66 protein-coding genes, 1 tRNA gene and 1 pseudogene are annotated in these 91,670 nt (G+C 60.0%); 36 read left to right on the top strand and 32 right to left on the bottom strand.

Going from position 1 to position 91,670, the window contains the following annotated elements; translation table 11 throughout:
- Positions 1-216: 216 nt before the first annotated feature.
- On the bottom strand, positions 217-1,482 hold the full coding sequence (locus BGE01nite_RS17425; RefSeq protein WP_146851972.1) for a CehA/McbA family metallohydrolase domain-containing protein: 1,266 nt from the start codon (positions 1,480-1,482) through the stop codon (positions 217-219).
- Positions 1,483-1,730: 248 nt separating this feature from the next.
- On the opposite strand from BGE01nite_RS17425, the gene BGE01nite_RS17430 reads away from it, so the two are divergent.
- Positions 1,731-2,828: an aldose epimerase family protein gene (locus tag BGE01nite_RS17430; protein ID WP_146851974.1), complete on the top strand. Its 1,098-nt coding sequence runs from the start codon at positions 1,731-1,733 to the stop codon at positions 2,826-2,828.
- A 23-nt stretch (positions 2,829-2,851) separates the two neighbouring features.
- Positions 2,852-3,649: a PP2C family protein-serine/threonine phosphatase gene (locus tag BGE01nite_RS17435; protein WP_146851976.1), complete on the top strand. Its 798-nt coding sequence runs from the start codon at positions 2,852-2,854 to the stop codon at positions 3,647-3,649.
- A 166-nt stretch (positions 3,650-3,815) separates the two neighbouring features.
- Here the strand turns inward: BGE01nite_RS17435 and BGE01nite_RS17440 are convergent, their stop codons facing one another.
- The 3 genes from BGE01nite_RS17440 to BGE01nite_RS17450 all read right to left on the bottom strand — a co-directional run bounded on the left by BGE01nite_RS17440 (position 3,816) and on the right by BGE01nite_RS17450 (position 6,892).
- The gene (locus tag BGE01nite_RS17440; RefSeq protein ID WP_146851978.1) at positions 3,816-4,970 is read right to left on the bottom strand and encodes a cysteine desulfurase family protein; all 1,155 of its coding nucleotides are present in this window, start codon (positions 4,968-4,970) and stop codon (positions 3,816-3,818) included.
- A 39-nt stretch (positions 4,971-5,009) separates the two neighbouring features.
- Positions 5,010-5,696 carry a peptidylprolyl isomerase gene (locus tag BGE01nite_RS17445; protein WP_170266860.1) on the bottom strand — a complete coding sequence of 229 codons (687 nt, stop codon included), beginning with the start codon at positions 5,694-5,696 and terminating at the stop codon, positions 5,010-5,012.
- Positions 5,697-5,833: 137 nt separating this feature from the next.
- Positions 5,834-6,892, bottom strand: coding sequence for an aminopeptidase (locus BGE01nite_RS17450; protein WP_146851982.1), 1,059 nt, complete (start codon positions 6,890-6,892; stop codon positions 5,834-5,836).
- 76 nt (positions 6,893-6,968) lie between these two features.
- Between BGE01nite_RS17450 and uxaC the strand changes: the two genes are divergently transcribed.
- Positions 6,969-8,381, top strand: coding sequence for a glucuronate isomerase (gene uxaC / locus BGE01nite_RS17455; RefSeq protein WP_146851984.1), 1,413 nt, complete (start codon positions 6,969-6,971; stop codon positions 8,379-8,381).
- A 107-nt stretch (positions 8,382-8,488) separates the two neighbouring features.
- On the opposite strand, the gene BGE01nite_RS17460 is transcribed toward uxaC, so the two are convergent.
- Both BGE01nite_RS17460 and BGE01nite_RS17465 read right to left on the bottom strand, forming a co-directional pair.
- Positions 8,489-9,205: an RNA polymerase sigma factor gene (locus tag BGE01nite_RS17460; RefSeq protein WP_146851986.1), complete on the bottom strand. Its 717-nt coding sequence runs from the start codon at positions 9,203-9,205 to the stop codon at positions 8,489-8,491.
- On the bottom strand, positions 9,202-12,681 hold the full coding sequence (locus tag BGE01nite_RS17465) for a serine/threonine-protein kinase (protein WP_146851988.1): 3,480 nt from the start codon (positions 12,679-12,681) through the stop codon (positions 9,202-9,204). Before BGE01nite_RS17465 ends, BGE01nite_RS17460 begins: the two co-directional genes overlap by 4 nt.
- 130 nt (positions 12,682-12,811) lie before the next feature.
- Here BGE01nite_RS17465 and BGE01nite_RS17470 point away from each other — a divergent pair, with 130 nt between their 5' ends.
- Positions 12,812-15,400 (top strand): hypothetical protein, encoded by a 2,589-nt coding sequence (locus BGE01nite_RS17470; protein ID WP_146851990.1) that lies wholly within the window; start codon positions 12,812-12,814, stop codon positions 15,398-15,400.
- Positions 15,401-15,459: 59 nt separating this feature from the next.
- On the opposite strand, the gene BGE01nite_RS17475 is transcribed toward BGE01nite_RS17470, so the two are convergent.
- The 5 genes from BGE01nite_RS17475 to BGE01nite_RS17495 all read right to left on the bottom strand — a co-directional run bounded on the left by BGE01nite_RS17475 (position 15,460) and on the right by BGE01nite_RS17495 (position 23,279).
- On the bottom strand, positions 15,460-16,986 hold the full coding sequence (locus BGE01nite_RS17475) for a response regulator (protein ID WP_146851991.1): 1,527 nt from the start codon (positions 16,984-16,986) through the stop codon (positions 15,460-15,462).
- Positions 16,983-17,567 (bottom strand): chemotaxis protein CheB, encoded by a 585-nt coding sequence (locus BGE01nite_RS17480; RefSeq protein WP_146851993.1) that lies wholly within the window; start codon positions 17,565-17,567, stop codon positions 16,983-16,985. Before BGE01nite_RS17480 ends, BGE01nite_RS17475 begins: the two co-directional genes overlap by 4 nt.
- Positions 17,564-18,391 carry a CheR family methyltransferase gene (locus BGE01nite_RS17485; protein ID WP_146851995.1) on the bottom strand — a complete coding sequence of 276 codons (828 nt, stop codon included), beginning with the start codon at positions 18,389-18,391 and terminating at the stop codon, positions 17,564-17,566. Before BGE01nite_RS17485 ends, BGE01nite_RS17480 begins: the two co-directional genes overlap by 4 nt.
- Positions 18,388-21,810: a response regulator gene (locus BGE01nite_RS17490; RefSeq protein ID WP_146851998.1), complete on the bottom strand. Its 3,423-nt coding sequence runs from the start codon at positions 21,808-21,810 to the stop codon at positions 18,388-18,390. Before BGE01nite_RS17490 ends, BGE01nite_RS17485 begins: the two co-directional genes overlap by 4 nt.
- Positions 21,811-21,977: 167 nt before the next feature.
- The gene (locus tag BGE01nite_RS17495; protein WP_146852000.1) at positions 21,978-23,279 is read right to left on the bottom strand and encodes a glycosyltransferase family 4 protein; all 1,302 of its coding nucleotides are present in this window, start codon (positions 23,277-23,279) and stop codon (positions 21,978-21,980) included.
- A 147-nt stretch (positions 23,280-23,426) separates the two neighbouring features.
- Here BGE01nite_RS17495 and BGE01nite_RS17500 point away from each other — a divergent pair, with 147 nt between their 5' ends.
- The 3 genes from BGE01nite_RS17500 (at position 23,427) to BGE01nite_RS17510 (ending at position 27,120) form a co-directional block, all read left to right on the top strand.
- Positions 23,427-25,727: an exo-beta-N-acetylmuramidase NamZ domain-containing protein gene (locus BGE01nite_RS17500; protein WP_170266861.1), complete on the top strand. Its 2,301-nt coding sequence runs from the start codon at positions 23,427-23,429 to the stop codon at positions 25,725-25,727.
- A 226-nt stretch (positions 25,728-25,953) separates the two neighbouring features.
- Positions 25,954-26,469, top strand: a complete 516-nt coding sequence (locus BGE01nite_RS17505; RefSeq protein WP_146852004.1) for an HD domain-containing protein — start codon at positions 25,954-25,956, stop codon at positions 26,467-26,469.
- Positions 26,470-26,580: 111 nt separating this feature from the next.
- A complete protein-coding gene (locus BGE01nite_RS17510) occupies positions 26,581-27,120 on the top strand; it encodes an HAD family hydrolase (protein WP_218033021.1) in 540 nt (179 codons plus the stop codon).
- Positions 27,121-27,376: 256 nt separating this feature from the next.
- Here the strand turns inward: BGE01nite_RS17510 and BGE01nite_RS17515 are convergent, their stop codons facing one another.
- Entirely contained in the window at positions 27,377-28,699 is a 1,323-nt protein-coding gene (locus tag BGE01nite_RS17515) for a neutral/alkaline non-lysosomal ceramidase N-terminal domain-containing protein (protein WP_170266862.1), read from the bottom strand.
- 243 nt (positions 28,700-28,942) lie between these two features.
- Here BGE01nite_RS17515 and BGE01nite_RS17520 point away from each other — a divergent pair, with 243 nt between their 5' ends.
- Together BGE01nite_RS17520 and BGE01nite_RS17525 are read left to right on the top strand one after the other, a co-directional pair.
- On the top strand, positions 28,943-31,126 hold the full coding sequence (locus BGE01nite_RS17520; RefSeq protein WP_146852008.1) for a transglycosylase domain-containing protein: 2,184 nt from the start codon (positions 28,943-28,945) through the stop codon (positions 31,124-31,126).
- Between the two features lie 62 nt (positions 31,127-31,188).
- Positions 31,189-32,034, top strand: a complete 846-nt coding sequence (locus BGE01nite_RS17525) for an MBL fold metallo-hydrolase (protein ID WP_146852010.1) — start codon at positions 31,189-31,191, stop codon at positions 32,032-32,034.
- 195 nt (positions 32,035-32,229) lie between these two features.
- Here BGE01nite_RS17525 and BGE01nite_RS17530 read toward each other — a convergent pair whose 3' ends face one another.
- Positions 32,230-33,117, bottom strand: coding sequence for a sigma-70 family RNA polymerase sigma factor (locus BGE01nite_RS17530; protein ID WP_146852012.1), 888 nt, complete (start codon positions 33,115-33,117; stop codon positions 32,230-32,232).
- A gap of 541 nt (positions 33,118-33,658) precedes the next feature.
- On the opposite strand from BGE01nite_RS17530, the gene BGE01nite_RS17535 reads away from it, so the two are divergent.
- The 7 genes from BGE01nite_RS17535 to BGE01nite_RS17565 all read left to right on the top strand — a co-directional run bounded on the left by BGE01nite_RS17535 (position 33,659) and on the right by BGE01nite_RS17565 (position 42,634).
- Positions 33,659-33,732, top strand: a tRNA-Gly gene (locus tag BGE01nite_RS17535).
- Between the two features lie 43 nt (positions 33,733-33,775).
- Complete coding sequence (locus BGE01nite_RS17540) at positions 33,776-34,330, top strand: hypothetical protein (protein WP_146852014.1); 555 nt, start codon at positions 33,776-33,778, stop codon at positions 34,328-34,330.
- A gap of 53 nt (positions 34,331-34,383) precedes the next feature.
- Positions 34,384-35,577, top strand: a complete 1,194-nt coding sequence (locus BGE01nite_RS17545; RefSeq protein ID WP_146852016.1) for an outer membrane beta-barrel protein — start codon at positions 34,384-34,386, stop codon at positions 35,575-35,577.
- Positions 35,578-35,686: 109 nt separating this feature from the next.
- The gene (locus BGE01nite_RS17550) at positions 35,687-37,882 is read left to right on the top strand and encodes a polysaccharide biosynthesis tyrosine autokinase (RefSeq protein ID WP_146852018.1); all 2,196 of its coding nucleotides are present in this window, start codon (positions 35,687-35,689) and stop codon (positions 37,880-37,882) included.
- Between the two features lie 27 nt (positions 37,883-37,909).
- Positions 37,910-38,476 carry a polysaccharide biosynthesis/export family protein gene (locus BGE01nite_RS17555; protein WP_146852020.1) on the top strand — a complete coding sequence of 189 codons (567 nt, stop codon included), beginning with the start codon at positions 37,910-37,912 and terminating at the stop codon, positions 38,474-38,476.
- Positions 38,477-38,507: 31 nt separating this feature from the next.
- Positions 38,508-38,966, top strand: coding sequence for a YkgJ family cysteine cluster protein (locus tag BGE01nite_RS17560; RefSeq protein ID WP_146852022.1), 459 nt, complete (start codon positions 38,508-38,510; stop codon positions 38,964-38,966).
- A 131-nt stretch (positions 38,967-39,097) separates the two neighbouring features.
- Complete coding sequence (locus BGE01nite_RS17565; RefSeq protein ID WP_146852024.1) at positions 39,098-42,634, top strand: immunoglobulin domain-containing protein; 3,537 nt, start codon at positions 39,098-39,100, stop codon at positions 42,632-42,634.
- Positions 42,635-42,741: 107 nt separating this feature from the next.
- Here BGE01nite_RS17565 and BGE01nite_RS17570 read toward each other — a convergent pair whose 3' ends face one another.
- Entirely contained in the window at positions 42,742-43,914 is a 1,173-nt protein-coding gene (locus tag BGE01nite_RS17570) for a serine hydrolase domain-containing protein (protein ID WP_146852026.1), read from the bottom strand.
- 59 nt (positions 43,915-43,973) lie between these two features.
- The gene (locus tag BGE01nite_RS17575) at positions 43,974-44,453 is read right to left on the bottom strand and encodes a TPR end-of-group domain-containing protein (RefSeq protein ID WP_146852027.1); all 480 of its coding nucleotides are present in this window, start codon (positions 44,451-44,453) and stop codon (positions 43,974-43,976) included.
- Positions 44,454-44,593: 140 nt separating this feature from the next.
- On the opposite strand from BGE01nite_RS17575, the gene rph reads away from it, so the two are divergent.
- The 5 genes from rph (at position 44,594) to BGE01nite_RS17600 (ending at position 51,043) form a co-directional block, all read left to right on the top strand.
- A complete protein-coding gene (rph, locus tag BGE01nite_RS17580) occupies positions 44,594-45,379 on the top strand; it encodes a ribonuclease PH (RefSeq protein ID WP_146852029.1) in 786 nt (261 codons plus the stop codon).
- 438 nt (positions 45,380-45,817) lie between these two features.
- Positions 45,818-46,201 carry a BlaI/MecI/CopY family transcriptional regulator gene (locus BGE01nite_RS17585; protein ID WP_146852031.1) on the top strand — a complete coding sequence of 128 codons (384 nt, stop codon included), beginning with the start codon at positions 45,818-45,820 and terminating at the stop codon, positions 46,199-46,201.
- Between the two features lie 13 nt (positions 46,202-46,214).
- Complete coding sequence (locus tag BGE01nite_RS17590; protein ID WP_146852033.1) at positions 46,215-48,221, top strand: M56 family metallopeptidase; 2,007 nt, start codon at positions 46,215-46,217, stop codon at positions 48,219-48,221.
- 65 nt (positions 48,222-48,286) lie between these two features.
- Positions 48,287-49,405, top strand: a complete 1,119-nt coding sequence (locus tag BGE01nite_RS17595) for an aminotransferase class V-fold PLP-dependent enzyme (RefSeq protein WP_146852035.1) — start codon at positions 48,287-48,289, stop codon at positions 49,403-49,405.
- A gap of 96 nt (positions 49,406-49,501) precedes the next feature.
- A complete protein-coding gene (locus BGE01nite_RS17600; protein ID WP_146852037.1) occupies positions 49,502-51,043 on the top strand; it encodes a sulfatase family protein in 1,542 nt (513 codons plus the stop codon).
- Positions 51,044-51,066: 23 nt separating this feature from the next.
- Here the strand turns inward: BGE01nite_RS17600 and BGE01nite_RS17605 are convergent, their stop codons facing one another.
- The gene (locus BGE01nite_RS17605) at positions 51,067-52,485 is read right to left on the bottom strand and encodes a sulfatase-like hydrolase/transferase (protein WP_146852039.1); all 1,419 of its coding nucleotides are present in this window, start codon (positions 52,483-52,485) and stop codon (positions 51,067-51,069) included.
- Positions 52,486-52,582: 97 nt separating this feature from the next.
- Here BGE01nite_RS17605 and BGE01nite_RS17610 point away from each other — a divergent pair, with 97 nt between their 5' ends.
- Entirely contained in the window at positions 52,583-54,292 is a 1,710-nt protein-coding gene (locus tag BGE01nite_RS17610; RefSeq protein WP_146852041.1) for a beta strand repeat-containing protein, read from the top strand.
- Between the two features lie 124 nt (positions 54,293-54,416).
- Here the strand turns inward: BGE01nite_RS17610 and BGE01nite_RS17615 are convergent, their stop codons facing one another.
- From BGE01nite_RS17615 to BGE01nite_RS29425, 5 genes are all read right to left on the bottom strand, one after another.
- Positions 54,417-54,830 (bottom strand): SMI1/KNR4 family protein, encoded by a 414-nt coding sequence (locus BGE01nite_RS17615; protein WP_308741218.1) that lies wholly within the window; start codon positions 54,828-54,830, stop codon positions 54,417-54,419.
- Between the two features lie 30 nt (positions 54,831-54,860).
- The gene (gene folE2 / locus BGE01nite_RS17620) at positions 54,861-55,673 is read right to left on the bottom strand and encodes a GTP cyclohydrolase FolE2 (protein ID WP_146852045.1); all 813 of its coding nucleotides are present in this window, start codon (positions 55,671-55,673) and stop codon (positions 54,861-54,863) included.
- Between the two features lie 102 nt (positions 55,674-55,775).
- Positions 55,776-56,015 (bottom strand): 30S ribosomal protein S18, encoded by a 240-nt coding sequence (gene rpsR / locus BGE01nite_RS17625; protein ID WP_146852047.1) that lies wholly within the window; start codon positions 56,013-56,015, stop codon positions 55,776-55,778.
- Positions 56,016-56,033: 18 nt separating this feature from the next.
- Positions 56,034-56,207 (bottom strand): 50S ribosomal protein L33, encoded by a 174-nt coding sequence (rpmG, locus tag BGE01nite_RS17630; RefSeq protein ID WP_146852049.1) that lies wholly within the window; start codon positions 56,205-56,207, stop codon positions 56,034-56,036.
- Positions 56,208-56,236: 29 nt separating this feature from the next.
- Positions 56,237-57,283, bottom strand: a complete 1,047-nt coding sequence (locus BGE01nite_RS29425) for a TraR/DksA family transcriptional regulator (protein ID WP_218033022.1) — start codon at positions 57,281-57,283, stop codon at positions 56,237-56,239.
- Positions 57,284-57,449: 166 nt separating this feature from the next.
- Between BGE01nite_RS29425 and BGE01nite_RS17645 the strand changes: the two genes are divergently transcribed.
- From BGE01nite_RS17645 to BGE01nite_RS17665, 5 genes are all read left to right on the top strand, one after another.
- The gene (locus tag BGE01nite_RS17645; protein WP_146852051.1) at positions 57,450-59,240 is read left to right on the top strand and encodes a hypothetical protein; all 1,791 of its coding nucleotides are present in this window, start codon (positions 57,450-57,452) and stop codon (positions 59,238-59,240) included.
- Positions 59,241-59,450: 210 nt separating this feature from the next.
- Positions 59,451-60,335 (top strand): ATP phosphoribosyltransferase, encoded by an 885-nt coding sequence (hisG, locus tag BGE01nite_RS17650; RefSeq protein WP_146852052.1) that lies wholly within the window; start codon positions 59,451-59,453, stop codon positions 60,333-60,335.
- Between the two features lie 31 nt (positions 60,336-60,366).
- Positions 60,367-60,471 carry an AURKAIP1/COX24 domain-containing protein gene (locus BGE01nite_RS17655; protein ID WP_133796641.1) on the top strand — a complete coding sequence of 35 codons (105 nt, stop codon included), beginning with the start codon at positions 60,367-60,369 and terminating at the stop codon, positions 60,469-60,471.
- 17 nt (positions 60,472-60,488) lie between these two features.
- Positions 60,489-62,297: a tetratricopeptide repeat protein gene (locus BGE01nite_RS29715; protein WP_146852054.1), complete on the top strand. Its 1,809-nt coding sequence runs from the start codon at positions 60,489-60,491 to the stop codon at positions 62,295-62,297.
- 188 nt (positions 62,298-62,485) lie between these two features.
- Entirely contained in the window at positions 62,486-62,962 is a 477-nt protein-coding gene (locus BGE01nite_RS17665; protein ID WP_146852056.1) for a fasciclin domain-containing protein, read from the top strand.
- A 263-nt stretch (positions 62,963-63,225) separates the two neighbouring features.
- On the opposite strand, the gene BGE01nite_RS17670 is transcribed toward BGE01nite_RS17665, so the two are convergent.
- Positions 63,226-63,405: a hypothetical protein gene (locus BGE01nite_RS17670; RefSeq protein WP_146852058.1), complete on the bottom strand. Its 180-nt coding sequence runs from the start codon at positions 63,403-63,405 to the stop codon at positions 63,226-63,228.
- A gap of 327 nt (positions 63,406-63,732) precedes the next feature.
- On the opposite strand from BGE01nite_RS17670, the gene BGE01nite_RS17675 reads away from it, so the two are divergent.
- On the top strand, positions 63,733-66,183 hold the full coding sequence (locus BGE01nite_RS17675; protein WP_170266863.1) for a PQQ-dependent sugar dehydrogenase: 2,451 nt from the start codon (positions 63,733-63,735) through the stop codon (positions 66,181-66,183).
- Between the two features lie 327 nt (positions 66,184-66,510).
- Here the strand turns inward: BGE01nite_RS17675 and BGE01nite_RS17680 are convergent, their stop codons facing one another.
- Complete coding sequence (locus BGE01nite_RS17680; RefSeq protein WP_146852062.1) at positions 66,511-67,335, bottom strand: Rieske 2Fe-2S domain-containing protein; 825 nt, start codon at positions 67,333-67,335, stop codon at positions 66,511-66,513.
- A gap of 129 nt (positions 67,336-67,464) precedes the next feature.
- Between BGE01nite_RS17680 and BGE01nite_RS17685 the strand changes: the two genes are divergently transcribed.
- Positions 67,465-68,037 (top strand): DUF4112 domain-containing protein, encoded by a 573-nt coding sequence (locus BGE01nite_RS17685; protein ID WP_146852064.1) that lies wholly within the window; start codon positions 67,465-67,467, stop codon positions 68,035-68,037.
- Positions 68,038-68,053: 16 nt separating this feature from the next.
- On the opposite strand, the gene BGE01nite_RS17690 is transcribed toward BGE01nite_RS17685, so the two are convergent.
- Complete coding sequence (locus BGE01nite_RS17690; protein ID WP_146852066.1) at positions 68,054-68,575, bottom strand: hypothetical protein; 522 nt, start codon at positions 68,573-68,575, stop codon at positions 68,054-68,056.
- A gap of 4 nt (positions 68,576-68,579) precedes the next feature.
- Positions 68,580-68,942: a hypothetical protein gene (locus tag BGE01nite_RS17695; protein WP_146852068.1), complete on the bottom strand. Its 363-nt coding sequence runs from the start codon at positions 68,940-68,942 to the stop codon at positions 68,580-68,582.
- 197 nt (positions 68,943-69,139) lie between these two features.
- On the opposite strand from BGE01nite_RS17695, the gene BGE01nite_RS17700 reads away from it, so the two are divergent.
- The 3 genes from BGE01nite_RS17700 (at position 69,140) to BGE01nite_RS17710 (ending at position 72,725) form a co-directional block, all read left to right on the top strand.
- Positions 69,140-70,321, top strand: coding sequence for a PQQ-dependent sugar dehydrogenase (locus tag BGE01nite_RS17700; RefSeq protein ID WP_146852070.1), 1,182 nt, complete (start codon positions 69,140-69,142; stop codon positions 70,319-70,321).
- A gap of 158 nt (positions 70,322-70,479) precedes the next feature.
- Entirely contained in the window at positions 70,480-70,872 is a 393-nt protein-coding gene (locus BGE01nite_RS17705; RefSeq protein WP_218033023.1) for a VOC family protein, read from the top strand.
- Between the two features lie 308 nt (positions 70,873-71,180).
- Positions 71,181-72,725, top strand: a complete 1,545-nt coding sequence (locus BGE01nite_RS17710; protein ID WP_146852074.1) for a Gfo/Idh/MocA family protein — start codon at positions 71,181-71,183, stop codon at positions 72,723-72,725.
- A 278-nt stretch (positions 72,726-73,003) separates the two neighbouring features.
- Here the strand turns inward: BGE01nite_RS17710 and bcp are convergent, their stop codons facing one another.
- From bcp to BGE01nite_RS17740, 6 genes are all read right to left on the bottom strand, one after another.
- The gene (gene bcp, locus BGE01nite_RS17715; protein ID WP_146852076.1) at positions 73,004-73,480 is read right to left on the bottom strand and encodes a thioredoxin-dependent thiol peroxidase; all 477 of its coding nucleotides are present in this window, start codon (positions 73,478-73,480) and stop codon (positions 73,004-73,006) included.
- A 71-nt stretch (positions 73,481-73,551) separates the two neighbouring features.
- Positions 73,552-73,944, bottom strand: coding sequence for a hypothetical protein (locus tag BGE01nite_RS17720; protein ID WP_146852078.1), 393 nt, complete (start codon positions 73,942-73,944; stop codon positions 73,552-73,554).
- A 312-nt stretch (positions 73,945-74,256) separates the two neighbouring features.
- Complete coding sequence (locus BGE01nite_RS17725; RefSeq protein WP_146852080.1) at positions 74,257-75,678, bottom strand: hypothetical protein; 1,422 nt, start codon at positions 75,676-75,678, stop codon at positions 74,257-74,259.
- A 39-nt stretch (positions 75,679-75,717) separates the two neighbouring features.
- Complete coding sequence (locus BGE01nite_RS17730; RefSeq protein ID WP_146852082.1) at positions 75,718-78,222, bottom strand: hypothetical protein; 2,505 nt, start codon at positions 78,220-78,222, stop codon at positions 75,718-75,720.
- A gap of 1,282 nt (positions 78,223-79,504) precedes the next feature.
- The gene (locus BGE01nite_RS17735) at positions 79,505-79,780 is read right to left on the bottom strand and encodes a hypothetical protein (protein ID WP_146852084.1); all 276 of its coding nucleotides are present in this window, start codon (positions 79,778-79,780) and stop codon (positions 79,505-79,507) included.
- Between the two features lie 119 nt (positions 79,781-79,899).
- Complete coding sequence (locus tag BGE01nite_RS17740) at positions 79,900-82,899, bottom strand: Calx-beta domain-containing protein (RefSeq protein WP_146852086.1); 3,000 nt, start codon at positions 82,897-82,899, stop codon at positions 79,900-79,902.
- Positions 82,900-83,055: 156 nt separating this feature from the next.
- On the opposite strand from BGE01nite_RS17740, the gene BGE01nite_RS29430 reads away from it, so the two are divergent.
- From BGE01nite_RS29430 to BGE01nite_RS17755, 4 genes and pseudogenes are all read left to right on the top strand, one after another.
- On the top strand, positions 83,056-83,298 hold the full coding sequence (locus tag BGE01nite_RS29430; protein ID WP_218033024.1) for a hypothetical protein: 243 nt from the start codon (positions 83,056-83,058) through the stop codon (positions 83,296-83,298).
- Positions 83,234-83,431 (top strand): annotated as a pseudogene (locus BGE01nite_RS29910) (IS1 family transposase); the annotation flags it as partial. The gene BGE01nite_RS29430 and the pseudogene BGE01nite_RS29910, both read left to right, overlap by 65 nt.
- Before the next feature lie 457 nt (positions 83,432-83,888).
- Complete coding sequence (locus BGE01nite_RS17750; protein ID WP_146852088.1) at positions 83,889-84,365, top strand: hypothetical protein; 477 nt, start codon at positions 83,889-83,891, stop codon at positions 84,363-84,365.
- 23 nt (positions 84,366-84,388) lie between these two features.
- Entirely contained in the window at positions 84,389-85,135 is a 747-nt protein-coding gene (locus BGE01nite_RS17755; protein ID WP_146852090.1) for a hypothetical protein, read from the top strand.
- 10 nt (positions 85,136-85,145) lie between these two features.
- Here BGE01nite_RS17755 and BGE01nite_RS17760 read toward each other — a convergent pair whose 3' ends face one another.
- Complete coding sequence (locus BGE01nite_RS17760) at positions 85,146-91,418, bottom strand: Calx-beta domain-containing protein (protein WP_146852091.1); 6,273 nt, start codon at positions 91,416-91,418, stop codon at positions 85,146-85,148.
- Between the last annotated feature and the right edge of the window lie 252 nt (positions 91,419-91,670).

The raw sequence follows: 91,670 nt of genomic DNA on the forward strand, positions 1-91,670 counted from the left end.
CCGCGCGAAGGTGCAGCAGCGATCCATCAGTGACCACGGAACTGAACTCGACCTCACGGAACAGAACCAGGGAAGTGGTCGTCAGGCGCGAGACCCCTAAAAAGGTCCGCGCCTCTTTTATTTGCGCCACTCAGATGGAGCCGCACGGTCATGAAAAGCGGCAGACCCATGTCTGCCGCCAAGATGCTCTCCGAGTGCCGGGGAAACCTCGATGCGTTACCATCCCACCGGCTGTGTCCAGGCGCGCTGCACGTGGTCGGGCTGCGGTGGATTGGCCATCGGCTGGTCGGAGATGATGACCGCGCGGACGTAGAGCTCTTCACCGGTCAGCGTGTAGCTGGCTTCCAGGCCTTCGCTGGTGGCGAGCACCTTGCCGATGTCAGCACCGTGCTGCAGGCGCTTGGGCTGGGGGTCCTTTTCAGGGGAATCGACCTCGGTCACGGCGCGGTCGTAGTTCTTCAGTGTGCCGCGGAACTCGGTACGGAATTTGGCCCCGGGCTGATCTTTGATCTTCAGGCTCAGCTTGCGGGTGCCTTTGTCGAATTTCACATCCTCCAGCGTGACACCCGTAGAGGCGTAGAAGTCGCCGCGCTGCATGGCTTCGATGAGGGCATTCGCCTCCAGTTTGTCCGCACGCACCATGACCCAGCCTCGTCCAGGGGTGGTGGCGCCGCCGTGGTAGTTGTGGCTGTCATCGGTGCCCACGCCGAAGAGCGGCGTCGCCTTCAGTTCGGCGATGCGGATGGTGTTGGCGATGTCCCAGATGCGCTCGCAGGAAGAGTCCACGCGGGTGGGTTCGCCATCGTAAAAGGTGCTCGGGTGACCGTTGTAGACCTCGAAGAATTTGTCCTCGATCACGTGCGCCAGATCATCTGCTGTCATGGCCCAGCGGAAGTTTGGGTGGTTCACATGCGCGATGATCGGGCGGCCGGTTTTCACCGCCTGTTCGGCGATCAGTTGCAGATTCTGGCGCATGGTCTCGCGGATGGTCTCCACGTCCTTCTTCGGCTCGATCTGCTCGACCAGGTTCACCGCATTGATGTGGATGGGGGCCTTGTTGAAGCTGGCGGTGACTTCCTCAGCCTGGACGAGCAGGAACTTGCCGGGCTCCTCCAGCTTCACGCGATACTCCTCCAGGGTCTTCAGGCGTACCTCGACCTTGTCCTTGTCATTCTTGCGGGTCACCACCCAGTCATCGCCATAGCGCCTGCGGTACTTGTCCAGCACCTTGGGCCCGAGTGCGATCTTCTTTTTCTCGATGGTCTCCTCCGCCACCCACTTTTCGCCGGCGTTGAGGGTGTTGTGGTCGGACATGCCCAGGAAGTCGTAGCCCTGGTCCTTGTACCACGCGGAGATCATGTCCGGGAAGTCATTGCCATCACTCCAGAGTGAATGGGTGTGCGTGTTGCCCTTGTACCAGCGGTCTTCAGCGGAAAGCAAGGCAGGGACGAGGAGAGTGGCGAGAATGGCAGGCTTCGTCATGATAAATGGAGTCTCTCACAAACGCGCCCTCGGAGGCAAGCTGGCAGGATTTCGCACTTTTAGGACTCACGGCCTCAACTTTGACGGTGGGAGCTCGCGGCGTCCCCGCCCGGCTGGTGGAGGCCTCCTTACCTGCTTTTTTCGTTCTTTCCCTTTCCGTCTGGAGGGATGTGGGTAGTCATGTTTTTCCTTGTCGTTTCCGGTGGCTTCTGAGAACAAGCTTCCGGGTCAACCCAACTCACCCCGCCATGAAATCCCGCGTTCTCGCCCTGCTGCTCATCGCCATGTCCGCTGCCGCTCATGCCTCCGTGTCTTCTGAAGTCTGGGGAAAGACCGCGTCTGGTGAGGAAGTGAAGCTTTACACCCTGAAGAATGCGAAGGGTGTGGAGGCCCGCATCACGGACTGGGGTGGCATCATCGTCTCGCTGAAGGTGCCGGACAAAGCAGGTGTGTTTGCGGACGTGGTGCTCGGGTTTGACACGCTGGAGCCCTACCTGGGCAAGCACCCGCACTTTGGCTGCATCACGGGCCGGTATGCGAACCGCATCGGCGGAGCCGCCTTCACGCTGGACGGCGTGCGGTATGAAGTGACCGCAAACTCCGGCAAGAACCACATCCACGGTGGCAAGGAGGCCTTTGACAAGAAGCTCTGGAAGTCCGCCGCGCTGGCTGACAAGAACGCCGTGGAGATGCGCTACACCAGCGCGGATGGTGAAGAAGGTTTCCCCGGCAAGCTTGAATCCATCGTGACCTACACGCTCACGGACGCGGGCGAGCTGCGCATCGACTACCGCGCCACCACGGACAAGCCCACCGTGCTGAATCTGACGAACCACAGCTACTTCAATCTGGCCGGTGAAGGCAGCGGCGACATCCTGGGTCATGAGATGATGATCCCGAGCGAGCAGTTCACCGCCACGGATGACGACCTGATCACCACGGGTGAGCTGGAGAGCGTGATCGGCACACCGCTGGACTTCACGAAGCCGGCCGTCATCGGCGAGCGCATCAACACGAACTACAAGCCCATTGTCCAGGGCATCGGCTACGATCACAATTATGTCCTCAAAGGCAGTGGTATGAAGCTGGCCGCACGTGTGAAGGATCCGAAAAGCGGCCGCGTGATGACCGTGAGCACCACGGACCCAGGTGTGCAGCTTTACTCCGGCAATCATCTCAAGGGCACGGTGGGCAAGAGCGGCCACGTGTATGAGAAGCGCCACGGCCTCTGCCTCGAGACCCAGAAATTTCCGGACAGTCCGAACAAGCCTCAGTTTCCTTCGGCGGCCCTGCGCCCCGGGGAGACGTATGAGCATACCACCGTCTTCCAGTTTTCCGCCGAGTGACCGCCCGCTTTTCGATCCCCATCATGCCTGACCTTGCTCCATCTGCACCCTTCGTGCAGGAGCAGGACTTCTCCGCGCGCCAGTATCGTGGCAAGCGTGAGAACCAGGAGGACTACTATGCCTTTGCCGATGCGGCAGAGCCCGGTGAAACCTCTCTCCAAAGACTCCTGCTTGTGGTGGGCGACGGCCTCGGTGCACATGCCGGCGGCAGCGTGGCCAGTTATGTGGGGGTGAACGCGTTTGTGCGCGCTTTCCATGAGCATCCGGGCAGCCAGAGCTTCCGTCTGCGCACGGCGCTTGATACCTCGAACGAGACCATCGGCATGATCACGGCGCGCATGCCCTCTGTGGCACCGCCCATGGGCACGACCCTGCTCTCCGTGCTGGTTTCCCGCACCCAGATGGAATGGATCAGCGTGGGAGATTCCCCGCTCTTCCTGTATCGTCGCGGCCAGCTCATGCGCATCAATGCGGACCACTCGCTCACACCCATCTTGGAGGAGCGCGTGAGGCAGGGCCTTCTGACTGCTGAAGAGATGGCGAACCATCCCGAGCGTCACACACTGCAGAGCGCCGTGCTCGGCTATCCCCTGGCCTTGATCGACTTCCCCACAGAGCCCATGGCGCTGCAGCCAGGAGACATCGTCATCGCCGCCAGTGATGGCATCTTCACCCTGGAACACAAGGCTCTCGAAGAGCTGCTGAGCTTCGGCAAGCACACCACGGCAGACAAGATCGCTGACGCCATCCTCTTTGCCATCCGCCGCATCAATTTCGACCGCCAGGACAACGCGACCGTCGGCGTGGTGAAGATTAATTAGTTAGGTCTTGGCAGGCGCCGTCTTGCGAGCCGGAGGCTCGACGGTCTATAGCCGGTGGTGAAGGTCGCGCAGCGACCGAGAACCACCGGTCAAAACGCAAGGACCCCACCTTCAAGCACGCATCCCGGAGGGATGCCGGAAGCTGGCGAGAACACCACAAGCCTGTTCAATCCAGAAATCCTTTTTGTTCGGCCAAATGCTTCGCCGTCCGCAAAATCTCCACGGCCGCCGAAAGCGCCTCATCACGCGTGTTCATCCGTGACATCGAAAAACGCAACGTGCTGCCCGCATGAGCCGCCTCAAACCCCATCGCCTCCAGAACATGTGAGGGATGCAACGAAGCCGTGTGACAGGCGGAACCCCCGGAGCAGGCGATGCCGCGCTGATCCAGCACGATGAGCATTCCCGCCGCATCAGCACCCGGCAGACAGATGCTGGTCGTGTTCGGCAGACGTGGCGCATTCGCTCCATGCACCCTCGCTCCCGGCCAGCCATCAATGAGCAACTGCTCAAACTCATCACGCAGACTTGTCATCTCCGCAGCTTGGCCGCCCGCGAGCCAGGAAACCGCGAGCTCGGCCGCCTTGCCCATCGCCACGATGCCCGGCACATTCTCCGTGCCGCTGCGTCTCCCAGACTCCTGGCCTCCGCCGATGAGCAGCGGCCGGAAAGGTGCGTGGCGGCTAACGAAAAGTGCGCCAACGCCCTTCGGCGCATGCATTTTGTGCCCGCTGAGGCTCAGGTAGTCCACGGGCACTGTTTTGACATCGATCCCCACTTTGCCAGCCATCTGCACAGCATCGGCATGCACGAGCGCACCAGCCTCATGAGCCATCGCCAGCATCTCCGCCATGGGCGATATCACACCGGTTTCGTTGTTCGCCCAGATCACAGACACCAGTGCGGTGAGTCCAGGTTCGAGGGCCTCGCGAAGTGCTTGCGGACGAGGAATGCCGCTTTCATCCACCGGCACGCGTTTCACACGGCCTCCGCGCTGCTCCCAGCGCTCCGCGCCCTCGACCACGGCGGCATGCTCCACCGCGCTCGTGATGAGCAGCGGCCTCTGCGGCCATTCCTGCTGCGCAAAAGCCAGCACGCTGTTGATGCTCTCCGTGGCCCCGCTGGTGAAGATGATCTCCTCCGCCTCCGCGCTGATCAGCTTTGCCACCTGTCCGCGCGCCTTTTCAATCGCACGTCGCGCGCGGCGGCCGGCCGCGTGACTGGCAGAGGCATTGCCATAGTGCTGCGTCAGGAACGGCAGCATCTCCTCCACCACCAGCGGGTCTGGCGGCGTGGTGGCATTGGCATCGAGATACAGCATGACCCTCACCTTTGCCTGCGAATGTCAGGAAGCACAAGTTCAGGGCTTGAAGCGCGTGCGCTGCTCAAAGTCGAGCAGCGCCGTGATCTCCTCGCTCACCTCGTCAAAAGATGGCAGGCGCGAGGCTCGACGTTCCGTGACCAGCAGCAGATGCCAGCCGAGCTTCGTTTCCACGGGGGCACCAGCCTTGCCGACGGGCAGCTTTTCCACCTGCGTCATGAAATCTTCCGGCATGCGGCCCGCGCTGATCCAGCCGAGATCACCCCCGAGCACCTTGCTGCGCGCATCTTCAGAGCGCTTCGCGGCCAGGGCTCCAAAGGCCGTGCCTCGTTGAAGCTCGGCATGAATGCTTCGTATCTCAGCGCTGCGGTCTGGCTTGTTAGGCACATGACGTGAAAGGAAGATGTGATGCACACGATGCCGCGCCGGAATGCGCAGCTCTTCCTTGTGCCTTTCATACCACCCGCGCGCGGCCTCCTGGGTGATGGGTGGAAGGCGCGATTCCAGGAACGCACCATCCTGCAAGTCTTTCACGATGCTCTGCCGCATGTCTGACTTCGTCAGCCTTTGCAAGGCCAGCCGTTCGGCACGGTCCGCATCACCGAGATGAAACTGCTCCTCCCAAAAATTCAGCTCATCACGAACCTCTTCAGAGATGTCAGATGAAGAGCCCGCCGTGAGACGCTGCATCCGGAGACGCGCATCTTCCTCGAGACGTGTCTTCACCTCGTCCTTGTTGATCCCAGGTATCCGAAAACGCCATGCCTGCCAGGCTGCGGGAAGCGGATCGCGCGAGGCAAGCACGAGCCACACAACAGCAGCGGTCGCGATGAGTAGAAGAAGAAAGAATGCGGCGCGCTTCATCATCGGCTCGGGATGGCCTGCATGACCTGCTTGCGACGTGCCTCGGGCTTCAGGCCATGCATCGCGTCCACATCATCGAAGAAGGTTTCGAGGTCCCCGTTCCGCCGAACCAACATCGCTTCAAAGCCGGGCAGCATTTCATAATAGGAGGAGAGCGTGCCGAGACGGGCGTTGTTCACCGGCTTCTTGAACCAGCGCTCGATCTTCATGGCCCCACCATTCCGGCGGTCGAGAGCGAGGGCACGCTGTTGGAAGCGCTCCAAGGTGGTCTTCTTCTGCAGAAGCTCCGTCTCATGGCTCCGGTAGGTCTGCGCATAGACCACCTTCAGTTCCTTCCGCGTCTCCAGCGCCAGCTTCACGAACTCACGCTCCACCTTCTGCTCCTTCTCATATTGAGCCAGGTCCTTCAGCCGGCCGCGGGCGCGCAGCCAGCGCCGCGCTCCCTCCTGGCCCACCGCCGTGGCAAAGGCCTCGTTAAAGTTCGTGTCACCCCGGAAATATAGGCGCTGGTGGGTCAGCTCATGGAAGATGAGCTCGGCCAGGTCCGCATCCGCCCGACCCAGGAACGTATTGAGCAGCGGATCCCGGAAAAAGCCGAGGGTGGAGTAGGCCTCCACACCGCTCACGTAGACATCGTAGCCTTCGGCGCGGAGCCTGTCCCCCTCCTCAATGGCCAGCTTCTCCTCAAAAAAGCCACGGTAGGCCAGCTTCCCCAGCAGGGGATAGCTCCATGTCTTGGGGACCACGCTGAACTCGGGTGCCGCGAAGACCACCCACACGGCATAGCGCCGTCCCAGGTTTGTGTAGCGCCGATACTGGCCCTGGGCGGGCAGGTGCAGCTCCTTCTCAGCAAAATCCAGGATATCGGCCACTGTCGTGAGCTTTTCTTTGAGCAGGGGCTTGGATTTGGGGTCTGCCATCACCTCCCCCACCGGGCGCGCCTTGCGGAGCATCTCCATCTGGCCCCCCACTGCCTGGGTATAAAAAGTCAGGGTTGAGCAAGAAGTTAGCCCGCCCAGCATCAGACTGGCGCTAAGGATGGCAGAAAAAGCATTCATCAAGGTGAGACAAGACCCTTGCCATCCTCAAAATAGCACCAATTCTGTCAAAACATTCTCCACCCGATTTCTTGCCATGTCCTTTATCCACGATGATTTCCTTCTTTCGAGCGCGGCAGCTCGACGGCTTTATCATGAATTTGCCAAAGATGAGCCGATCATTGATTACCATAATCACTTGCCGCCTAAGGATATAGCGGAAGATCGCAAGTTCAAAAACCTCCATGAAATTTGGCTTGAAGGGGATCATTACAAATGGCGCGCAATGCGTTGTAATGGAATCCCAGAATCACTGATCACGGGCTCGGCCTCGCCCAAGGAGAAATTCATGGCCTGGGCATCCACCGTGCCAAACACCCTGCGCAACCCGCTCTACCACTGGACGCACTTGGAGTTGAAGCGCTATTTCGGCATCGATGAGCTCCTCAGCGAGAAGACCGCTGCCTCCATCTGGGATCAGACGGAGTCCATGATGAGCACCTGGGGTCTGAATGCCCGCGGCATCCTGCGTGATCAGAAGGTGCGTGCGCTCTGCACCACGGATGATCCCTCGGACGATCTCTCCGCGCATGAAAAGTGCGCCGCCGATGGTTTCGAGGTCGGCGTCTATCCGACCTTCCGTCCAGACAAGGCCTTCGCCATCACCAACTCCCTGAACTGGAATGCCTGGTGTGACAAACTTGGCAAACAGGCGAACGTGGACATCAACACTTTCGACAAATTGCTGCTGGCCCTGGAAAAGCGCCATGATGCCTTCCACGCCGTCGGCGGACGTCTCAGCGACCACGGTCTGAACAGCTGCTTCGCCAATTTCGGCGGTGAAGTCGCCGCGCGTCGTCTGTTTGATCGCTACCGCGGTTCGAATGTGAAGCGCATCTACCCGGACGACATGGAGATCCTCGGCACCTACGTGATGATGCACGTCGGCCGTCTGAATGCGAAGCGCGGCTGGACCATGCAGCTCCACCTCGGCCCGATCCGCAACAACAATGCCCGCCTCGCCCGTGAGATCGGTGCAGATGTGGGTTGTGACAGCATCGGCGACTACCCGCAGGCAGAAACGCTCTCGGCCTTCCTGAATGCGCTCGATTCCGAGAACGCCCTGCCGAAGACCGTGCTCTACAATGTGAACCCGGCGGACAACTACGTCTTCGCCACCATGGCGGCCAACTTCGCGGACGGCACCACGCCGGGCAAAGTGCAGTTCGGCTCCGGCTGGTGGTTCCTGGACCAGAAGGAAGGCATGGAATGGCAGATCAATGCACTGAGCAATCTCGGCTTGCTGAGCCGCTTCATTGGCATGCTCACGGACAGCCGCAGCTTCATGTCCTTCCCGCGTCATGAGTACTTCCGCCGCACGCTTTGCAACCTGCTCGGCAGCGACATCGAGTCCGGGGTGATGCCTGCGGATTTCGATCTCGTCGGCGGCATGGTGAAGAACATCTGCTACGCCAACGCCAAGGCCTACCTCGGTCTCGAGAAGTCTTGAACCAAGGTTGCGTGACAAACGCAAAATTTGTTAACCACTGATAGACACTAATGACCGAGCAGAGAATGGCTTGGGAAATTAGTGTTTATTAGTGGCTCAAAAACCTGCTACCTCCTCAGCGCGCTCATCAAGTGCTGAAACTCCTCATCGGCCTGCGCGCTGCCTTCCACGGTGTCGGCGATGCGCTTCTTCACCAGCGCACGAAACCGTTTGCGCAGGCGTAAAACGGATTGCTTCACGGCATCCACACTCATGCCGAGCTCTTTGGCGATGTTCGCCTGGCTTTCAGCCTCGGGATCACCCGTGAGCCAGGGCTTGAGAAGTTCGAACGCGCGTTGCTTGCCTTCAGTCATCATCTCCGCATCGAGATCTCGCAGGGCCGAGTCCAGCAGGCTGATGGCCCACTGTCGGTCAAAAGCAGCATCCGGTGCGGACATCTTGTCATCCTGGATCTGAAGTCCTGGAGAACTGCTTTCGCTCGTGTTGTCGATCGGTGTATGCTCCGCACCACCACCACGCTTCGCGGCCGTGGAACGGTCTCTTTGGTCTGACAAAAAGTGTTTCAAAGCTCCGAGCAGATACGAGCGGAATCTTCCACGCCCTTGCTCCGCCTGCTCTAGCTTCCCACCCTCCAGCAGGCGGGCGAAGAAGCCGTGCGCCAGATCGCGTGCGGCATCATCCGTGCGTCCTTCGCTGCGCAGAAAGGCCACCACTGGCGCATAGTAAGCGGCGCAGAGATCACTGAGCGCAGCCTTGGCGGACGTGTCACCGCCGCGCGAGCGCGCAATGAGTGTCCAGCGGGTGGCCTGGAAAGGAGAGTTCATGGGGGCGACAGTACTCGGCGGCGTACTGGAGGCTGTGGAGAGGTGATGACTGGTTTCCCACTGTAAGGCAGGAGGATAGTGTCACCCGGACGCATTTCGTCGGTCAGCGTCTTTTCATTCACCTGGACATCCATGCCACGTCCGTCCCGCCGATGTCCCAGGAAGGTGGGCATCTTCCACTCGCTGTAACCAGACTGTTTCAAGACATCTGCAAGAGTCATGCCCTTTGTCCAGGGCACATCGCCCGAACGTGGAGCGTAGAAGACATGCACCACCGGCACCTGCAGCGGTGGCAGCGTCACATCCCCATAGGTGGTCTTGCGGATGTCACGCACACGCATCTCAAAGTGGTCTATCTCATCCAGCTTCACGCGAAAGCGGCACTGGTCCATGATGTCCTTGTCGCTGGAAGTCACGCTGACATTGCCCAGCCGGACACCGCCTTTCTTCAAATGGGCCACACACTGCACCTGGCGGTCGGGTGAGCGCCGCAGCCAGCTCACAAAGGCATTGCCATCCTCACTCTCGCCCACACCGCCCTTGATCCAGTCCGTGGTGGCGATGCTGTGGGAGGGATCTTTGTCCATGATACTGCTCTCATCCCACGGCCCCAGGCTGTAGCTGACTTCGAGCTGCGCATGAGTCGGCAGAGCCGAGCGAGTACCTGCGCTGATGACGATGGACTCGATCCTGTCTCCAGGCAGATCCCAGGGCTGCCAGCTCTGATTGCGCGCTAAAGTGCCGCTGGTGGAGACAGGTTTCCCCTCCTTGTCCACCAGGCGCACGCTCAGAGTGGTCGCGTTGTCGAAATCCGGATGCCTGAGCCAGACAATAAGCCAGCATTCGTCTTTGTCATGGCTGCTCGCGCGTGAGGTGGTGCGCTCCAGCACCTTGCGCAGTTTATCCGTGATCTCCACGGGCTTGCCTGTGGGATCGTGCAGCCCCTCCATCCATGGCTGGTCATTGGGAGCCATGCGCATGAAGAGCAGTTCAGGCACCTGTTTCAAAGCCTTGGCCGTGGCCGGCGCGGGCACCATGTCGCTGAAAGGTTCCTTGGGTGGTATTGTAGCACTCCCCGTTAGGCCTTTCTCCACAATGGCCGGCGTGAAGTGGGAGAAGAGCAGTTTGCCCAGCACCTTTTCCCAGGGGATGAGGAACTCCCCGTCCACGCCGCCACGCTTGGCCAGCAGGCCGTTTTCCTCACGCTTCACCACACGGGCCAGCCAGCGGTGGTGGCTGTCATGCTCATAGACAATGACGTCACCGGGTGAGAATCCCGTATCCAGGCGGGATGCCATCCAGTGGCTGCCCTTGGTGATGCCTGTCTCGGTGCCGCCGGCAATCTTGTAGGCCTCGATGATGAATGACCGAACAAAAAGCGCGATCACTATCGCCACCACGATCTGCCCGCCCCAGCGGATCAGGCGACTGGAGCGTACCGTGGAGCCATCCGCCGGATTTCGGTGCATCCACCACAAGGTCGAAATCACCACGGAGGCCACGGCCACCAGTGTGAGTGTCACCGCCGCCCATGAGTAGGAGTCCTGGTGACGTGGCAGTTGGAAGAAGCCCGCGATGCCCGCGCCGATGATGGCCAGCGACCAGAGGAAGAGCTGCTTGCCCGCATGCGCGTTCACGTCATACCAGCGCTTGCTGGACTTCGTCGTGCCGGGCAGGCGCACACCGTAGAAGGGATTGGTCGGCACCAACCTCAGCCACAGCGGCAGGCTGGCGGCAAACATCACCAAGCCCGTGCCGGAGAAGACGATGGGGATGAGGAGCATGTTCTTCGCATCCGGCAGACTGCGCAGCCATAGCACCAGCGCCAGCGCCCCCAGGGCGAGCACAAAATCCAGCGCGGCGATGAGCCAGAAGACACGATGCGGATGAGTTTCCCAGCCGCTGACAGAGGCCTCCGCGCTGTCTCCGCGAGCCTCAAGTTCGAGCTGCCTCCGCGCCCACCACGGCACCAGGATCATCAGCAGGGTCAGCGGCACCCACACAAGGCCGAGCAGGAAGCTGTAAGGCGTGGCCTGGCTCAGCACGCGGGTGAGTAGTGGGAGTTCTTCAAGCTCCTTCGCCACCATGCTGGCATGCACGCTGCCACCTCCGCCTTGATGAGCGAAAACAATGCCGCCCAAGGCATGCCAGCCGATGGCCACACCTCCGGAGGCATGCCAGCCGAGGGCCACGCCGCCGAGTGACATGAAGCCCACGGACAATCCGCCCATGGCGAACAACAGGGCCAGAGCCAGCCCGCTGATGGAGATAAGCCCGATGCCAACTCCACCGAGCGCGATGCCGCCAAAAGCAAATCCACCGCAGGCCACCCAGCCACGGGCGATGCCGCCGCAGGCAAAGATCCCTCGGGCACGATCACCAAAGGCAAAGAAGCCATGCGCCTCGCGCGGCCGGCCCGTGGCCGGGTCACGACCATGCGCCACATGCACCAGCGGCAAGCCCCAGAGTGTGCGCTTGGACTTGTATTCGAAGCTCTCCCAGTTCCAGCCCTGCTGTTTCCAGAACTCATAGGGTTGTGTGGCCGCGCCCTCGATCTGCGTCTTCATCTCCCCGGCACTTTGCTGGCGGCGGTCGCGCTCTTTCTCCAGGGCCCGCATCACCACCGCATCCACACCATTGCTGACCTGCACCTTTTCGGAAGGCGCGGCAAATCTCCCCAGCGGAAGCTCGCCAGTCAGCAGCTCATAGAGCACCACGCCTAACGAATAAATGTCTGCGCGATGATCCACGCTGGAAGGCTGCTCGATCTGCTCCGGTGCCATGTAGGGCGCGGTGCCCAGCCTCGCGCCACTTTGCGTCAGCAGCATTTCCGCAGCGCGATCATCCACCAGCTTCGCAATGCCGAAGTCGGCGATCTTCACGCGGCCTTTGGAATCGAGCAGGATGTTCTCCGGCTTGATGTCGCGATGCAGCACACCCTGGTCGTGCGCCGCCTGCAGAGCCGCGCAGATGTCTGGCACGACCTTCAAAGCTTGTTCCGGCGTAAATCGCCCCGCCTTCATGGCCTGGCGCAGGTTCACCCCATCCACATACTCCATGATGAGATAGCAGTAGCCACCGCTCTCACCGAAATCATGCACGGCCACGATGCTCGGATGGCTGAGCCGCGCGAGCACGCGGCCCTCACGCGTGAAGCGCGAAGCAAAGCCCGGTGTCGCAGCGAGTGCCTTTGGCAGCACTTTCAGCGCTACCATGCGGTCCAGCCTGGGCTGTCGCGCTTTGAAGACCACACCCATGCCTCCCTGCCCGATCTTCTCCACGATCTGAAGATCCGGAAACGCGGCGGCGATGTCCGCCAGTTCCGGCAAATCACCGGGACCGAGCGGCAGCGTGTCCTGGTCCGTCGGCAGGGAAGCCATGGCCATCAGGCAGGCCGGGCACAGGCCCTGCGGCGCGTCTTCCGACAGCGGAGCCTGGCATTGCGGGCATTGGGGATGGGTGGATTCGTGGCTCATGCCGGCTTCCTGAGGAAAGCAGGCTGAAAGGTGACAGCCTCTTTTTCAAGCCTTCTGATGTTTGGTCTCGAAGAACCATGCGCACAGGTTAGATCAGACCCTTCGGCACTCCACTTTGTGCCCCGGCGTCATGTTGAACCAGCCTAGCGACACCAGCCCTTCCTCCCTCAAAGAGCCGCTTGAAGACATTCTTTTCAAGCTGCGCTTCCATGCCGTCTTGGACTGTTGGTTTGAGGCTCTGAAGCCGTTGCTCAAACAACTGATTCCTTATTTGCACACAGACCCCAGGTGCCGGGGGGTGCTTTTGGAGATGCTGGAACTGTATGAATACGACAGCTCTTTTCCTCACGAGGTCGCCGATTTGCTCCTGGATCATTTTCCCGAAGATCCAGGCGTGCGCAGGTTCATGCAGATCTTCGGGCTGAGCAGCTACGGAGACGATGGGATGGTCAGCCAGAGCGTGCACAAACTCTGCTACCGCCGACAGATCGATCCTGCCTTCTGGCTCGCGCAAGCCGTGCACGGCAGCCTTGGACGTTACTGGCCAAGCCGTCGCTCTGGTTGCACTGGGAAGGACCATACTTCTATCTGCGAGGATATCGTCGACCATCAGCTGGCCAAAGGGGAGAGTCGTCTCTTTCCTGTCTGGGTGGCCAGAACAAGCTGTTGGAACACGATCGATAGACGAGATTCTTGGTCAGACAAACTTGAGGTCTTTGACCTGAAGAAAGGATGGAGAGACTATCGCGACGCCGTGCCACCAGAGTCTTCATCGAACCTGGTGAACGAGCCAACGTGGTTGTCTGGGAACTCGAGGCGTGCCCGTCCCGAATCCGAAGAGTCACTGAGCCTCGCCCAGATCTTCGAGAGCGTCATCACAAAGGTAGCTCCTGAACTGGAGCCTTTGCTGGTGCTCGCACAGGTGGACCGCAGTCCACAAACTCGGGATTATCTTCTGGATGAATGGCAGAAGCTGGACAGCAAATCACAAAGCCGGCGTCTGCTCACTCTCTTCCTCGCCTGGAAGTTTGCAGATGATCCGGTGGTGGCCCCGGCTCTTTCTGGGGCTAATGAGCTGTCAGCCTATCGCGATGGGATAGATCCACTGCAAATCCACCTCGCGGATCCGGACTTCTCCAAATGCAGTCAGGATGACGCGCTGTGGGAGCCGCTCATGCAATCACTTCACCATGCCCGCGGCAATAAGCTTTACAGGTTCTTGAATACCATCGGCCGGCTGATCCTGCGCTTTGGCCGTCAAGAACGGGCCAGGGATGAATTGATCAAACGACTGAAAGCATCAGGCGAGCCGTATCTGGCAAATGCGGCGCTCAAAGAGTATGATGGGCATTGGGAAGTGGACGTCGCGGTCCTGTCATTGGAAGCCCTTGCGTTGTGCTGGCCGGACCATCCTGAGACCCGGGAAATGGTCGAGACAGCAGTCTATTCTCCCGTGGAAAGGATCCAGGATATCGCTGCCTGCCTCCTCGGGCGCATTTATCGGGGCGACGGATGGGCAGATGCCCTCCTGCGATCAGCGCTCATGGAAAGCAGCGACTTCCTGGCCGAGTATCTGGTGCGGAATCTCGGCAGAGAGGAGGTGGTGGATGAAGCCTTCGCACTGATGGAGCGCCTTCCAGATCAATGGGAGCATTCACATCTGTATGAGAGCGCTCCTCAATGTGTCATTGCTTTCTTCGGGCCTCGTTATGATCTGCTGGAAAGGCTGGCCGCCCTCATGAAGCGGACACCACACAAGGAGATGAAGGAGTCCATTGCTGATCTGCTAATCACCTACTCCTCTCAATGTGAGCAGGGCGGTCTGGTCAGCCCGTGGGAGGAGTGCAGACTCCGTGCGATCCGCGCGCAGCATCCTGACGTGAGCCAGTACGAATTTGTCCCGCTGCTCAAGAAAATGGCCCTGAATGACCCTGTCATGGAGGTGCGGCTGGCCGCGCTGGGAAAACTGCTCACAAAAGACGAGGCCAAGGTCTTTGCTGCGGAAGTGGTCGTAGAACTGGTGATGGAGGGTGAATTCAGAGCCACCGAACTTCTATGCTCTGCGAAGGCGGGGGATGAGAACCTGGCAGCGTGGCTCACAAGTTTCGCTCCAGGCTCTCCCTTTTGCGGCCCCTGCGAGGAGCTCTTCCACCTCCTCAAGACCTACTTTTTACGCACGAAGGCGACTCGTGACTACATGAGAGGCATGCTCCGCAAGGACCTTGCGGCAAAAGAGCTCAATGCCCACTTGTGGCTTCTGACGGTTGATCTGGGTGATATCGAATTCCTATGCCTGGAGTTTGACCGCTGGATCCATGAAAAGCGGCTCCGGTTCTATATTCTCGCCCGTCTGATGGACGGCTATATGAAGACCATGAGCAGGCTGGAGAGAGTGAACACAATTGAGCGGCTGGTGACGGGCCGTGACTTTGCCGGCCGTCATCACCTGGTGACTGCGCTGCTCATGATGTTGCAACCCTTGCGCGTTGAAACCCGCGATGAACTTTCAGACAGCGATCTCGCGCGAGTCGAGGCTTTGATTGATGACCTGCTGACCCGCGCTCCGCTTGCCATCCGCCTTGGGTTGCATCGCGTCATCGAGCGCCGGGCAACAAGGCAGGATTCGGAGCGGTGGTGGGCTTTTTATTTGAACTCGCTCTTTCCGATGCTTGCCGAAGTTGACAAGGAAGCGGAGAAAACGGCTCACACTTCGCGGTAGACCAGGATGGCGAACCAACGGGCCGTTGCTCAAACCCTAGCTGAGGGCAGGCATCACCTTCACGCCAGCGTGCGCAGCCACTCCTGGAGTTGCGCCAGGTCGATGGGCTTCACCAGAAACTTGTCGAAGCCGGCCTGGCGGGCGGTTTCCTGGTCGCGATCGCTGCCGTAGCCGGTCATGGCGATGAGGAAGACATTCGCCACGTCCGGATTCGCGCGGATCTGGCGGGCGATCTCAAACCCATCCATCCCTGGAAGACCGATGTCCAATAGCACCACCTCGGGTTTGAAATCGGTGACGATCTCCAGAGCTTCGCTGCCGCAGGTGGCGGTGCGGGTCTCGTGTCCTCGATTCCGTTGCAGGATGGAGAGGCTGCGCACGGAGTCGACATTGTCATCCACGATCAGCAGACGGCGTGGCACGCTGTCGGCGACCACTCGTCGAGGCGCTGGCATGTCCGGTGGTGGGCTGGCGAGCACGGGGAGACGCACGGTGAACTCTGTGCCCTGACCCAGACCTGCGCTGTGGGCTTTGATGGAACCTTCATGCAGCCTAACAAGACGTTGCACCAACGTGAGCCCGATGCCGAGTCCGCCATGCTGGCGGTCCAGTGTGCGGCTGGCCTGGACGAAGAGATCAAAAATGCGCGGCAGCAGCTCGGGGTCGATGCCGATGCCGTTGTCGATCACATGCACCACCACGTCACCACCATCGCGTTCGGCCTTCACCTCGATACGGCAGCCTTCACCGGCATACTTGGAGGCATTCGTGAGCAGATTGCCAAAGACCTGTTCAAGACGAGTGGCATCCGCATCCAGAAACACGGGCTCATTGGGTAGCGAGAGATGAAACTCCTGGTTTCGCGCAGCGCAGTCTGCCCGCACCAGGCTGGCGGAAGCATTGAGGATGGACTCGAGGGAGACGGACTGTTTGCGCAGCTCGATCTTGCCTTCCGTGATGCGTGACACATCCAGGAGGTCATCGATCATGCGGGACATGTTGTCGATCTGACGCCTCACCATGCTCTGCGCCTGCTCGCGATCCTTGCTGGAGGCGCCATCGCTGCGCAGGATCTCCGTGGCATTGCGTAGCGGTGCCAGTGGGTTGCGCAGCTCATGCGCGAGCATGGCCAGAAACTCATCCTTCCGGCGGTCTGCCTCGGCCAGCTTCGCATTCATGCGGGCCAGTTCCTGGCGCTGATGCGCGAGCTCGAAAAAGGTCGTGGCTTTGTTGAGCAGGATGGTGGCCTCGATCGGCTTCGCCAGGAAATCCACGGCGCCTTTGTCATAACCACGAATGCGGTACTGTGAATCCACCGTGCCCGCGGTGAGGAAGATGATGGGCACCCGGCGCGTGCGCTCCGTGCTGCGCATCACCTCGGCGAGTTCAAATCCATTCATGCCTGGCATCTGCACGTCCAGCAAAGCCAGCGCGTAGTCATGCAGCAGCAGCAGTTCCAGCGCTTCCGGGCCTGAGCGCGCCGTGTGCAGCTCGAGACCGTCCCGCTTCAAAAGCGCCGAGAGTGCCTGGAGATTGGTCTCCAGATCATCGACGAGCAGGAACTTGATGGACTCGGTGAAGCTCATGAGGACAGCGTTGCGGGAAGAGATTTCAGGAGCGCGGCGATCTCCTGCAGAGGAAAGGGACGTGCCTCAGGGCAGTGGGCGAGCGCGGCTCGTGGCATCGTGGTGCCTTCAGCACTGTCGGGGCTCTGGACCAGACCCTTTCCGCCAGCATCGATGATGGAGCGCAGTCCTGCGGCGCCATCGGTGCTGCCACCCGTGAGCACCACGCCCGTGAGAGTGTTGCCATAAGCATCTGCCGCGGACTGGAAGAGCACGTCGATGGCAGGACGGGAAAAGAGCACCGGCTCCTCGTTGGAAAGCGAGAGCGTAAAATCACTCTCCACCAGCAGGTGGTAGTCGGCTGGCGCGAAGTAGACCACACCACCGCGGATGGATTCTTTGTCCTCAGCCTCTTTCACGGCGATGCTGCAACGCTGCGCAAAGAGTTCCGCGAGAGTGCTCTTCTTGTCGGGAGGGATGTGCACCACCACAAACACCGGCAGCGGATAGGAAGCTGGAAGCGCGGGAAGCAGGATCATGAGCGCCTCGATGGCGCCCACGGAGGCGCCAATCACAACAGCGGCATCGGGCAGGGCTTTCATAGCTTCTGGTAGATACGCTCGAGGCGGTTAAACTCCATGAAAGCATCCGCATGCCCGGAGAATCTCAGGTTTTCCTTGGCACCGATGCCCAGGAACCCACGACGGACGAGCGAGTCTTTGAACAAGCCCACGGCGCGGTCCTGCAGAGATCGGTTGAAGTAGATCAGCACGTTCCGGCAGGACACGAGATGCGCTTCTGCGAACACGGAATCTGACACGAGGCTATGATCCGAGAAGACGGTCTGCTTTTTCAGCGTCTGGTCGAACTTTGCCCGGCCATAGGCTGCTGTGTAGTAGTCGGAGAGGGAGGCTTTGCCACCTGCGCGGCGGTAGTTCTCCGAGAACAGGGCGAGGCGATCGATCTCATAGATGCCCGCCTCCGCTTTCTGAAGCGCCTCGGTGTTGATATCCGTTGCGTAAAAGATGGTTCGGCTTTCCAGACCTTCTTCACGGAAAAGAATGGCCATGGAATACAGCTCCTCTCCGGAGCTGCATCCCGCCACCCAGACCTTGAGGGAAGGGTAGGTGCGCAGATGCGGCAGCACATCTCTCCGCAGAGTCAGGAAGTAGGAGGGATCGCGGAAGAGCTCGCTGACCTGCACCGTGAGATAGGGCAGCAGCCTGGGGATGAGGCCGGGATCATGCAGCACACGATGCTGAAGTTCCGAGAGGCTAGCGCAGCGGAAATGGTCCTTCGCCTGCAGCAGACGGCGCTTCAAAGATGCGGGTGAATAGTCCCGGAAATCATACCGGGACTTTTCATGAATGGCTGTCAGGAGCAGTTGCAGCTCCACAGCCTCGATCTCGGCGGCGGTGCTTTTCATCGCGGCATCCAGACTCGGATGAGGGAGAGAAGTTTTTCCACATCCAGCGGCTTCGCCAGATAATCATTGGCACCGGCGGCCAGGCACTTTTCCTGGTCATCCTTCATCGCCTTCGCGGTCAGCGCGATGATCGGCATCTTCTTCCATTCAGGACGCTTGCGGATCTCACGCATGGCGGTGATGCCATCCATCTCAGGCATCATGATGTCCATGAGCACGAGGTCGATGTTCGGCCCGTCCGTTTCCAGGGCTTGGATGGCTTCGCGCCCGTTGCGCGTGATCTGCAGTTTCACGCCACGGCCTTCCAGCAGGCTCGTGAGGGCAAAGATGTTCCGCACGTCATCCTCGGCGACGAGGATCCTGCGACCTTCCAGCGCGGCATCGCGGTTCGGAGACTTCTCCAGGATCTTCTGTTTCTCGACCGGCAGATCCGCCACGACCTGATGCAGGAAAAGTGTGACCTCGTCCAGCAGACGTTCAGGCGACTTCGCGCCTTTGATGATGATGGACTTCGAGTAGCGCCGGAGCTGCTGCTCTTCCTGGCTGCTGAGATCACGACCCGTGTAAACGATGACGGGAGGGAAGGAGTAGCGCTCCTCCGCGCTGAGCGTCTGGAGCAGCGAGTAGCCCGAGGCATCAGGCAGACTGAGGTCCAGCACCATGCAGTCAAAGGTGGTGGAGCGTAGAAGCTCCAGGCATTCCGCGGCGGAGCCCGCCCAGACAGTCTCGACTTCGCGGGAACCCAGCAGCTTCTGCACGGCATCGGCCTGCACGGCATCGTCTTCCACCACCAGCACGCGGCGCATCTTCTGCGTGAAGCGGCTTTCCATCTTTTGGAAGGCATCCACCAGCTCCTCACGCTTCACGGGTTTCAGCATGTATCCCACCGCGCCTAACGAAAGAGCTGTCTGCGCGTAGTCCGCACCGGAGACGACATGCACCGGAATGTGCCGCGTGCGCGCGTCCGCCTTCAGACGTTCCAGGACAAACAAGCCTGTGTTGTCCGGCAATCCAATGTCCAGCACGATGGCGCGTGGCACGAACTTTTGCGCCAGCCGCAGAGCCTCGTTGGCTGATCCTGCCACAAGGCATTGGAAGCCCATCTCATGCACGATGTCTGCCATGATCTGCGCAAAGCCAGCATCGTCCTCGACCGTGAGAATGATGCGGCTGGAGCTGGTGATCGTTTCGCGATCATCCGGAATAAGTGGCGCGGCAACAGAAGCGGGTGGTTCCGATGCTTGTGAGGTCGCCTGTCGCGGGGCCTCTGCCGTCGTCGCAGTTCTGGAGATCTCAGCTGCCGGCCCTTGATGAATAACGGGTGTCACCACCGTGAAGGTGCTGCCACGGCCGACCTCGCTGGAGAGCCGGATCTCGCCGCCCAGCAGGCGCACCAGCTCACGTGAGATGGAGAGGCCGAGGCCCGTGCCGCCATACTTCCGGTTCGTCGTGCCATCCGCCTGCTGGAACGGTTCAAAGATGATGCGCTGGTGCTCGTCTGCAATGCCGATTCCCGTGTCCTGCACCATGAAGGCCAGCTTGTTGCCAGCCTCGTTCCGCACGCTCAGCGTCACTCCACCGCGCTCCGTGAACTTCAGGGCATTGGAGATCAGGTTCTTCAGCACCTGCACGAGACGCTGTGAATCTGTCTCTATGGTTTCCGGCAGATCCGCGGAAGTCTCCATCTGCAACGTCAGGCCCTTCTGCTGCGCGATCGGCTCAAAGGTGCGGCGTAGATCTCCCATGAGATCCATCACGCGGATCGGCGCGGATTTGATCTCCATGTGACCGGCCTCGATCTTGGAAAGATCCAGCACATCATTGATGAGCAATAGCAGGTCATTGCCTGCGGATTCAATGGTGAGCGCATACTGGATCTGCTCGGCCGTCAGGTTGCCACCGCGATTCTCCGCCAGCAGCTTGGCCAGGATCAGCGAGGAGTTCAGCGGCGTGCGCAGCTCGTGAGACATGTTCGCCAGGAAATCCGACTTATATCGGCTGGCCTGCTCCACCAGCTTCGCCTGGGTTTCCAGCACACCTTTCGAGTGGTTCAGCTCATCCCGCTGATGCTCGAGAAGCTGGGTCTGCTCCTCCAGCTGCGCATTGGTCTGCTCCATCTCCACCTGCTGCAGCTCCATGCGCGTCTGGGATTCCTGCAAAGCGCGGCTCTGCTCCTCCAGCTCTTCATTGGAGACACGCAGTTCCTCGCTTTGTGTCTGGAGTTCCTCGCCCTGTCGTTGGGTCTCCAGAAGCAAGCTCTGCAGATTGTCACGGTAGTGAGCAGACTTGATGGCCACGGCGATCTGCGCGGAGCTTTCCTGCAGGAAGTCCTGCGTGGCGTTGTCCAGCGGGTGAATGAAGCCCAGCTCGAGCACCGCATTGACCTCGCCATCGGAGTTCGAGGGCACGATGATGAGCTCGCGGGGCAGGCTTTTGCCGAGCGCCGAACCAAAAGTGATATAACCCTCTGGAATTTCCTTGATGCGAAGAGCCGTCTTTTTGCTCACTGCCTGGGCGAGCAGGCCGTCATCCTTGATGAAGCCGTCTGGAACAAGGGCATTGGCAGGCACCCCATAGCTGGCGATGCGCCTGAAATGCTCGTCCTCCTTCGAAAACAGCACACCCACATGTGCATCCACATACTTGGTTAGGAAACCCAGGATGCTCTGGCCGAGCTGGCTGAGGTTTTGTTCGCCAAACATCGCCGTGGCCAGGCCCAGCTTGCCTCTTTGCAGCCAGTCCTGCCGGCGCCGGGTGGCGGTAGCGCGATGAATGAGGAATGCCACGACCGTGATCAGACCCACTCCCAGCACTGAGGTCACCACGGCGCTGGCGACGGCCACATGATACGCATCCAGCATGGCGGCCTGGCGCTCTTTGCGCAGACGCAGTTCCTCCGAGATCATGGTGGACACCTTTTCACGAATGGCATCCATGTCTGACTTGCCGCGGTCATTCGCCACGACCGCGACGGCAGCCTCAAACCCTTTGGTTTTCCTCAGTTCGATGGTCTCCTGCAGTTCGGCAAACTTGGCACCAACGTGACCTTTGAGCTGTTGGATCAGCCCCTGCTGGATCGGATTGTCCCGGGTCAGGTCCTGGGTGAGGGTCATCGCTTCATCAATGTCCGCATGAGCCGCATTGAAGGGGGCGAGATAGGTCGAGGAATTGGTGAGCAAGAAACCGCGCTGGCCTGTTTCGGCATCCTTCATCAAAGACAGGATGTTGCCGAGCGACACGATGACCTGGTGCGTGTGCGCCACCTGCTGCGCGTCGTCGTAAAGAAAGCTGGCATTGCGAAACGAGATCCAGCCAAAGACGATGAAAAAAAGAATGCCACAGCTAAGGCCTGTGATGACGGGAAGGCTGCCTGCCTTGGACGATGTGGACGGGCTTGGGGTGGGAGTCGAGTTTGGCATGCGGCAAGATAACCCATGCTGAACGAGCCGCGGACTGACACCCTGCGACCAAGTTTAGAGAATGGATTGCCTCGCTAATCGCATCTCATTCTTGGCCAGGACGGGTAAATTTTTGGCCCCCAAGCATTTTCCTGCCCGCTTTTCTCAGGTGTGCGACCCGGTCAGATTCAGCGACTTCCGTGTTTTTGCTTCACCAGGCGCATGACCTCATCAAACTTCTCCGCCATCCGGACGGCGGTGAATTCTGACCGTACGCGCACGGTGCCGGAGCTGATGAGGCGCTCGCGCTTCGGACCATCCAGCAGCAGGGATTCCAGGGCATCGGCCAGGGACTTCACATCATCCGGCTCGCAGAGAATGCCTCCGCCGGTGGCTTCGATGAGTTCCGGGAAGGCGGCATGCCGCGGCTGCACCACGGGCACGCCGCTAGCCATGGACTCGATCACATACAGCCCGAAGGCCTCTCCATAGGTCGCGGGCACGGAGAAGACGGTGAGGTCGCGGAAGAACTTCACCTTGTCATTGAAACTGAGATCCGGGTGCCACTCCACGCGGTCGGTCAGCTTGGCATCGGCGATCTTCTTCTTCAAACCGGCATGGTATTTCTGGTCCGAGGCCATCGTGGATCCACCGATCTTGAGCTTCACCCGAGGTACGGTGCCGCGCTTCGCGAGCTCGATGTAGGCATCCACCAAGGTCGTCAGGCCCTTGCCATGAATCATGCGGGCAAAGAAGCCGATGGTGGGCCAGTTGGGGTCTGGCCTGGCCGCGGCAAAAGCGGTGACATCCAGGCCATTGAAGATCACGCTCACCTTGTCTCGCGGCACTTCCAGGCGCTCCGCCATGGTATCGCCATAATAAGTGCTGGCGGTGATGAAGTGGTCCACATGCTGCGCATTGGAGCGCATGGCGGCCCAGCTTTCCGTGCGGAAAGGCTCCACCAGCGTATCGAGAAACGAGTCCTCACCCTGAAGCGAGACGATCACCGGGATGCCGAGGTCACGTTTGATGACCGGGCAGAGGCCCAGCAGCAGGCCGTTGGAGAGAGAGATCACATCAGGCTTCACCTCCGTCTTGATCCAGTCGAGTGCGCGTTTCCATTCGGGCCACTGATTGGCTTCCTCACCCTTCAGCGCGCCGAGGGTCATGCGGCCGAGGTCGCGCGGGCTCGTCATGCCGATGAAGTTCGAGGCGATCCGCAGGATGGCAGGGCTGTTCAGCCAGTTCAGCAGAAAGCGCGGCACGAAGCGCAGGAAGGGCAGCTTTTCCTGAAGATACAGTGTCACACCACCGACCTGGATGGGGATCTCCGGATTGCTCACCTCGCGGTCCGTGACCAGGGGGAGGTAGAGCGGGGCCATGATGGCGTCATGCCCGCGGGCACGCAGGGCGCGGATCAGGGCGTGGTCCCGGAGACAGCTTCCGCAGTAGAAGCTGCCCGTTCCGGGGGTGAGATGCAGGACTCTCATGGGGGGGGAGGGGGATGTGGATACGCCAGACCATACGCTCCAGCAAGCGGGGCTGCTTCATGGCTTCACCGGCATTCCGCAGTGGCAGATTGAGAGTGTCATTTGAGTGCTTGGCAGTCCGCCACCAGTCAGCCTAGCATGCGCGCCATGCTGAAAACGCTCTGCTGCTACCTTTCGCTGACGCTCACGCTGGCCGCGCAAACTGCCTTTGACCCGGCGGGTCTGAAGGAGATGGACCAGCTCATCGCCAAGGCGGTGGCGAAGAAGAACCCGAACGGAGCTGTCGTGCTGCTGGAGCATTGCGGGCAGACCCAGACCCTGGTCAAAGGTGCACGGGCTCTTGTACCGGTACGGGAGGAGATGACGGCGGACACGATCTTTGATGCGGCCTCGCTGACGAAGGTGGTGGCCACTCTGCCCAGCGTGATGATCCTGGCGGACCAGGGGAAGATCGATATCGAGGCACCGGTGAGCCGCTATCTCAAAGAGTTCGTCGGCGAAGGTCGCGATCTGATCTGTGTGCGGCATCTGCTCACGCACACCTCCGGACTCAAGCCGGGTATTCCGAGAGAGCCGGAATGGACCGGCTATGCGGAAGGCATCCGCCGCGCCACGAGCAGTGTGCCTGAAGGTCCGCCTAACAGCTTCTTCCGCTACAGTGACGTGAACTTCATCTTGTTAGGCGAGGTCGTGCAGCGGGTGAGTGGCAAGAAGCTGGATGTGTTCGCCCAGGACATGGTCTTCAAGCCGCTGAAGATGACCTCGACACGCTTCACACCTCCGGCGGACTGGCGGTCACGCATCGCGCCGACGGAGCGTGATGAGCTGGGCCAGATGCTGCGCGGTGTGGTGCATGACCCTACCTCACGCCGCATGGGCGGTGTCACCGGGCACGCAGGCCTTTTCACCACCGCTGCGGATCTCGCACGCTATGCACGAATGATTCTCGGTGGCGGCCAGCTTGATGGCGCGCGTGTGTTGACGACCGAGACCATCCAGAAGATGCAGACCGTGCAAACAGCCGCGACGGTGTTTGAGCGCCGCGGTCTGGGCTGGGACATTGATTCCAGTTACAGCCGTCCGCGTGGCGAGGTGTTTCCTCTCGGCTCGTTCGGTCACACCGGCTTCACAGGCACCAGTTTGTGGATGGATCCCGCCTCGCAGAGTTTTGTGGTTTTCCTGAGCTCGCGCCTGCATCCGGAAGGCGGCGGGAGTGTGCGTGACCTCTATGAACTGGTCGGCACCGCAGCGGCGAAATGCATCCCGGGTTTTGACTTCAAGAACGTGGCAGATGCTTTGCCAAAGCGTGATGAGAAGGAAGTGCCCACCGTGCTCAACGGCATCGATGTTTTGCAGCGCGATGACTTCGCCGCGCTGAAGGACCTTCGCGTGGGATTGATCACGAATCACACCGGCATGAATGTTCAGCGCGAAAACACCATCGACCTCCTGCATGAGTCCAAGGAGGTGAAGCTCGTGGCGCTCTTCAGTCCCGAGCATGGCATCCGCGGTGAGCTGGATCAGGAGAAGATCACCGACTCCAAGGACAAGAAGACCGGCCTGCCCGTCTACAGCCTGTATGGCGAGACCCGATCACCGAAGCCCGAGCATCTGAAGGATCTCGACGCGCTCGTCTTTGACATCCAGGACATCGGCTGCCGATTCTACACCTATATTTCCACACTGCGCTTGAGCATGGAAGCCGCGGCGAAGGCCGGGAAGAAGTTCATCGTGCTGGATCGCGTGAATCCCATCACCGGCGTGCAGGTGGAAGGTCCTGCCGTGGTGGATGAAGAAAAATTCACCGCCACGCATGCCATCCCCATCCGCCACGGCATGACCGTCGGCGAGCTTGCGAAGATGATGAATACTGAGCGCAAGATCGGCGCGGACCTGCAGGTCATCCGCTGTGAAGGCTGGAAGCGTGACCTGCACTATGACGAGACCGGTCTGCCCTGGCAGAATCCATCACCGAACATGCGCTCGCCGGAAGCTGCACTGCTGTATCCCGGTGTCGGTCTCCTGGAGTTCAGCATCAGCGTCGGTCGCGGCACTGAGACACCCTTCCAGGTGCTCGGCGCACCCTATGTGAATGATCTGCGCCTGGCCTATGAGCTGAACAAGCTCGGCCTGCCCGGCCTGCGCTTCGTGCCCGTGAAGTTCAAACCCACTGCCAGCGTCTTCAAAGACGAGCAATGCGGCGGCGTACGCCTCATCATCACCGACCGCGATGCCCTCGAGCCCGTCGCCGCCGGTGTGGCTATCGGCGTCACCTTCCAGAAGCTGTACCCCTCCTCCTTCGCCCTCAGCAAAGTCGGAACCTTGCTGAATCACGCAAAACTCCTGGAGCAGATCAAAGCCGGAAGAGACTGGCGCTCGATCGCCGAGTCCTGGGCCGCGGAGACCGCGGCGTTTGAAGTGCGACGAGCGGCTGTGCTGCTGTATTGATTGTTAGGTGGAGATGAGCGGTCGATCTCTTTTAACCACTGATGGACACCGATGAGCACTCATGATCCATACCGGACTAAAGCCACGTTTTATTGCCTGTCACCGGATAGGCGAATAAGCCGACAACCATCAGCAGCGCCCTCTTTGCATATTCTACATTTTTGTTGCCTGCAATGTTGCTCGCCGCACACAAAGCGTTCATTCATCTAAATTGTTATACCAAGTAATGAATTTTGCTGAGCTATTCCAGAAGCAGCGAATCGCGGGCTTTCCGGAACGATTGATCGAACACCACAAGCTCGTATCCGGCGTCGCCGTAAATTTAGCGATCGCACTCCGATCGCTCGGAATCGTGACCGACCCAGAACGAGCCGGGCTGATGGGAGCCGTTCATGACGCAGGAAAGAGCGTCGTAACGGAGGAACTCTCGATACCGGGAAGCGCTCATGAGGCAATCGGACGCGAAGTTGCATTGCGGCTAGGGCTTCCCGAATCCATATCGAAAATCTGTTGTTCCCACAGTTCTGACACCACAGATGAACTCGACACCGAGGAGATTGTCGTTCGCCTCGCCGATAAACTTTGGAAGGGCAAGAGAGATCCTGACTTCGAGAAGCAGGCAGTGCAACGTTTCTCGGCTGAATTGGGCAAGGAGGACTGGGAGGTCTTCATGAACCTTGATAAGATTTTTGAATCAATTGCCGAATCTGGTTATGAACGCCTCGAGGCAACTCGCGCATAACCAGCAGTACACCAATGTGAAACCGCAGCGAGCCGGGCTATCTCGCTAAGCTTGGCTCGTTCAGCATAGAACGAAGTTCCTCGCGGCCCGAATGTGATTTATTTTAGCTCAATGTCTCAGCCACTGCTTATCCTCGACCTCGACGAGACTCTCATCCACGCAACGAAGTCGCCGCTAGACCGGCCGAGCGACTTTGTTGTTGGCCCGTTTGAAGTATATCGACGGCCGCTTCTTTCCGAGTTCCTTGAGCGTATTGCGAGCCAATTTGAACTAGCGGTGTGGACATCCGCAGGCAGCGAGTATGCGGCAGAGATCGTCGCCCGGGTCTTTCGTGACTACCCTTTGCGCTTTCTCTGGTCGGCAGCGAGATGCACTCAACGCACGAACCATGAGACGTTTGAGCGATACACTGTGAAGGATCTTCGGAAGGTCACTCGCCTTGGATTTAGTCTGGAGCGGATGCTCATGATTGACGACAGTCCTGAGAAGCTTGAACGCAACTACGGAAACCATATTCGGATTCAGCCGTTTGAGGGTGACCTAGCCGACGACGAGTTGCCAAGACTCGCGAACTATTTGTTGTCTATCAGGGACGTTCCGAACTACCGTGGGCTTGAGAAGCGACATTGGCGCAGCCAAGTGTCGATATGAACGAAGACTGCTGTCACAAGAGGCCGAACAAAGCGCTGGCCCCAAGCAGATGGACCATGGGTGGACTGCGCAGATTGCCTGCGCGAAGTTTTTCGTTAGGCCTTCAAGAGCGCCAGAGGACAGGCGCACTCCAGGACGCGGCGCGGGGATCGTTAGGCTGTGTGTTGAAGGCATCGCACATCCTAAGCGGTGTCGACGAGGCAAGGGTGCCCTTGCCTCTCTGCCACACGCACTCCGGGACGCTCCGCGACTTCGGCTACTTCACCTTGAACCTCTCCGGCACGAGCTCATGTACGGCCTTGGCGATGATCTCCTCGATGCCGGAGGCGAAGCGGGTGGGGCGGCCGTAGTAGACCATGGCGCCGGCGGCTTCGTAGCCGCCTTCCTCCCAGACGCGCTGGGAGGGGATGTAGCAGGGGACATCGTTGGTGTAGGCATTGACCCAGGTGCGGGCGGGGTCGTTTTCCTTCTTGAAGCGCAGGCCGTAGTCGACCACGACCTCGCCGGGCAGATTGATGGTGAGCAGGGTATCGCCAAAGCTCCAGACCTGGACGTTGTAGGGCAGCTCGGTGGGGATCTTCTCTTTCCGCTCGAGCATGCCGAGGAAGTGCTTCGCATGGTAAGCAGTGGCCTTGGTGGCACTCTGGCTGTTTTTGAGCCAAGTGGCTTGATCGGGGAGAGTGTCGAAGGGCAGGGTGATATCCTTGCTGCCGCAGGTCATGGGGCCGGCGAGAGCCTTCATGGGCTCATTGATGAGGCGCACGACTTCTTTGGCGAGCTGGGCTCCGTGCAGATCGGCAAGCGCGAGCTCGCGGCGCGGATTCGGGTTCTGATCCGCACCACAGCCGATGGCGGTGAGGGCCACCACGCCGGGGAAGCGCAGCTCGAGCTCCTTTTGCGCGCAGCCGGCCCAGTCGGGATGAGTTTTGGGAATACTCAGCGTGGTGCAGTGGCAGGCGTAGCTGGTGTAGAGAGCGCGTAATTCACCGTCTGGCGAGGTCACGCGGATCACGGGCAGAGCATGATCCACGGGGCCGCCATAGTTGGGGCTGTTGGCAAAGCCCGTGGGTGTTTTGAGCCGGCGGTTCATGGCAAAGCCCACCTTTCCGGAGGACCACTCGACCTTGGCTTCCTTCTGCGCGTTCAGTGCCTCGATGACCACCTCGGTCATTTTGACGGTGAGGAACTCGCCGTATTGATTCACATGTTGCTGCTCGGTCTCGGTCAGATCTGTGCCGAACAAAAAGGGCAGCACGCCTGGCAGCATGGGGGCGCAGTGAGTGTGGCTGGAGTGCAGGGAGAAGCGCGCATCCTCAAGCTTCCAACCGGCCTTCTGCACATTGGCCAAAACCTCAGCGCGTATCTTTCCAGGCACGCCGCAGTTATCGACGGTGAGCATGACCACAGGTGTCTCGTTGTCCCAGGTCAGGGCCATGGCCTTCGCGTGCAGGGGCATCTGCACGCCTTCGTGCTCGGCGGTGCGGCTGCCGTAGCCGCTGAGGCGCACGGGGTGCGTGGGAGTGATGTCCACACTGGCAGCACCGGCTTTCCAGGCCGCGTCCGCAGTGGTCAGACTCATAAGGCATCCCAAGGTGAGAGTCGAAACGACCGAAAGGAGACGCTGGCGGGCTGCGCGGCTGATGAACATGCTGTATCTTCCTCAAAAAGAACCACTTTCGCCAAGGCTGGATATGCGTTCGGTTGTGACGTGAAACCGTGGTAAAAGTGATCCTGACCCGGCCATGAAGCTGTCCTAGCTCGTAGTTGCTTGTAAGGTTTCTAGAATGAAACTGAGACGGCGGCGTCTGATAACCGCTCCCCAATGAAAAAAAGCCAAGCCTCCGCCCCGCACCGTCCGCCACCGAACACGTCACGCTGGAGGACTTGGCGGCGCCGGCTGCTCCTGAGTTTCATGGTGCTGAGCCTGCTGGCCACGGTGAGCCTGGCGGTGGTCCTGGGCATCTACGCGCAGATGGCGAAGAAGTATGACCTGGCCGCGCTGGGCCAGATGCCCGAACGAACGATGGTGATGGACTCCACAGGTGAACTGCTGGGCAGGATGCACGGGGAAAACCGCATCGTCGTGCCGCTGAGCCAGGTGGCGCCGCAGTTTGTCCAGGCCCTGCTCGCGCGTGAAGACAGCCGTTTCTACAATCATCGCGGAGTCGACTTTTACGGCGTGGCCCGTGCCACGGTGCGTAACATCAAAGAGCGCCGCGTGGTGCAGGGAGCGAGCACACTGACCATGCAGCTGGCGCGCAACAGCTACCCGGACCTGAACGACCGGTCGTTTCACCGCAAGCTGCTGGAGATCATGCTGGCGCGCCGCATCGAGAAAATGTGGAGCAAGGAGCAGATCATCGAGCACTACGTGAACCGCATCTTCTTCGGCACGGGTGTGTATGGCATCCAGCGGGCGAGCCAAGTGTATTTTGGCAAGCATGCCAGCCAGCTCACGCTGAGCGAGTCGGCGATGATCGCGGGCATCATCCGCAGCCCGGTGCGCTTCTCGCCATTCCGCAATTACGAAGGCGCCATCAAGGAGCGCAATGATGTGCTGCAGCGCATGCTGACGCTGAAGATGATCACAGCCGAAGAAGAACTGCAGGCACGCTATGCGGATGTGGTGATCCGCGCGCAGCCGCTGTTTCAAAGCCAGGGTGACTGGGCGCTAGACTCCGTGAGACGTGACCTGGATCGCCTGCTGGAAAATCATGAGATCGAGGACGGTGGTCTGCTGGTCTACACGACGCTGAACAAAGAGTTGCAAACAGCCGCGGAGGAGGCGGTGGAGAAACGTCTCGCCACCGTGGAAACGACGCGCGGCTACAAGCACCCCATCAAGGCCAAGTTTGACGAGACCTGGGATCCGGCCACGGAACTGACGACCACGCCTTATCTGCAGGGTGCGCTGACGGTGCTGGACAATGAAACCGGAGGCATCCTCGCGATTGTCGGCGGTCGTGACTACCGGCAGAGCAAGTTCAACCGCGCCACACTGGGCCAGCGGCAGATCGGCTCCACGGTGAAGCCTTTTGTCTATGCGACGGGGCTGGCCAGCGGCTTCCTGCCGGGCACGCTGATTGACGATGCGCCTTTGCAGCCGGGTGAGATCGATGGAGCGGATCCGTCCTGGAATCCGCAGAACTCGGATAACAAATTTTTAGGTGCGCAGACCCTCACGGCGGGGCTTGTGCAGAGCCGCAACACCATGACCATCCGCCTGGGCAACTACGCCGGACTAGACCGCGTGCTGCGTGTGCTCGGAGATGCAGGCATCGGCGATCATGCAGTGAAGAATCCGCAGCTCTTCATCGGCAATCTTTCCGGCAATGCGCGTGAGCTTGCGAGTGCCTTCACCATCTTTCCGAATGATGGCGTGCGCCGCCGGCCCTTCATCATTCACAAGATCACGGACAAGGCGGGGAACACGCTCTACGATGCCAGTGTCATCGAGGTGGAGGTGCTGACTCCTGGTGTGGCGCATGTGATGCGGCGCATTCTGGGGCAGGTGATGGACAAGGGCACGGCAGCGAGCCTGCGCTCCCAGCACGGTTTTAAAGAAAAGGGGGGTGGCAAGACTGGCACCACCAACGATTACAAAGATGCGTGGTTCGCGGGTTACACGGACCGCATCACATGCGCGGTGTGGGTGGGCTTGGACAAGCCGGAGACGATCATCGACGAAGGTTATGGCAGCCGCATGGCCATCCCGATCTGGGCGGACGTGGCGAAGAAGGCGGTGGCGCTGGGTTACATCCCGGCCGGACCGCGCACGGAGCCGCCACTGACGAGCGTGGCGCTGTGCCGGAACACCAGCCAGCTCGCCACGGCGGGCTGCCAGGCCTCGGGCATGGCGTATGAGGATGAACTTCCCTATGATCTGATCCCGCAGGGCTTCTGCCAGCTACACACGGGCATCGTGGCGCAACCGCAGATGCAGCCGCGCCGCTCGGGTCCGCGCGGCCCGGGATTGTTTGACCGCATCCGTGGCTGGTTCCGCTGAGGCGGCATGGAGGATGCGACCGGAATCTTGCGCTTCATGGTGCTCATGCGCACTATGAAGCGATGATCCAGCCGCTGCTCAAAGACGAGGCCCTTTTGGCCGATATCGCTTCCGTTTCGAAGGACGATGAGCGTTTGCAGATCTGGTGGTTAGGCCAGAGTGGTTTTCTGCTGAAGCAGGCAGGAGCCACGCTGCTGTTTGATCCTTATCTGTCAGACTCGCTGACGAAGAAGTATGCGGCCACGGACAAGCCGCATTTGCGCATGACGGAGCTGTGTGTGGATCCTGCACGCCTTGCGGGCATCCCGCTGGTGACCGCGAGCCATATCCACACGGATCATCTGGATGCGGAAACCTTGGTGCCGTTGGCGAAAAGCAATCCTGGTTATACTCTGGTGCTGCCCGCAGCGATTGTTTCAGAGGCAAAGCAGCGTCTAGCAGATGCTGAGATCACGCTGGCAGGTCTGGATGAGAAGGAGACCTTGGACGGTGAATGGAAGATCACTGGCATCGCGGCCGCGCATAACGATGTGAAGCGAGATGAGCAGGGCAGGTGTCACTTCCTCGGCTTCATCGCGCAGCGTGGCGGATTCACGATTTATCACAGTGGTGACACGCTCATGCATGACGGCTTGCTGCCCGCGCTGCGTGAGTTTGGGCCGATTGATCTCATGCTGCTGCCGATCAATGGGAACAAGCCGGAGCGACGAGTGGCCGGGAACTTGAACGGCACAGAGGCGGCGGAGCTGGCGAAGGCTTGTGGCGCGCGGCTTGTGGTGCCGTGCCACTATGACATGTTCACGTTTAACACGGTGACGCCGGATGAGTTTGTCCAGGCGTGTGAGCGGCTCGGGCAGAAGCATGAGGTAATGCTCTGCGGGGGACGTGTGACGATGGAGCGCGCTTGAGGCGAGGGAGTCGCGGCAGCGTCCTGGACTGCGCCTGTCCTCTGGCGCTCTCGACGGAGCGCGTGATCTGCGCACTTCTATAGATGAATGGATCTCGAAGGCCTTCGCAGATAGCTTGCGCGATATCTCCTCGCACGGACTTCCAAAGCGCCGGAGGACCGGCGCACTCCAGGACGCTACGCGAAGATCGCTAACTTACTCCGCGGCCTTTTCGGCAGCGGCCTTCTTCTTCTTCTTGGAGCCGGCATTGCGGAGGACCTTTGGAATCGGGTCTTCCTTCTTCTGCAGCGCACGACGAAGCTTGCGAAGAGCGATGTTCTGAAGCTGACGAATACGCTCACGCGTGACGCCAAACTCCTGACCGACTTCTTCCAGCGTGCGAGGCTTCTGACCGGCAAGGCCGAAGCGAGCATCGATGATCTTGCGTTCGCGCTCATCAAGAACGGTAAGCAGGCCATCAAGCTGGCCGTGCATGTTCTTGTGGCTGAGCAGTTCGAAAGGTGTCTGGGCGTTTTCGTCGCCCACGATCTCACCGAACTCGGTGCTGTCGTCATCGCTGATCGGCGCATCGAGAGACGCGGGACGCATGGAGGCGACCTTGAGCTGGCTCAGCTTGGCGCGGTCGATACCGATTTCCTCGGAAAGCTCGTCATCCGTAGGCTCGCGACCGAGTTCCTCAGACATGGCCATGGCCACACGACGCATCTTGCTGATCTTGTCCACCATGTGGACAGGAAGGCGGATGGTCTTGGACTGGTTCGCGAGAGCGCGCTTGATGGACTGCTTGATCCACCAAGCAGCGTACGTGGAGAGCTTGCCACCCTTGTTAGGGTCAAAGCGCTCCACCGCCTTCATGAGGCCGATGTTGCCTTCGGAAATAAGGTCCAGCAATGGAAGCCCGTAGTTCGCGTAGTCTTGGGCGATTTTCACGACCAGACGAAGGTTCGCACGGATCATGTGTGATCGTGCTTCGGGGTCGCCGCGCTTGATGCGCTCAGCGAGGTCCACTTCCTGTTCGGGAGTCAGCAGGTCAGTCTTGCCGATCTCACGCAGGTAGATTTTAATGCCTCCGTCGAGTTCCATGTCAGGGAATACAGATTTAAATACGAACTAGTTACAGGTTACGTTGATACCCCGACGATACGAAGGGGATTTCAAACTTAACACACAATGGTTGAGGAATCCTCAATTATTTTTGGAGCAATGATTTTGCCAGAAATCATATGAAGAAAGACATACTCCTAAAGAGGGCGGCTGATCTCTTTCTCGGCACACAATTGTCACCCATTTGGGGGACATCGCTGGCGATAACGAGCCAGTGCACAGCTTCCTTGGGTAACTCTGATGTTCGTCTCGGAAATTTTGCTTGGTAGAGATTTCTTCGCACTTAAATCCGGGTGTAGGGATAGGTGGCACACGAAAATGTCAGATTCTTGAAAGGTCATTCAAACTCAGCTTGCCAGGAGGGGGCTTGATGCTAAAACTCAGGCTCAGACGAAGAACAAAAATGTTTAAAATTTAGCAAACTTGAGTCTTTTGGTTTTCTAAAATTTAAAACTTTTTGTGCTAATTCTAAAAAATATCTTGCTGATGTGAGATATTGCGTGTTATTATAACTTTAACTGCGGGTATAGCTTAATGGTAAAGTTCCAGCCTTCCAAGCTGGCCATGTGGGTTCGATTCCCACTACCCGCTCCAGTTAGAGGCTCCTTCCACACGCAAAATTTTAGAATTAGCAGCTATGAAAACATTCTCTCATTTGCCTCTCGCATTTGGCGTCATCGCTGCATTTTTTGGAGCAGTGATTTCCAGTGCTGCTGCGCCTTGTGATGACATTGCACGCGATGTGTCTCTGGCGGTGGAGAAAGAACCCGGAAAGGTTCTCATGATTGTGGAAGATGCTCTCGTCATCAATGAGTCGTGCGCCTGCGAAATCACGCGCGCTGCCATATTGTCTGCCAAGGCTGACGCGACACTGGTGAACCAGATTGTTCAGACGGCGATCGCCGTGGCCCCTAAGATGTCTGGCGTGATCATGGACTGCGCCACTGCAGTCGCACCGAGCGCCGCCGCCACTCCCCAGCCGATCGTGATGAGCGAATCTGGCAAAGACGTGAAGAACCCGGTCCCCCTGGCTCCCGCCCCAGTTGTGGTGGAAGAGGACTACATCATTCCCGCCTCCATTCGTGGCATCTATCTTCTGCAACCTCCCGCCGGTGGTTTCCCTCCTGGCAAGAAGCGCTGCAAAGGCAACGGTTGCATCTCTCCGTATATCAATCTGCCGTTCTACCCTTGAGTTTGGGACTCACGCCTTTCTGACTTCCGAGCAGCAACCCTTCTTCAACACTCATGCGCTCCCTCCTCTATTTGCTTACCGCGATGGGCATTTTTGCTTTGAGCACTCGCGCTGGAGCGCAGGGTTTGGTGGCCATTCAGAATTATTCCGGTGATTTTCAGGCGGACGAGCCGCTCACCTGGAGCATCACCACCCGTGGTGGTTACGATCAGCTGGAGTATGACATCCCTGGCGTTGAGAGCTTTGAGACCTTTTATGTGCAGGGCGGCATCGGGGCGACTTACACGGATGCAGATCAAACCACCCCCTGGAGCTTCGCGGTCGATCTCGGTGCCATCCACTATCTGGATGATATCGAGCGCTACGATAACACCTTCTATAATGCACGTGTGGCCTTCAATATCGCCCATCAGGTTTCGCAGCGTCTGAAGATCAGCAATAACTTCTTCCTCACCTATGAGGCGCAGCCAAACATGGCTCTCGGTGGCACGACCACGCTGTTCAACGGCCAGTATCTCTATGGCTTCAACAATTTCAACGTGAGCTATGCCTGGAGCCAGCGCTTCTCCACCACCACTTCCTTGACGGTGGACGGCATCACCTATGAAGACGACATTGTTTCTGAAGCCGAGGACCGTCTGTCCCAGCTCGTCGCGCAGCAGTTCACCTATGCGCTGACCAAGCGCACGAGCGTCACCGCCGAGTATCGTTTCCGCAATGTGGGATATCAGAACTCCAGGGGACGTGACTATCAGTCCCACTTCGCCCTGGCGGGCATCGACCACGCCTGGAGCCAGCGCTTCTCGGGATCCTTCCGCGCGGGTGCTGAGTTCATGCGCTCCGAGCGCACCAACCAAACGGCACCTTACGCCGAGGTGGCTCTCAACTACGCCGTGGCACGTCAGACTCAGGCTCGCTGGTTCGGTGCTCTGGGCTTCGATGGGGCTGAGCTCTCCTCCTTCCAGAGCCGCTATTCCCTCCGCACTGGCGTGAATGTGACTCATCGCATCAATAAGCGCGTCGGTGTCCACGCAGGCACGCAGTATGCCTACAGTGACTTTGATGGTGGTTCTGTGACGAATGATGTGACGGAGCACAGCCTCATGTTGTCCGCCGGTGTGAGCTATAACATCACGGAGAATCTGGCCCTGGATGCCGCCTACACCTACTCTCTGCTTTCCTCGGACGATGCCGCTCGTGAGTTTCAGCGCAACAACATCTCCCTGGGCCTGACAGCTTCCTTCTGATCCACTCTCCCCAACAGCCAAACCTCAATCCGCCAGCGGCAGGCCCTCAAGCTCCGCTGGCGGATTCTAAGCTGAAAAATGATTAACAAACTCAGATAATCAATTCACTATGAGCGAAGCCGGCAAAGACATCCAGGCCCAGGCCATCGATTCCTGGCAGATCATCCGCAATCGCTTCGGCCTGATCTGCCTGTCGTTCCTCCTTGTTTTCGCCACGGCGGCCATCATCACCTACATCATGCCGCGCAAATACCGCGGCCGTGTGGAGATGAAGATCGAGCGTTTGCAGAACAAGGTGCAGGTCTTCAACCGGGATACGAGTGACATGCTGGCAGGCAGTGATGTGTTTGTGAAGACGGAGTTCGAGAGCATCAACAAACCCGAGACGCTCTACCCGGTGATCGAGAAGCTGGATCTGCAGAAGAAATGGAGCCTGCCTTCCCGCCAGGCTGCCTTGGGCAAGCTGCAGGGGAATCTGAACGCGCAGTCCATGCCGCGTTCGGACTTTGTGATCATCGAATTCTATGATCAGGATGCCGCGCTGGCGGCTGATGTGGCGAATGCTGTGGCCTCCAGCTACATGACGCAGCGCATCGAGATCGACTCCTCGCAGAAGCGCGAGGCTCTGGAGCGCATGCAAAAGCAGATCGCTGAGCAGGAATCACTGCGTGACCAGGCTCGTGCCAAGATGCTGGAGGCCAAGAAAAAGGCCGGCATCGTCGGAGACTGGATCGCCGGTGGCGGCCCATCCATCACGCCGGGTGTGAGCCTCGCCACCAGCAAGGACGGCATGGTGGCCTCACGTGAGCAGGCCATGCTCCAGTCAGATCTGGAGGTTCAGAACCTCACCTCCGAGCTTGAGCAGCTGGACAAGCTTTCTCCGGATGAACTGGTGGCCCGCGCCTCCGGCCTCCGTCTGGACAATCCAAATCTCACCAGCATGACGGCGGAGTACCAGAAGCTGCAGATCACGCGTGAGGGCCTGAGCCAGCAAGGTCTGGGCAGGAAGCACCCGCTGGTGCAGACGGCTGACAAGCAGCTCGCCAAGTCAAAAGAACTCATTCTCGCCGAGACCCAATCCTACATCGAAGGTCTGAAGAACCGCTTCGATGCCGCCAAAATGCGCCGCGAAACTCTGCAGACCTACAGCAAGGAGGCGGACAAGGAGCAGATCTCCAAAGGCGCCACCTACAACGACTACAAGATCGCCATGGACGATGTCACTTACATCGAGGCGTTGCTCCTGAAGTTCAGGGAGAGCTATTCGGAGAACAATGCCAGCCTGCAACTGGTGAAGTCTCCCGCCACCATTTATGCCAAGGCGGAGGCTGAGGGCCGTCCTTCCAAGCCGAACATCAGCCTCAACTTGGCGTTAGGCGGCGTGCTCGGTCTCATGTTCGGCCTCGGCCTGGCTTTCTTCCTGGAGTACATGGACACCACGGTGAAGAGCCTGGATGACGTGGAGCGCTTCCTCGGCGTGCCAGTGCTCGCGGTGGTGCCAAAGAATGTCGGCGTGCTGCACCGCACCAGCGGCTTCAATCCGGATGCGGAGGCCTATCGAATTTTGCGGACAAACATCGAGTTCAACCGCCGGAATCCCGAGGCGAACTGCATCACCGTCACCAGCGGCGGGGCAGGGGAGGGCAAGTCCACCACGCTGTGCAATCTGGCCACGGTCTGCGCGCAGGGGGGCTACAGCGTGCTGCTGATCGATGCTGACCTGCGCCGTCCGAGCCTGCACCGGCTCTTTGATGTCAGCAATGCCAACGGCCTGACCAATTATCTGACCATGAACATCCGCCTGGAGGATGTCGTGGTGCGCACCCCGATCGACAATCTTTATTTCCTCCCAAGCGGCCTGCTGCCCGCGGACAGCGCCGGCATCCTGAATTCCCAGCGCATGAGCGAGCTGATCGCGGACGTGAAGAGCCGCTTCGATCTTGTGCTCATCGACTCCCCGCCGATCCTGGGTGTCAGTGATGCCTCCGTGCTCTCCAATGAGGCGGACATGACCATGCTGGTGGTTCAGCATCGCAAGCTGCCGCGCCACATGCTCATGCGCGTGAAGCAGACCGTGGAGAATGTCGGCGGGCGTGTGCTCGGGGTGGTGCTGAATAATGTGGATGTCCGCAGTGACTCGCAGTACCAATACTACACCAGCTACTACACCTATTACTCGCCGAACAACCAGGCGGCTGCGCCTGGAGAGCAGCCGCAGAAGCGCCGCCGCCGCTCGGATGCGCCTGCTGCTCCCAATGCCGCGCCCTCGCCTGCGTCCCGGGCTCCTCAGGGAGATCTTTTCTAACCGCACGGATTCGTTTATACTTCTGCCATGAAAACACTGATCACGTTTTTCCTCAGCGCCGTCCTCGGTCTGGCCGGGCTTCAGGCCCAGACGGGCGAACTGCCCCTGCGCAAAGGTGACCGCATCACCGTCTCCGTCGGGGGGATTCCTGACAATGAGATCCAGCAGATCCGAGGTGTGTACACCGTCTCTGACGACGGCACGATCCCCCTCCTTTACATCGGCAATGTCCGCGCGGTCGGCCTGAAGCCTTCGGCGTTGCAGCGGAGCATTGAGCAGAACTACATCGGCCAGGAGATCTACACCCGTCCGACCGTGGTGGTGTCCATTGATGGCGGTGAAAGCACGGCCACCATGCGCACCGTGATGATCACCGGAGTGAACAAGCCCGGAGCTGTGCCCTACAAGCAGAGCATGACACTTTCCCAGGCCATCATGACGGCCGGCGGCCCCACGCCTTTCGGCAGCATGAAGAAGGTGAAGCTCATCCGCGCCGGGCGCGCTGCCACGCTTCATAATCTGTCCAGCGGTGCCGGAGATCCGAACGTGGATGTGCAGGTGCAGCCGGATGACCAGATCATCGTGCCCGAGTAACCAGGCTGTGCTCTGGCGCTGACTTTGACCCATGCCCAGGCCTTCCTCCCGCCAGCCCGTGCCCGATGAGCGGGAGGAGATCCGCGCCATCTACGCCGCTCTGGAGGCCCGGCCCCTGCCGAGGGACTGCCAGATGCGCACCCGGTGCTGCCATTTCCGACTGGCGGGCCACACCCCCATGCTCACGCTCGGTGAGGCGCTTTACGCTGCCCGCGGGGTTCGTGCCAGTGGCCGGAAGAACTTGAAGCCTCACCCTGACGGTGCGTGCCCGCTGTTGGGCCAGGATGGCCGCTGTACCATTTACCAGCACCGGCCCTTCGGTTGCCGCACGCATTTTTGCCAGGCGGCCGGGGGAATGTATCCCCGCAAGCATGTTGCCGACTTGATTCAGCGCCTGGAAGCCCTGGATGAAAAACTCGGCGGAGAGGGGGGGCGTCCGCTGGCTGGCATCATCGAAGAAGTTTTGTCAAAATGGCCAAAGAAGAGCTGATCTGCAACGTTCAAGGACCCCGCGGTCCGCATACTGCGGCTAATTTTCGCCCGAGAAGTTTTGTATTGTCATTGTATTTGCGATCAGCGATGATCGTCGACCGTGCTCCCAGCCCACCCCTTAGCCCATTCATGAAATTCCTACCTTTCAAGAGCGCTTTTGCTACTCTGAGCGTCCTGCTCATCCAGGCAAGCGCTGCGTTCGGTGCCGTCGTCATCGACACCCAACCCGCCAACGTGACCGTGCCTGATGCCACCAAGATCACTCTGACGGTGGCTGCCCATTCCACAACGAGCAGCCCGCTTTCGTATAAATGGTGGAAGCTGGTCAACAACCAAGCCGTCGAAGTCAGGGCCGAGTCCTCGGTCAGTTCGTTCGTTATTGCCAGTTCCAAGAATACCGATGAAGGCGAGTATTATGTGACGGTGACGGAACAGGCGCTAGGTTTTGATTGGGTAAACTCGGCTAACGGCCTGGTCACGGTAAACGTGCGTCCCAAGATCAGCGGGAATCCCGCAGCTCCGGCCGTCCCTCCCACGGCATTTGACGATACCAAGGATGATGTCTCGTTCACCGTCACTCTGGACCCAGTGGTTGGCGAAGGTCCTTTCATCTACTCCTGGCAGAAAAAGATCGGCACCACCTACACCTTGGTGGCTGGCCCCACGAACACTGTTGACCGTTCGAACGTTCTCCAGCTCAATAACGTGGAGCTGGATGATGCGGGTATCTACCGTGCGGTGGTGACCAATGCCTCCAATATCAATGTCTTCAGCAAGGACGTCATCCTGAAGGTCAACACGCGTCCTACGATCCTGACCCAGCCAGCAGCCAACCTGATCGTCACTTACGGTGCCGCAGGCACCTTGAAGGTGGTGGCGGGTGGCAATGGCCCCTTCTACTATCGCTGGTTCAAAAACAACGTGTTGATTCCCAAGGCCTCGGCTGCCACCCTTTCGATCAAAGGCACGGACATCGTGACGGACGGCCTGGCAGAAGGTCCTGGCACTTATCGTGTGGAAGTGGTCAATTCCTACAGCCCCGGCTTTACAGACACCAAGAATCCGTTTTTCGGAAGCACGGTCACCTCCAGCATGAATGCTGACGTGGTGGTGATTCGCAAACCCAAGATCACCACGCAGCCTGTGAAGCTGACGAAGAGCCTCATGACGGCCGCCAATGCTGCCACCTTCAATGTCCAGATGGATACCACGGGTAACGAGGGCACCCTACTGTTTCAGTGGTACAAAGACAACAAGATCCTGAACGTGCCGGGTTCCACTACGGACACCCTGACCTTCGACCCGCTCACCTGGAATGACCGCGGCAGCTACAAGGTGGTCATCAAAAACCAGGTCGGCACCGTCACCAGCGCTTCTGCTTTGCTGACCGTCATCTCCCCGCCTATCATTACCTCCCGCAGCCCTGACCAGACCTTCGGAGGCACCAAAGGCGCGGCGAAGCTCTTCGTCGTCGCTACAGGCACCGCTCCGTTGAAGTATGAGTGGCGGTTCCGTCCTGTGGCCCAGGGAGTTTATAATCCCTTGGTTATTGGCACGGCGGCCACCCTGGCCCTTTCCAACCTTTCGGTGGCACGTCACGGCTATTATCAGTGCACTGTTCTCAATGCACCCAAAGGCGAGCCTACGGGCACGGTGGTCTCGGCAGAGATGTATTTGCAGGTGGATGAAGCGCCGAAGATCACCAAGCAGACCACGGTGATGCCCTATGACGGTAGCATCACGAAAGGCACGCCAAATATTCCGGCGGGTAAGAAGCTGCATCTGGTCGTGGAAGCCACCGGTACTGACCGCACGGCACCTGCCGGCGATTTCCTCGCCAATCCTCTGACCTTCCAATGGCTGAAAAATGGCATCGCCATTGGCGGTGCCACCACCAGTCAATTGGTCATCGACCCCGCATCGACCCTCGATTCCGGGAAGTACAGCTGCCGGGTGGGCAACTATATCGCCACGCTGATCAGCGCAACCGTGGTCATCACGGTCAACGGTCCGCCTGTGATTACCGTGCAGCCAGGGGATGTCACCGGGACCGAGGAAGATCTTGTGCAATCCACGCCGGTGGTCGCGACGGGCAAGGGGTCCATTCAGTATGAGTGGCAGAAGCAGACAGGCGGCGTCTGGGGTGCTGCGACCAATCCTACGAAGCAGCTGGGGGCCAAGCTGGTCTTCGCCCAGGCCAAGGTGGCCTACGGTGGCAAGTATCGGGTGCGTGTGTATTCTTTCCCTTTCTTTGGTGATACCTTCAGTAATGAGATCAATGTGCAGATCGACCCCATCGACCCGCCGACCATTCAGGCCGTGGCCGGCATTTCGAATGTTCCGTTCTTCCCCAGAATCGCCAGGGCAGGCGAGAAGGTGAGGATCTTTGGCACTAATCTCAACTATCCCGCCACGGTCACCTTTGGCGGTGTGGTGGGTTCGTCCGTGTATGAACCCGTCACTAAATCGTTGCTCGCCACGGTCCCGGCAAATGCACCTACGACGGCCAGCAATCTGCAGGTCACGATCACGGGCAGGGTGACAGGCTCTTCGGGCGGAGGCACGGCCACGGCTCCACAGCAGTTCACCCGCTCAGTGCAGTATGCCAATGACCTGGCCAATGCCACGATTCTGACGCCATCTGCGACGGCGACCACCGTCCTTGGCGACAACCGTGACGTGAACGACTATGTGTTTTATGTGCTGAAGGTGAAAGACCCGTCCTTCGTGACCATCAATCTTGATGGCTTCGCGGTGGGTGGCAGCCCGGTGGACCTGTCTTTGGATGTTTACACGGAGCGCGTGACGGGTAATACCGCCTATGTCGGGCCGGACAATCTCACACTTTACACGTTTGCGGGGTCCTCCCCCTACATTGGGATCACATCGGAAGTGGTCTCTGTGACGACTAATCGCACTGACACTGACATTTTGATCTTGGTGCGTCCCGGTCTCTTCCTGATCAATGGCATGGTGGGCTATGGCCCCTACTCGCTGACGGTGAGCGCCTCTCCGACGGGAGTCGCCCCTCTGCCGCCGCCGCCTGCGCCAGGTGCTCCCCCACCGCCTCCCTCTCCTGAGACTGGCCTGGTGGAAGTGGCTGCCGAAGAGTGGCATGCCTCTGATGCCTTTGCCAAGTCGGCTTCTTCCGATCCTGACACCGAAGGGCTTCCGACCGTCCGTCTGGGTGGTGAAGGTTCTTCCTCGGAACCTGTGCAGCTTTGGGCGGATCAGGTGGAGACTCTCTCTGGCGCGGGTGAGGTGGCAGCATCCTTCCGCATGGGGCTGGATGGCGGCTCCGAGGATGGAGATGACCAGTTTGGCTGGCAGATCACGGGCACAGACGGCAAGCCGCTGGGGGCGCTGTGGGTGAATGGCGCCACAGGTCAGCTGTCTCTGGTTCAGCCAGATGGTTCCGTTCAGGAATCGATTCAGAGAATCACACCAGGTGGTGGTGCACACCGCATGGAACTTGTTCTCAGCGCCAAAGGCGGGACTTGGCAGGCTAGGATTGACGGCGTGGACGTCGCTGCTCCAGCCGCTCTTCCAGCCGGGGTCTCTTTCGGTGGTATCTACGCTGCCTGGGATCTGGGTCCTGATACCAAGGCCAGTGGTGCCTCCATGATCTTCTCCGACTTCACCGTCGAAGATCTGGCGGCGGAATAAGTCTCACGGCCGTTTTTGAAAACGCCTGTCCAGGTTCTGGGCAGGCGTTTTTTTGTGGGCAGCGCGCATGCCCGGGACCGTGTTTCGCTGGTCCCCACGCTCCCGTTCTACAGACCGTAGAGCCTTTCGATCATCCCGATGCTCTTCGGCCCGGGCAGTGCGCCGGTTTCCATCTGGTTCATCACGTAGGCAAAGCTGATCTGGTTTTCTGGATCCGCAAAGGCCAGGCAGCCGCCGGCACCTGGATGACCAAACGCGCTTGGTGAGGGGCCGAAGTACTGGCGCAGCTTGCCAGGAGGCTGCTCAGGGTTCGTCTGCATCGGGTCCTTCATCACGCCCGTGCCAAAGGCGATGGGGGTGCAAAGCACAAGGTCCTCTTCTTCTGAGAGGGTTTCGCTCAACTGCCGCACGATGGCTTCGGAGACGATCTGCCTGCCTTCCCAGGTGCCGCCCTGCGCTAGCATGGCGTAGAACTTGCCCAGTCCATGAGCACTGCCCACGCCGCCCATGCTGGCATAACCACGCTGCCATGTCTCAGGCTGATTGAAGTCCTGGATGGCATTCAGCCCCATGGGCGAGGTGAACGTGCGCTGCGTGATCGTTCCAGAAGTGTTGAAGGCCTTGAGAAACGGGCGGTCGGCATCGGCGATGCTGATCTTGCCGGGGTACAAGGTCGCCACCCGGGAGTGCTCCTCCACGGGAAGGCCGATCCAGAAGTCCAGATCCATCGGTCCGCCGATCATTTCGCGGAAGTAGCCTCCCAGAGACTCCTCGCCGGTGATGCGGCGGACGATCTCGTCCATCAGGAAACCAAAGGTGCGCGCGTGGTAGCCCTGCTTCATTCCTGGCTCCCAGAGCGGCTGCTGATGCTCCAGCGCCTCGATCACCGAGTCGTAGTTCAGGATCGAAACCCGCTCATCCAGCGCGCAAAGACCAGCGGTGTGGGAAAACAGATGGGCAAAGGACATGTGCTCCTTGCCCGAGCTTACAAATTCAGGCCAGACCTCGCCCACGGGGCTGTCGATCGCCAGACGTGCCTCTTCCAGCGCCATGAGCGCGCAGACGGCTGCAGGAGCCTTGGTGGCGGACCACACTGGCGCCAGCGTGTCCTGCGTCCACACTCGTGAGCGAGCGCGGTCGCAGTGTCCGGCCCCGAGGTTCAGGATCTCGACGCCGCTCTGCCAGACGGACACAGAGGCGCCCAGATCTCCGCGGGAGCGGAAATTGTCCTCAAACCACGCGGTGACGTCCGCGAGATGACTGGAGGTGGGCTTGAACATGCGGCGGCGAAGGGAAGTGACAGCGGCCCGTGGAGCCGCTAACAAAAAGGGTGATCAGATCAAATGGTCTCCAGCTTCTGGCGCAGGCCGTGGAGATCCGGATCATGGCGGGCATCGCGGCGCAGATCGCCATCCATTTCAAAAGACTGCTTCAGGTGCTGAAGCGCCTGTTCCTCCTCGCCGAGACGGGCTAGATAGCAACCCAGATTGTAGTAGTAGACGGGCTTGGTGCGCAGGGCGGCGGGCCCGCGCGCCAGCACGTCAAGCGCCTCGATGGTGCGGCCGAGCTCATGCAGGCAGAAGGCGGCGTGGATGAAGCCTCCCGGCTGGTCCGGCTCCAGCCGGCAGAGCTTTTGCGCCAGGGCCAGCCCCTCGATCCAGCGCTGGTCATGCATGTGGCAGAGCACGGTCAGCTCGATCACGTCCACGCGTTCATGGATGTCCAGCGGCAGGGCAGCGAGCTCCACCTGGGCCTCCTCATGGAGGCCGAGTTCCACGTAGCCCTGCGCGGCCAGAATGCGGCGGTCCCATTCGTTCATGATCAATCGTTCAACAACTCTCGCGCATGTGAACAGCAAAGCGCCTTCACGACAAGCGCTTTGTGTCTTCCTGGGGCGCGGTCTTTCCCAGGAATGACACGTGCCCTTGACCATTTCCGGCCCTTCGCTATGCCAGATCCATGCCCCGTATTGATGGCCGTAGTGCCGACCAACTCCGCCCGGTCGAGTTTGTTCTCGACATCGCTCCTCACGCCAATGCCTCCGTGCTCATCGCCTTTGGCAATACGCGGGTCATCTGCGCGGCCACTATTCAGGATGAGGTGCCTCGCTGGATGAAGGTGCAGGGGGTGCAGGGTGGCTGGCTCACCGCAGAGTATTCCATGCTTCCGTATTCCACGCTCGATCGCAAAGATCGCGACAGCACCCGCGGCCGTCCAGATGGCCGCAGCATCGAGATCCAGCGTCTCATCGGCCGCAGCCTGCGCGCGGTGGTGGACCTGAAGAAGCTCGGCTCACGCACGCTGTGCATTGATTGTGATGTGCTGCAGGCAGATGGCGGCACACGCACGGCAGCCATCACCGGAGCCTGTGTGGCCGCCGCCATCGCTTTCAATCGCCTGCTGGAGAAGGGCAAGATCACGCAGCAGCCGCTGAAGAAGAAAGTCGCTGCGATCAGCGTCGGTCTTTGGAACAACGAGGCTCTGCTGGACCTCTGCTATGAGGAGGATGCCAAGGCGGACGTCGACAGCAACATCGTGCTCACGGAAGACGGTGACTTCGTCGAGATCCAGGGCAGCGGCGAAGAAGCCACCTTTACCCAGGCGCAGCTGGATCAAATGTTAGTCCTCGGCCGCAAGGGCGTCGCCGAACTCGCGGCGCTGCAGCAGACGATCATCGAGAGCGCGATGAAGCCTGCCGCCGCCACGGATTTGAAGAAGCTCGCGGATTTCTTTGGCAAAAAGTAAGTTAGGCTTTCTAGCTCTTTGCCCATGCTGACCAGGCCTGGCGAGCCGGAGGCTCGATGGCCGGTAGCCGGTGGTGAAGGTCGCGCAGCGACCGGGAACCACCGGACATTGAAGGCAGGATTACAGATCAGGCTCGCGTCTCGGAGAGACGCTGGAAGTAACCGCACGTTGATGACGCCACTCCATCGGCCGGACATGGTTGCTTGTCTCATACTTCCAGTGTCCCTCCGGGACACGGTACTGATTGATGCTTCATCATTTCGTGTCCGGTGGTTCGCACTCGCTGTCGCTCGTTTCACCACCGGCTACGAGCCATCGAGCCTCCGGCTCGTAGAACCAATGAGCGTTCTGTAACGGCGGGTAGCTATTTTGCAAAAGGTTGAAAATTCAACCTTTTGTTATTGACGTTTGCGCGCTGATGGGCTGAAATTTCAGCCTATGAAGAAAATCACGCCATTAAGTCGACGCGAACGCGAAGTGATGGACCTCGTGTTTGCCCGTGGTGAGGCCACGCTTTCACAGATCCTGGAGGACATGGCAGAGCCACCCACACGGCCGGCTCTGCGCTCCATCCTCACCATTCTGGAAGGGAAGGGGCAGCTCAAGCACCGGCAGGACGGACGCGAGTTCATCTACCAGCCTGTGCATTCGCGGGAGGAGGTGGGGCAGTCCACGCTCAGTCGGGTCATCGGCACCTTCTTCGGCGGCTCCGTGTCCCAGGCCCTGGCCTCTTATCTGAGTCATCCTAAAACCCAGCTCACGAAGACGGAGGTCGAAGAGCTCCGCCGCTTCCTGGATCAAGCCAAGGTCAAGAAACCCTGAACCCTTCATCACCATGTCCACGATCTCCACTGCCTCCTTTACTTCTGGTTGGTTGTTTGATGTCACACTGCAAGCCACCTTGCTGCTCGCGTTCACTGGCGGTGTGCTGACGCTCTTTCCGCGACTGTCCGCAGCGCGGCGGCACTTCGTGCAGGCCAGTGTGCTGCTGCTCATTCCCGTGCTGATTCTGGCGAGCCTTGTGGTGCCTGGGTGGCGGGTGGCATGGCCGGTGGAGATGCCGGCGGTCATCGCTAACGCAGCTCCAGCCAAGATGGTGACCGAGAGCCCCGCAGCTCCTCCTGCTGATTCTGCGCTGAGCTTGAAAGTGTCTGTCTCTGACCGCATGCCATCTTACGTGTGGACGCTCTTTTGGTTAGGGGGTGCCGGTGCTGGCGGGGTGGTGCTGATGGTGTCTGCGCGCTCGCTTTCACGTTTGCTGAGGTCTTCACGTTTGGTGGAAGATCGGGAGATTCAGGGCTGCTTTCAGGAGGAAGCGGAAGCTCTGGGACTGCATCTGCCTGCGAGCAGCCTGCGCATGAGCGCGGAATGCCAGGTGCCCATGACCTGGGGGCTGAGGCGGAAGATCATTCTGCTTCCAGAGCAGGCCAATGGATGGTCAGAAACACGGCTGAGGCTGGTCTTGCGTCACGAACTCGCTCACATCGCACGTGGAGATATTCTGGTGTCCTTGCTCACGACTCTCGCGGCTTTGCTGCTGTGGTTTCATCCGTTCGTGTGGGGCATGTTCCGTGCCAGCCAGCGCACGCGGGAACAGGCCTGTGATGACCTGGCCCTGCAGCGCAGCGGGCAGGGGGCGGATGACTTTGCGGGAGAGCTGCTGAGTGCGGTCGCGGCACTTGGCGCACATTCCGGACGTCCATGGCTGCCACTGGCCCTCGCGATGTCTGTGTCCGCCAGCGCCAGGGCCATGCGCGGCCGGCTGGCCAATCTGGTGCAGTCCGGTCGTGGACGATATGGATTTTCGGGGATCCAGAAGGTCGCCGTCCTGCTGCCTGTTCTTGGTATTGCTTTTGGTTTGGCCGGGCTGACGGCCTGCCGGAAAGAGCAGGTGCAGCTGCCCCTGCAGGTCTTGATCAGCAGCCGGTTTATCAGCATTCCCGTGGATTCACCGGTGCTGCAGGAGATGGGGCTGACTCTGAATGGAAGCTCCAGTTTGCAGAACCTGGGCATTCTCAGCTCCGAAAAAATGGAGGAACTGGTGCGGAGACTGTCCCAGCAAAGGGGGGTGAATCTGATGAGCGCGCCATCCGTGACCACACGCAGCGGCCAGAGAGCCACGGTGGAGATCACGCGTGAGTTCATCTACCCCACGGAGTTTGATCCGCCGAAGCAACTGGGCAAAGACCAGGCCGTCATTCCCACCACACCAACGGCCTTTGAGATGCGACCTGTGGGGATCAAGATGGAGGTGGAGCCGGTGATCACGGAGGACCACGTCATCAATCTCGCCCTGGTGCCGGAAGTGACCAGCTTTGAAGGCTTCATGGACTATGGAAAACCCATTGAGCAGCCTGACGCGGTGAATGGAGTGAAGATCACCGAGAACAAGATGCAGATGCCCATCTTCCACACGCTGAAGACGGCGAGCAACGTGGTCCTGCGCTCAGGCCAGAGCGTGGTCTTCGGCGGTCTAGGCAGTCCGGAGGGCGGTGCGCTCACGGACCGCATGCCGAAGACCAAGGACCTGGTCTTTTTCATCATCCAGGCAGAGGAGGTGGATGCGAACAAGATTGGAGATTCGACACCGAAGACCGCTGCCGTGGCGCCAACTGAGGCATCGGTAACCGTGGTGGGTGAAGTGAAGAGGCAAGGAAAGTACACGCTCAAACCTGGGATGACCGTGAAGGACATCGTTGCTGAGGCCCAGGGCTTCAACGAGCAGGCCAACAGCGAGCAGTTGCAGCTCAAGCGCGGAGCCACCTTGATCCTGCTCAATTTCACAACCAGCGGCTCCAGGCCCCTCGAGAATGGAGACGTCCTGACCGTGCCGAAGAAGTAGACCGTGAAGTTCTTTGGAGACATCTCCGCGCAAGAAAGTCATGATTCGCGAATTAGTCTCCGATCATGCTCACTGACTCCACACGCGAACGCGACTTTCCGTCTCTCTCTGGCATTGCCTACCTGAACACAGCGGCGGAGAGCATTCCGCCGCTGGCGGTGCATGAGGCGCTGGAGGAATACTGGCGGGACAAATCGCGCGGCATGAAGGGACGAGACGGGCATTTTGCGGCCGTGGAGGCCTGCCGCGAGATCAGCGCGAAGATGCTGGGGCTGATGACGGATGAGGTGTCCTTCTGCTCCTGCAGTTCGGAGGCTTATAACCTGCTGGCTTCGGCGCTGAATCTCGGAGCCGACGATGAGGTGGTGGTGACAGACCTGGATTTCCCCGCCGGTGCCACGCCTTGGATGCGCGCCGTGGTGCCGCCGAAGAGTGTGCTCTGGAAGTCGGTGAATGGGGAGCTGAATGTGGAGGATCTGCTGCCGCTGCTGAGCGCGAAGACGAAGCTCGTGCAGGTGTCCCTGGTGAGCTTTTACAACGGGCACCGGATCGACTGGCAGCCGCTGCAGGAGGCGGTGCGCAGGCTGGCGCCAAATGCGCTGATCTCCGTGGACATCACGCAGGCTTTTGGCCGTGTGGCGCTGGCTTGCGAGGGCGCAGACATCATGATCAGCAGCACGCACAAGTGGACGCTGGGTGTGCACGGCGGTTGTGTGATCGGCGTGCCGAGGCGGAATGCAGCACGGCTGACCACGCATGCAGGTGGCTGGTATCACCTCAACAATGCTTTTGATGCGGACCGCTTCGAGCGCGCGGTGACGAAGGACGGGGCGCAAAGCTTCTCCGTGGGCATGCCAAACTTCGCCGCGCTGTATGCTCTGAACGCGGCGCTGCGCTATGTGGACGGCGTAGGTGTGGAGGCCATCTCCGCCCATGCGGATCCGCTGGTGAAGGAACTGCATGACGGGCTGGTACTGCGTGGTTTGCAGCCCATGTGCCCGCTGCGTGCGGATCGCCCGACGGGCATCGTTTCCTTCATGCATGAGCGCAGCGCGGAGATCCATGCCACGCTGGAGAAAGCGGCGGTGCATGTGATGCATAGCGCGGGCCGCATCCGGCTGGCGGTGCATGGCTATAACAAGGCGGATGACGTGAGGCAGGCCCTCGCGGCGCTGGTGGTGTGAATGAGTGGACGCTGCCGTGGCCCCGCCGGTCCGCGCCGCCCGCTGTGAAAAGGCTGATTTACTTCAAGAAGGGGGGCTGATAGTCGTTCAGGGGTCATGCTCCGCTGCCTTTTCCTTTCCGCCGCCCTGGTCCTGAGCGTTCATACGGCCTTGGAGGCTGCCGCCAAGCCCAACATCCTCTTTGCCATTGCGGATGACTGGGGGCCTCATGCCAGCGCCTATGGCACGCGGTGGGTGCGGACGCCGGCCTTTGACCGGGTGGCAAAGGAGGGGCTGCTTTTCAAAAATGCCTACACGCCCAATGCGAAGTGCGCGCCATCGCGTGCCTGCATTTTGACGGGGCGGAACTCCTGGCAGCTCAAGGAAGCGGCTAACCATATTTGCTACTTTCCACCGGAGTTCAAAGGCTGGGGTGAGGTCCTCACTGAAAAGGGCTGGAATGTCGGCTACACCCAGAAGGGCTGGGGGCCGGGTGTGGCGAATGACGCGGAGGGCAAGCCGCGCCAGATGACGGGCACGCCCTGGAACAAGAGGAAGGCCAAGCCGCCGACGCCGGACATCGTCAACAACGACTACGCGGCGAATTTTGCGGACTTCCTGGACGTCGTTCCCGGGGAGCAGCCTTGGTGCTTCTGGTATGGAGCCGTGGAGCCTCATCGCGGTTATGAGTTTGGCAGCGGGGTGAAGAAAGGCGGTAAAAGGCTCTCGGACATCGATCATGTGCCCCACTACTGGCCGGACAATGAGGTGATCCGCCATGACATGCTCGATTATGCCTTCGAGGTAGAGCATTTCGACCGGCATCTGGGCCGCATGATCGAGGAGCTGGAGAAGCGCGGGATGCTGGAGAACACGCTGGTCATTGTCACGGCGGACCACGGCATGCCTTTTCCGCGCAGCAAGGGGAACGCGAATGTACAGGCAAACCATGTGCCCTTTGCCGCCATGTGGAAGAGGGGCATCGCGAATCCGGGGAGGGTCATTGATGATTTCATCAGCTTCATTGATCTGGCGCCGACCTTTGTGGAAGTGGCTGGTCTGAAGTGGCGGGAGACCGGGATGCCGGAGTCACCGGGGCGCAGCCTCACGGATCTGTTCTTCGACAGGCCGCGGCATGTGCGTGATCATGTTTTGTTAGGCAAGGAGCGCACGGATGTGGGGAGGCCGCATGACGAGGGCTATCCGATCCGCGCCATCGTGCGGCATGACAGCGTGCTCATTGAGAACTTTGAACCAAGCCGCTGGCCGGGCGGGAACCCAGAGACAGGGTACATGGACTGTGATGCCGGGGCGACGAAGAGCTTCATCATCGATGCGCACCGTAAAAACCCGCAGGATCGGTTCTGGCAGCTTTGCTTTGGGATGCGGCAGGGGATCGAGTTCTATGATCTGAAGGCGGATCCGGATTTTATGCAGAACATGCCCGATGATCCGCGTGTGGCGAGGATGCGGGATCAACTACATGAGGAACTGAAGACGCAGGGAGATCCGAGGATGGAAGGGAAGGGGGATGTTTTTGACAAGTATGAGCACGCTTCTGAGGCCAACGTGGGCTTCTATGAGAAGTTCATGCGCGGGGAACCCGTGAAGGCCGGGTGGATCAGTCCCACGGATATCGAGCCGAAACCGGTGCCGTGACTTTTTTGCCTGCGGCTAGATGCTCACTCCGCCATTTTCTTCGTGGCTCCTTTGGGCTGGCCAGGCATCGGATAGTTCATTTTGCCGGCACCTCGATCACGAGGGCCCTCTGGCAATGTTTTGGCCCACTCTGTGACTTGGTTGCCGAGGCGCTCGACAATGTCAGGATGGTGCTCGGCCACGTTGTTGAGTTGGGTGAGGTCTTGATTGAGATCGTAGAGCTCCACGCGGCTTTTGTCGGGGTTCATGAGGAGCTTCCATTTGCCGTCGCGAATGGCTAGCTCGGGGCTGTGATGGAAGGGCTCGCCTGCAATGCGGAAGCGCCACTCCCACATGAGGGGGCGTTTGCGCAGGCGGGTCTCGCCGGTCCAGGTATCGCTCATGTCCTCACCATCCAGGGGGTGGTCTTCGGGGATCTTGACCCCGGCGAGTGAGCAGAGAGAGGGCAGTAGATCGACCCCGGAGACGATGGATTGTTTGTCGATGCGCCCCGCAGGTACATGGCCGGGCCAGCAGATGATGCCGGGCACGCGGATGCCACCCTCATAGAGGCTGCGCTTGCGACCGCGGAAGGGCCCCGCGCTGCCGATGCCGCTGTGGCCTGCATTCTGGATGTGGATGTCCTCGGGGCCGTTGTCGCTGGAGAAGATGATGAGGGTCTTGTCCGCGAGCTTCAGGTCATCGAGCTTCTTGAAGAGGCGGCCCAGCTGGGTGTCCAGGTCCGTGACACTGGAGGAGAAGATTTGCGCGGCGGAAGCATGCGGAAAGGTGGGACCGCCGGCGCGAAGGCGGGGATACTCCTTCATCTGCTCCGGGGTGGGGTTCAGCGTGGCATGGGGCACCAGGGTCCAGATCTGGGTATAGAAAGGTGTGTCCTTGTGCTTCTCGATGAACTGGATGGCTTCATCCACGAAGAGGCGGGTGGAATTGGCGCGGTAGTAGGGATCTGCGGCCGGGCCGTTGGGGCCGTCCGTCTCTCCACTGCCGACATAGTCGAAGCCATACTTATCCGGCTCAGGGCCACCGGAGTTGCTGCCGAGATGCCATTTGCCGATGTGGGCGGTGGCATACCCGGCAGATTTCAGGAGGCGGGCGGTATTGGGCACCTGGGGCTCCAGCCAGTTGGACATGCCACGGTTCTTGTTCATCTCCGGGGTGGCGTAGTGGCCGTGGATACGGTGGCGGGAGGGGTATTGGCCGGTGAAGAAGGCGCAGCGGCTGGGGGAGCAGACGGAGGCATTCACGTAGAAGTTGGTGAAGAGCGTGCCACGGGCCGCGAGGGCATCGATGTTCGGCGTGCGGGTGATGGGATGGCCGTAGCAGCCCAGGTCTCCCCAGCCGAGGTCGTCTGTGAGGATGAAGATGACATTTGGCGGTGCGGATAAGGCGGCCCCCTGAGAGATGAGTAGGGCCGTAAGAAGGATGAGGAGGGCGCGAGTCATGGCAGCGCTGAAACGAGGCCCGTTGAACAAAAAATCCGAATAAAGCCGGGTCCCAGCCAGTCCATCGCAACGCACTCCTCACTTGTGCGCCCTAACCATGAAGAATTCCCCCCAACCCTCTTCGGTTCTCGAAACCTTGGAATCCCGCCTGGCCCCCGCAGGTGTAGTGGCTCTGAGCCTGACTGCCAGCGGTGCGCTGACGATCACAGGCGATGCGCTTTCCAATGACTTTCAGATCACCGAGTCCGGCAACGACTGGACCATCGCCTCCCAAGCGGGCGGTGATACCCTTTTCCGCCTGAACGGCGGTGCCGTCGTCTCCAGCATCACCTTTGACGCGCCGCTTTCAGTTTCGGCGAACCTGGGCGCTGGCAATGACAAGGCGCTTTTCTCCGCGACCCTGGTGCCTGGCAATCTCCTTCTGGATGCAGGCGCGGGCGATGACACGGTGGACCTGACGGACGTCAGCATCGGCGGCACGACCACGGTGCGCATGGGCATCGGCCATGACTACTTCACCGCCGGTGGCGACCTGTTCTTTGCCAAGGCAGTGTCCGTGGACCTGGGCACGGGGCAGAACACCTTTGACGTGAATGCTGACTCGTTGCTGACCAATGCGGGGATCAGTGCCGTGGCCAGTGGATCGGCCGTGGAACTGCAGACCTTCATCCTGGCCGCCGAGGTGGCTGATGTGAGGGGTGCGATCACCCTGCGCACCACGACCGCAAGCTCCACCGACTTTGAGATCGGAGCCCTCACAGGTGACAGCCTGAAGGCGGCGGGCATCATCACCCTGGCTTCCGCAGGTGGCAGTGACAACGTGACGCTCACGGGGGACATCGAAACACTCAGCACCCTGGCCATCAATCTGGGCAGCGGCGACAACAAGGTGGTGACCGGTGATGCAGGCCTGATCAAGGCGAACGCGCTGACCTATGTGGGCGGTGCCCACAAGGACAACGTGACCTTTTACAATGACACCCTGCAGGTGGCGAAAGGCATGAGCTTCTCCGGCGGTGCGGGTGAAAACCTGCTGGACCTCTTCCCGGTCACTTCTTTGAGCATCGGCGGCGCGCTGTCCTATGTGGGCGGCACGGGCAATGACACACTTTTGGTTGACGGTCCGAGCGTCGCCATTGGCGGGCTGGTGAGCATGGGCGCGAGCAGTGGCAACAATGCCTTCGGCCTGAATGCGGTGCTGGCGAATGTGGGCGGTGTTTCCTTCAGCGCCGGTGTGGGCAATGATACCGTGGACGTGGGCCAGTTCGAGGGAGACTCCTCCCTGGTCACGGTGCGCGGCAATGTGAGCATCAGCACAGGCAGCGGCAGCGCTGACGTGATGGTGCGCGACGCGGACATCTACGGCAATCTCGCCATCAGCACGGCGGTCGTCCTGGGCGGCATTGACACCGTGCAGCTTCTGGACAGTGACTTCCGCGGCACGGTGGGCATCAATCTCGCAGGTTCCGCCCACAGTGATGTGGTGGTGCGTGACGGCATCTTTGATCGTGCGGTGACCATCAACACCGGTGGTGGTGATGACTATGTGGCCTTTGACACAGACACCGAAGTTTCCTCCATCTACAGCGTGTTTGACGGTTATGTGAGGATCAACCTCGGCGCTGGCACGGACATCTTTGCCGCGGGCTCGAACCCTGCGGTGGACACCGTGGGCAATGACTTCAACAGCTACATCGATGTGAACGGCGGCGCTGGTTACGACTACGCCTACTTCATGCACCACCAGTATAACAACGGATTCAACGGTCCACTGCCCTGGACGTATGCGGTTGAGGAATATTATTGATCGGTGAAGTCGTGAAGTGAGCTAAGCTCCGTGACGCCCCAGGTCGGCGGTGCACGGAGCGCATCTTTAGCGCGTGGAGCCGGACTTGATCGCATAAGATAATCTGCATCAAAAAGCCTTGTGGTCATGCTTTGAGATATCTCTGCATGAGTTCAGTCATTGAAGACGCGACAACGGGAGCGCTGCCTAGCTTTGAGTATCCGGGTAGGTGCATCACGATCGGCCACGGTTTTGGTCGAGTGCTATCGTATGCGAGAATTTGTCCGCCGCCGTCGGAACCGATAACGAACAAGCCTGGAAACGTTTCGGAGAGTGTCGCACGAGTCTCCACGTCGAGCATCTCATCGACAGAATCGAGCCGGAGATAGTCAAACTCATCGCGCGACCAATCAACATCATCAAACCAGATGTCGGCCCCGTCGTAGTTCTCGAACAAGATCAGGTAATCAGCAGGGAGGTCAGGCGGAAGCATTGCCTCCAACGCGTTGCGTTTCTCCACCGAGGCGGGTGGCGGAGTCTGAGTCCCAACAATCTTCACGAAAGTAAAAGGTGGGGACCGAGCATACTCTCACACCCCTTCCTGCTGCCCTTCCGTCCCACGGGTGACGCGGCGTTCGATGACGGCCCAGGCGTTGTGGTTGTGGATGGACTCGTAGTTCACGGCTTCGACCCGGAACCATTTGATGAGCTTGTGGGCGCCGGCCTTCATGGCGACGTTGCGGACGAGGTCCTCGACGAAGACTGGGTTGTCATAGGCGCGCTCGGTGACGGCTTTTTCGTCGGGGCGCTTGAGCACGCTGTAGAGCTCGCAGCTGGCGCTGGATTCGACGAGCTCGATGAGGTCCTCAATCCAGATGGGCTGGCGGAAGCGGACGGAAAGGGTCACGAGACCGCGCTGGTTGTGCGCGCCGCGCTCGCTGATGGCCTTGGAGCAGGGGCAGAGGGTGGCCACAGGAACCTCGACGGTGACGACGTAGTCGATGGCCTCGCCCTCGGCATTGACCTCGAAAACAACGCCGTAATCCAGCAGGCCCTCGGCCTTGGTCACGGGGGCGCGCTTGGCGCGGAAGTAGGGGAAGCGCATCTCCACGTGCGCTTTCTGGGCGTGCAGGCGGGTCATGAGCTCCTGCGGCATGGCGGCGATGCTGGAGACGGTGAGCTCGCGCCCGTGGGCGTGCAGCACCTCCAGAAAGCGGCTCATGTGGGTGCCCTTGTAGTGGTGGGGCAGGTCCACCGCCATGTTCACCGTGGCCACGGTATGCTGGGTGGCCTGGTCACGATCCCGGATGCGGAGGGGGAAGCGGACATCTTTCACCCCCACGCGATCGATGGGCAGGCGGCGGTCATCGCGTTCGTTCTGGGTGTCTTTGAGAGCAGGCATGGGGGCGGGGGCGAGAAGATTCGGGAGGACAAAAAATCCCGCTGCTGCACACGGCAACAGCGGGAAAAATTACGAATGAGGTCCCTTCACGGGCGCTCTTGCTCAGGGCAGGAGGTTCACGGCGCGGGCACGCTTCACTTCGCGGGTCACCTTGCGGTGAAGCCAGGCTGGAAGGCCGGTCACGCGACGGGGCTGAAGCTTGCCGGTTTCGGTGAGGAAGCGGCTAAGGATCTCCGGATGGGTGTAGTTAAGCTTCTCCATCGGGATGTCAGCGCGGCGGCGCGGCATGCGCCGGTTGTTCTTGCGCAGGGAGATGAGGCGTTCGGTAGTCTTGGGTTGCATGACGGAAAATGCGGCTGATTAGCGAATCTCGCGATGGAGGGTGCGCTTCTTGAGGAAGTGATTGAACTTCACTTTCTCAAGACGTCCGGGAGTGTTCGGGCTCTTCTTGTTACGGGTGCTGACGTAGCGGGACGTTGGCATGCCAAGGGCCTTTGCCTCCGTGCATTCGAGAATGATGATTTCGCGTGCCATAAATGTTCTTTGGGGGGCGCGATGCTAGATTACTCTTTGCTAAAGTCAAGCGACTCATTTGCCTGACTCGTCTTGTTGGAGCTGGAGCTCTCAGCGGCGTCATCGTCATCATCGTCATCGTCGGCGTCGGCGGACTCGTCGAGACCGAAGAGGGAGCGGACCGGGCGGGTCCAGCGGCCACCGCGCTGCTCGGCCTCGATCTTGGCCTGGCTGCCGACGGTGAAGCGGGTGAAGGGCAGGGCCTCCAGACGCTCTTCCGGGATCAGCTCGCCGGACATCTCGCAGATGCCGTAGGTGCCCTGTTCGATGCGCTTGAGAGCCTCGTTGATCTCATAGATGGCGTCCTGCTCCTTGGCCAGAAGGCTGAGGGCGAAGTCGCGGTCATAGGCGTCACTACCGGCGTCAGCCTGGTGCATGCCAAAGGCGGACTCGGTGCTGTCGTTGTTACGCAGGTTTTCATTCGTCACGCCTTCAGCGGCGTTCAGATAGATGTCACGCAGCTCGGCGAGGCGCAGTTTCTGCTTCTTCAGGAAGGCGGCAGGAAGCACAGGCTTCTTCGGCGGGGAGTCGAGCGTGATGCCCTCGTCGATGGAATTGGTGTGGCGCTTGACGTTCACCTTCACAGCCGGGCCTTTGGAGGAGGTGGAAGGGGTGGCCTTGGCGGCAGGAGCTGGAGCGGCCTTCTTGGCAGGCTCAGGCTTCGGAGCGGGGGCAGGGGCCGGAGCGGCTTTCTTGGCCGGTGCCGGTGCTGGGGCGGGAGCTGCCGCTTTTTTCGGAGCGGGAGCTGGAGCCGGAGCGTCTTTTTTCGCGGGAGCGGCTGCTTTTTTCGCAGGGGCAGGCTTCGCGGCGGCTTTCTTGGCCGGGGCGGGTGCGGGGGCCGGAGCGGCTTTCTTGGCCGGTGCTGCCGTCTTGGCTGGGGTTTTCTTCACGGAGGTTTTTGGGGGGGAAGTTGGTTTCACCGTCTTGCCGACAGGAGCTTTAGACTTGGCTTTGGGCGCTGGCTTGGCTGTTTTGGGGGCAGCCTTCTTCGCTGGTTTGGCCGGAGCTTTTGGCGCAGGTTTCTTTTTCGCGGACATGGCTCGTGAGGGAGACGGAGGTTGAGATAACAAATTCCGCCAAAGGGCGGAAAAGGGCGCGGATTGTGGCGTGCTTCATCCTAGATGGCAAACGGAATTGCAGGCCCCTGCGGTCGTGCAGACGGTCCTTTTCAAGGGCTGAAAGCCCGCCAGAGTGCGGCGTCTCATGTCCGCCCCATCCGCAGCCAGCCTTCCTTCCCATCCCCTCCTCCGGCTGGCTGTCTATGGAGCCGCCGTCGTGCTGGCGCTGCTGCATGTGTTTGTGACTTTCCGCGGACTGAGCAGCGCCACGGGCATGGAGCAGGCGCAGGTGGCGCGGGAGATCGCGCGAGGGAACGGGTATCAAACGAAGGTGATGCGGCCGTATGCGCTGGCCCGGCTGGGTGCCTCGGACAAACCAGCTTTGCCGAAGGCGATGCCGGAGATCACCCAGCCACCTCTGCAGCCGCTGATCTGGGCGGGGATGTTCAAGGCGCTGGAGGGGTATCAAACGTATGAGCCAACCAAAAGTGGTTCCATTTATCTTCTGGACCGCGCCATCGCCTGCCTCGGCGCGGCGGGCCTGCTGCTGACGCTGCTGTGGACGCATGGCGCGGCGCGCAAGCTGTTTGACGACACCGTGGCCGCGGTGGCCATGCTCTGCCTCCTGGTGTGCGAGCCGCTGTGGCAGCTCTCTGTCAGCGGCAGCCCGGTGGCGCTGCTGCTGCCGCTCTTCGCGCTGTGCTTCAGGCTGCTGGTTTCCACGCAGATGAGGCTGCAGGAAGGGCAGGGCATTCTTGTGCAAGCAATATTGGTTGGGCTGGTCGCGGCGCTCATGCTGCTGACCCACTGGCTGGCGCTGTGGCTGGTGGCGGGCGTGGTGCTGGCGGCGGCCTTCACACTGCCGGGAAAAAGGATCGCGGTCATCATCATCGCGCTGCTGCCCGTGCTGGCTTTTGCGGGCTGGGGCATGTGGCTCACGAAGAGCTCGGGGGATCTGCTCGGCGGTGCCAAGACGATTTTTCAGGCGCACCTCCTGACCGTGGATGCTTCCACGCTTCAGCGCGAGTATGCACTGACCATGCAGCCGATGGTGCTGGACGACCTGCTGCGGAAGCTGGCCGCGAACTGGCGCCATCAAATGTCCCAGGGCTATGGTTATCTGGGCCTGGTGGCGCCGGCGGTGTTTTTCTTCGCGGCCCTGCTGCATCGTTTCCGCCGGGGTGAGACAGTGCGGAGCTGCCAGGCGCTGGGCATCATCCTGGTCATGCTGGCGCTCGGGCTGGGTTTGTTAGGCCTGCCGGAGAAGCTGGAGGATGACAACGCGCTCTACATTGTCCTGGCGCCGGCCATGGCGGTGTTTGGCAGCGCCATGCTGGCCCTTCTGTGGTCACGCCTCCAGGGCAGCATGGCCACGAGCTTCTGGGCCCGGCTGGGCTTTGGGGTGATCGCGATCGCCATCACTAGTGTGCCGATGATTTCGGAACTGCCCGCGCTGATGAGGGCCGGGCTGATTTTGCGCGGGCGCATCAATCCACACTGGCCGCCCTATGTGCCGGACCGCGTCACCATGGTAAAGCAGCTCATCGACCCGGATGAGGTGGTGTTTGCAGATGTGCCGTGGTTTGTGGCCTGGTATGCGGATGTGCCCGCGATCCTGCTGCCGGTGAAGCGCGCGGACTTTGCGGCCATCACTCAGAATGTGGAAGGCAAGGGCGCTCGCGTGGCGGGCATCGTCGTCACGCCTTACAGTTCGCGGGTGACTTTTTTGCATGAGGTCTTCAACGGACCCTACAGCGAATGGCCGGACCTGATCTTCCGCGGCCCCATGCTGGCGCTGGACCGTGAGTTCGTGCCGCACCCGGATTTTAAATTCAAACTGCCGCTGCCGCTGGTGGCGTTTTCCGTGGGAGCCAAGGAGAATCTGAGCATGCAGATGACGTTTTACACGGACAAGATCCGGAAGCTGAAGAAGTGACGCGAGTTCGGAGGGCGGAATTTTGAGTTTGGAGTCAGGAAGAGGGGGCCTCGTGGAGCGGATGAGGAGATAGGGGCTTGGGGCAGGTTTTTTTGGCCGGAAATGAGAGGTTCAGGTGCTCCGGAAGCCGGGTTGGCGGCAGGTGCGGGTAAATTCTCCTTTGCAGTCCGCCAAACCCCGCTACTCTGCGCGCCCTTTTTCCCTCCCCCCATGTCTGAATCTAAGAACACTCTCCGTCTCGGTCTGCCGAAGGGCAGCCTGCAGGAGCCGACGCTTGAACTGCTCAAGCGCGCGGGGTTCAACATCGTGGTCTCCTCCCGCTCCTACCGCCCGACGGTGGATGATGACCAGCTCGAGCTGCGTCTGCTGCGCGCCCAGGAGATCGGCCGATATGTCGATCATGGCTTCCTGGACTGCGGCATCACCGGTCGTGACTGGATCGCCGAGAACAACGCGGATGTGGAGGTCTTGACGGATCTGCGCTACTCCAAGGCCACCTCCAAGCCGACCCGCTGGGTGCTGGTGGTGCCGGATGACTCCCCGGTGAAGACCGTGAAGGATCTGGAAGGCAAGCGCATCGCCACCGAGGCGGTGGACATGACGAAGGCTTATCTGGCCAAGCACGGCGTGAGCGCCGAGGTGGAATTTAGCTGGGGCGCCACGGAAGTGAAGGTGCCTGAGCTGGTGGATGCCATCGTCGACATCACCGAAACTGGCAGCTCCCTGCGCGCGAACAAGCTGCGCATCGTGGACACGCTGATGGAAAGCTACCCGCAGTTCGTCTCCAGCAAGGCAGCGTATGCGGACGCGTGGAAGCGCGAGAAAATGGAGACGCTCGTCCTGCTGCTGAAGGGCGCTCTCGAGGCCCGTGACAAGGTCGGCCTCAAAATGAATGTCCCCGCCAGCTCTCTGGACAAGGTGGTCTCCACCCTGCCGAGCGCCCGCTCCCCCACCATCTCCCAGCTTGCCACGCCTGAGTGGGTGGCCGTGGAGACGGTGATCGCAGAGGCTGTCGTCCGCGAGATCATCCCGCGGCTCAAATCACTGGGTGCCGAAGGCATCGTCGAATACCCGCTGAACAAAATCGTCCACTAACGGACCCTAACCAAACAACCGATACACGAACATGGGATCGCTCAAAAAGCGCAGAAAGACGAAGATCAACAAGCATAAGCGCAAGAAGCGCATGCGTGCCAACCGCCATAAGAAGCGTTTGCGCTACAAGTCCTAACCGTTAGGCTCTTCAGCATGATTTGCCTCCGCCCCGCGAAAAGAACACGTTTCGCTGGCGGAGGCTTTTTGCCTGCAAAGAAGGCTTTTCGCCTGGTTCCCACGGGTTTGGCGCTGGTTTTCCTGACCGGTGCTTCGCTGTTGGAGGGAAAAAATTATTCTCCGGAGAAGGCGGACCTCAGTCTGCCCAAAGTCGGCAGTCCGCCACCGGCTGACCTGGAATTGAAAGCTGAAGGCAGCGCGCTGTCTGAGGCCATGGCGCACTATGCCACGGCATTGCAGCTGGAGAACTCCGGCAAGATGCGCGAGGCGCTGCAGCACTATCTGGAGGTGCTCAAGGTCGATCCCACGAACGCGGAACTGGCGACTCACACGGCCGAACTGGCCTATCATTACCAGGGCAGACCGCAGGCGGTGGCCGTGCTGGAAAAGGCCGTGGCCTTGCGTCCGGAGGATCCGGCGGTGCATCTGAACCTGATCCGTTTCCTCACCACGTATGTGTCCGAGGATCCTTTTGAGAAGGACCGCACCAGCCAGCTGGTCGCGGAGGTGGTGAAGCGCTTTCCGAAGCGTGCGAACGTGGTCTCCTTTGCAGTGCTGCACCATCTCAGCTTCAGCCAGCGCGCGGAGGCACTGGCCATCCTGGACGAGGCTTCCAAGCAGGACGTGAAAAGCCCTGGCTACTGGCTGGAGCTCGGTCGCACCGCCCAGCAGGTCTGGCCGCTGGCCCAGATGGAGATGCGGGAAGACCATGTGAAGAGGGTGAACTTCTTCTTTGATCGCGCGCTGATGCTCGCGGCTGCGGGGCCGAAGGGCGATGCAGTGCGGCTGGAGGTGGCGCAGTTTTATGTGCTGACGAACCAGCTCGAGCTGGCGCGCGGGTTGTGTGAGAAGATCGTGGCGCTGAGCGGCAGCCTGCAGGCGCGCAAGCTGCTCTATCGCCTCTACGATTCGGCAGAGGAGCGGGACTCGGCACTGGCCGTGCTGGAGAAGATCGTGGAGCAGGTGCCGGATGATGTGGAGCAGCGGCGCCTGCTGGTGCAGGCCTATGAATCCCGTGAGGAATGGGCACGCGCAGTGCCGCATCTGGAGGCTGCCATCCAGCTCGGTGGCGGAGATGCCTCCGAGTATCAGGCGCTGGGGCAGTTGCTGCTGCAGGCACGGCTTTATGAGAAGCTGGTCCAGCTCTGCGAGCGCACGACGAAGCTGTATCCGGACAATCCCATCTTCCACATTCACGCCGCGTTCGCCCAGCGCAGCCTGCTGCGATGGGAAAAGGCCATCCAGTCCATGGAAAAGGCTGCTGCCATGGCGGAAAACGGCCAGGCGGAGCTGGTGAACCACCGGTTTTACTTCCAGTTCGGCCTGACTCTGGAGCGCGGCGGCCGCGCGGAGGAAGCCGGGAAGATGTTTGAGAAGGCCATCACCCTCACGCCGAAGGACGAGCTGGATGATGCGGCGAACACCATGAACTACCTCGGCTACATGTGGCTGGAGGACGGGCGTTATCTCGACAAGGCCGGTGAGCTGATCCGCAAGGCGAACGAGCTGCAACCAGACAAAGCCGCGTATGTGGACAGCCTGGGCTGGTGGCATTACAAGAAGGGTGACTACGCCCACGCGGTGATCGAGCTGGAGCGCGCTTTTTCGCTGCTGAAAAACCCCGAGCCGGATGATGCGGAGATCGTCGAGCATCTGGGCCAGGCGCATCTGAAGCTGGGAGACAAGACCAAGGCGCGCGAGATGTTTGAAAAAGCCCGCGACATGGGCCCCACTGACCCGAAACTGCTGAAGCGCATCGCCGAGGGTTTGGAAGCGACGAAGTGAGAAAGTTCCAACGGAACTTTCATAGGGGGCATCCCTGAACCCTTATCAGAACCAGTAGTGTGAAAGCTGAATTCAGCGAATGACACGGCCAGTTGGTGAGTGGCAACGATGACACAGCACACAAACCCACGAAGCCCGATTTTTGGTTTTTTGTTAACCCCCTGCAAAGAAAAACCAAATATACTACTATGAAAAAACTACTTCTTATCGGCAGTCTTCTCGGCATTTTCGCGGGCGCTGCATCGGCTGCTGACGACATTGTCGCCACCGCCAAGTCCGCCGGAACGTTCAAGACTCTGACCGCTGCTCTCGATGCTGCAGGCAAGACGGAAATGCTGCAGGAAAAAGGTCCCTACACTGTCTTCGCTCCGAGCGATGAGGCTTTCGCCAAGCTGCCAAAAGGCACCGTGGAAGAACTGCTGAAACCTGAGAACAAGGAAAAGCTTGGCAAGATTCTCGCCTACCATGTGGTTGAAGGCAAGGTCATGGCGGCGGACGTCAAGACCATGAAGGCCAAGACGGCGAACGGTGCCGAGCTGGACATCAAGGTGGAAGGCGAAAAAGTGACGGTGAATGATGCCAAAGTCGTGAAGGCTGACGTGCCTGCGAGCAATGGTGTGATCCATGTCATCGACACAGTGCTCATGCCTCCTATGAAGAAGTAAGCTGAGGAGGCATTCGCGCCTCATCATCTTCTTTTCGCCGCTTAGCTCGAGTTCCGGGTTAAGCGGCGATTTTTTGAGAGACAGTTGGTGAGAGGTGGATTCCAAGTTGTCAGGCATGGCCCTTATTGCCCTAGCTTGACACCCTTAGCCCGGCATCATCTTTCTGAATCCACTTCACAGTGAAACAGCATAACTAAAAGTTATGCATTATGAGGTGAAGATACGAGCTCCGTCACTGCATCTCGAAGACTGCTTGCTGCGGGTCATCGAATGCTCAGGTCAATGAAGACAATTTCGAGCGGCAAGCCGTCCGAGAAACTGAGTTTGATTTCATTAGGGCCGTCCCGCAGGGCTTCTTTGGCGACGGTCCACGCGCGCAGAGCCTCCGCGCTGCCGAGCCCGTCGGAATTGGGCTGCGGATAGCGCTCCGAAACATCGTTCAAGAAGAGACGATGACGTCAGTTCCCTTCGCCCCTCTGTGGCTGGTCATTCGTGTCAATGAGTGTCCATGAGTGGTTAAAACTGGGATAGCCAGCCAGTGTCGATCGCCTCGCGCTCGTCAGAAGTGTCGCCAAGGCCACTATATGCAGCCCAGAGACAGGTGCTTATGAACACTGATTCCGGCCATCCCATAGTGGTATGGTCATTCGTGTTAATTCGTGTCCATTCGTGGTTGAAGGCCTGTGATTGCCAGCTGGTGCAGATCGACCTTTCGCTTGTCAAAGGCGTAGATTTCTGGTGCAATGACCTCCTCCCCCAACTGCTTCACCATGAGCTTTCTCCGACTTCTGTCGGCGTTGTTGCTGACCTCTGCGCTCAGCCACGGCGCCTTTCCCACGCTTTATCTGAAGCCGGTGGTGCTGCAGCAGTTTCACTCGCCCACCTGCATCACGTATGCGCCAGATGGCAGCGGGAGGGTGTTCGTCGTGGACCAGCCGGGCCGTGTCTACATCATCGAAAACGGCATGATGCGGCCCACGCCGTTTCTGGACATCTCCAGCACGGCCACGACCGTGGCGCACCGGAAGGTGATTGCCGTGGGAACGGGGTATGCGGAACGTGGTTTGTTAGGCCTGGCCTTTCATCCGGGGTATGCGAATCCGGCCTCGCCGGGTTATCGGAAGTTCTATGTGAACTATAACAAGGCGTATCAGGCGGGGATTGATCCACCGGCGCATGACGGTCTTGGCTGGACGCCGAACTGCACGACGGTCATCGCGGAGTTTCAGGTGTCTGCAGCAGATGCAAACAGCGCGGATCCGCTCTCAGAGCGGAAGATGCTGCTGTATGCGCAGCCGCAGTCTAACCATAATGGTGGCAACATGGTCATGGACAGCAGCGGACTGCTCTACATCGGCAGTGGAGATGGTGGTAATGCCAACGACGTGGGGACTGGTCACAACGCAACCAACGCCCTCGGCAACGGCCAGGACAAGACGGTGTATCTGGGAAAAATCCTGCGCATCGACCCGCTGGGCACAAATGGTCCGGGCGGGCAGTATGGCATCCCTCCGGGGAATCCGTTTGTCGGTGCTGGCGGTGGTGTGAAGGAGGAGATCTATGCCTTTGGCATTCGCAATCCGTGGGGCCTTTCTTTGGATGATGGTCCGGGCGGCACAGGCCGGCTTTTCTGCGCGGATGTGGGGCAGGACAGGATCGAGGAAGTGGACATCATCACCAATGGCGGCAACTACGGCTGGCGCTACATGGAGGGAAATGAGCGGCCGTCCTTTTCCTCCACCATGGCGCATCCCGGTGGCACACTGACCGCGCCGATCGTGGAGTATGCGCATCCGAGTGCCACCAGCTCCAGCCTGCCGAAGCTAGGTCTTTCCATCACCGGGGGCTCTGTTTATCGCGGTGCGGCGATTCCGGCGCTGCAGGGCAAGTATGTTTTTGGGGATTATGGAGCCACCTCGGGGGCCCCGAGCGGTATCCTGATGGGTTTGGAGGAGACGGCGCCGGGCAGCGGGACCTTCACCTTCACCCCGGCCATTCCGCTGCTGGGTGGCAACCCTTTCTCCGCGCGTGTGATCTCCATGGGTGAGGATGAAGCCGGGGAAATTTATGTGGGCACCAAGGTCTCCTCCGGAGTTACGGCGCAGGAGAATGGTCTGCCTAACGGAGGATTATACAAGCTGGTGCCAGTCCCCACGAATCCGGCGCCTATCACGCTCACCGCAGTGAAGGACAACAGCATGTTTTCCGAGGGTGAACTGAGCAACGGCACGGGAGATATCTTTGCGGGCACGTCCTCAGCAGTGGATTTCCGTCGCGGTCTGCTGTCCTTCGATCTGAGCAGCGTGCCGGCAAACACGCGCATCGGCGCGGCCATCCTGCAACTGCGCATGACCAGCGCCGAGACGCCCTCCGGCAACCCTGCGCGTAGCACCACGCTCAGCCGTCTCAATCAGTCCTGGGGCGAGGCGGGGTCCTTCAGCGGCAGCGGCGGGGTCGCCGCTCTTTCAGGTGATGTCACCTTCGTGAACCGCTTTTACTCTCCCACCAGCCCGATCTCATGGGGGGAGGGCAATGAAGGCGGCGATTTCTCCACGAGTGTGTCCTCTTCCTTCAATATCCGCACTGAACTCGGCTACTACGCATTCCAGGGACCGCAGATGGTGAATGACGTGCAGGCCTGGCTGGCCGCGCCGGCCACGAACCATGGCTGGATCCTTCGGTCAGATGAAGGCTCGCCTTCGACCACGAAACGCTTTTCCAGCCGTGAAAATGCGGACTCAGCCAGTCGTCCGAAACTGACACTGATCCACGCGACTCCGTATGAAAACTGGCAGGCGGTTTATTTCCCGGGCCTCTTGACCGGGCAGTATCTGGACCCGGAAGGTGATGCGGATGGCGACGGCATTTATAACCAGATCGAGTATGCCTATGGATTCAACCCCACCGGTTTCAACACGTCTGACAACTTCACCACCACCGTGACACCTGTGGGCGCCAATGCGGACCTCACGCTCACTTTTCGCCGTGACACGCAGGCGACAGATCTGACCTACCAACTGCAGGCCAGTGAGAATCTCACGACCTGGACGACCATTGCGGAGAGCATCAGCGGGGCCGCTGCCACAGGTCAGAATGGCGGGACGATTCTTTCGGATACCACACTGAGCGGGACAGTGAACCTCGTGACCGTGAAGCGAACGCTCAGCGGATCAAGTGTGAGCAAACAATTCGTTCGGCTCAATGTGGTGCGCGCGCCGTGATCCGGTCTAGGATCAATGCCGCTAAGCAATATGGGATGGCTGTGATCTTGTGCCTTGAGGGCCAAGGGCCCGACACTCCTCAGCCCAGGCCAACGGCCTGGGATTCAGCATGTTTCGCACTCACCAACGAACCAGAGCGCCGAAGGTGCGACACTCGCCTCCTCGGGTTCATTTGCCGCTGCAACGTCCGGCGTCGAGTGTCGGCCCTACAGGCCTCAACGTCGGACAACCGACGTTGCGTTGGCGCGTTTCCCAGGCCGTTGGCCTGGGCTGAGGAGTGCCGCCTCTTCGAGGCTCCAAACTCAGGATTGATCAGCGGCATTGGGTCTACGGTGAATAAGCCACCTCTGTCTCCACCACCATCTCGATGAAGTAGAAGCCGCGGCTCTGCGTGGAGTCAACGTAGAGAGTCCGGGCGTTGTTGCTGGTGGCAACGGCGGTCTGGGTTTGGTTGGCCACACCGCCGGCCGTGAGGGCAAAGTTCACGGCCACAGGCGGGGTGATCAGATCGGGCGTGTAGCGGACCTTGTACCTGGCTCCGAGCCGCTGGTTGTAGTTCAGGGCCAGACGCTTCGAATTCCCGACCTCGGACTGAATGAACACGGTGTTGAGCTTGAAGTTCAGGCTGGGCAGCTCAATGCGCACCACACCGTTGGCATAACTGGTGTTGTATTTCGGCAGGTTGCCCTGGTTTGCCGTGCCCTCGTCGTTGGCTTTGAGGAGGGTGCCATCCATCGCATAATGGGAGTCGTGACCATAGCAGATGATGAGCTGGGTATCGCCATGGAGGTAGGCATCCACGATCGTGGCCGAATGCGTGCACACCGCGCTCACCGCGTAAAAAACATCTCCGGGACCGCGAGTGACCACCATCTTTCCGCCAGGCAGGTTTTCATTGAAGAGGCCCACGCGCACAGAGCCGTAAGTGCTCTGCAGCACCGGAAAATCGGCGGTCTTCAGGTCGATGACATTCGCCACGTTCACACCGGGTGAGATGTCTGCCAGCACAGTGCTGCGCGCGCCGCTGCCCACAGAGGCGATGCAACCGAGCGCGAAGGTTTTTACCCACTCGCGACGGCTGAGCATTTCCAAGGAAGCCCGTTTGCGGGGAGCGCAGACGGCACGCAGGGGGCAGGGTTCCGTGGTGGACATGGGTTGGAAAGGGGGACTGATATTGTATTGGCCCGGATCAACGAAAACAAGACTGTAATCCGGTCCGCAACGTTCAGGAATCGTAACAGCCGCCTTGAGAGGCAGCCTTCAGCCCGTATTCTTCCCTCCATGCCTTCCGAGCCTTTGAAAGAGATCCGTGTCGATCAGATCCTGCGCCCCGGCCAGCCCGCCTCCGGCGTGGAAGCGGAGATGTTCAGCCACACGGCAGGGGGCAAGGTGGTCGAGTCCGACATCGCGCGCTTCCTGGCCAAGTGGCTGGACAACGTGCTGCGTGTGCCGGGCACGGATTTCAAGATCGGGCTGGACCCCATCCTCTCATTGATGCCGGGCGTGGGGAGCACGATCGCGTCCGGTGGCGGTGTCATCATTCTTTTGGAAGCCGTGCGCAGCGGAGTGAGCGTGCCCGTGCTGCTGCGCATGGGAGGGAACATGCTGGTGAACACGGTCTTCGACTTCATCCCGGCCCTGGGACCGGTGGCCTCTGCCTTCTTCAAGTCCAACTCCCGGAACCTCGGCCTGCTGCAGAAATGGCAGAAGGGACATCAAGAGGCCGTGAAGCGCAGCACAGCGCGCCTCTTTGTGGCGCTCGGGATCATCGTGCTGCTGCTGGCTATGATGATTGTGGCGGTGTTCTTCGGGTATGTGTACATGCTGCGGACAGTGTTTGGGATCGGGGCGTGAGGACGTGCATCAATTTTCAGCCTGTCTCCACGGTGTGCTGACATGTGTCAGCCAATCCTTCGCGCTCTTTGTTTATCCTGTTCCAGCCAAGGCTTTCCATCACGGGATGAGCTGCGTTTGGTGCTAGCGCAGGGAGAACGAAGTGCGTGAAGACCTCAAAAAAGGCGTTTAGAGTGGCATCTTTAGCGAACCGGCTTCTTGCCGCCATGGTCACCACCCAATCCGTGTTTCTCAGTGATGCCCAGAATGCCTCCGGCTGCCAGTAATTTTGCCGGACTAACCAGAGTGCTTTTCCGAGAAGCTTGTTAAACTCCTGCTCGTCACCAGCGACAACTGCATCGAGTTCTGTGACATGATACCAGTCCTCCACGAGGTGATTCACGTTGATGAACTCTTGAAGCCGTCCCTGCAATGACGATGGGTTTCCGTGAACAACGTCAGCATCAAGCACTGATTCGATGACGATCCAGATGAGTGAGAAGTCGGTGATGTCAAACTCCTCGCGCCAGCCTTTATAACGTAGAAAAGACTCTGCCATGAGCTCAGAGCCGCTTTCCGGTGATGCGTTTGTCGTTGAAGTCGATGGCTTCGAAGGCGGAGTAGCTCTCGTTGAAGGTGAGGACCGCTTTGCCCTTCTTTTCTCCCTGGCGGTGGAGTTCGACGGTGTGCAGGTCCTTGACCTTAAATTTGGCGGTGAAGTTCGGGTGACGGAAGGTGCCGTCCTCCATGAAGACGCATTCGCGGTCAGGCACGCCTGCCTGCACATTTTGCCAGGCCCATTTCGTGGCGAGCAGGAGCTGGCGGAAATGCTCGGTGGTGCCGACACGGCTGGGGACCTCAGGCTTGTCCGCCAGCAAGGCGAGGGGGGCGATGGCGAGCAGGCAGAGGAAGTGGAGGCGCTTCATGGTTGGAGAGTTGGATGACAACAAAACGGGAGGATTTTGTCGATGCTGGTTTTCGGCAGGGTGGAGTGGGGGGATTGAATCCGCCGAAAGACCCGGCGCATCAGCCAGCGTTTGAGTCCGGCTCCGAATGTCCGTGGTTTTTCAGGCTTGCCCTGATGGCTGCGGGCGGCGCATCCTCCCGCTCCCCTCCTTCCTTTATGAAGTTCATTGCCTCCCTTCTCCTCGCTCTTGCGTTTGTCAGCTCGTCTGTGGCTGCAGATGCCATCAAGCTGACCCGTGTGTATGAAAAGCTCGCCACGCAGTGGCCGGTGGCGCTGGTCATTCCGCCGGATGGCTCCCAGCGTGAGTTCCTGGCGCTGCAGCGCGGGCAGATCCTGATCCTGCCGAAGGATGAGAAGAGCGCCGAGGCGAAGACTTTCCTGGATCTCAGCTCCCGCGCCATGGAAGCAGCGAACGGCAAGTTTGAGGAAGGTCTCAATGGCCTGGCCTTCCACCCGAAGTTCGCGGAGAACGGTCTCTTTTACATCACCTACACGCAGCAGAAGCCGAAGCGTCTCGTGATCAGCGAGATGAAGGCCACCGGCGACAAGGCCGATGAAAAGAGCGAGCGCGTGCTGCTGGAAGTGCCGCTGATCAACTGGAACCATCACGGTGGCAACATTGTCTTCGGTCCAGATGGCTATCTCTACATCGGCGTGGGTGACACCTCAAAGCGCAACGACGAGAAGCGCATGGCGCAGCTTAACGCGGTCATGGTCGGCAAGGTGCTGCGCATCGACGTGAACGGTCGCGATCATCACAACGCCTATGGCATTCCCGCGGACAATCCCTTCGCCGATGGTGTGGATGCGCTGCCGCAAATCTATGCGTATGGCATCCGCAATCCCTGGGGCATGAGCTTTGATGACAAAGGCCGCCTCTGGCTTGCCGATGTCGGCCAGGACCTGTGGGAAGAGATCAACTGGATCGAAAAAGGCGGCAACTACGGCTGGAGCTATCGCGAAGGTTCACGCCCGTTCGCGCTGCGCACGGACACTCCGCCAGAAGGCACAAAGCTGATCGACCCCATCTTTGAATACAACCACGGAGAAGGCCTCAGCATTACCGGCGGCGTCATCTACAAAGGCAAGGCTGTGCCTGAGGCTGCTGGAGCTTATGTCTACGGTGACTTCGTGCTCGGCAAAATCTGGGCGCTGAAGGTGGATGAAGCCGGCAAGGTGCAGAGCAACGACCTCCTCTACACCAGCCCGCAGACCCCCGCTGACAATCCAAAGAAGAAGCCCAGCGTGCTGGTGAAGCCCACCGCCTTTTCTGCCAACGCCGCGGGTGAGCTCATCGTGCTCGACTGGAATGGCGCTGTGTATCGGGTGGAGAAGTGAGGTTTGTTAAAGCCTGCGTTTTAACCACTGATAGGCGCTGATAATCACTGATGACCAAGCCTTCGCGGGCTTGGTCATTTTTTTGGGTGGTGAGCTGTGGGTTGAAGATCTGAATGGCGAAGTCTGAGGCTTTGATGGACTGTGCGGCCATGAGCCGCATGATTTACATCACTCTTCCCACGAAGGATCTGCAACGGGCACGCACTTTTTACACGGCCCTGGGCTTTGCGGAGAATGAGAAGTTCAGCGGCGAGCATGGTGTGGGCATCATCATCAGCGAGACCATCCAGGTGATGCTCTGCGTGGAGTCCTTTTTCGCCACCATCTCGCCCCGAGAGTTGTGTGACACCTCCAAGTTTGTCTCGGCGCTGCACTGCCTGAGCTGTGCGAGCAAAGACGAGGTGGATGAGCTGGTGAGGAAAGCCGTGGGAGCTGGAGGTTCGACCTTTGAGGAAGCTGAAGACCATGGATTCATGTATCAGCACAGCTTTCTGGATCCGGATGGGAATGGCTGGGCACTGATGCATGTGCCTGAGGCGGAGGCGGGCTGAGCGGCTTCGGGCAGTGCTTTCTGAACCCCAGATTCTCTTACCACTCATGGGCACTGATTTGCACTGATGACCCAATCATCAGAGGGTTTGGTCATTAGTGTGAATTAGTGGTTAAAAGAGACCGCTCTCACAGACATGTGCTTTCCCAGTGTCCAGGGCTTGTCGCGCTGACCGGGACACGACGGGCGCGCAGAGCCCCCTCAAAGCAGCCTTTTTCGGCTCATTTGTGATCGGAAGCGCAGGAAAAGAAAGGTTGCGGGCGGCCCGTCGTATTTGGTAGCCTTCCGTTTCCCCCAGACTTCTCTGCCATGAACACAAACCAAACCAACCGCCGCACTTTCTTGCGCGGAACAGTCGCCGGCGCTGCCGGTCTCGCCACGCTGCCCACCTGGGCCGCCCCTCTCGGAGCCAACGGTGACGTCCGCGTCGCTGTGATCGGCTTCAAATCCCGTGGCAACGGCCACATCGGCAGCCTGCTGAAGATCAAAGGCGTGCGCCTGGTGGCTCTCTGCGATGTGGACAGCGATGTGCTGGACAAGAAGGTCGCTGAGCTGGCCAAGAAGAACATCAAGGTGAAGGCCTACAAGGACTTCCGTGAGTGCTGCGCCGATCCAGAGATTGACGCCATCACCATCGCCACCCCGAACCACACACACACGCTGATCGCCCTGACCGGCATTGCCAATGGCAAGCACGTGTATGTGGAGAAGCCCGTCTCCCACAACATCTGGGAAGGCCGCAAGCTCGTGGAAGCCTCCATCGTCGCCGCCAAGAAGGACCTGGTGGTTCAGCACGGCATGCAGCGCCGCTCCGACCTCGGTTGGGCCGCCGCCATGGAATACGTGAAGAGTGGCAAGATCGGCAAGGTCACCCTCAGCCGTGGCATCAACTACAAGGCCCGCAAGAGCATCGGCAAGATCGCCGCTCCTCTTTCCCCGGACGCCAACGGCCAGTTCAAGCCCGGCATCCTCACCGACGCGAATGGCAAGGGCCTCGCCGGCACGGTGGACTACAAGCTCTGGAGCGGTCCTCGCGGCATCATTCCGGTGCAGCGCACCCAGTTCCATTATGACTGGCACTGGCAGTGGGCCTACGGCAATGGCGACATCGGCAACCAGGGCCCGCATCAGCTCGACGTGGCCCGCTGGGCGCTCGGCAATCCGGACCAGCTTCCAAAACGCGTGATGAGCCTCGGCGGCCGCTGGGGTTATCAGGACGATGGCGAGACCGCCAACAACCAGATGGCGTTCTATGAATTCAATGAAGGCGCCCCGCTGCTGTTCGACAACCGCGGTCTGCCGATGAAGGACATGAACTGGACGAAGGGCTATGAGCCTGTCTACCGCATCAACGGCAAGACCTCCGCTCCTCGTATCGGCAACGTTATCCATTGCGAAGGCGGCTTCATCGCCGAGTCCAAGGCCTATGACAACGAGGGTAACACCATCGAGAAGTTCGACAACTTCCAGGACGGCCCTGACCACATGCTGAACTTCATCGAATCCTGCCGTGCCGGCAAGATCACGAAGGACGTGCTGAATGTGGCCCACGGTCACCACGCCGCCGGTCTGGCCCACATGTCCAATGTGTCCTACCGCCTCGGCAAGAAGATCAGCAACGACGAGATCAAGGAGCGCCTCAGCGGCAACAAGGCCGCCCAGGAAACCTTCGACCACTTCGTGCAGAACCTGGTGGACAACAAGATCGATCCGAAGGCCGACCAGGTCTCCTGCGGACCGATGCTGGAGTTCGACCCTGTGTCCGAGAAGTTCATCGGCGAGTTCGCTGAAGAGGCGAACAAGATCGCGACCGACACCTACGTGTCCGAGTTCGAGCTGCCAAAGATCAGCTAAGACACTCTGAAGTGTTTACAGAAACCCGCGTCACAAAAGTGGCGCGGGTTTTTTTGTTGCGATGTTAGTTAGGTCTCGAGCGGTGGGCGGTCGCGAAATGGCGCGAAGCGTCTTGGAGTGCGCCAGTCCTCTGGCGCTCTGGAAGGCCTAACGAAAAGCTTTGTGCAAGCTGGCTGCGAAGGCCGCCCAAGCTCCATCCGGCCTTCAGAGGTTCGCGGATCACCCGCTCCGGCGAAAGCTCCAGAGGACTGGAGCACTCCAGGACGCTCCGCGCCTGCTCAGTCCAATGCCTTCAATACCTGATCGAGATGCTCATCCGGCTTCACCTTCGGCAGCACCGCTTTGATCTTGCCATCAGGTCCGATGACGAAGGTCGTGCGCTCCGTGCCCATGTATTGGCGGCCGTAGAGAGTCTTCTCCACCCACACACCATAAGCATTCACGATCGCATGGTCTTCATCACTGATGAGCGGAAAGGGCAGCTCATACTTCTGGATGAACTTCGCGTGCTTCTTCGCGCTGTCGATGCTCACGCCAAAGACCTTCGCCTTCTTGGCGATGCTGCTCCAGCCATCACGAATCGCGCAGGCTTGCTTCGTGCAGCCGGGGGTGTCGTCTTTTGGGTAAAAATAGAGCACCACGTTTTCACCCTTGAGCGAGGAAAGCTTCAGCGTGCTATCTGCGGCATAGTCACCACCCACGACGGGGGCGCTGAAATCTGGGGCTTTGGTTCCTGGCTGGGGCTGGGTGCTCATGAAGTGGGCTTTAGAAGCACCCGGCATTTGCTGCAACTCTTACCTGAGATGCCCGGGATGATGATGCCCTCTCAATCGACCTTGATACCTACACTTCTTTTGAGCTCATCCATCCGACGCTTCTGCAGATCATTCCGGAGTTGAATGAGCTCACGGGCACGATCAGAGCCCACCAAGGCAGAGATGCGTGCTTCCACTAAAGCTTCATCGGCTTTGTGGTCTGCCTGCATTTGATGGTAGAGTGCTGTTCGCTCGCGCGAAACCGGGAGAGGATTGGCTGTGAACTGCATCGTGCGTTCCGCGAAATGGTATTCAAGGTCGTGCAGTTCTTGAAAAACATTAGCCTCATCTCTTTCGGAGAGATTCCAATCCTTCATCGGGGCGAGGTAGTCCGGCATGCGCTTTCTCATGACTCCGGCAGTCGCATTTTGATAAAAGACAGGATTGTTGTTCCGGTTGGCCATTTCTCCCGCGCGCTCATCGGTGGCCTCGCTTTCCAGCTGGGTGATTTCGACGGTTCGGCGCGCAGCGCTGGCAGCGTGGTCATGCGAGCTCTCAGCGGAAGGCGTGCCTGCCGCGATGATGGGAGATGATGCCGCTTGCCTGGCCCGCCTTCTGCCCTTGGGTGCTATCAAGACGATATACACGCCACCTAACAAAAGAAGCAAAATAACCAGGAGTTTGGTTCTCATCGGGATGAGGTTGTCCACTGATGGCAGGGCTCAGGTCAAACTAAAATGTTCTCGCCAAGCCTTTGCTGTCAGTCCTTCAATCTCTCACAACTGGCTCAAAACCTCGCGCTGATGTTTGTCCGCATCCGTCAGATGCTGGGGATCGAAGCTGTCAAAAACACGCAGGGCCAGGTCAGGCTGGCGGGCGGTGAGATGAGCCTGGATGAGACGGCGCTGGGCAGGCGCATCCTGCGGGAAGCGGCGGAGATAGCTCTGCCAGAGCACGGTCGCCGAGGCAGGAGTGGCCGCAGCTTCGGCAAGCGTGGCGGCGAATTGCAGATCGCGGTTCTCGGGAGCCTTGCGCAGAGCTTCGGTGACGATGCGGCGTGCGAGCGCATCCTGCTGGGCGAGGTCGAGTACCGCAGGGCGCAGCGTGGGCTGGCTCAGCGCCTGGTGCAGGAAGCTGGTGGCAGCAGGAAGAGCCTTCGCATTTTCAGCCAGGGCACAGATGCGGGCCAGCGCCCCGCGTTCACCCGTGGCGGCGAGGCGCAGGCAGGCTTCAAAAGCCTGCGCGGGCGGCAGTTCGCGGTCCACGATGGCTGCGTATTCGTGCAGCCAGTGGAGGTAGTTGTCATCCAGATCGGCACGGGTGAGCAGTTCCTCAGGCTTCACGCTGTGGTCCGGGAAGCAGGCGAGCAAACGCTCCAGCCAGGGAAGGATTTTGATCTGCTCATGACATGCACGGGCACTGATGAGAGCTCGGCCGAGGATGGCTTCAGGCACGGGCGCATCCTTCGGCAGGGCTTGCAGACGCTGAAGCTGGAGGTCCAGGGCTTCCTCGGCCCGGTTCAGACGCACCAGGAGCTGCACCTGGAGTTCACGGGCTTCATCCAGATGCTTGGCGGGAGCAGCCTCGCCGGCTTTTTTCAGCCAGTCCGTGATGGCGGCCAGCGCGGCGGAGTGCATCTCACGGCTGCGGGCGATCTGCACATACGTGAGCGTGATGGACCAGCCAGAGCGCGGCAGCTCCGCGGCACGATCCAGGATCATCATCGCAGACTCCAGATCTCCCTCCCGGCGGGCGCGGTCAGCCAGCACTTCAAAGGCATACAGGCGCATCTGGTCATCCAGACGGCCACCGGAAGCGGCGATCATGAGATGGGCCTCCTTCGTGATGATGACGCTGTCTTCCTGGCCGAGCCAGCCTAACAACAAGGAGTCACGCAGCGTGCCCGCTTTTTTCAGCATGGCGGACTCACGCACGGTGAGCTCACGCAGCTGCTGCATGGGCGGCAGGCTGAGCCAGGCATCCACCAGGGCCAGGCGCTCATCCTCGAGGGTGACGATGCTCATGAGGATGCGCTTCGCCACGGACGGGGGGCATTTGATGAGATACTTGGAGAGCCTCTCCAGCCGCGGAGTGCGCTGCGGATCCTGAGCCACGGCGGTATCCGCCGGCTGCAGGCGCCAGACCCAGACAGCGGCGAGTCCGGCGTAGAGGAAGAACAGGAGAAAGAGACGGGACATGAATCAGAAAAAAGGGAGTCGGCTCAGCAGACAGAGATCTCAGCGCATGGCGGCCTTGTGCTCAGGCAGGATCCGGAGCTGGACGGTGGCCTGGCTGGGAACGGTGAACTCGATCCGGCCGTCCGGCCCGGCCATGAGGTAGTCTGGCGCGCCATTGGCGATCATCTGGCAGATGCTCCCGGGCATGATGCCCTCAAAGCTCATCTCCACGGGGCGCGTGTGAGACACCTGCAGGAGCGCGCGGCTGCTGCCAGCCTCCAGATAACTCACACTCCCGGTGGAGCTGGCCAGACGCAGGTAGTCGCGCTCGGCATCGCGGCGCATCACCAGCTCCGTGCGGCGCAGGCCCAGGGTGTGGATGTAGACCTGGTCTCCCTGGCGGGTGAAGCCGGACACGCCCGTGCAGGCGGCCAGGTCAGGCACTCCGGCGCTGGCAGGCAGGCGCAGAGTGCGGGCACGACCTTCGTTCACGATGATCCAGCGGTCCGCGCCAGTCTGGAAAAGGCGCGTGCGGGAGGCATCGCGCATCAGGCGGGCGTATTCACCCACGGTCACAGCCTGGAAGGGCTGGGAGGCGCACCAGTCCAGCATCTTCTCCACCTGCTTCAGGTGGTTGGCGCTGGCGGCATCATGGAAGCTCAGGCTGACCTGCACGGGGCTCAGCCAGCGGCGTTGGCCGGTGCGGGTGGCCTCGGCGATGAAAGCGGCGGCATCCCCGGTGTTTTGAGTCAGCACGGTGCTGAAGCTCTCCCCTGAACTCCAGCCACGGGCTGGCAGTGGGGAAATGCGGCCCGCCAGCGTGGCGGAGCTTTGCGTGGCCACGTTTTCCACGCTCATCTGGTGGCTGAAGGCAGAGGCCTCCGCGCTGGGGAAGCTGCCCTGAGGCCAGCTCACCAGGCGCATGGCCTGGCCCTGGCCCAGGAACTGGCGGTGCAGCCAGCCGAGTGATCCCGCCACTTCACGCTCCATGGAGAGGTCTTTCTCAGGAGCAGAGGCATTCATGAGACCTCCGGAGGCGGTCTTGCCCTCCCAGGTGGTGGGGCGGCTCATGGTGCCGGAGGCAGCCTCCACATGGCTGAGGGTGAAAAGGGTGCGGGCAGCCTCCTGCAGGCGGGGCGCCTGACGGGCATCCACACCGGGTGTCCAGCCGCGCACATCGGCCTCTGAGACAGCCACGGTCATGGGCAGGGCATATTTGGAGACCACCTTTTCCAGCATCGCTTCAGCGGCCACAGGAAGGCCAGGGAGATCCGTGGTCTCGGCATAGCCTTCAGAGCTGATGTGCGTCACCAGCAGGCGGCGTCCGTCCAGGCTGGTGGTGTCCATCACCGGGGCCGTGGGGTAGCGGGAGAGCAGGCTTTCCAGGAAGGGCAGGGGATTCACCTGCGGACCCGCCTCCAGGGCCAGCGGGTCCAGCCAGAGACCGCCCCAGGTCGTGAGGGCCACCTGGCTGTGCTCCACATGGTCAGCCTGCAGGGAGAGCAGAGTCTTGCCGTCATCAGTGGTTAGGCGCACATCCCGCAAACCGGAGACCCGTGGGGAGATGGCCCCGGGGTTCATCATGAGATCAGCCTCCGCATGCTTCACGGAAGCGGCGGCAGGCTTGGCCACAGAGCTGCCAGTGCCGGAGAGGCCGAGGACCTTGCTCACCTGCGCCCAGTCGCCGGCATTGGCCCAGGGCTGGCCGGTGAGCAGCAGCGGCACTTTTTGTTCGGCCAGGGTAGTGACAAGCTCCGCCAGGGCATGCTGGCGCTCACGGCTGAGGCTGAGAGACTGGTCCAGGATCACGGCGCTGACACCTTGATGGCCGGGCATCCAGGCGCTGCCTTCCTGGCTGGCGTCCTGATACGTCACCTGATAGCCCAGCCACTCCAGCGAACCGTGCAGGAGGCGGGCAGTGTAGGTCTCGCGGGCAGCACCCGTGTGCAGCACCAGTATCCGGCGGCTGACTTCCAGCAGGGGCCCCAGGTTGGCCCCGTGGATGTCTGGCGTGGTGAAAAAAGGCACGCCGCCGAGCTGGCGGATGCGGGCCGCACGTGCGGCGATGTTCGTGGGCTTCTCAGGGTTCTCAAAGCCGACCACGTAAGAGCACACACCCTGGCGGGAGGCATCCAGGATCTTGCGCTCCAGGCGCAGGGCGCTGTCGGCATCCGCATTGGCACCCGTTTCCTCGATGAAGACGATCCCGTCCAGATGGCGGCGTGCCTCGCGCAGCAGGGAGGCTCCTCCTTCCAGGAAGAGCTGCTTGTCTGGGTAGGCGGACTTCAGCATGGGCAGCACCCGCAGCAGAGCGGCGCGCTCGGCATCATGGCTCATCGTTTCCAGCTCAGAAAGCATCACTCCGTCAAAGCCGCGCTCGGCAGCCGTTTCGACCAGCTCATGCACCACCACGTGCGCCCAGTGCGGATGGGTGGCATCCAGGCGCACGCTCCCCAGGGCCTTGCCCTCCAGCAGCGGCACACCCAGTTCCTTGGCCAGCTTGGCCGCAGGCGAGCCCGCAGGCACCTCAAAGAGCGGCACCCTAGCCAGGACCTTATGACCCAAGGCATGGGCCGCCTCCAAATCCACCTGGGCATCCACGCGCAGGATGCAGAGATCAAAGGCGCTTAATCCTAAGGCTTCCGGTTTCTCAGAAAAGTCTACGAGCAGCCTGGTCTGGCCCGTTTGCGCAGGGGAAAATGGAGCAAAAGTGAGAGTGATCGCACTCGCGAGGCGCAAAAATGGGAGTCTAAGCGACTGGAGGTGGAGGGCAGTGCGGAGGCTCATGCTAATTGTGAGAACGTTCCCATTTTGGACAGTTTGATCATAAAATCAATAATTTCCGCGCCACATACCATTTTCTTACTTTAGACATAGTTTCACAAAGCTCTTACAACCTAGTCATTTCCTTCTCTGAGGTCCGTGCGACTTTCCCAAAGATCGAAAGATCAAACCTTTCTGTGTGGTTCCGATTTGGCTGTTGGTACCCATCACAAGTGAACGAGGCGCACCGGGTGGTGCGCCTTGATTCGTTTCTGGGGGGCACACGGGATGCCCCGTCAGGTCGGATCCAGTCGGATTAGCTCGGATCCACCCCCGAGTGGCCAAGTTTTCTCCGAAGGTTGAGCCTCCTGGCACACCCAGGACCACCACGTCAAAAAAAAACAGCCTGGATCCACCCGGATTAGGCTGGGTTGAGCCCCGCAAACCGCGCCTGCACTCATATCTACCTCCCCTCCTGTATGCCAGCCCAGCAGGTCGGATCCGGTCGGATTGACTCGGATCCCTCCAAAGTGGCCAATTTTCTCCGAAAGTTGAGCCCACCCCGACAGCTCCCCCGCCCGCCGCTCGCAATCCAACCTCGATCCACTTGGATTAGGCCGGATCGCCCCTCTTCTGAAACCACCGTAAAGAACCGTCAACCACGGTAAACGACCGTCAACGGCTCCCGTCGGATTCAGTCGCATCGCTCTCCCCATGCCCGCCGTCCGCGTCATCCGCCCCATAAGTCCTAGGAGCCCCATTTCACAGCGACCACGCACCTTCACCTCATCGGTCAGGCCAAAGGACGTAAGCGAAAACAAAATATAGCTCATCAACGGAAAAACCCACAGCGGGCAGGCCCATCATCCCTCCAGCCGGATCATTCCTCAAGGGACCCAAGCGGACCCTTTGGACACCGTGAACCGCGCACTCGCCTAACAAAAATGCTCTCGATTCTCGGATGACCCCATGCCCTCTCATGAGTCCCATGTGTCCCGTCTGACTCATCGCTTCCGAACCTTGAATCCACAGTACTCCCGCAGTCGTGGAGCGTCATAGACAGCGCCAGTCCCTTGATTCGTTGTCAGTGATGCGTCATGGAGCCTTCGCAAGCCAGGATGAAACCTGCCCCATCACCCTCACCCTGGATGACCGCCGCCTCATGGGCCTGTGGGCAGCCGACAGCGCAGAGCGGGTGCGGCCCCGTTGAAGCAATCCTGACGATGGGGCAATGCTCGGTGTTGACGAACGCCTCGGGAAATCTCATTGCATCAAGCGACCATTGCCCCGGATTCATCACCGTCACCCCATCCACCTGCGCCTGGGTGATGGCGGAGATGGCATCGAACAGTGTCTTCAAATCATTGCGCTGGCTGCGGATGGCGATGCTCTGTGACGGGTTGACTTGAGCTGGATGGGCATGGTTGGGAGGGCATAAAAGGGTCGCCGCCTTTTGGCGGCGCCCAGGGGAGGGGCGGGTCAGTAGGCGGGTTTGATGTCGATGGAGCCGCTGCTGATCAGGCTACTGCTGGGCACGGGAGCCAGGAAGAAGCCGCTGGCCGTGTCCAGGGGCTGGAAGACGGCCCCCTTGAATGGCGTGGGCTTCTCCGTACTCATCTGGTAGGTGCCAGTGAAGAAGCCAGTGGCCGGGGCGAACTTCAGGGTCACCTTCACAGTGGGGTTCAGCGGCAGGGCGATGCGGTTATCCTCCAGCAGGCGGAAGACCTGGGTGGCGCCGTTGACGAGCATGCCTGGGCCTTTAATCAGGATATCTGCCGCGCCCTGGGTTTCCCGCACGGCATGGATGATGGGATTGCGCTTGCTATAGACATACTGGCAGGCATCAACGCTGGTCGCTTGGCGAAAGCCACTTTTGAAGGTCTTGTCCGTCGGCACCGGTTCCTTGAACCAGGTCAGGTCAGATGAGAAAACGTTGTTCGTGAAGTCAGGCACATCAATGAACATGTCAGAGCAGAGGCTGCCCTTGCCTTTGTAGAGGGGGACAAAAAGCGGGAGCATGTCGTAACCGCCGATCTGGCCTGCGGCGGTCACGAGGGTGTCGTCCGCCAGGACGCCGGTGATCTTCACATCCCCCTTGATGCCGACGGTGATCGAGAGGAAGCCGTCCGCTTTAGGCACGTCACCCACGGCATTGGGCAGGCGGTTAATCCGCGCCGTCAGGGTGAAGGGCTTCTCATTCATCTCCACCGTGCCGCCGAAGATGATGCGCCAGGCCTGGATGTCCGCAGTCTTGCCGCCCATGGATATCAGGCAGCGGATGCGGTTGCCATTGTCGGCATAAAAGAGATTCAGCAGCACGTTCCCGCCCGTCTTGCGGGTGATGGTGACGGTGGACTTCCCGGCGGCGTTGAAGGTTCCGCTGAAGGGCGCAGTGGCGGAGCTGCCCATCAGCAGGCTGCCGGTGAAGCTGCCGTTCCCGGTGGCGTTGATCTTGATCGTGCCAGCCAGCGCCGGGTCATAGGGGAAGACCTGGGAAAGGCCGGTGTAGTTGGCCTTCAGTGGGATGAAGGGCTCGTCATCCGCGATGTTCACGGTCGCGAGTGACAGGCCAAAAGCAACATCCGGGCTGGCGTTGGTGAGCCTTACCTGGAAGGTCTCCTCCCCCTCAAACCGGCGGTCTTGGTAGATCGGGATGCTGATCGTGGCGGTCGTGGCCCCATCGACAAAGTTCACTAGCGTGTAGGTACCCGCATAATCATCGCTACTGGCACTGCCGTTGAGGGTGAAAAGGTAGCACGATACCGGTGCCGGCACCGCCCCGCTGATGGTGCCAACATTGCATGTGAGGGTGATGCTGGCGTTGATCCCTCCCTCAGTGGCGTTGAACGTGGTGCTGCCGAGGCTGATCACACTGGGCACGAAATCCGTCAATTGCTGCCAGTTTAGTTTCACGGCCTGCTCATCCATGGTCGAGATGCTGATGCGGTATGTCGCGCCATTGATCACTGGGAAGGTGCAGCGAGCCGGGTCGGCATGGCTGCCACTGACCACATTGAGGTTTTCCAGGTCATTGTTGTTTGCCACGGTAAGAGTCGTCGCGTTGGCGCTGCCGTTCGTGTCAAAGCGCATCACGCCGGTGAAGGTGGCCGTCCAAGAGTACCAGATGGACCGGGTATTATTGTTGGCATTGAGTTCCACTTCCTCAATGCTGGCCTCGTAGGTGTAGGCGCTGAGACTGCCACTGGCACCCGTGATGACCTGCGCGTCGGCAAAGTCGTCGTTGGCCGGCTTGTTCACCATCAACCAGTTCAGCTCCAGAGGCCCAGGGGCGCCATAGCTCGGGACAGCCAGGCGGACACGGTAAGTCGTGCCGCTGGTGACGTTGATCTTCACCAAGCTCTCGCCATAATCGGAGTGGGGGGATTGATCATTGGAGCCGATCAGCGTCAGGTCATTCACGGCGGTGCCGGTATAGATGTTTAGCAGCGTATCCAGCTCAGAGCCATGGGTGTCAAAGACCACCTTGCCCGTGGCTGGGGCCACCCAGGAATACCAGATGGACTTCAGCCCGCCGCCAGGCTCATCCACCTCTATGGTGGAGACGGTGTTATCGCCAGTGATCGTGCCTGAGGCACCCGTGATGGCTGTGGCAGCAGCGAAGTTGTCATTCACCGCAGTTGGCGTGATGCTCCAATTTAACACGGTTGGCAAAGTGACGCCGCTGCTGTAGCTCCCCACACGCACATAATACTGGCTGCCACTGGTCACCACAAACTCCACCTGGCTCTCATAGCCGGAGACGCCATAGCCATTGTCGCTTGAGACGATGGAAGCTAGGCTGTTCAGCGTCGTGCCCTGATAGATGAGCAGTGTGGTGTCGTTGCTTGAACCGATGGTGTCTACCGTGGCTAGGCCACTGCTGGCTGGCGTCCAGATGTACCAGATGGACTTATTGCCAAGGGTAGTCTCACCGGATTCCAAAGTTGCGGCTACCATCTCTTCAGTCAGCGTCCCCGTGTCACCTGGGAGCGCCTGCGCAGCGGCGAAGTTGTCATTCGCCGGTTGGCTGACCAGTGTCCAGCGCAGCATCGTGGGGGCTCCCGGATGGCTGAGGGCGTAACTGCCGATTTTGATCCAGTAAATGGTGCCGCTGGTCACGGGGAGAATGATCAGGCTTTCGCTGCCTCCCCCGCTCCCATCATCCGTCGCCAGCGTGGTCAGTTCATTCACCGCAGTGCCTGTGTAGATGCCCAGCATCGTGTCAAAGCCCGACCCAATCGTGTCAAAGGTGACACTGCCAGTCGCAGGAGCCGTCCACGAATACCAGATCGAACGATAGCGCAGGGAGGGCTCGAATGTTTCCAGCGTAGCGTCCACATTGGTGCCCGCCTGGGTGCCAGTGTTTCCGGTGATGACTGCCGCCGAGGCGAAGTTGTCATTGGCGGGAGGAGCGGCCTGTAAACTTGGCATCCAGAGGGCAGACAGTGCTGCGCAGGTAAAGATGTGTTTGAATTTCATGGGCTGGCTTGATGGTAGGCTTGGGAGTCAGGTGCTGAGTGCCTTACTTTGCGGAGAGAGGGGGGATGCGTCATCTCCCCCTGATAACTACAGGTCTGGCAGCGGGGCGACACAGAAATTCTGAGCAGAGAGAACGACCTTTTAGAAGAGGCCGCCATGATCCTCGGCACCGAACCCCTGGCAACTCCGCACAAAATGATCTTCAGAGCGGTGAAGGATGGACTCACCCTTGAACGCATTGCGACGGCACTCAATCTTCGCGTCAAAGACATCCGAGACAGTCTTCGCCTCCTGGATGGCATTGATGAAGAAGTGGCAGACATGCTCAAAGACCGGCATCAAGAAAAAGAAGATTACTGGCAGCCCAGAGAAAAGCCTCGTCTCCACCTCCTACATTGAGCGCCAGAACCTGACGATGCGCATGTCTATGCGTCGGTTCACACGCCTCACGAATGCCTTCTCCAAGAAGATCGAGAACCCCATGGCGGCAATCTCGCTCCATTACATGCACTACAACTTCTGCAGCGTTCATTAGACTCTCCGTCTCACTCCTCCCATGCAGGCCGGAATCTCAGATCACGTCTAGAACATTGAAGAGGTGATTGCGCTCCTCGGGGAAAAATGAAGCTATACCACTACCCACTCATGGATCAAACCCCCAAGCAAGACCAAGGGCCTTCCGCATCATATCGAAGGGTTGGCGAGCCTTAGCGAGCCTACCCTGGAAGCCTGCCGAACATCCGTCTCTCCCACGTCGGACCCCAACGTGGGTCCCGCATCTCTCAATGAGGCCTCGTTTCTTCCCGTGATCTGGCACCTTCTAGGGGGCTGCCATCCCATTCTTGGAATCCACTGGCCATCTGAGTTGCACGGTCCGTCTGGGCGCACTCACCGCCACTTGTGAAGCGGGCGAGGGTGTTTAGTCGATTAGCGTCACTCACAAATGATGCTGACAAGGCTGGCAGATCATCCCATCTTCCAAAGGAACAATGCACCATTCACTCTCCAGGTTCCCCCACATCGAGTTCTCTCGCGAAGCGGTGAGCAAGCGGGCAAAGGAGACGAAAGCGATCATTGGCGAACTTGTCCTCGTTGCGAAGCATCCTGATGGAGAACATCGCTTGTATCGAAATGAAAAGACCGATGAATACTGGCAGTATGCATCTGCGTGGAACTGGGGTGCCAAAGCCTACTGCTTTATTGTTCCTGAGATCGAAGTCGAGGATTGGAAAGCTCAGCGATATGTCGACCCAGATGAGATGATCGTTTTTGTCGGATCACTTCAGCAGTTTCTGGCAGTTCCCGCTAATCGTCGAATTCCAGAACTCTTGAAGCATGTCCGTATGCTCCAATCTATCAGAACGATGCCCTCGGATCCTGAGGGGCGGTGGTTCGGACCCTACTTGAAAGAGAACGTCATTCCGGATTTTGACCGCATCAGTGCTTCCAATGCACACGAGGCGTAACATTAACTCCCAAACTTGCCTCTATGAAACCCATCCTCCCATCTGTTCTCTTCATGCTGGTAATTGGAAGTGCTCCTCTAAACTTTGCCGAGGACGCCAAGGGAACCACATTAACAGCCCAACCAAAAGTGCCGAAAGTCTACACCGTGCCCGATGACAGCCTTTCGCCCGACGGCCATTATGGCGTCACCGTGCCCACAACCGATGAAGTGCCGGAGAATGAAGGAAAGAACAGCCTCATCGAGGTGAAGACCGGACGAGTGCTGGCAGACCTGCAGACCAAGTTCGTGGCCTGGACCCGGCGCAATCATGGTGAGCCTCAGCCCGCACGCTGGTCGAAAGACGGATCTCTTTTGTTGTGGGAAGCTTCGGGCAAGTGGTCTCCCGCAGCCATCACGCTTGTGAAGATCGAGAAGGGTGCTGTGCTCTGGCAGATCGATGTCCTGAAAGCCGCCGAACAGGAGATCCTGAAAGCCACTCAAAAAGCCAAGCCAAAGCAGTATGCGAAGGCCAAGAAGGAGAACGAGGGCAGCGGCGCGGCCTATCCGGAAGGATTCACCGTGGATGTGAAGACGGAGGAGAAGTCGCTGGAGATACCGCTTTGGATCAGCGTGATCCTGACCTCCAATCCAAAAGGGATCGAAGGCGTGGACGCCCTGGAGTCCTACTTGCTCGGCACCGTGGATGAGACCGGCAAATTCACCGTGAAAGAGTTTGGCTTCGAGCTGCCCAAGTCACCGCACTTTGTGGACAGTGACACTTTTCATTAGACCGGTTCTCTCACGGCCGCGTGACTCGCACGCGCATAAAACAGCGTTCATAGCCCGCCGGGGTCACGCTGGCGCGCACCGTTTGAATGCCGCCGCTGGTGCTGAGAACTTGTTCGGTGACGCCGCTGGTGCTCCAGGCACCCAGGCCCGCGCTCCATTCGACGGCGTAGACGAGATCCGGGGCGCTTGCAGGTCGTGTGTAAACGAGGTGGCACTGGCCGCCGGAGTTTTCGGCGTGAGGGAGATCGCCGTTTGAGCTGCCCTGCGCATCCAGAGCCAGGGCGTATTCGAGGAGATTGATGATGCCATCTCCCTCGGGGTCCGCATTGTCACCAGCGATGGCGGGATTGCTGGCGTTCGCGCCAAACTCAGCTGCGCGCCAGTCATAGATGGGACTCGTGGCGGTGATGGTCACATCATCAAGCGTGCGCACCTCGCCGTCATCGATGATCAATCGGTAAACATAGGTGCCGGGCTGGGTGACGGTGGAGATCGTGGTGGCCGCATTGCCGAAGGTGCTGGCCGCAGGTCCGCTGATCTGGGTCCAGACGGCGGTGGCGCCAGCGGTCATGGCATCGTCATTGAGAGTGCCATTGAGCGGGATCGTCATGGCCTGGGGCAGCATCACGCTGGTATCGGCTCCGGCACTCACAAAAGCGCCCACATTTTCCGTCACGCCGGTGATGCTGATGTTGTCGATCAAGGCCAGGTTCAGCCGCGTGGTGCTGGCAGACATGACGGCAGGTCCGGCGAGGATGTCCGTCCCCATGGCGATGGTCTGGGTGCTGCCGCGCTGGGTCCAGTTGACGCCGTCCGGTGAATCAAAGGCGGAGAAGGAACTGCCGCTGCGGACCAGCCGCACCCAGTAACCGGGTGAGAGGCCGCTGGTGGTCGTGCTGGAACCAGTGCTGCTGGTGCTGGTGCGATACTGGAAGGCGCTCAGGTTGCCATTGATCGGCGCCATGAACATGGAGGCAAACCGGGAGCCGGCGGCGGTGCTCTCACGCAGCATGATGCCGATGCGTGCCGCGCTGGAACTGAAGGTGGTGCTGCGCACGCGGGCGGTGAAGCTGCTGTTGCCGCTGAGCGGGCGATGACGCAGGAGGAAGTTGTCAGAGGTGCTGGAGAGCAGGTTCCCGCCGCCGACCAGAAGATGCGTTCCGTTTTGCGTCACACCGGCTCCGGGGAGCGTGGGGCTGTTGATGTTCGCATTCGTCCAGGGCGCGACTGCCACGCCCACGGCGAGCGTCACCTCCGCCTGCGAGGTCTGCGTTCCGTCATTCGCTGTTAGGCGCAGTGTGTAGGTGCCATTGGCGGAGAATGTGGCCGTGGTCGTGGTGGCGGAAGCATCGGCAAACGCGGCGGTGCCCGGGCCGCTCACCTGGGTCCACAGGCTGGTGACCGCTCCATCATCGCTGACCATGCCGGCAAGCTGCAGCGTGGTGCCCGCAGGCACGCCAGGTGAAGCGCCTCGCGGGGAGAGGATGGCGGTGAACGGCGCATCATTGGCGGAAGCATCACCAATAGACATGGAAACACTGGCACGGGGTCCAGGAAGAAAGTTTCCGGAGCCTGCCAGACTAACCATCAATGTTTCAGCGGCTTCACTCAGCGCATCGGTGGAGGCTGTGACCACGCGGTCCACACTGGCGCTGCCAGCGGGGATGGTGATGGAGGTGGGAATGCTGGTGACGTCCGTGCCATTCGTGGCAGTGCCGCTGAAGGCCAGAGGCACGGCCAGTGCCTGCGTCGTGGGGCCGCTGCGCGTGATGCGGAAGGTGGCAGTGTCCGCCGTGCCCTCATGCATGAAGGGGTCCACGATCTCCAGGTTCACGCGCGGCTCGTTGTCGGTGATCAGGACGCTGTGCTGCGTGGCATTGCTGGTGAGGATCGCATTCGTGGCATTGCGTAGCTGCACCACGAAGGCCTCGGGATCCTCGGGCACTTCATCATCCCGAATCGTGAAGGGGATCTGCTTTTGTGTTTCACCCGGTGCGAAGGTGAGGACGCCGACAGGCAGCGTAAAGTCCACCCCGCTGCCGAGCGCGCTGGCGGTGAGCACCCCATATTCCACGGAGCTGGTGTCCGTGGTGGTGCCGGTGCGGCTGACATGGATCACGCCTGCGCCCGAGGCTTCGTCCACCGTCGTGCTCACGCTGGCAAAGGCGAGATTGCTGGTGAAGCCGGAATCATTGTCGGTGATCAGCAGCGTGGTGCTGGCCACTTCCACACCGTAGTTTGCGATGGAGTTCACGGTCATGGTCACGCTCTCCACGCCTTCGGCCAGCGTGTCTTCGATCGGCACCACATCCACAAAGGCTCCCGAACTGCCCGCGGCGATGCTGGCCGTGCCGCTGAGCGCGGTGTAGTCAGTGCCTGGTGTGGCCGTGCCGCTGATGCTGTAGCTCACGCTCAAGGCGCTCGTCGTGGAGCCCGTGCGGCTGAGGTAAAAACGGCTGGCGGCGTTCTCGGCTGTGCTCAGCGCATTCACGGAAACATTCACCGTGGGCTTGTCATCATCACGAATCACGGCGGTGATGCTGTTCTGCACATCCACCGTGTAAGACGCGCTCGGCGTGAGCGTGATGACGACAGTTTCCGCATCCTCCAGCAGCGCATCATTCACCGGTATGATGCTGACGTTGGAAGTGTTGTTCTTGCTGATCAAGAGGCTGCCGGCCAGCGCGGTGAAATCACTGCCTGAGGTGGCCGTGCCGGTGACGGTGTAGTTCACAGTGATGTTCCCCGTGCCAGTGCCGCTGGTGGTGATGCGGAAGGATCCAGCATCTGTTTCAGTGATCACGCCATCGAGCAGGTTGATGGCCACGAGCGGCAGGTCGCTGTCGTCATTGATGTTGACGGTCGCGCGATGGGTGGCGCCGGCGCCGAGTTGATAAGCATTGGAACTGCGCAACTGCACGATCACATCCTGGGTGGGCTCACCGAGCGCGTCATTGATGGGCAGCACATCCTCCGTGACAGTGCTGGAGCCGGCGGCGAAGCTGACGACGCCACTCAGCGCCTGATAGTCCACACCATGCGTGGCCAGCCCGCTGATGCCGTAATGAGCGATGAGCGGAAGCGTGAGGTCGCCCGTGCGGGTGAAGGTGAAGCGGCCGGGATCTCCGTTCTCGTTGGCGGTGGCATCCGTGGCGGTGACGGAGACGGTGTTGATGTCGTCATCGACCAGCTTGGCCGTGGCGCTGCTCGGCGTGCCCACCACATATCCGGTGCCCGTGCTGAGATTGAGCGAGATGTTTTCCAGCCCCTCCACCGCGCTGTCATCCGTGGGAGTAAGCGTGATCGTGGCGCTGCTGCTGCCAGATGGAATGGTTACAAAGTTGGTTGGGCTGATCGTGTAATCCGTGCCACTAAGGGCCATGCCAGCACCGGTGGTGACGGCGTAGTTCACATTGATGGAGGCAGCTGTGGAGCCTGCGCGGGTGACGGTGAACTGGATCGTGTCCGAAGCATTGTTCTCAACGGCCTCAGGATCGTTCACCACGATGCTGACGCGCGGATTCGCCGTGTCCTGATCCAGGATGGTAAAGACGGCCGTCTGTGGGCCTGACGGGATGTAACCCGGCGCATTGATGAGTGAAACCGCAAAGGTCTCCGGCCCCTCGCTGCTCGAATCTGTGGCGGCTGTCAGTGTGAGGTCCACAAACCCGCTGCCCGCAGGAATGGTAAAAAGTTCCAGCGGAGAGGCCGTGGTGGTGTCCGGTGTGGTGGAGAGGGAGTAATCACTGATGTAACCCGCGGCTCCCTGGAGGTCGGTGGCCACCACCAGGGCCGCAGTGGCGCTGCCAGTGCGGCTGATACGCAGGGTGGCGGTGTCCGAGGCATTGTCCTCCGTCAGTTCAGCATCAATGGCCTCCACCATCACACGTGGCAGATTGGGCGTGGCCGTCCAGTTGGCACCAGTGATGCCCGCCGAGGCGATCGTGGCGGGATTCGTGAAACCAGCGGTGAAGGAATATCCAGCCTCCAAGGCGGCCACGGTCACGGCGCCGTTGGCGAGATTGGTGATGCGATAGAGGCCATCACTATCGGTTAGGCCGCCGCGCCAGGAGCCAGTGGCCTGACCATTGGACATGCGGATGCCGGAAAGAGGCGCGCTGCCATCCATCACGTAACCTTCAATGTAATAAGTGGAGGGCGTTCCCACGGTGATGAGCAGACTCTTGGTGATGCTGCCACCCTTCATGTCACTCACCGTGCACTGCACATTGTAGTAGCCCGCCGCAGTGTAGGTCTTGGTCTGGGTGGAGGCGTTGTTGATGCTGAAAGTGGGGCTGTAGAGAGTGCCGCTCACAGGATCCCCGAAGGTCCAGGCATAGGCCAGCGTGTCACCATCCGAATCCGTGGCAGTGACGGTCAGGTTGATGGCGCCGTTAACTGCAGGTGTGCTGGTGCTGGCGGTGAGGGAATCAATCGTGGGCACCTGGTTGCCCGTGAAGCTGCCGGTGTTCACCACCACATCCAGAGACTCAGGTGTGGTGCCGCCTTTGCTGATGGGCGTGATGTGCACACCCGCGGCCGTGTCTGAGTAGGTGCGGCCCATGGCAAGCGCTGAGTCCGTGCGGTCATCGGGTGAACCTGGAGTCATGTCGAGCAGTTGCGTGCCTAGGTTGCTGCCGCGCGTGGTGCCATTATCCTGGCCGCTGCCATTGCCCCAGGGGCTCCAGTTGAGGGTGGCGCCGCTCATGAACCAGGGGTTGGTGTTGTGCCGCTGGCGGAACTCCACCCAGTAATCACGATCCGTGTCCTTGGCGACCTTCAGGCCATATCTCCGCGCAGGATCCTGGTTCACCTGATCCGTTTGAAAGATGCGGTAAGTGCCGCTGGCGAGAGCTGTGTGATAGGTCTCCGGCGTGAGCCACTGCAGCTGGTCCTTCATGCTGGCATTGAAGTGCCCGCCGCTGCCGCTGTTGCCCATGACATCCAGCACATGACCGTATTCCACATTGGCTCCCGGGCCGATGATGCTGGCACCGTTGGTGTTCCAGGAGTTGCTGTGCCAGACGCCCACGTTATGGCCAAACTCATGCTCAAAAGTGCCGATGGAGGTGCTTTTGAGCCAGGTGTTGCCACCCCCCACGCTGCCCAGTCCGCCGAAGCTGCCCGGACCGCCGGTGTAGATGCAGACAAAGTGCTGGTAATCATCCGTCGGATATCCCAGCGCACGCGCTGCCTCGCGGGCATCACTCATGATGGGGTTGTTGCTGCCGGTGGTGTTGTAATCCTGGATATACCAGGCCTCCGACCTTGGCATAACCAAGATTGGCGTGACCGTGCCGAGGAAGCTGCAGCGGCCGTAGGAGCTCTCCTGAAAATAGTCGGTCAGTGATTTGCAGTTGGCCCAGGCATCTTTCTCTGTCTGCACTTCCTGCAGGCGGTCCGGGAAAGAAACGCGCATGTAGATGAACTTGCGCAAACCCGTGCTGGTGGTGCGGGTGATGGGCAGCGTGCCGGTGGGAGTGCTGGGACCGCCCGTGTTACCTTCACCAGCCACGATCTCGTTCTCATACGCGTTGATATGAGCACTGGCGCAGAAGTGAATGATCTGGGTGTCCGTCTCCACCGCTGGCGTGTCCTCGGTGATGGGCTCAGGACTCGGCGGCATGGGCAGCGGCTTCTGTGAGACGGGGCAGACATATTCCTGCTTTTTGTTAGGATCAGGGACCTCGCCTGTTTCCAGCACACGCACGCGATTCTCACTCAGCGCCAGCTCACGGTCGACAGCAACGCCCCACATCATGGCATTCGGCGTTGTTGGTTGGGCCGCACGCTTGCCGTACACGTGAGCGCGCAGTTCCTGGTCGTTGAGGGTGGCGAAGCGGCGCACGCGCGGCTCGGAGGGATCACTGTCCGGAGAAACCGCGAGCACTTCATACAGGCCGCGTCCGCTGATGCGCTGCTCGAGCCTCTCCACGATCTCGGCGGGCAGCTTTTGCCTGATCGACATAGGCACGGCGCTTTCAAGGGCACGCTGCGGATCCGTTTGAATCAGCTCCTTCATCGCCGCGCGATGCGATTCCGCCAAAGCGAGGCCATCCTGAAGCTGGCGGGCCTTTTCATCCGCCAGATAGTCCTGCGCCCAGTCGGTGAAATCAGCCACAGCTCGCGGCAGATGCGCGCGCTCGATCTTGGCAGGCGCGGAAACCTCGGACGACTGTTTCTTGATCTCAGGGGTCGATGGCCGGGATCGTGCCAGCCACCAAGTCAAGCCACCCGCCACCAGAACGAGGGTGAGGATTCTGAAAAGGTAAGGGCGGGGCATGCGGAAAACCCTACATTACCCCACCTGATCCCCTGCCATCCAGCCGCAAATGGGCTCGATGGCGGAAATCACAAAACTCTGACCTTTCGGCGATTACAGAGCCAGCGCGGCGATGACGGCGTCACCGATCTCGTGTGTGTTCACCTTCCAAAAGTACTCATGCGCTTTAGCGCGTGAAAACGAAGGAGGCCGAATGATGAATTCGGCCTCCTCGTTTGGATGCAGGATCTCTGGAGCTGGCAGGGCGGGTGC

Source organism: Prosthecobacter gellanilyticus (assembly GCF_007992435.1).
Lineage (GTDB): Bacteria > Verrucomicrobiota > Verrucomicrobiia > Verrucomicrobiales > Verrucomicrobiaceae > Prosthecobacter > Prosthecobacter gellanilyticus.

Bases quoted from the DNA above. Each gene is read 5' to 3' on its own strand.
- BGE01nite_RS17425 (WP_146851972.1), bottom strand. From the start codon at position 1,482: ATGACGAAGCCTGCCATTCTCGCCACTCTCCTCGTCCCTGCCTTGCTT.
- BGE01nite_RS17430 (WP_146851974.1), top strand. From the start codon at position 1,731: ATGAAATCCCGCGTTCTCGCCCTGCTGCTCATCGCCATGTCCGCTGCC.
- BGE01nite_RS17435 (WP_146851976.1), top strand. From the start codon at position 2,852: ATGCCTGACCTTGCTCCATCTGCACCCTTCGTGCAGGAGCAGGACTTC.
- BGE01nite_RS17440 (WP_146851978.1), bottom strand. From the start codon at position 4,970: ATGCTGTATCTCGATGCCAATGCCACCACGCCGCCAGACCCGCTGGTG.
- BGE01nite_RS17450 (WP_146851982.1), bottom strand. From the start codon at position 6,892: ATGAATGCTTTTTCTGCCATCCTTAGCGCCAGTCTGATGCTGGGCGGG.
- uxaC (WP_146851984.1), top strand. From the start codon at position 6,969: ATGTCCTTTATCCACGATGATTTCCTTCTTTCGAGCGCGGCAGCTCGA.
- BGE01nite_RS17460 (WP_146851986.1), bottom strand. From the start codon at position 9,205: ATGAACTCTCCTTTCCAGGCCACCCGCTGGACACTCATTGCGCGCTCG.
- BGE01nite_RS17465 (WP_146851988.1), bottom strand. From the start codon at position 12,681: ATGAGCCACGAATCCACCCATCCCCAATGCCCGCAATGCCAGGCTCCG.
- BGE01nite_RS17470 (WP_146851990.1), top strand. From the start codon at position 12,812: ATGTTGAACCAGCCTAGCGACACCAGCCCTTCCTCCCTCAAAGAGCCG.
- BGE01nite_RS17475 (WP_146851991.1), bottom strand. From the start codon at position 16,986: ATGAGCTTCACCGAGTCCATCAAGTTCCTGCTCGTCGATGATCTGGAG.
- BGE01nite_RS17480 (WP_146851993.1), bottom strand. From the start codon at position 17,567: ATGAAAGCCCTGCCCGATGCCGCTGTTGTGATTGGCGCCTCCGTGGGC.
- BGE01nite_RS17485 (WP_146851995.1), bottom strand. From the start codon at position 18,391: ATGAAAAGCACCGCCGCCGAGATCGAGGCTGTGGAGCTGCAACTGCTC.
- BGE01nite_RS17490 (WP_146851998.1), bottom strand. From the start codon at position 21,810: ATGCCAAACTCGACTCCCACCCCAAGCCCGTCCACATCGTCCAAGGCA.
- BGE01nite_RS17495 (WP_146852000.1), bottom strand. From the start codon at position 23,279: ATGAGAGTCCTGCATCTCACCCCCGGAACGGGCAGCTTCTACTGCGGA.
- BGE01nite_RS17500 (WP_170266861.1), top strand. From the start codon at position 23,427: ATGCTGAAAACGCTCTGCTGCTACCTTTCGCTGACGCTCACGCTGGCC.
- BGE01nite_RS17505 (WP_146852004.1), top strand. From the start codon at position 25,954: ATGAATTTTGCTGAGCTATTCCAGAAGCAGCGAATCGCGGGCTTTCCG.
- BGE01nite_RS17510 (WP_218033021.1), top strand. From the start codon at position 26,581: ATGTCTCAGCCACTGCTTATCCTCGACCTCGACGAGACTCTCATCCAC.
- BGE01nite_RS17515 (WP_170266862.1), bottom strand. From the start codon at position 28,699: ATGAGTCTGACCACTGCGGACGCGGCCTGGAAAGCCGGTGCTGCCAGT.
- BGE01nite_RS17520 (WP_146852008.1), top strand. From the start codon at position 28,943: ATGAAAAAAAGCCAAGCCTCCGCCCCGCACCGTCCGCCACCGAACACG.
- BGE01nite_RS17525 (WP_146852010.1), top strand. From the start codon at position 31,189: ATGATCCAGCCGCTGCTCAAAGACGAGGCCCTTTTGGCCGATATCGCT.
- BGE01nite_RS17530 (WP_146852012.1), bottom strand. From the start codon at position 33,117: ATGGAACTCGACGGAGGCATTAAAATCTACCTGCGTGAGATCGGCAAG.
- BGE01nite_RS17540 (WP_146852014.1), top strand. From the start codon at position 33,776: ATGAAAACATTCTCTCATTTGCCTCTCGCATTTGGCGTCATCGCTGCA.
- BGE01nite_RS17545 (WP_146852016.1), top strand. From the start codon at position 34,384: ATGCGCTCCCTCCTCTATTTGCTTACCGCGATGGGCATTTTTGCTTTG.
- BGE01nite_RS17550 (WP_146852018.1), top strand. From the start codon at position 35,687: ATGAGCGAAGCCGGCAAAGACATCCAGGCCCAGGCCATCGATTCCTGG.
- BGE01nite_RS17555 (WP_146852020.1), top strand. From the start codon at position 37,910: ATGAAAACACTGATCACGTTTTTCCTCAGCGCCGTCCTCGGTCTGGCC.
- BGE01nite_RS17560 (WP_146852022.1), top strand. From the start codon at position 38,508: ATGCCCAGGCCTTCCTCCCGCCAGCCCGTGCCCGATGAGCGGGAGGAG.
- BGE01nite_RS17565 (WP_146852024.1), top strand. From the start codon at position 39,098: ATGAAATTCCTACCTTTCAAGAGCGCTTTTGCTACTCTGAGCGTCCTG.
- BGE01nite_RS17570 (WP_146852026.1), bottom strand. From the start codon at position 43,914: ATGTTCAAGCCCACCTCCAGTCATCTCGCGGACGTCACCGCGTGGTTT.
- BGE01nite_RS17575 (WP_146852027.1), bottom strand. From the start codon at position 44,453: ATGAACGAATGGGACCGCCGCATTCTGGCCGCGCAGGGCTACGTGGAA.
- rph (WP_146852029.1), top strand. From the start codon at position 44,594: ATGCCCCGTATTGATGGCCGTAGTGCCGACCAACTCCGCCCGGTCGAG.
- BGE01nite_RS17585 (WP_146852031.1), top strand. From the start codon at position 45,818: ATGAAGAAAATCACGCCATTAAGTCGACGCGAACGCGAAGTGATGGAC.
- BGE01nite_RS17590 (WP_146852033.1), top strand. From the start codon at position 46,215: ATGTCCACGATCTCCACTGCCTCCTTTACTTCTGGTTGGTTGTTTGAT.
- BGE01nite_RS17595 (WP_146852035.1), top strand. From the start codon at position 48,287: ATGCTCACTGACTCCACACGCGAACGCGACTTTCCGTCTCTCTCTGGC.
- BGE01nite_RS17600 (WP_146852037.1), top strand. From the start codon at position 49,502: ATGCTCCGCTGCCTTTTCCTTTCCGCCGCCCTGGTCCTGAGCGTTCAT.
- BGE01nite_RS17605 (WP_146852039.1), bottom strand. From the start codon at position 52,485: ATGACTCGCGCCCTCCTCATCCTTCTTACGGCCCTACTCATCTCTCAG.
- BGE01nite_RS17610 (WP_146852041.1), top strand. From the start codon at position 52,583: ATGAAGAATTCCCCCCAACCCTCTTCGGTTCTCGAAACCTTGGAATCC.
- folE2 (WP_146852045.1), bottom strand. From the start codon at position 55,673: ATGCCTGCTCTCAAAGACACCCAGAACGAACGCGATGACCGCCGCCTG.
- rpsR (WP_146852047.1), bottom strand. From the start codon at position 56,015: ATGCAACCCAAGACTACCGAACGCCTCATCTCCCTGCGCAAGAACAAC.
- rpmG (WP_146852049.1), bottom strand. From the start codon at position 56,207: ATGGCACGCGAAATCATCATTCTCGAATGCACGGAGGCAAAGGCCCTT.
- BGE01nite_RS29425 (WP_218033022.1), bottom strand. From the start codon at position 57,283: ATGTCCGCGAAAAAGAAACCTGCGCCAAAAGCTCCGGCCAAACCAGCG.
- BGE01nite_RS17645 (WP_146852051.1), top strand. From the start codon at position 57,450: ATGTCCGCCCCATCCGCAGCCAGCCTTCCTTCCCATCCCCTCCTCCGG.
- hisG (WP_146852052.1), top strand. From the start codon at position 59,451: ATGTCTGAATCTAAGAACACTCTCCGTCTCGGTCTGCCGAAGGGCAGC.
- BGE01nite_RS17655 (WP_133796641.1), top strand. From the start codon at position 60,367: ATGGGATCGCTCAAAAAGCGCAGAAAGACGAAGATCAACAAGCATAAG.
- BGE01nite_RS29715 (WP_146852054.1), top strand. From the start codon at position 60,489: ATGATTTGCCTCCGCCCCGCGAAAAGAACACGTTTCGCTGGCGGAGGC.
- BGE01nite_RS17665 (WP_146852056.1), top strand. From the start codon at position 62,486: ATGAAAAAACTACTTCTTATCGGCAGTCTTCTCGGCATTTTCGCGGGC.
- BGE01nite_RS17675 (WP_170266863.1), top strand. From the start codon at position 63,733: ATGAGCTTTCTCCGACTTCTGTCGGCGTTGTTGCTGACCTCTGCGCTC.
- BGE01nite_RS17680 (WP_146852062.1), bottom strand. From the start codon at position 67,335: ATGTCCACCACGGAACCCTGCCCCCTGCGTGCCGTCTGCGCTCCCCGC.
- BGE01nite_RS17685 (WP_146852064.1), top strand. From the start codon at position 67,465: ATGCCTTCCGAGCCTTTGAAAGAGATCCGTGTCGATCAGATCCTGCGC.
- BGE01nite_RS17690 (WP_146852066.1), bottom strand. From the start codon at position 68,575: ATGGCAGAGTCTTTTCTACGTTATAAAGGCTGGCGCGAGGAGTTTGAC.
- BGE01nite_RS17695 (WP_146852068.1), bottom strand. From the start codon at position 68,942: ATGAAGCGCCTCCACTTCCTCTGCCTGCTCGCCATCGCCCCCCTCGCC.
- BGE01nite_RS17700 (WP_146852070.1), top strand. From the start codon at position 69,140: ATGAAGTTCATTGCCTCCCTTCTCCTCGCTCTTGCGTTTGTCAGCTCG.
- BGE01nite_RS17705 (WP_218033023.1), top strand. From the start codon at position 70,480: ATGATTTACATCACTCTTCCCACGAAGGATCTGCAACGGGCACGCACT.
- BGE01nite_RS17710 (WP_146852074.1), top strand. From the start codon at position 71,181: ATGAACACAAACCAAACCAACCGCCGCACTTTCTTGCGCGGAACAGTC.
- bcp (WP_146852076.1), bottom strand. From the start codon at position 73,480: ATGAGCACCCAGCCCCAGCCAGGAACCAAAGCCCCAGATTTCAGCGCC.
- BGE01nite_RS17720 (WP_146852078.1), bottom strand. From the start codon at position 73,944: ATGGCCAACCGGAACAACAATCCTGTCTTTTATCAAAATGCGACTGCC.
- BGE01nite_RS17725 (WP_146852080.1), bottom strand. From the start codon at position 75,678: ATGTCCCGTCTCTTTCTCCTGTTCTTCCTCTACGCCGGACTCGCCGCT.
- BGE01nite_RS17740 (WP_146852086.1), bottom strand. From the start codon at position 82,899: ATGAAATTCAAACACATCTTTACCTGCGCAGCACTGTCTGCCCTCTGG.
- BGE01nite_RS29430 (WP_218033024.1), top strand. From the start codon at position 83,056: ATGATCCTCGGCACCGAACCCCTGGCAACTCCGCACAAAATGATCTTC.
- BGE01nite_RS17750 (WP_146852088.1), top strand. From the start codon at position 83,889: ATGCACCATTCACTCTCCAGGTTCCCCCACATCGAGTTCTCTCGCGAA.
- BGE01nite_RS17755 (WP_146852090.1), top strand. From the start codon at position 84,389: ATGAAACCCATCCTCCCATCTGTTCTCTTCATGCTGGTAATTGGAAGT.
- BGE01nite_RS17760 (WP_146852091.1), bottom strand. From the start codon at position 91,418: ATGCCCCGCCCTTACCTTTTCAGAATCCTCACCCTCGTTCTGGTGGCG.